We start from the raw sequence: 114,856 nt of genomic DNA on the forward strand, positions 1-114,856 counted from the left end.
AGCATAAGTTTATTGATACTAGGTATATTTAGTTCATTGATATATGCTGGAGTAGCAAATACCAAGCACAATCTATCAAAATCTGGCCCGGGACCTATAAAGTCAAGCCAAGAGAATAGAGTTTGTGTATTTTGTCATACTCCACACAATGCTCTTCCATATGCTCCCCTTTGGAATAGAGAACTTAGTACGGCAGTGTATCAAACGTATTCTTCAGTGACTATGAATGCTTCGCCAGGACAGCCCACTGGGAGTTCGAAATTATGCCTTTCATGTCACGATGGAACAATAGCACTCAATGCTATATATGCTACTACATCGTCAATAGCCACGGATTTGAATTTTCCATTATCAGGTGAAGCAAATCTTGGTACTGACCTAAGAGATGATCATCCTATATCATTTGTTTATGATGATAATCTAGCTGTTCAAGATAGGCAGTTGAAATCACCATCAGTTTTACCTTCATTTATAAAACTTCAAAACGGAAGGATTGAATGTACAACATGTCATGATCCGCATACAGAAACTATTTATTTTTTAAGAACTGCTGATAAACAATTGTTATGTACAAGCTGTCATGATAAAAAGGTTGAAGGTAGTAAAACGTTACCTTTTTCTACATCTGTGCATAATCAGGTTGTGAGCAGTGCGCCCATTTCATCAGATTATGCCTGTGGCAACTGCCATAAACCACATAATGCAAAAGATATTATTACGGGTTCTGCAACTTCTCAGTTGTTAAAAGGTAATGAAGAAGATTTATGTTTTGTGTGTCACGGGAGTTCACAAGGTATTGGACCATTGTCTGAAAATAATATTGATATTGAAAGTTTGATGTCAAGCAATGATGGGTTTTATGATATTTATAGTGGTACAAGAAGATGGGTAAACAGGTCACATGATGTGACAGATGCACAACAAGGTAGCAGTGGTGCTCATCTTGAGTGTATAAATTGTCATGGTGTTCATGGAGTTAGGAGAGACGATTTAAATACCACAAATGTGATAGAATCACTTGTTGATCCAGACAATCCTTTACAACCCTTTACTTGGTCAACTAACCCGACAAATTATAATGGTACTGACAAATATTGGTTGAAAATATATAAAATAGATCATTTTTGTTTGAAATGCCATGATGGTAGTTTTCCAACTTTTACTGATAGACCTGATTTAAATGTATTGGATCCTACTAATAATAATGGCAGGATAAGAAATATAGCTAGTTCTTTTAGTAATGATATACATGGTAAAGAAAAAATACCTTGTATAATTTGTCATGACCCACACGGGGGTAATCCTTTTTTGATTACTAATCGTATGAAATGGACAGGAACAGCTCCTTTTAGTACTTATAATGCTTCTCAGACTAATTTTGATAGTGGGACTATCGTAGCACCTATAAATCCAGTAAAATTTGAATTATGTAGATTATCATGTCATAATGGGAGGAGAACTCAGCACCAAAAAAATAAAACCAATTGTCAACAATGTCATTACCATGGAGGTGGGAGATTATAACTTGAAATGGTATAATGGTAAAAAATTTTTTATTGTTTACTAATTTTAGGTTACCAACCATATAAAACTGTTATATATTTAAATTTGAAAAATTAAGATGTATTGCTAGCTTTTAAATTGGATATGTTCCAAAAGAGTTATTTTAAATCTGTGATTATTCTTTTATGATACAGCTGTTTTTTTGATATTGCTATATTATATTGTTTTGAATTATGTAATCATCAAGATTAATGAATAGGGTTAGTTGTTAGCTTTATTGTGTACAGCTTTCTGGTTCAAAGGAGCCTAAGCCGTGGTTTATAAGGAATGCTTCAATATTTTTATAATGTTTTGGTTTTAATTTGATAGAGTCTAATTCACCATTTTTATGAACTCGTTTTAATTTTTTCATGTCGTTGGTAAAAAACAGTTTCCACTGTTCAGTGGTAAGTGAGGAAGGGGTAATATAAGGTATGTTTTTAAATTTTCCATTATGACATTTTTTGTGGCAATATTTTTTAAACTTCCTTTTACCTGCTCTTTGATTTACTGCGTAAGCATTCATTACGGTTGTGAATATAAGTGCTGAAACCAGTAATACAATGAATAATTTTTTACTCATTAGTGCCTCCATAAAATCAAAATACTCAACAATATTATATCATAAAATAGTGTAAATTGCTTTGCTATTCTTTGAGCATCTTAAGAATTTCAGTAAAAGTTTTATATCCTGGAGCTATGTCATGCATATTTCCAAATTTGTCATAAATAGCAATTATGGGTACTAAACGTATGTTGAGATAATTTATAAGGTTGTTGGTTGCAATGTATAAAGGGAAGTCAACATTCAGGTTTTTATAAGCTCTTAAAGCTGACGATTCAAGTTTATCAATAGAGATTAATATTACTGATATTTGTTTTTTATCCAGTTTGATTTTATTTTTATAAAGTTCTTTAATCTCTTTTTTACAATAAGGGCAATAAGATGCCCAAAAAACTACAATTGTTGTGCTTTTATTTTTACGAATGAGTTGTTGGAAATCATCTATTTTAAGCTTTACTAAAGCATTTGAATATGTGGAATAAAAAATTAAAGAAATCAATAATAAAAAAATTCTCATCATCCACCTCCAACGAAATGAATCAACTCAAGGCTGTCCCCTTCCTTAATAGTTATTTTGACATAATCGTCTCTATTCAAAATTGTTTTATTATATTCAACAACAATTCTATCTAATTTTAAATTTAGTGATTTTATTAGATCAAAAATTGTGATGTTGTCACTAACTTCTTTTATTTCACCGTTGATTTTGATCTTCATTATTTCCTCTCATTAATTCAATTATAGTAATACATAAAACCAAATTAAGATTCTTATGATTATTTCACAAAAAAATTAAAAAACATTTTTATCATTTACTAAGTATCTTACAGCTATATTTGCCTGCATATTTGCAGCTACCGTTACTCTAGTTGCCATTAACCCTTCACCAGGTTTTGCTTCGTTTACAAAATCACCTACAATGTAAACATTTTTACCAAGCTTTTCCACCTTTAATAATGAAGTGTCATAAATACCTGCTACACCGCTTGCTCCTATAATCAATTTATCAGGGAAAAGCTGCAAGCAATTTTTTATTAAAAGAGCTTTGGTTTCAGCTTTATCGAAGGCTTCGATTATAACGTCTACATCATGAAAAAGTTCTTTGATATTGTTTTCATTCACAAAACAGTCAACAGGATCATAGGTGATATATGGATTTATTCTTTTTAAGGTTTCTAATAATGCATCGGTTTTCTTCCTTCCTATTTGGTCTATAAAATAGTACTGCCTGTTTAAATTTGACGGTTCAACAACATCAAAATCTATTAATCTTAAAAATCCTACTCCCATTCTGGCAAGACTTGTGGCTATATTCGATCCAAGACCTCCAAGTCCTGCAATGGCCACCCTACCTTTTTTTAATTTTTTGTGTATTCCAGGAGTATGTCTTGCAATCATGAGAGCTTCTAATTCATCAAAAGAAGGTATTTCTCCTCTTTTTATCAAAACAACATTATCGTTATTATTTAATGTTACGTCTTTATTCATGATATGACCATTTAAAATCACAATGTCAGCATCTGGTTTAATATTGTCTCGTAGCTGAAAAAGGGTTGTATTTTCTACAACTTTGGTGGGTTTTTCATTTACAAATACCATTATCATAGATTATTTCACCTTTTTTTAAAATGATGCATTTTTTATTTTTTAATTCATATATATTTTTTGATTTTACTTCATTTTTATAAATAATAAAGATTTTATTTTGTGACATCAACAACTTTTTTGAAATACTATTTGATTTTGTCATGTAAACTATTTTGCAATTTTTATCAATTTTGTTGATGCAAATATCTAATAAAAAGTTATTTTTAATTTTAAAATAAAGATTTTGCCCGTCATAGATATGTATTATTCCATTGTCGAATTTTTTGATACCAAACTTTGCGACTATAGGAAGGAATTTGTATTTGAAATCATTGTAAAAACCTTTAAAAAATACCTGTTTTCTGCCACTTAAATCTATAATCCCTTTTGAACGAATCATATTTGGAAAAATTATGATATTGGATTTTTCAAAATTAATAAGGGGGATTATGAGTAACAAGAGCAAAAAAGTGAATTTTTTTAAAATGATGAATAGTAGAATTAAAATTAATGAAAATATTAGGAGATAAAAGTTGATTTTATTAAGTATAAAGGTGGAATATGTAAGTTTGTATAAAAAGGTGGCTATTTTATGTATCCAACTTTCAACTGTAATTAGTGGAGCAATGGCAAAGTGACCAGTAAAAGGTGTAATCAGACCTGTTATAATCAGAAGGTAAATGAATGGTAGCATAATAAACGTATTCAAAATTCCAAGATAGTTGAAATTTCCAAAACTGTATAGAATAATAGGCATAGTAAAAAGGGTAGCACCAAGAGGAACAAGAATTGCGCTCTTTAATCCTTTTTCTTTTTCTATAACTGTTAAGATTCCGAAAACGGCAGCAAAGGATAATTGAAATGATATATCAAAAGCAGATGATGGAAATAAAAAAAGAAAAAGTGATGCTATAAAGAGGAGCAGTTTCCTTAATTCTACTTTTATATCAAAAAATAGTGCAACAAAAATGAATATTGCGAAAAGTGAAGCCCGTAAAACTGTTATCTTTAAACCTGTTAAAATTGTGAATGGTATAAGTGTTAGACTTACTGCTAGGTAGCGGAATCTCAATGGTAAGAAAGAAAATATTAAAAAAGAAATGGAAATAATAATTCCAACATGTAGGCCTGATATAGCAAGGAGATGGAAAATACCAGTGATGATAAAAAGGTCTTTTATTGTATTATCTAAATATATTCTGTTTCCAAAAAGTGCTGCCTGTATTATGCTGACCTCTCCACATGATTCGATATAGATTTTTTTGCATAATTTTTCCCTTATTTCTAGTAAGGTAGTAACAATCGGTATTTTAAACCTTAATAGCTTGTTATTTAACTTGAAAATTGCAGTGCCTGGTTTGAGCTGACTGTTTTTATAAATACTTGTTATTCCTTTAGAATATCTTTTTTGCTTTTCAGTGATAATGTCCATTTTTGAAAGAATATGATTGGAAAAGAGTATTATTATCAGAAAAAATAAAAAAAGCTTGCCTTTAAAAAATAATTGTAGAATTAAAGATAATAACAAAAAAGATATAAATAAAAGCAACACATGGGGTAGTTTTTTTGAAATAAAATTAAGGAATAATGAGTAAAAGAGAGATGATGCAAAGAAAATTTCTGTTTTGAATTTATAACTTGAAAAACCTTGCATCTGATTTTATAACCGTAAAATCTATTTTAAGTTTACAACAAATTATATCTAAAATGGAGATTAAAATGAAGAATAAATTTCCCCCTTTATTTACGTTTGTGGGCAGTTCTGGCAGTGGAAAAACCACATTTTTAGAGAATCTAATACCATTTTTTACTAAAAAAGGGTTTAAAGTGGGTGCTATAAAACATGATGCTCATAGATTTGAAATAGATAAACCTGGGAAAGATTCTTATCGATTGAAAAAAGCAGGATCAAATCAAGTGATCATTTCATCGAAAGAGAAGGTTGCTTTAATAAAAACAGTAAATAAGGATATGTCAGTTTATGAGTTGATTTTAAACTATTTTAATGATGTGGATATTATTTTAACAGAGGGGTATAAAAAAAGTAGCATACCAAAATTTGAAATTTATAGGATTGAAAATGGGAAAGAGCCTCTGTGTTTTGGTGATAGTAATCTTGTAGGTATTGTTACTAACGGTGAAGTATCTATGAATAATCCGGTTTTTGGGTTGAAGGATTATGATAAGGTTGCAGATTATATAATATCGATTGCTAATCTAGGTGGTGTTGAAGTGAAGGTTGATTGTGAAGATGAGCTTGTAAAGAGATTTTTAGAGGAGAAAATTTCTATGGTGAAGTTTTTTAAAACCGTCAAAAATGTAAAAGTTAAAGTGGAGTTTGATTAATGAGTAAGGAGTTTGTTCATCTACATCTTCATACTCAATATTCTTTGTTAGACGGGGCAATACATATTTCAGAGTTAATGAAAAAGTTAGAATCATTTGGTTCAAAAGCTGTTGCTATTACGGATCATGGTACAATGTATGGAGTTGTGGATTTTTATACACAAGCACTTGCTAATGAGATTAAACCTATCATAGGTTGTGAAGTTTATGTATCTCCTGATTCAAGATTTAATAAAAATTATGATAAAAAAGAAGATAAAAATTATCATCTAATTTTGCTTGCAAAGAACAATACAGGTCTTAAAAATTTGCAATATCTTGTGTCATTAGCACATCTTGAAGGATTTTATTATAAACCAAGAATAGATAAAGAACTTCTTGCAAAATATTCAAAGGGGTTGATTGCACTTTCTGCATGTCTTGCAGGTGAGCCTGCCAGGAAAATATTAAATGAAGGGTATGAAGCTGCTAAAAAAGTAGCATTAGAATACTATGAAATTATGGGAAAAGATAATTATTATCTTGAAATTCAGGATAACGGTATCCCTGAACAAAATATAGTAAATCAACAGCTTATAAATATTTCTAAGGAAACAGGTATTCCTCTTGTTGCTACAAATGACTGTCATTTTTTAGATAAAGAAGATTATCAATCTCATCAAGTTTTAATGTGTATTCAATATCAACATACTATAAATGATCCTAATAGAAAAGATTCTCATTCTTCTGAACTGTATGTGAAATCACCTGTAGAGATGTGGGAATCATTTAAAGATGTCCCTGAAGCTCTTTTAAATACGGTGAAGATAGCTGAAATGTGTAATGTCTCGATGGAATTTGGGAAGCTACATCTTCCTGTTTATTCTGTGCCAGATGGGTTTACTCTTAAAACGTATCTTGAGCACATTGCCAGGGAAGGGTTGCATCAAAGATTGGCAAAAGTGCCTCTTGAAAAACATAAGGAATATTATGATAGGCTGGAGTATGAGCTGAAAATTATTCATGAGAAAGGGTATGATGGCTATTATCTAATTGTTTGGGATTTTATTAACTATGCAAGGAAAAATAAAATTCCTGTGGGGCCTGGGAGAGGTTCTGGAGCTGGTTCCCTTGTGGCTTATGCGGTAGGGATTACAGATATTGACCCCATTAAATACAAATTGCTATTTGAAAGGTTTTTGAACCCAGAGCGAAAAAGTATGCCGGATTTTGATATCGATTTCTGTATGAATAGAAGGGAAGAAGTTATAAATTATGTTCGTAGCAAATATGGTGATGATAGAGTAGCGCAAATTATTACATTCGGTAAGCTTCTTGCCCGTGGGGTTATTAGGGACGTTGGAAGAGTTCTTGAGATACCTTTAAAAGTTGTAGATAAAATTGCAAAGTTGATTCCAGAGAAACCAGGTTTAACATTGAAGAAAGCTTTGGCGATGGATCCTGAGATTAAGAAAAATATAGAGAGTATTGAAAAAGGGAAAGAGCTTTTAACTCACGCTTTAAAACTGGAGGGGTTATTAAGAAATGCTGGGATGCATGCAGCAGGTGTTGTTATTTCTGATAAGCCTCTTGTGGAATATGTTCCTCTTTGTAGGGGGCAGAATAATGAGGTGGTAACACAGTTAGAAAAGGATACCCTCGAAAAGGTGGGGCTTGTAAAGTTTGACTTTCTTGGGTTGAAAAACCTGACTGTGATAGATTATACAGAGAAACTGATACGGAAAAATCATGATCCTCAATTTGATATTTCAAAGATTCCTTTAGATGATGAAAAGACCTTTGAGCTTTTGTCCTCAGGAGAAACCACAGGAGTATTTCAGCTAGAAAGTAGTGGGATGAAAAATCTTTTGAAAAAACTAAAACCAACAGCTTTTGAGGATATTATTGCTCTTGTAGCCCTTTATAGACCTGGTCCCATTGGTAGTGGAATGCTCGATGACTTTGTAAAAAGGAAACATGGATTGCAAGAGGTTACTTATCCTTTGCCTGAGCTTGAGGATATATTGAAAGAGACTTATGGAATTATTGTTTATCAAGAACAGGTGATGCAGATAGCCCAGATTATAGCTGGATACTCTCTTGGTAGTGCGGACTTGCTCAGAAGAGCAATGGGGAAAAAGAAGCCTGAAGAGATGGCAAAACATAGGGAGATATTCCTTTATGGTGATGAAAAGCTGAATATTGATGGGGCAGTAAAGAGAGGTTTTGAAGAGAAAAAGGCCAGTGAAATTTTCGATTTGATGGCAAAATTTGCAGAGTACGGATTTAATAAAAGTCACTCTGCAGCTTATGCTATGGTGAGTTATCAGACAGCTTATCTCAAAGCCCATTATCCTGTGGAGTATATGGCATCACTTCTTTCCAATGAGTTAGAAAAAGGGGATAAAGTTGTTGCTTTTATTGATGAATGTAAGAAAATGGGGATTAAAGTATTGCAACCTGATATAAATGAGTCGTATAAAGATTTTGTTATTGATGATAATTCGATACGTTTTGGTCTTGGTGCTATTAAAAATGTTGGGTTTGGTGCCATTGATGAAATCATTGAAGAAAGAGAAAAAGGGGGGAAATATAAGAGTATATACGATTTTTGCAAGAGGGTTGATTTAAGACAGGTGAACAGGAAAGTAATAGAATCACTTATTAAAGCAGGTGCAATGGATTCTTTTGAAAAAAAGAGAAGACAGCTTTTGCAGGTACTTGATACTGCTATGGAGATAGGACAAAAAGAGCAACATTTAAAAAAGGAAGGTATTATTACCATTGAGGATTTGTTGAAGGAAAATGGGGAAACTGTTGAAGAAGAATTTTATCCAGATGTGGATGAGATGCCGGAAAATGAGCTTTTAAAGTTTGAAAAAGAGGTGCTGGGGTTTTATCTTTCGAATCATCCTTTAGTGAATTATTCTAGTATACTTGAAATATTTACCAAAAAATCAGCTGATATAGAAAAAAGTGATGAGAGCAATGTGGTAACAGTGGGTGGAATTGTAAAAAGTGTGAAGAATTACATTACAAAAACCAATGAAAGGATGGCGTTTGTAACTTTAGAGGATTTAGAAGGGACAATGGATGTGGTGGTTTTTCCAAAGCTTTACAAAGAGCATGTGAGACATTTAGATGAGGATAGTATTATAATTGTGAAAGGGACTGTCAATTTTAAAGAGGATGAATATTCTATTGTGGCTGAGGAAATATACCATATCGAGGAAGCCTTTGATAAGCTTATTTCTGCAATCAAAGTAAAAATAAATGCAACAGGGTTTAATGAGAATCTTTGTAATGAATTGAAAAAGGTTATTATAAGTGAGAAGGGGGAAAAGCCCGTATATTTCGAAGTAGAGGTACAAAGTAAAGGTAAAGTATTAATAAAGGCATCAGATGAATACAGAGTAAGTCCAAAACTTGGTCTTTTTAGACAGCTGGATAGTCTGCTTGGAGATAACAGATACAGTGTAGAGGTCGATATATGAGTCTGTCTGTGGTATTGAGTATAGCAGGTTCAGATGGTAGCTCTGGTGCTGGTATTCAGGCTGACTTAAAAACATTTTCTGCCTTAGGTGTTTATGGCTTGACAGTAATTACAGCTATTACCATACAAAATACGCAGGGAGTCAAAGAAATTTTCCCTATGCCATTGAAGATGATTGAAAAACAGCTGGATATATTGTTTGCTGATTTCAAGATTGATATTGTAAAAATAGGAATGTTGGCAGCTGCCGATATAGCTGATTTCGTTGGGTATTATTTGTCTAAAAAGCAAGTACCTTTTATTCTTGATACTATCTTTAAAGCAAGTGATGGTACATCTCTTTTTGATGGCTCCTTTGATAATTTGATTTCCAATGCATTTATGGTAACTCCAAATTTGGATGAAGCCTCTACTATAGCCGGAATAGAAATTAAGGATGTGAATGGTATGATGGAGGGAGCAAAAAGAATTAAAGAAAAAGGTGCAAAATATGCATTAATTAAAGGCGGGCATTTGCGAGGTGAAGAAGCAGTGGATATACTGTTTGATGGAAGTAATTATGAAGTATTTACTTCTACTAAAGTGAAAACTGGTAATACACATGGGACGGGTTGTACTTTATCTTCAGCCATAGCTGCAAACATTGCTAAAGGAATGCCTGTGGTGATAGCGGTGAGAAAAGCTAAGGAATTTTTAACAGAATCATTATTAAGAGGAAAAAATTATAAGCTTGGTAAAGGGCGAGGCCCATTAATCCATTTCTGAAAAATTTAGATAATCAGGAAATGGGAAAGGAAAAAGTTTGGTACAACTTTTTTGAAAAAGTTTTTATCTGCCCCTTTTGTATAAAGTTTTAATGTTAGAATGTTTAAATCTACAAATCTGTGATTTTGTAAAATATCCGCATATAGCTCTGTTGCTGTCTTTTTCTTGCCGGTGAAATCTTCTATGGCCGCAACTAGCAGTTTTATCATTCCAAGTCTATATGAGTCCAAATAAGTTTTTTCTAAAGCTTTGTAAAGTTTCTCTTTTGCTTTTATAAAATCTTCCTTTTTAATTAATAAAATAGCATAAAGTAGAAGAGTAAAATAGCTATCATTAAGATTTTCTCCTAGTTTGTCAAGAATGTTTATGCATTTTTCATAGTCCTGATTAGTGTATAAAATATCCATCACACTTACAACAGCATTATAGAATGCTCTTTTTTTCTCATCTTGGATAATATTTATTTTATCGATTTCATTCAGTTCACCTTTGAAGGTTTTAGATAAGTCGTAGATTTTGTTTATTCCAACTCCAGCGGGAGAATGATTTTCGCCTAATGATAATCTTTCGTTGTTTACGTCAAAAATAGCAGATGTGACAGTAAAGCTATTTGCTACAGTGTGACCAAAAGGGTCCTTGTTACCATGATAGTAATCTGAGGTATTACTAATTATTCTGATTGCATTTTTCAGAGAAAAAGTTTGTTTATCTGATAATAGGCGTTTGAGATGGTTGTTTCTGTAAAAATTATTTTGTATCCATATATAGGATGGGTACAGTTCAGAAGATTGTTGTTCTCTGGTCATATAAAAGTTGTTGTATATAAAAGGCAGACTATTAAGCTCTTTTATGCAGGTTTTCTTACCGTTAAATTCAATCAAAACACCTTTGTTTTCCTTGTGACTGAATACTATAAAAGCCCATCCGCTGACAGTGGGCTTATCCTTTACAATTTTTAATACATCAGAAATTGATGTTGCTTTTGTAATTACCTGAAAAGCAAGGTCTGTTACAAGAGAACCTTTTAAATTTACTTCTTTAGTGAAAAGCATATGAACAGATAAAGAGATACCTGCTTCATTTAAGGCTGTGATACCTATGACAGGTAGTCCCATAGTGGTAATGTTTACCGACTTTACTGTATTTGGAAAATCGAAGAGCATTACAGTATGATTTTTTGTCCAAAGTTTTCCACCAAAATAGTCGAGGTTTCTACAATGTAGAACACCATTTTCTGTGGGTAAAAGGAGTGTGGAACAGCCTAAAAAAACATGAGGAATATTTAGGTACATTTTACTACCGGTTTTTGACAGCATATATGAGAAAATATCCGGAAAGCTTACTGCTAATAGTAGATCGTTTAATGAAATATTATTTACAGTTGCATAACTATTTAAAAAATTAAGGTATTCTTGGCTTAAGTTCTTTTTAATCTTGTATACTAAAATTTTTACAAAATTGTTTATGAAATATGCGATAGCATTATTAGAAGTTAGTTTTAAAGAGTTTTGTAGTAGTTTTTGAAAAAAGAAGAAAGTTTCTTTATGTTTTTCCACTACGAGATCATTTTCATTTTTTACATGCCATAAATTCATAGACTTCCTCCCATTTTAGTAAACGCTTTTTATTTGAAGGGCTATAAAAGAAGCCCCCAATTCCATTTTTTGATACTACTCTGTGACAAGGAATAATAAGAGGATATGGATTTTTTGCCATTGCATTCCCCACTACCCTTGCTCCTCGTGTGATACCAACTCTTTGAGCTAATTCACCATAGGTTATAGTTTCTCCTGGTTTTATCTTCATCAGTGCTAAGTATATTTTTTTATAGTTATCGGTGATTTTTTCCCATTCTAGATAAGAGACTAAGTAATCATTTGGCATGTTTAGATAGTTTTTGAAAAATTTTAAAATATTTGAGGGTATTTTTTTTGTGTTAGTTTCAAGGATGTTATCGAAAATAATTGTTGTTTGAACGATTTTTTTTAGTTTTTCATCAAAATCAACTTTTACTCCAAGCTCGCTGGATAAAGAGATAGTAGCGGCAGTCATCTTTTACCTCAATGTGAGATATGCTATAGATTCAATATGATATGTATTAGGAAACATGTCAATTATGTAAAAATTTTCAAGTTGGTATTTATCTATTAAATTTGAAATATCTCTTGCCATTGTAGCAGGATTGCATGAAACATATATGATTTTTTCAAAAGGATGGTTGAGGGCAAGTTTTATAACATTTTTAGATAAACCAGATCTTGGAGGATCAACAAAAAGAATATTATGATTTTTCAATATGCTTTGTTGTAATTTTTCAACCTTTTCTGTGAATACGTTTAAATTATTAAGGTTTAGTTCTTTTAAGAGTTTTGTCGCTTCAAAATTTTCTTCCACGGCAGTTACCGATTCAGTTTTTCTAGATATAGTATTGGTAAAGAAACCGCTACCTGAATAAAGTTCTAACACTCTATCATTCTTTTTTAAAAATTTTGTGGAATAGCAGAGAAAATTACCAAGAAGATATCTGTTTGATTGGCTGAAAGAGTCAAATCCACAGTAGTAAAATATATCATCAACGCTGATTTTTATTTTTTCTTGTCCAAAAATTTTATTTCTAGTTTTTATCCCCACGACATTTTCGATTTCGATACTATCTTTCTTAATTTTACCTTCAAAATTTATAAGTGCCTCACCCTCTTCATTTTCAATAATGTAACATTTTGTTGGAGCATCTGAATTCGCAAATCTTAAAAACTCTTTGATTTTTTCAATCATTGATGTTTTACAAATTAAGCAATTTTCAACCTGTATAAATCTGTTACTCTTGAAACCTAAAAAGCCAGATTTGTTTTTCAAAATTCTAAATGTTGCTCTGAATCTGTATCTATCAGGGAATGAGCTTATTATTTCATCTATCTTAAAATTAGAGATTCTTCGAAAAAAGTTTTTTACGATTTTTTCCTTTATTGTAAGCTGACTGCCGTAATCAATATGTCCAAAAAGGCACCCTCCACATTGGAAAAGATAGGGACAGGCTATTTCTTTTCGGTGATAAGATTTTTCTTTGATTTGTAATAGTTTTCCGAAAGCATGAGTTTTTTTCTGCGTGGTTATTTGAAAGTCCACAATATCCCCTTCCACTGTAAAGGGGATAAAAACAGTGTAGCTACCTTCAATTTTTGCAACCCCATAACCACCATAGGCTGTATCAATGATGGGGATATTATTATAGATTTTCATCAAACTGATACAGGTTGGACAAAGGCTCTGTCCCAATCTTTTAGGACAGGGTCATACCCTTTTGACCTTATAACGTTTATAATCTCGTTCACTCCTCTATTATCTTCTATATGAAACTGCTCCGCCTTTTCATCTTCATGCAGTGCATAACCTCCAGGTTCTGTTTTAGAGCCTGCGCTCATCTGTGTAACACCAAGGGGGATGAGGTTATCTCTCAACCAAGCAGGTTCTCTTGTGGATATTACGATACCCACATCATGCAAAAACATTCTCATTGCAACAATCGACTGCACGAGATTTTTATCCGACACATAACAGCGCGGAGCATAACATCCTTCAGCTTTTCTAATACGAGGGAAAGATACGGTAAAATGGGTCTTCCAATATTTTTTCATTAGATATTTTGCGTGTATTCCTACGAAAAACTCTTCTACTCTGAAGTCGTCAAGACCCATCAATGCTCCAATTCCTACTGTTCTAAGTCCTGCAGCAGCCCCTCTTTCTGGGGTTTCGAGTCTCCATAAAAAATCTTTTTTCTTACCAGCAAGATGCACTTCATTATATGTTTTTCTGTTGTAAGTTTCTTGATAAATCGTTAAAAGGTCAACACCTGCATCTACAAGTGTTTTATAGCCTTCTATATCCAAAGGATAGATTTCTATACCTATTGACGAGAAATATTTACTGCATATTTCAGTAGCTTTTTTTAAGTAGTCAATGTTGGCAATTTTTGGTGCTTCACCTGTTAGAAGTAGTATATGTTTTATTCCTGTGTCACTTACAGCTTTTGCTTCCACTTCGATTTCATCTTCGTTAAGTGTAATCCTAGGAATTTTGTTATGCACGTTAAATCCGCAGTAGATACAAGAGTTTGTACAAACATTGGACAGATATAGTGGAGCATAGAGTTTTATTGTTTTTCCAAAGCGCATAACTGTGATTTTATGAGCAGTTTGTGCTATCTCTTCAATATATCTTTCAGCAGCAGGTGAAAGTAAGGTGGCAAAGTCTTCATCTGTCAGGTGTTGCTTCCCAAGGGTGGAGGTTATATCAGTTTCATCTCTTGAATAAATAAAGTTTTTTATTTCATCCCAATCGTAGTGTTTGTATATATCATAAAAGCTCATTTTATTCCCTCAAAAATCCGGTTAGTGGACTCGATGCCTCAGCATATTGCTTTGCGGCGGGCAGTCCTGCGTCCCTTGCTACACATGCAGCTTCAACAGCAAGTTTAAAAGCAATGGCCATTTTTACAGGATCGTTGGCAGTGGCAATGGCTGTATTGACAAGTACAGCATCTGCCCCCATTTCAATAGCAAGTGCAGCATGGCTTGGCGCTCCAAGACCTGCGTCTACTACCACCGGCACGTTGCTTTGTTCTATGATAATTTTCAGATTTTCTGCAGTTTTTATCCCTTTATTTGTTCCTATGGGTGCTCCAAGGGGCATAACGGTTACACACCCTATTTCTTCGAGTCTTTTAGCTAAAACTGGGTCTGCATTTATGTATGGCAAAACGTTGAATCCTTCTTTTACAAGTAATTCAGCTGCTTTAAAGGTTTCTATGGGGTCAGGTAAAAGATAATATGGGTCTGGGGTAACTTCCAATTTTACCCACGGCTCACATCCAGCAGCTCTTGCCAATCTTGCAAGACGTACGGCTTCTTCAGCATCCCTTGCTCCGGAGGTGTTAGGAAGTAGGAGATATTTTTCTGTATCAATATGAGATAAAATATCATCCTGAGGATTACTTATATCCACACGTCTTAAAGCCACTGTGACAATTTCTGTTTCTGAAGCTTCAAGAGCTTTTTTCATAACTTCACTGTTTGGAAACTTACCTGTGCCGACCATAAGACGACTTTTGAATGTTCTGTTTGCAATGATTAATTCGTTTTTAAACATTGTTACTCCAAGTTTTGTATTTGGCCTTTACCATTCAAATGAACAATTAGCCTCTTTTAGCATTCTTTTTACTACAGACCATGCATCAATTAACCCTTTTAATTTTTTGTCTCTATCAATAACTATAATAGTTCTAACACATTTTTTGTCACTTATTAATTTTAATGCTACAGATAGCGTGCTTTCATCTTCATAAGCCCAATTATAATCGCTTTTCATTACATCTTTTACTTCTTTTTCAAGAGAATCACAAATTTTTTCAGAAAAATTTGGTAAGTCTGAAAAACCCATAACATTGTCAAGGTCACCATTAACTAAATATTGAGGAAGAATTTTTCTGATAATTTGCTTAGCTGTGATTAAACCCACTACAGTTCCATCATCATTTATAACAGGAACATCACATGGTTCTTTTTCCCATTTTTCAACTACTGAACTCAATTTATCGTTGGGCTTTACTGTAAATTTTGGTGTGTACATTATTTGCTTTGCATACATTTTATCCTCCAATTTTTGAAAAACATTATACTTTTTTTCTACTATATTTCAATTGATAAAAAATGGTATACAAATGTAAAAATTTTTTAGAAAGATGATTAACTTCAAATATGAAGTTTTGAACAAAGAAGAGGGGGATTGTCCCCTCTTTAAAATTTTAATTAGAATTCAAAGGAGAGTGCCACTTCTGCCTTGATTTCATTTGGTAAATCTTTGCCATCAATTGTAGTTGTTTTGTCGCTGAAGGCTATACCTGCATCAAGTCTAAAAAGATAAAAATTTAATCCTAAGCCAGCAGTGTATACGTTATCTATATCATTTTCTGCAAGGTTTTTGTAGTAACCAGCTCTGAGTGCTAAAAATTTTAACAGCTCGATTTCTGCTCCTATTGATATGTTTTGTGAGTCATAATCTTTTATATTAGTTTCATTTTTTGTAAGATCAATATCTGCTGCAAGTGTGAGCCAGCTAAATGGTGTGATTGCAATACCAGCTCTGGCTTGAGGATCCAATTCATAATCTCCTCCAGATGGCTTATCAAATTTTGGAGTGTTTAAATTTCTACCAACAATTCCAAGAGTGATGGTATTTCCAATTTTATACATTGCACCTAGGTCAACACCAAAGGTTGTTGATTCTTCGTAATTATCTTTTGCTTTATCAAATAAGTCGTTGTCATTGTTGTTGTCATATAAAGAAACATAAGATTCATAGTAGCGGCCTTTCATGAACTTCACATTACCACCAATGGCAAAATTTTTGTTAAATGCGTATCCGTAGCTTAAAGGGACTTCAAAATAAATAAGTCCCTTAAACCTAATTTTTGAGTCATTTTGATCATATGTTCCACCAGTTTGCGCATTAGCAGCAACTTCTGCAGTTGTTATTACGGCATCGATTGTGTCATTGGTTACTGTGGAAATTCCATTATTTTTCAAAGTGTCGTCGATTGCGTAAACGAAATTTTGAGCTGTTGTTGAATCCCATCCTGGCAGATTAGATATTGTATTAACCAAGCTATTATATTGGTCATTACTTAGAACGTCTAAGGTGTTGTCTCCACCAATATTGGATAATTCTGTGATAATATTGTTGCTGTTGTTATCTACATTAATATTTTTTAAATCAAGCAATGGAGTAGCAGCAATATTACCTAAAGCAAAGACACCTATACCAAAATTACCTATTCTTGATGCGATGAAACCATTTGCTTTAAAAATAACACTATCTTTTTCAGTTATTTTATTCAGTTCACTAATGAGTTTTACATAGTCATTAAGTTTTGTAATCGATAAGGATCCATCAGTATTAATATCATTACTAACGCCTTCATAATCATAGTCCAAGATATTATCAATTTTTTCACCTAAATCATTATGAATGGAATAACCAGCGCCAGCACCAATTCCCAATCCAAAGTCTCTGTTTTGATATCTTTTTACTTCTTTCTTTTTGTAAAAACCGAATGCTGCAGGATTCCAGTATGCAGCTGTTGAATCATTTACCACAGCAACATATGCTCCACCCATACCGAGTGCTCGAGGACCAACTATTTGCCACTTAGCAGAAAAAACTATTAGAGGAAAAAATAACATTATAATTATTAAAGAAAAAATTGATCGCATTTCTACCTCCTATCAAAAATTCTTTTTTATTATAACACGTGGTGAGAATATTAGTAAATTAAAGTTTAAAATATTTTATTGGAAATATTATTGAACATCTTCTTTATATCTTTTTTGAGCATTTTTTACCCATTCAATAAAAAAAGATAAAAAAATTGCAAGCATTAAAGAAGTGATAAAGGAAACAGCTATTATTAGTTTTGTTTTTGGTTTAGATGGTTTGTCTGGGTATATTGGATCTGATAAGTAAGTTACTTTGTTAAATTTATCATATTTTTCAAGCGTTTCTAAAATTAAATTGTATCTGCGTTCAGTGTTTAGCAAAGCGTTTAAAGGATCAAATCCCAAATAAAGATTATCTCTTTGTGGATTGAAACTTTTTAGTTTTTTAATTAAAAACTTGTATTCCACTATTTTTGAGTAAAGATTTTCTTTTTCTTTTTCTAGTAGCAATTTGTTTTGCTGTAGTGATTCTTTGATGAGATTTAAGTTGTTAATATAATCTAGAATTTTGTTTAATATATTCTTTGCTAAAGCTGAATCCTGAACATCAATTCTGATTGTCAATAAATTACCTCTTTTTATATCTGAGACTTTAATACTTTTAAGCGTTTGAATTTCCTTATCGCTTAATTGTAAATAAGTTTTCAAAGTATTTTCGTCATATTTATCTAAGTTTAACAGCAAACTCTTGATATCGTTTTTATTAAAAATAGGCTTATTGTTTATTGTTTTTAAATCAGGTAAAAACAAGGTATTTTCTACAGTATAAACTTTTGGTGTTAAAAAAGTATATAAGGTAGCAATAATCAACGAAACGATGACTATTGCAAATATTAGTTTTTTATATTTTTTAATTGTTAACCATAACTCATATAAATCAATTTCATCTTCGTAATAATTAGGAATATTTTGATATTGTGATTTGTTTTCCAATTTCATCCTCCTCTTATTTAAATTTTTACACAATTTAATTTTAATAGTGAATTTATTTAATTTCAAGAGAGATTAAAACTTTGGAGTTGCTCATTTTTATACTAAATAATGGTAATTAGGATTTTTATCTTTTTTAACTTTAAATTATACTATTCCATGACTGTGGAGATGTTTTTTGGTGTATATGTGATACTTTTACATGGCGCTAATTGTAGCAGCTTTTGTAAAATCAGATGATTATATTCAAAATACTTTAAATTTAAATGTTTATAGTTTCATTTTAAAATGAAAGGTTGATTCTATCTTTGATTTGATTAATTTATGTTTTAAAAGAGGAAATGTGTTGGGGTGATGGTTATAGTAGCTTGATAATACAATTAAATTGATATGATAAGTTACAAGTTTAGAAAGTGTAGGTATAAATGAATAAAGATGAGGTTTATAAAAGTGTAAAAGAAATTGTTGCTAAATATGGTTTGAATTTAAAGGGATTACGTGAGATTTTGGCTTTTACAGATGGTTTTATAGAGGAAAATAAAGAGAAATTTAATACGGAGTTGATTGATTGTAAGTCAGGATGTGGTTACTGCTGTGTTGTAAATATATCAGTTTTAGGAATTGAAGCAGAAAATATAGCAGAATATTTAACGTCAGATTTTCATAATGACATTATGAACTTAAAACAGAAGTTGAGAGAGAAATATTTGCTTGCCAGAGGACTTACGGATGAGGAGAGAATTGCAGCTAAAATAGAATGCATTTTTTTGGATGATTGTAAAAACTGTATGATTTATCCTGTGAGACCTATTTTATGCAGGAGTGTGACTTCTACTGACCATAATAAATGTATTGAAGCAGTTACAATGAGTGTTATGGATGAAGATATAAAGATAATTTCAAATATTTATATTAAAGAGATATATGAAACTGTTTACATTGCTCTAGCGGATGTTTTAAAAGAAAAAGGTAAAGATTGTAAAAGTTATCGTTTGCTTGATATTATGTGCAAATTATTGAATTAAATTTACCTTATGAAAGTGTTTAGTTCAGAGAGAGGAAGCATAATTGAGAATACAATAAATCCTACAATGAGTCCTATAAAGGCAATAAATAAAGGTTCGATAAGCGTAATGAAGCGTGAGGTTAGTTTTTCAATATCCTTTTTGTAGTAATTTATTGTTTTTCTCAGTTAATTAGAGGAATTTTTAGTTTAAATAAAAAATATTTTATGATGAAATAACTTGTTGCTATTAGATACCAAAAAAGAACCTCTTTTAAATACGTAAGCTTATTTTTGTTCATCGGTCATTTGAGGGATAAAGCTAAAGAGTAAAGAACCTGTAAAAAAGCCATATAAAATTATTGTTTTAAAAGTCAAAAAATTTACTGAGATAAAAAATATGGATACGAAGCTAATAATTTGACCAAATCTCTTCAAATTTAGGTTTTCGTTTTTGTTTTTTATAAAACCTTCTATCTGGACATAAACAAAGCCACCCAAAATCATTCCTGCTACGAAAATGAGTATGTTATCAATCATGTTTAGCCTCTGATAAGCAGTTTAAAATTCTAAAAGCTGCCATTGCAGCACCAAATCCATTATCGATATTTACTACAGTAATACCATTTGCACAGCTTGTGAGCATGGCAAATAATGGGGTAAAACCTCCAAGTGCAGTGCCATACCCAACAGATGTTGGCACAGCTATAATTGGTTGACGGAATAACCCACCAACGACACTTGGAAGAGCACCTTCCATTCCAGCAATTACGATGAGAATAGTGTGTTTTTCCAAATCTTCCGAATATTTAAAAAAGCGGTGAATTCCTGAAACTCCAACATCAATATAGTTTTTTGCAGCAACTCCAAGAACCTTCAAGGTTTCATGAGCTTCGTAAGCTACTTTAGCATCAGAGCTACCAGCAGTAATTATGCCAACCGTTTTCTTAAATTTGCAAGGTGGGTATTCAAAATTTTTAGCTGTACCACTTTTTCTACAAAAGGTTACATTGGAGCCAAACTGTTTTGTGAGGGTGTCAATTTTGAGGTTATCAAGTCCTGTGCAAAAAAAACGAAGATCTTTTTCAAGATATAATTTAATAATGCTTTCAAGCTGATTAATTGTTTTCTCTTTTCCATAAATTACTTCATCAAAACCAAGACGTTTTCTTCTGTGAGTATCAATGTGAAACTCATCATGATTAAGAATAAATCTTTCTTCTATCTTTTGTGCAGCTGCTATACTATCAAGTTTACCTGATTTTAATTCTTCTAAAATACGTAATATATCCTTATTCACCTTTGTATCCTTTACAGACTATGTAAATTTCGAAGGAGCTTTTTCTTGTGGCATCAGGTCGGATAATCTTAATCGTTGAAAATTTCGTTTTTAATAATTTTATGAATTCATCTCTATCTTCACCGTCAAAAAGCTTGAATAGAAAGTTTCCGCCTTTTTTTAGCACTTTTTCTGCAAAGGAGAGTATTGTTTTTACTAGTTCAAGACTATTAACATGATCTGTAATCTTTTGCCCAGTAGTGTTTGGAGCTGCATCAGAAATTACTGTGTCAAAATTTCTTGAAATATCTAATACTTTGTCAAGAGTTTCAGCATCAAGGAGGTTGCCCTGAATAAAATGAAAATTGTGAAAAGTGATACCTTCCACTGGCAAAATATCAACTCCAACAACTAATCCCTTATTTCCTACTATGGTTAATACTGCCTGGGACCAGCCACCGGGAGCGCATCCTGCGTCCAGAACGACATCCCCTTTTTTTATAAGCTGATATTTGTTGTTTATTTCTATTAATTTATAAGCTGCTCTTGATTTAAAACCTTCTTTTTTTGCTTTTTTGTAATAAGCATCTTTTCTTTTATACATTTAATCTCCAAAAAATTTTCTTTTTATTTAAAAAGAGATGTTGATTAAATTGATTCGAGAGGGATAACTTCATAATGTTCTAAATGAAAAGTATTATTTGCTTTTACTTCTATAGCTATGTTAAACATAAGTTCGATTTCATCGATACTGTCTTTTTCATTATTCAACAGGATATCCACCACATCGGAGTGTGCTTCTATAAAAATTTTCTTTTTTTCATAATATGGAGCAATTCTTCTGATTTCTCTCAAAATATCATAACATACAGTAACTTTGGACTTAATGAATCCTTTTCCATCGCAATAGGGGCAGTTTTCACTCAGAGCTTTAGTAAGGCTTTCTTTTACTCTTTTTCTTGTTATTTCAAATAAGCCTAATGGGGATATATTCACAACGGTTACTTTACCTCTATCTTTTTTGAATTCTTGATTGAGTGTTTGTAGTACCTTATCTATATGTTCTTCTTTTTCCATGTCAATAAAGTCAACAATGATTATACCTCCTATATTTCTAAGCCTTAATTGATATGCAATCTCTTTTGCTGCCTCTAAATTAGTTTTTAGAATAGTTTCTTCAAAATTTCGTTTTCCAACAAATTTGCCAGTATTAACATCAATGACTGTGAGTGCTTCAGCCTGATCTATAACAATATAACCGCCAGATTTGAGCCAAACTACTCTATCAAACATTCTATTAATTTCTATTTCAATATTGTAATAATCAAAGATTGGGATACTGTTTTCATAAAGCTTGATTTCAAGGTCGAGATTGGGCAGGTATTCTCTATAAAAAGATTTTAACTTTAAATAGTCTGATCTGTTATCTATTATTATCCTTTTAACATCGTTGGTTGTAATGTCTCTGAGCGTTCGAAAAAGGAGTTCTAAGTCTTTATAGAGAAGTTCTGGGGCGTGTGATGAAGACATTTTTTCTGAAATTTTATTCCATAACCTGATGAGGTAATCCATGTCGGATTCAAGATCTTCTTTTGAAGAACCTTCACTTACAGTTCGTGCTATTAATCCGAAGTTATTGGGTTTTAATTCTGTAAGTATGTTTCTTAAACGTTCTCTTTCTTCTTCGTCTTCGATTTTTCTTGAAACACCTATATGATTGTAATATGGCATTAACACAAGATATCGTCCTGGTAATGTGAGATGGGTAGTGAGTCTTGCACCTTTTTGTCCTATTGGTTCTTTAGCTACTTGTACTACAATTTCTTGCCCTTCTTGAATTATGTCTTGGATAGGAATTTGCTGTTTTCCATTTACTGATTCATCAATATCATTTTCGGTTTGCTCTTCATCGATGTTTTGATAAATCATGTCTTCATTTATATTTTCTGCTATTAAGTCAGCTACATGTAAGAAGGCTGCTTTTTCTAATCCTATATCCACAAAGGCTGACTGCATACCTGGTAACACTTTTACTACTTTTCCTTTGTATATATTTCCGGCTACACCTTTTTTATTATGGCGTTCTATATAGATTTCGGATACGGTACCGTTTTCTAGAATGGCAACTCTAGTTTCGTTTACGGTTGAATTTATAATAATTTCTTTTGACATTTAACTTTTCAATTTAAAAATAATCTCTTTTACTATTGCTTTAAGTGTATCAAATACTCCAACACCTTTAATAGCAATAGCCTCAAAAGATGGGACTTTTCTATAATTCAATGCATTTTCAAGTTCATTTACTGGTATTATATTTGGTAAATCCCTTTTATTATATTGTAATACAAGTGGAATAATGTCAAGGTCATAACCATGTTCTGATAAATTGTCTCTAAGATTATCGAAACTATCAAGATTAGCATCCATTCTATCTACTTGAGAATCAGCTACAAAAACAATTCCATCGGCACCTTTTAAAATAAGTTTTCTACTGGCGTCATAGAAAATCTGACCCGGGACTGTGTAAAGGTGAAATCTTAGCTTGTAGCCTTTTATAGTACCAAGACTAAGGGGCATGAAATCGAAAAACAAGGTTCTTTCTACCTCTGTAGCCAATGAAATCATTTTTCCGCGCATTTTTGGGTCTGTTTTATTGTATATGTACTGAAGGTTAGTTGTTTTCCCGCATAAACCTGGTCCATAGTATACAATCTTACAATTTATTTCTTTCGTAGAATAATTAATAAAAGACATATTTAATCCCCTTGAAAAAGCTTTTCAATATCTTCTTCTGTGATATCCTCAAAAATTGGTTTATTTCCGTTATTAGTTTTATTGTTTTTTATAGAACTAATAATTTGAGTTAGGTTATTTATAGTTTTCTTAACCCTTAATCTTACTAACCCTAACGATGTGGATTCATCAAAAATAACTACCAAAATAAACTTTTGATTTATTAAGTTTATATGTATATGCTCATTTTCACCTTCGTGAAAAAGGATTGAAAACTCTTTTTCACCCAAAAGTTTTGCTAAGCCGTCTGTGGCAGCTACATTTCCTGCAATTAGTGCTCCAAGTGATGTTTTATCATACCCTTCGGTATCTTTGCTGCTACTTATAATTTGACCGTTTTTATCAAGCAAAAAAACAGCTTTGGCGTTTGATTCATCTTTTAATCTGTTTAATTCTGCTTCAATCTTTGATGTAACATTTCCATCCATTAAAAAATATAATTCGTCCATATTTTAATCCTGAAAATTACTAAAAAAATTTCTTTTATTGCAAATTCTTAAATTATTATATAATAATTTAATATGAAATTCAAAGTAAATGCAATAATTAATTCTTACGACATTGATTTTAAAGGAGAATTGACACTTAATGCAATAGCAAAATATTTTCAGATTGCTGCTATAACCCATTCTAATTACGCGGGTTATACAAACGGTTTTTTTACAGAAAGTGGATTTGCATGGATACTAAATAGATTGCATATAAAAATTTTAGAATATCCTGTTTATATGGATAAAATTAACGTTATTACATGGAGTAAAGGTTCCAAAGGTTTTTTTGCATTTCGTGATTTTATTTTGGAAAAATCAGGGGAAAAATGTGTTGTTGGTAGTAGCGTTTGGCTTCTTATAGATGTGACAAATAAAAGACCTGTGAAGGTTAAAAAAGAAATTGTTGAAAAATATACTGTAGAAAATAAAAATGCATTTAATTCTAATATAAGACAATACAAACCTGATAAAATCGAAAAAGCTGATAATGTGTTTGAATATCAGCTTAGATATAAAGATTATGATATAAATGGGCATGTGAACAATTCGGTCTATTTTGAGTTGATAGAAGATGCTATATACAAAGAATATAATAAAAAGGTTTCTGAAATTAAGATTTGCTATTTTAAAGAGATTAATCAACAATTAAGAGATGTATATGTTCTTCTTACAAAAAAAGATGATAGTTTGATTTATTCAATTTGTCTAGAAGATACGGTTTTTGCATCAGGTGAAGCAATTGTTTCGTAATTTAATAATAATCTTATTTTTCTTTTCAGTTGTGACTATTAGTTTTGCCAGTAATGATTCTTTATTAACACTGGAAAAACTGTTTCCTGATGTAACTGTTTTAGAAGGTGGTGAACTTAAATGGTTAACCACTGCTTTTTATGCGGAAAAAACAGAAGACTATATTAGCTTAAGGAGACATTACACGTATTTTGGTGATAAAGAAACTAAGATATTGGATATAAAAAGGAAAAAAACTTTTAAGGTTGTTGCAATTTTATACTTTACAAAAAATGCTTTAAAGGCAAATGAGCTGTTTGATGTATTGAAACAAATTAGGGCAGATTTCTCAAAAAAAATATTAGTGGGTGATAGAGGGATAATTTTTGCTAAAAGAAGGAATAATGGTTTTAATGCAGATTATACATTGATTTTTTTGATGAACAATTTTGTTGTAAAACTTCAAGGGGATGATGGGTTTGCTGTTGTAGATTTTGCAGATTATTTTGTAAAAAGCATAAGCAATTTTATTGCGGATAATCTTCAATATTATCTTTTAAGTGATATTGTTTTGAGGGTTGAAAAAGATGGATTTTTTGTAAAGGAAAAAGAAATAAATATTTCAGAGGGGATGGATAGTAATATAGTGATTGAAGGGCATATAGAAGATTTTTACGGTAATCCAATTAACGATGCAAAAGTTTATGTAAAAGGGATTAGTATGGAGACTAGAAGTAACCAGAATGGAGATTTTAGGATATTTTTGAATCTCAATAAAAATAAAAAGAAAATAATAACTACTAAGCTTTATTTGGAAAAGAAAAAAAATATAAATAAAAAGATGTTACCAGTCTATTTGCTGGTATTAGAAGGGAATAAAATTTACAATAACATTTACATAAAACCTCATATTAAAAAAGTTTTTAAAGTTCAAAAAAATAAAGTTTTAGACTTGAGTATAGAAAATTTTAGTGCTGAAGAAGACAAGTTTAATTTTACTATTAACTGCTCAAAAGGAGCATTTTTTAAATGTCAACAAAAGGTTTCTGGTGAAATTGATAAAGATGGTAATATTAAAGGTAGTTGGCTTGGGACTGGGGGAAGAGGTGAAGTAAAAGGTTTTGTTTTGAAAAAAACAAATATTGTAAAATATCCAATAAACAAATATTGCAAAATAATGAGTTTTGCAGGAGATCCCGAAGGGAATGTTATAAAAAAGAATCTCAATTTGATTTTAAGTTCTTTAGATGATAATTTAAATATGCTTTATATAGACTGTGGTGAATTGTTGAACAGTTATTTTCTTAAAAATGCTAAATTAAGTTTATTTTTACTAAATGAAAATGTGCAAGATAAAAAACTGGATTTATTTACAGGGAGTATTAGCAATAAATTTTATCAAATTTATGATAGGATATCAGAAGGTATTATTAAAGATGGATTTGCTGAGTTTCGGGTGTTTGAAAATGATGTTGTAGAAGGTAAGTTTATAGTTGTTTATAATGGCTTGGAATTACTGAATATTAATGCAGACAAAAGTTTTATTGAGGTTGAAAAATACAATTTAAATATAAATGTTCAAAAGGGGAAAATCTCAGCAAACTTTATACCTAATAATAAAGATTTTGTTAGTTTTAAAAATAGAATTGTAAAAGATGGGAAACCAGACGTTGCTATTAGCTTAACTGTTTCACAGTTAAGAGGGGTTTTAAAACAAATAGAAGTGGTTTCTAATGGCAAAGTGAAGCTTCTTTGGAATACAAACCCAATGGATATTTATCCAGCTATTGCAATTTTTGAAAAAAACAGGTATTTGAATGATGAAAAAGGTCGGATAAACATAAAATTGAATGGAGATAGGAAAGATTTTATTTTATATATAGCAGATTCAGAACTAATGGATAAAAGAAATACTGAGTTAATTATGACAATAAATAACAAGAAATACAAATTAAAGGTTGAGGACTAAGATGGGTGATTATATTGGTTTAATAATATTTGTGTTGCTTGTGGTTGTTATGAGTTTTTCAAGAGGTGGTACTTGAGGTGCTACTTCATGTAGTATCGAGGATCGATACAAAAAAGATAAAAATAAAAATAAAAAGAAAACTGAAAAGAAAAAATAATACAAGTTTGTTGCTTTTTTATCAATATCGCACAGTATATAGTTAAATATTATGAACGCACGTTTGTGTGTTTAAGGTATTGATAATGAAGAGGGATTACTTCAGAGTTTACGCTCTTTGTGATGACGTAGAAAATACTATTACCATGATAGTCATTGGGCAACCATTTGTTTATTAATAATTGTTAACTTGAAGCGTTTTTATTGTGCAATGATATCTTGTTCATTTCTTTAAAATAGAGTTGAAATTATCATTTTTGTATAATTCAATTGTATTGACTTCTTTAAACTGGTTATTAATGTATGTAGATACTGATTTGTAACCAAAAAATTTTATTGATAATAACGCAGGATCTCCGCTGAAAAAAGAAACTTTCTTGCTGAATTTTTTTGGGAAAAAACCTAGGTTAATAAAGGCTGTGCCTGCTTCTTCAATATCCTGAAAGCTGTAAATTATGATATTGGATATTTTCCCTACAAATTTTTCACAGTATTTTAGTAAAGCATTAATAAAATATCCTAGTTCTTTAATGATTTCAATTTGTGTTTTTGATATATATAAAGCAATTTCTTTTTTTCTATATATGTGAAATAATGGTTCGTTGTCTCTTTTTGAAATTTTCACCAATATTTCGATGGGTATTTTATCAAGGAGGTCATTTCTATCTTTAAACTGGAAGTTATCATCAATAATTCCATAATTCTTTAAATTTGCTAATGTTTTAAAAATTACTTTTGGGCTTAAGGAGTCTGGTTCAAAATAATTATCTTTGATAGTTAGTTCTTTAAAATCTTCTGAAATATCTATTATAGGGTTTAGACCTGTTGAAAAAAGAAATTCTGTGTCAATTGAAGTTGATATATATTTTGTATCAAGCACAAACAACTGATTATCTTTTTTGTAATAGATGGTTTTGAGATTGTCTAAGGGTATGAGTAACGATTCGTTTTGTAAATTTAGCAGTCTAAAAAAAGTAAGTAAATTGGATGGATTTTCAAGAGGTTGAATTATTTCGCAAAACATTTCACCAATATTAAAGGTATAATAACTGATAAGATTTAACAGATGTGTACCATTATAAGTATTTTTATCTAATATAATTAGGATTCTGTCAATATCAGGGATATCCACATAGTTGTAAATAAAGTCAGAAATTAGGTTATTGTCTATTATGTCAATCAGTGGCTCATCTGTTTTTACATAACCATCAAAGGATACATTGCCTATGCTTGCGCTATATACAAAATACTTAATACCTTTAGGATACTGAATAAGTATGAGCCCGTCTTTTAATACGGTTAGTTCATCAGCTGTTTCAATAGTTGTTTTATTATTTTTTTCTTGATTATTTTTTGAAGAATCATATCTTTCGTTGTTTAAATTATTATTTACTTTTTTTACAGTGACTTTAACTATGTTTGGGTCTTCTTCTACAATCCATTCTTCAGTATCAACTATAATGTCTGATTTTACAGTATATTGACATGCTAGTCTATACCCATTTTCTAAATTTATTTTTGCAAGAACTAGTCTGTCTTTTTTTGTAGGTTTATTGATTTCTTTACCATCAGCAGAAATAATTTTTACTTTACATTTGCCACATTGCCCATTCCCTTTGCAAAGTGATTCTATATGTATATTATTTTCAATAAGAATATCATAAAGGTTAGTACCACTTTTAGCTTCAATTATAATGTTTTTGTTTTTAACATTGATCTTTACTTTTTTTGTAAAAAACATATCACCTCTATAAAATTTGTCCTAGGAATTGTTTGAGTCTATCATTTTTTGGATTAGAAAAAATTTCTTGAGGCGTATTTTCTTCTATTAATTCCCCTTCATCCATGAAAACGACTCTGTCAGCTACTTCTCTTGCAAAACCCATTTCATGAGTAACTACTACCATTGTCATCCCTTCTTTTGCAAGGGTTTTCATAACGTCTAGAACTTCACCTATCATTTCAGGATCAAGGGCGCTAGTTGGTTCATCAAAAAGCATGATTTTTGGGCGCATGGCAAGAGCTCTTGCTATAGCTACTCTTTGTTGTTGACCACCAGATAATTGTGAAGGATAACTATTTACTTTGTCTGCAAGACCAACTTTTTTTAGAAGTTGTAAAGCAATTTCTTCTGCTTCTTCTTTTTTAATCTTTTTTACAACGGTGGGTGCTAGCGTGATATTTTTTAATACTGTCATATGGGGAAACAGGTTGAATTGTTGAAAGACCATACCTACTTCTTCGCGTACTTTATTTATATTTGTTTTAGGATTAGTTAAATCAACACCATCAATTATAATTTTTCCATCGTTGATTGATTCAAGTAAATTCAATGTGCGCAAAAAAGTTGATTTTCCTGAACCACTTGGGCCTATTATTACCACAACTTCACTTCTCTTTACTTTTAGATTGATACCTTTTAATGCATGAACCCCATTAGGGTAAATTTTATGTACATTAGTTGCTTCAATTATATAATCAGTCACTTTCTGCCAACCTCCTTTCAATTAATTGAGTTAAAAAGGACAGGGAGGTGGTCAATATAAGATAAAGTGCTGCAACCGTAAACCAGACTTCAAATGGTTGAAAAGTAGAAGTAACCACTTCTCGTCCTGCCTTGGTTAAATCAGTAATTGATATTACAGATACAAGAGAAGAGTCTTTAATCAAGGAGATAAATTGTCCTGCCATAGGAGGGATTGTTCTTTTTAATGCTTGGGGTAAAATAATGTATTTCATTGTCTGGAAATAGTTCATTCCAAGACTTCTTGCTGCCTCTGTTTGCCCTTTATGGATAGATTGGATTCCTGCCCTAACAATTTCTGCCACATATGCACCAGCAAAGACTGCAAGGGCAGCAACTCCTGCGGTAAATCTGTTTAGCTGTAAAACAGTACCAATAAAAAAATAAAAAATAAATATTTGTACTAGAAGCGGAGTTCCTCTAATAAGCTCAATGTATGTAATGGCAAGTTTTTTCAATGCCGGATTTTCAGATATTCTCATTAATCCGGTGATGATTCCTATTAGAATAGCAAAAAATATTGATATTATTGATAATTTTAGGGTTATTATTAGCCCTAGTAGTAAAGGTCCTGGTTCACTTACTTTTATTTTAGCAATCACATCCCCTTCGAATATAAGGTCATTATCTGAAACAGTAATATAACTATATTTTTTAATAATCTCTTTTTCACCACTATCTGAAACAATAATTAATTTTTTCCCTTCAAGTTTTACAGTACCATCAAAAGGTGCTCTTATTTCTTTGTCATAAACGTGCCAAACAAATTGCAACACTCTGTCCCAACGCCAAATATAATTTATTTGTTTTGTTGAAAAATAAAAAAATGAACCTATTGCTATAAGAATTAGAACAAACACAACATTCCATAGAAACGCATTTCTTTTTTTATCCACTTTAATCCTCTCTTGTATATATATTAAGCCCCCTGTGGGATCAGGGGGCTGTGAGTTTTTTTATTGAACCTGTTTATGCCAGTTTGTACTTTTAAACCATTTGTTATAAATTTTGTCGTAAGTCCCATCACCTTTGATTTGCCTTAAAAAGTTATTAAGCCAGTTAAGGAAATCAGGATCACCTTTTCTAATAGCCCAACCAAGAGGCTCATATGTAAAAGGTTTATCTAAAAAGGCTACCCTATCTTTATAAAGGGAGTAGTAGTAAGCACATAATGGAAGATCATAAACAAAAGCATCTGCTTTACCATTAATGAAGTCTTGAAATGCGTCAGCTTCTGTTTCAAAAGCATTTATTTTTGCTTTGTAAATATATTTCTTTGCAGCAAAGTATCCTGTAGTTCCTAATTTAGAGGCTATAACATATTTTGGATTATTTAGGTCTTTATAACTTTTAATTTTATTTGCATCTTTTTTGTGGATAAGAAGTGTTTGACCTACAATAATATATGGATCTGCAAAATTAACTTGAAGGTTTCTTTTTTGAGTGATTGTCATTCCTGACATTATAATATCAAATTTGTCTGTAATAAGCGCAGGTATAATTCCATCCCATGCAGTATTGACAATTTTGAGTTTCACACCCATTGCTTTTGCCATAACTTTTGCAAGATCCACATCAAAACCGATAATTTCTCCGTTTTTAGCGGTCATTTCAAATGGTTTGTAGCCTGATTCAAGACCAACCCTTAATTCACCTCTTTTTAGAATTTGATTTAGGGTAGATTTTTCCCACAGGCTGTTGTCAGCGGCAAACACTAATGTTGCCATAAAAAAAACTAAAAATACTGAAAATAACACTTTTCTCATTGCATCCTCCTAATAAGATTTTCCTTCATCTAGTAATTCACTGATTACCATTTGTGTCCCACAGTCAGGACACTTTGGTATTGTTTCTTTAGGGATGTATACAATTTGTTTTCGCCCACATTTTGGACATTTAACTTCTATTGCTTCTATCCTGTCTCTCACAGCATCCTCCGATAATTATAAATGAGCTTTACTGCTGAACACGTAAAAATTAACATTAGTTAAAAAACGTGATTAACTCAAACTTTATCATACATTACTATATATTAACATACGTGTTCAGATAAACTAATTTTTCTTACTTTAAAAAGTTCTTTTAATTTTTGCAAGTACTTTGTGATTGAAAATAAAGATAAAATGTTAAGCATTATTAAAAGTGAATTATAGATTTCTTAAAAATATGTTAATTATATTTTTTAGGCTATCTCTGGTAATTTCACCTAAAAAAAACTCAATACTTTCATCAGAGTTTTCAAGAAAATAAAGTGCTTTTTCGAATCCTTTTTTAGCTTCAAGATTTTCTCCAAGGTTTTTCATGCATAATGCATAATAGTACCAACCTGAAACGGATTCTCCTTTAAGAAAAAGAGATTTTCTAAAGTTTTCCAGTGCCTTAAGGTAATCATTGTGTAAATAGTAATAAATCCCAATTAATAAAAAGGTTTCGTAGTTTAAAGGTTCGTTTTTGATGATTGTATCAAGTAGATTTTTAGCGTTTTCATAATCGTGTAATTTAATTAAACATAAAGCGCTAAATATCTTAGCTCGTAAATTTGAGGGATTGATGTTATTCGTTATCATGGAGAAATAATTGAGAGCTTCCTTTGGCCTATCCTGTGAAATTAGTTGTATACCCTTCTCAAACAGATCTGTTTCTTCTTTTTTTGAATCTCTTGGTTTTCTGATTTTTATGTCTGTAAATAAAGGCAGATGAGTTATCTTGTGTTTTGTAGTTATTGCTGGAGCCTCTTTTTTTCGAAATACAACAACTCCATTGACTTCTTCACGTTTAAAAAAATTCTTTGGGATTAAAAGGATATCGGCTGTACCAAAAATAATGAAGGCGTTTTCTTCAGCTATTTTATCTATTGTTTTTATAGCTAGTTCGATCTCGTTTTTATCTAGATAAATTAAAAGATTTCTACAATAAATTATGTGGTATGTATCTTCTGATAAGTCAAATAAATTTTCTTTGGAAAAATTAACCAATGTTTTTACGTAATTTTTTAGTTTAAAGGATTTGTCATCTATTTTGTCAAAATATTTTTCAATAAGTCTGTTATCAGTATTTCTTAAATACCATTTTTGATAGATACCTTTTTTAGCTTCATTTAATGCTTGCTCACTAATATCTATTCCTAAAATATTTATTTTATCTTTATACTCAGGTAATGATTCTAATATTTCTATGGCAATAGTGTATGGCTCGCAACCATTTGCACAACCAATAGAAATGATATTTATAGCTTTGTTGTTTTTTAGATGCTCGATTAATGACTTTAAAATAGTAAACTGGCTTTTATTCCTATAAAAGAATGACTCGTTAATAGTTAGATCTGATAAAAATTTGTATAAGGCAGATTTATCTTTTAGCAGGATATTGTAAATATTTTCTTCATTTTTGTAGGTGTTTAACCACTTGTTGATAGTTTCACGAAATTTTTCTTCTAAAGGGCCTGTGATATTCAATCCTGCAAAATTTTTAATTAGTGATTTTATGTCATTAGTAAACAAATTATTCATTCAATAATTTCTCCAACAATATCTTCTTTTCTTTTGTGGGAATCAATAAAAAATCTGGGATTTGAATATACTTTATATTGTAGTCAAAATATAATACTATTTTTTGAAAGTCAATATCTTTATAAATACCGAAATATGGATTCTCACAATTTATTATCTTTTTATTTTCTTTATCAATTAAAATCATATCATTGGTGGCGCAATAATATAATTTATCATTATTTATTAATATTAAGGATGTAGGGGTAGGATAGAAATGAAGCAAATTTTCGTGAATAAAGTTATTTAATTCATAACATATTTCATCAAAGTTTTTGTTTTGATGAATCAAATGATAGAGATATATAGATATTAACGTATGGTTGTATAGCGTTGTGATGGTGCTTATTTGATAGAATCTTCCATCAAGGTTTAAAGAATATGTGTGTGCTTTTTTAGAAATCACATTTATATTTGTATGGCTTTCATTAGTGAATATTTTATTTGATACACTGATTAATTTGTTTAAGTTTATTTTTTTGTTGGCTAATAACTCCTTATATATAAGGTTCTTAAAACTAAGATAAAATTTTTTTAAAATATTTAAAACAACGGGCAAAGAATCGTAGAGTATATGGGTATCGTGATACCTATCAAAGATAAAGAGTATTTCTCCGATATTTGTTCCTGTTATATTTATTGGTTCAGAATAAATCTGATCATTATATTCTAATTTGTATGTTTTATCTGTCATAAAGAGTTTTGTATCAGGAGGAGTATTTATTAGCTTATTTATCTCTTCTTCATTTATTGTAGTAAAAATGTAATGTTGCTCATTAATTATTAAATGTAATAAAAGTTTTTTAATATTTAGTGCGGTATTAATGAGGTTAGTCAGTTCAGTGAAGTAATTGTTAATATCGAGTATATTATCTAAAATTTTTTCAGAATAAATTGATAAGAATTTATTTATCAGTTTTTTTTCGACTTCTTCTCTAGAAATAGCCGAATTTATGAACTCTTCTTTTGTGGGAAAGGATAATATCCCTGCTTCTATTCTTTGTAAAAAAGATACAAATTGTTCAGGGGTAGATATAAAGATGTTGGATAGTGTAAAAGATAAAATAGTTTTTGTTTTAGAGTTTGAAGTTATTAAAAGAATATTATTTTTGTTTCTTTTTTTATTCTCAGATAATAAGAATAAGTAATAGATTCCTATTTCATTTAAAAAACTATTTTCTAAAATCAAAATAGTATTTGATAAAGTACCTAGATTAAAAAAATCGTTAGGTGAGTTTAGAATAATCAAGTTTTCACTATCATAAAGCTCTGATACAAATTTTTTAATAATCTGGCTATTTACAGCTATAATAATGCTTTTTCTATTCATTTTCTATATATGAGAGAATTTCTTCTGGATAAATTGTTTTGTCAGCATAAAGCAACACTGATTTTGGCATATTTTGTGCAACTGCTGTACTAGGGTTTTGCACTAAGATTTTTGCACCAAACTCTTTTGCGATTTTTATTCCTTCTTTACCGTCAAATCCCATTCCAGTCATTTGAAAGATTATGCATTTTTCCCTGAAGTATTTTGCAACAGATTCATATACTTTGTCAATGCTTGGGAAATAAAGCTGTTTTTCATTAGTGGGAGTGAGCTTGAATAACTTATTTTGGATAATGAAATTATTTGTGGTAGGAGCAATATATATCGAGTCTTTTATTTCTATATTGTCAGAAATAACGCAAACGTTTTTACTGGAAATAGATTGTAACCAATTTTTAAGACTGTTTTCAAATCCTACTTCAATATGATTTGCTACAATAATAGAAAGTTTTTCAACTTTTGATAGGGTAGGTATAAGTGTTTTTAATAATTTTGGCCCACCTGTAGAAGAGCCTAAAACTAGTACTTTACTTGTTTCAAGGTTTTTATTAATTATTGGTGTGGTAATGGAGAGAGCTTTGGAAAGATTTTTATTCAAAGGAGTAGTAAATCTAATTTTGTAAATTAGTTTTCTTATAAACTCATCGGTGATTTCTAAAGGTTTTTTTATTATTTCAACATAATAATTTAAATTAAGATGAAAACTTTTTTCGATTTCAAAATCTGAAAGAGAGGTTATCAATATTATGGGAGTGGGATGGATAGCCATTATAGCTTCTGTGACTGCATCTCCTGACATTTTTGGTAATACGAGATCAAGAATAACAATATCAGGTCTTTTTTCAGCAAATAATTTTACAGCAGAAATTCCATCGTTTGCAGTCCCTACAACGTTAATATCGTGAAATTTTGATAGTTCTTCTACCAGTGTTGTTCTAAAATAAGCTGAATCTTCAACTATAATAATATTTTTCTTCATAACAATTCTTTAATCTTTTTTAAGAAACTGTCCTTTATAAAAAATCTTTTGATAAAATAACCGTTTGCTCCTGCATCTAGGCCATTTTGTATATCTTGTTCGTTACCTTTTGAAGAAAGTATGAGAATAGGGACAGATTTATTTAGTTTACGAATATTTCTAGTAAGTGTCAAACCATCCATGAGTGGCATCTCTATGTCTGTTATAATAAAATCAATATTTTTATTTCTAAACAATTCAAAAGCTTCTACACCATTTTTTGCTATTAAAATATTGTATCCTTCATTTGTGAGTAATTCTTTTATTGTTTCTGTAATCACGGGGTTGTCATCAACAGCTAAAATGGTTTTTTTTGCATTGTTTACATAATTGTCAGTTTGAACAAATGTTTTTAATCCTTTTGTAGTAGTTTTGCTAAGTGATGAAGGATTGAGTATTCCAATCGGTTTGTTGTTATATAATGCAAATCCAACAAAATGTTTATAATTGCATTGTATCCCTTTTATTGGAACTAGATCAAATAAAATGTTTTCACCCACAGATTCCACAGCGATGACATTCTTGGTGTTTTTAAAAAATACGAGTAAATTGTCATCCGATGAATAGATTTTAAATAATTCACTTAGTTTATAAAGATTAAAAAGAGTGCCGTTTTTTTCTATTACAGAAGAGTTGTCTTTATTTGTTCTGATATTTTCAGGAATAAATTTTTCTATACTTTCAATTATTGAAATGGGGACAGCAAGATAGTGGCCAGCAGATGATAAAATTTTGCAAACCACACTTTTAAAAGTAAAAGGAATATTTATTATAAACTTTGTATATTTGCCAACTTCCGATTCTATTTCAACATATCCTCCAATTTCTTCAATTCTTTCTTTTACTATACTGAGACCAATTCCTCTGCCGCTAATTTCATCCACTTCTAAGGATGTGCTAAAGTTTTCGTTAAATAATAAATTATAAATATCTTCTTTTTTTAATTTTTGGATATCGTTAGGTTGAATTAAGCCATTTTCAACCCCTTTTTCAACTATACTGCTAAGGTTTATACCTTTACCATCATCGGTAATAATTATGTGTATTCTGTCTGATACCTGTTTATATTGTATTGTAATTTTACCGGTTTTAGGTTTACCATATTTTAATCTTTCTTCAGGATGTTCTATTCCATGGTATACGGCATTTCTAATAATGTGTGTGAGTATTTCATTGGTGATATTTAAGATTTCTTCATCTACCTCTACATTTGAATTTATTATTTCCAGTTTAACATTTTTGGATAATTTAGTTGCAGTGAGATGTGCTATATTTTTTAATTTTTCATCAAGAATGCTAAATGTGGTTAGATTTAATCTGTTGAGCTGATATCCAATTTTTTCAAGCTGTTCCAACAGCCTATTTTTTATAAAACCTTTTATTTGGATATTACTTAGAAGGTCGTAAATATGTGTGTTAAGTTTCTGAAATTCTGTTTTTAAAGATACTACTTTTTCTGGTGCGATAGTTTTGGTTGTTATTATGTTTTCTTGATTATTTTTATATTTTTTTTCTTTGATCACATTGCTTTTGAGTAATTTATCAATCTCGTTAATGATATTATTTGGATTTTCCAGATTTTTTGGTATTTTTTCTAACAAGTTTACAATTTCTATTATTTTGATTTTGTCATTGTCTTCAATATCATACTTTGTTAATCTTTGAAAATAATTTTCAAGGTCATGGAAAATATCGGTAAGATTGTGTAGTCCTAATATTCCTGAAGAGCCTTTTAATGTGTGAAGTTCTTTTACGATTTTTGTAAGATACTCTTTTTCTTCAGTTTCAAAAAAATTATTAATAAATGTTCTTATGTTATTTATATGAGTTGTTAATTCTTCAGTGAATATTTTAAAGAGTTTTTTGTCATCCATTGTTTTTAGCTTTTCAACTTATTAATAACGTCAATAGTTTCTCTTAATGTTTTTGCTACAGCTTTGATATCTTGTGCTGTTTGCAATGTTTCGTTGGCGGATTTTAAAGCATCGTTCATGGCTGCAAGCATTTCGTTGGAAGTGTTGGAAATATCATTTGTAGCTTGTTTAAGGTCTTTAATTGCATTAATAATTTCATGTAAATTGGAGTTTAAGTCTTGAATTTCTAAGAAGATTTTTTCAAAATTTTCAGACAACGATTTTACGTCTTCGTAACCCTCTTCAATATTTTTTATAGTTTCTTCAACAATCATTACTGATGATGTAGAAAATGAACTAATGGTTTCTATTTTATTTTCGATATCAGATGTAAATTTGTAGGTTTTTTCAGAAAGCTCTCTTATTTCTTCAGCAATTATTTTAAAGCTTTCTTTGTTTGAATCTTCTCTTACGGCTTCTATAGATGCATTTAAAGAAAGTATATTTGTATGTTCTGAAATCTCATAAATGGTTTTTAGTATTTTTCTGATTTCATTAGTTTTTTGATTTAAATTATTTGTAATCTCGAATACTTTATTGATTTTATTAGTTAATTCTTTCATTCCTTCATTGGATTCGGTTATTTTTTCTTCAGTTTTTTTTGTCTCTTCATTTATTGCATCACTTTTGTTGGTAATGTTATTTAAAGATGATAATATTTGTTCTGTAAAAGTGTTTAACTCCATTATGGAAGTGTTTGTTTCTGAAATACTTGTATTTTGCTGTGAAAGCATTGAGCTTAGAGTAGAAGCTGAAGCTTCAAGCTCTGATGAAGAGTTATTAAGGTGAATAACTGCTTCTTCTATATTCATTACAATTTTTTGCAGCTTATTTGCTCTTTCTTCTTGAATCAAATTATCTTTTTTCTGGTTAGATATATCATTAAATGTAATAAGATAACCGATTAATTTATTTTGATTGTCAAGGATTTTACCCAATCGTACGATATAATAAGCATCATATTTTGGGTCGTATAACTCAAATCTATATTTTTGTTTTAGTGAATTGACAAATTTATCGATATGTTCTTCTAATATTTTCATTGATTCAGGGACAAGATCTAAGAGGTTGTAATTTTTATCGTTATCAAGCTCAAATAATTTGTCAAAGTTTTTGTTTCGATAATTTATGTTGAAAGATTTATCAAATACTGCCACAGGGATTGGTAGTCTTGATAAAATGGTATTTACTTTTATTTCTTCCTGATGGAGCTCATTTAAGGTTTCTTCTGCTGCTTTTGCAATTATATCATATTCATAAATTGAAAAATTTCCAAATCTCAAATCTCTACTTCCAGCTTGGATTCTTTTAAAGTTTGCAAAAATATCAAACAATGGTTTTGTTGTAAATCTAATGAAGAAAATCTCACTTATTAGCCAGATTAAGTATAGTAAAATTATAAGTATGATTATTGATGAAATTTTTGCGTTTGTGATTGGTAAAAATGAGCTTAGGCTTAAATATATTTTTAGGCCTGCTTCGGGGATGTTTAGCTCTATTTGCGAATTCTTTCTAGTGATAACTTCTGATGATTTGATTGATTTGTTATATTCATCATATAAAATTTTTGTGGAATAATTTATTTGCATGTTTATGAAGGGATGTTTTATATCGAGGTTGATTTTTTTCACGAATTGGTAAATTAAATCATTGTTATCAAGTAGTAAGTACCTATTTATTATTAATGAATTGTTCTTGATATAATAATATGTTACTAATTTATTTTGACTCAAAAGTTTTAGTAAGTCTTCTGGTAATGATTTACTAGCGTTTGAATTTAATGGAGAAAATATTTCTTTGTTATTTCTATATTGAAACAATGAATAGTTGTATTTTTTTATATCATTTTTAAAATCATCGACATCTTTTTTGCTTACGAGCTTTTCAGAGAGTGCTTGAAACCCAATTTGTTCAGAATTAACAACAGACTCAATTGTGGTTTTGATATTCTTTCCCATGGAAATCAGGAATTGTTGAGCGATGCTATTCATCAGATTAGTTATAATAGTGTAAAAAATTAATGAAAATATACCGAAAAGAAGTGTAAGAGCGATGATTCTAAAAATCAGTACGTTTTTTAAACTTATCCGTTTCATTTTTCCCCCTTTGTTAAGGTGTTTACTAAATCTTCCTTGATTTTGTCTAAGTTTAATAAATAAACAGTTTCTTTTTCAAACTTATGTTCTTCTTTTATGAATTCGCATGAAGTGGACTTTTCTACTTGATTATCTAAATTTTCACTGAGATGCATTTTTCCGTCGGAAGTTAGTATGAAGTCATACGGAGGAGTTAATATTATAAGGTATTTGGATATTGATACAGAGTTGGATTCCGAGAAAAAAGAAGATAAATTTATTACTGGATATAACTCACCTTTGATATTTGTTATTCCTAATAAAAAATCATTTTGTAACGGTATAGGATAGATATAATTGATCAAACTAATATTCTTTATATAATTAGCACCTAACGCAAACTTTAAATTCATATTTTGAAAAATTAAGTACATGGTTAAATCAACTTCAAATTATTAACTAAATGTGTTATAAGTATAACATGAAAATTATAAAAATTGAAATAGATTTTAAAAAATTTTTGTTTATCCTGTTACTTTTTTTAATTTTTTATTTATTGAAAAAAATAGATGTGATGCTTGCACCTTTTGCAATAGCTTTTTTTGTTGCTTATTTACTAGATCCTATTGTGGATAAATTGGAGAGCTTGAAAATTAATAGGACATTGGCTGTTTTAGTTGTTTTTATTCTTTTTTCATTAGTAGTGATTATTCTTTTAATGTTTTTTATTCCATTGTTAATTACAGAGATTAACCAGATTATAATGAAAGTTCCAATATATATACAAAAATTAGATGTAAAGTTAAAGAGTGTTGAACTATATCCTCAATATAAGGTTTATATTGAGGAAGTTAAAGAAGTGTTTTTAAAAAACTTAGGTAAAATCTCAAGCATTATGATTCAGGTTTTAAATTTTTTTAAAGCGTCGATGGGAGGTGTTTTGAATTGGATATTGCTTTATTCAATTGTTCCTATATTAATTTTTTATTTTTTAAAAGATTTTGATCTTATAGTTAAGAAACTTAAAGAAGTTGTCCTGAAAAAAGGGAGTGATGAGCTAGTTTATAAAGGAGAACAGTTTAACAAAATATTAAAAAGTTATTTTAGAGGACAGTTTATTGTCTCATTATGTTTAGCTATAATGTACAGCGTAGTTTTGCTTTTGATAGGAATTGATGGGGCACTATTTATAGGAATAACTGCAGGGTTTTTAAGTATGGTTCCATATTTGGGATTTGTCATTGGTTTTCTTTCGTCATTAATTTTTGCAATAATTCAGTTCCAGGATATTTTGCATCCAATTTTGGTGATGTTGGGTTTTACAGTTGTTCAGATTATTGAAAGTAATTTTCTTACTCCTAAGATAATTGGTGAAAGCCTTGGATTACATCCGGTGGTTGTTATATTCTCTATAATGGCAGGTGGATTTTTGTTTGGTATATCTGGTATGATTTTCTCGTTACCTATAGCTGCTTTTATCAAAGTGCAATTAGATGACTATTTACAGTAAAGGTATATGTGTAAGTGTGAGTGAAAGTATAAAATATGAAAATTATAAACTCATTCACCAACGTCTACATCAAACTTTTGCCTATACAGTTTATGTCCTGTAATCAGCGTTGATTTTTACATAATCGTATGAGAAATCACATGTATATACTGTTTTTGAGGAATTTCCCATTTTTAGATCTATTGTAATGGTAAATTTATTTTTTTTCATTATTTCGTAAGCTTTGTCTTCTAATTTAGTATCTATTAGTGTGCCGTTTGTAACATATTTTAGATTGTCAAAGTATATATCTACGTTGTCTTCATTGAATTCTACCATGGAAGCGCCGATTGTTGCCATCAATCTGCCCCAATTAGGATCTGAGCCAAAAAACATTGTTTTGCAAAGAGGAGAATTGGCAATTTTGAAAGCACATTTTTTTGCATCATCATAGCTTTTTGCATTTTTAACCGTAATTGTTATAAATTTTGTAGCTCCTTCACCGTCTTTTACAATCATTTTTGCAAGTTCACTACACACAAAATTCAATGCTTCTGTAAAAAGCTCATAATTGTTTCCGTGATTTACATCAATTCCACTCATACCGTTGGAGAATAGGAAGACAGAATCATTTGTGCTCATATCACCATCTACAGTGATACTGTTGAAGCTGTTTTCTACAGCTGAAAGGAGTGCTTCATCCTGAATTTTTTTATCAATTAGGGCATCTGTAGTAATAAAAGCAAGCATTGTAGCCATATCTGGAGCAATCATTCCTGCTCCTTTAGCAACACCACCAACTACAAATGCACCATTCTCAGTTTCCACTAATACAGCTAACTTTTTAGGCTTGGTATCAGTTGTAAGTATTGATTCAGAAAAGTTTGAATCTTCATCGTCAAGATTTTCTACAAGTTTATTTACAAATTGAAGCATTTTTTCAGTTGGAAGATTAACTCCTATTACTCCTGTGGATGCCATAAGTAATGAATTATCTGGTAATTTGAGAATATTTTCAGCTTTTTTACAGATTTCTTTTGTGTCATCATAGCCTTTTTTCCCCGTACATGCGTTGGCATTTCCACTGTTTACTATAATACCGTAGAAGTCAGATTGTTCGTCAAGTAGTTTCATATCATAAATGACAGGGGCAGCTTTTACTTTGTTTTTGGTAAAGGTAGCTGAGACTTGACATGGTACATCACTAATTAAAAGTCCGTAGTCTTTTTTCGTTGAGCCTGTTCCTTTTATGTCAATATTGATTCCTGCTGTTTGAAAACCTAAAGGGGTAGCAACACCACCATCTTTTATTAAAATCATAATTGCCTCCTATAAAAGTCCGAGAGTTTCATTAAAATCTAATACAATATTCATATTTTGGACAGCCTGTCCACTTGCCCCTTTTACCAGATTATCTATACATGAAACGATTACAACTCTGTCTTTTCGTTTAAAAATGGCGATGTCAATATAGTTTGTGTTTACTACGTTTTTTATTGCTGGGATTTTACCTTTGTTATAAATCCTTACAAATGCAGAGTTTGAATAATAATCAAATAGGCATTGATAAAGTATTTCGATATTTTTATCACTTTTTGTATAAATAGTTGACTCAATACCTCTTGTTATAGGTAGTAAATGGGGAGTGAAAACCAAGTCGATATTTTTATCTGTTCTTTTTAGTATAAAATCAATTTCTGATTCATGTCTGTGAGATAATATCCCATATGGTTTGAAGTCCTCATTTACTTCGCAAAAGTGAGTTTTTTCTATTGGTTTTTTCCCTGCACCACTGACACCTGATTTCGAATCAACAATAATTTCTTCAGTAATAAGTCCTTCTTTTAAAAGAGGGAAAAGAGGTATGATTATGCTTGTAGGGTAACAACCTGGATTTCCAATTAGTTTAGAATTTTGAATATCTTTTTTAAAAATTTCTGGGATACCATAGGCTGCTTTTTTGCAAAGTTCTGGATATTTATGTTTTGTACTATAAGCGATTTCGTATATTGTAGTATCGCTGTATCTGAAATCAGCGCTTAAATCTATTACCACTTTACCTTTTTGGTAAAAAAGGTTTGCTGCCTCCATAGATGCTGAGTGTGGTAAACAGAGAAACACAATATCACAACTATCTATAATTTTTTCATAATCATTAGGTTCTATTTTATTGTCAAAAATATTAGTTAGTTGAGGATAGAGAATTGAATAAGGTGTGCCTGCATACGTATCACTTGTTATGTTACGGATATGAATTTTAGGGTGTTTTAAAAGAATTTTTATAAGTTCAAAACCTGTATATCCTGTGGCTCCAATAATGGCTGCGTTCATTTATTCCTCCTAAGAGTAATTCTAATTTATGCAATGAATTTTATTATACTTAAAAGATATTCAATTTAAAAGTTTATTTTCATAAAAATAAGATAGCACAATTCATAAGGATTTTTCCATAAACAACAAAGTGTGACTTCTTGAAAATTAATACAAATTATATTGGTAACAAATAATGTGGTGATGGTAGTTTTTTATTATTGGGCCTGAGGTGTGTAGCGGATTTTTTATTTTAAATTTGATAAATTTACAATTCGTGATATAATTTCATTATGAGTAGAAAAACGAAGGTTATTACCATTACTAGTGGTAAAGGTGGAGTTGGCAAGACTAATATTTCATTAAATCTTTCCATTGCTCTAACAAAGTTAAATTATAAAGTTGCCTTGTTGGATGCTGACTTGGCTCTTGGAAATGTAGATTTGCTTATTGGCTCAAAACCTAAATATACTATAGAAGATATTGTAAAAAGGGATATTCCTATTGATGAAATTATTATTGAGCATGATAAATTGCCAAATTTTTCGCTTATACCTGCGGGAAGCGGGATTTTAGAGCTAACTAGATTAACTAATAAAGAAAGAAATAAGCTTAAAAATGAGATTAGCAAGATTAAATTATTGTATGATTTTTTGGTAATAGATACTGGGGCAGGTATATCTAGTGAGATAATCTCTTTTATTAAACTTGCCGATGAAGTTATTGTAATTTTGTTACCAGAAGTAACATCTATTAAAGACAGTTATTCTGTTTTAAAAGTATTAAAAGAAAAAGGAGTTTTTAAGAATTATAGGATTTTAATAAATAGAGCAAAGTCAAAGCAACAAGTAGCGACTATTTTTGAGAAATTTAAAGATACAGTGAGAAAGTTTTTACAGATAGACGTTCAACTTTTAGGTTTTTTACCAGATGAAGAGAATTTCCAAGAGTCTGTTAACAGACAGATACCTCTTTTAAATTTATATCCAAATTCAGTTGCTGCTAAATTGTTAAAATATTATGCTAACCTTATTGCTGTTGATAATAATCTGAAAGGTATAGAAATAGATGAGCTATTTGATAGTATTGTAAAAGAAGAAACAAAAAGTTTAGAACGGCAAATTGAAGAAAATGAAGAGGTGCAAGAGGTTGTTGATTTAAATCTATGTGTTGCTCAGATAGAAAAAAAACTTGCAAAGATTATTGAAGAAACTAACGAACTTTTAAAATTTAGTAAACTATTAAAAAGACAAATCAGAGCTGAGCTTGTATCTGAATCGTTTTTTAATGAGTTTAAAATTGGTTCAGAGCTTGTTTTTGTTGAAAACAAAGTGAAGTTTTATAGCTCTAAAATTATAGGTTGGGATTTTGGAAAGTATTTGATATGTGAAACGAGTAGAGATATTGACAAATTGTTTGAGATGTATGATGTTGTTACTGCGAGATATTCTTTTGAAGATTCTCTAGTTGAATTTAAGACCAAAATTTTTGGAGAAATTGAATCATCAAATTTGATATTGATTTCTTATCCTAAAGATTATTTAATTACAAAACTTAGAGACTATAAAAGGATTATTGTTAAAATACCATGTAACATTAATTATAAAGGTATAAAGCTGTTAAGTGCAATAATTCTTGATTTGAGTGTAAAAGGAGCTCTGATTCATGTTAATTATCCATGTGACATTGGAGATTGTCTTAGATTAAATTTTATCCTTCCAAATGGGAAAGAAATTAAAAATGTTCAAGCAGTGATTCGAAACGTTAGAGACAAGAACAGGTACGGTATTTTATTTACAGAAATTTCAGCTTTATATGTAAGAAGAATTGAAAGATTTATAGATATTTATTATCGATTATTTGCTAGTAAAACAAATGAGAAGAGGTTAGAAAAAATATCAGGGGAGCTAAAAGATTTTTCGTTTTTTGATATTATACAAATTTCTTCAGCTTCAACAAAAAATATAATGATTGAGTTTTTTTCAGAAAGTGGAGAAGGAAAAATATATTTTAAAAATGGCCGGATAGTCCATGCAGTTATTGATAACAAAGAAGGTGTTGATGCTTTTTACGAAATTTCTATGATGAAGGATGGTGAGTTTTATATTAATGAGTTTGAAGAGGATATAAAAGAGACAATAGACGTGAAAACGGATGTTTTATTGTTAAACAGTGCATACTTTACTGATGTGAAAGGTCGAAAGAATGGGGATTAGAATTACTCTTTATATTCAACCTGGAGCAAAAAAAAGTGAATATGTTGATTTTTTTAATGGGATGCCAAAAATAAGAATAGTATCCTCTCCAGTGGAAGGTGCTGCAAATAAAGAGTTGATTAAGTTCTTGTCTAAGAAACTGGGAATAAGTAAGTCAAAGGTTAAAATTATACGTGGGGAGAAGAGTAGAGTAAAAACACTAGAAATCGATTTTGATATAACAGAGGATGAGTTTATTAAAATAATTAAAGGATGATTTATTTTTTAATTTTTTAGGCTAGATTAGCTTAAAATCGTTATAACCTTTGACAAAAATACCTTTAAATGTTAAATGAAAAATAAAAAATGTAGGGAGATTAAAATGAACCACTTCCATTATACGAACGGTGAAATGTATTGTGAGAATGTACCATTAAAGAAGATTGCAGATGAAGTGGGGACTCCATTTTATGTGTACAGTGCAGCAGCTTTTAGAAAGCATTTTGAAGATTTTGATGCGAGTTTCAAAAAAGTTCCTCACATTATCTGTTTTGCAGTCAAAGCAAACTCTAACCTTGCTGTATTGAACTTGTTAGGGAAGCTTGGTTGTGGTGCTGATATTGTTTCTGGAGGGGAGTTATATCGAGCACTAAAAGCTGGAATTGATAGCAAAAAGATTGTTTATGCTGGTGTTGGAAAAACAGAAGAGGAGATTGAGTTTGCCTTAAAGTCAGATATTTTGATGTTTAATATTGAATCACTTCAGGAGCTTGAAAAGATTAATGTAGTGGCAAAAAGATTAAATAAAAAAGCAAGAATCGCTTTAAGAGTTAATCCAAATGTGGATCCAAAAACTCATCCATATATTTCTACAGGTTTGAAAAAGAACAAGTTTGGGATTCCTGTAGAAAAGGCATATCATGAATATGAATATGCAGCGAGTCTTTCAAATATTGAAGTGGTTGGTGCTCACTGTCATATAGGTTCTCAGCTTACAGATGTGTCACCATTTGTGGATGCCACAAAGATTATGGTAGAACTTGTGAAGAATCTCAAAGATAAAGGAATTGAGATAAAGTATTTGGACCTTGGTGGTGGTCTTGGAATAAAATATAAAGATGAGACGCCTCCATCACCTAAGGAGTATGCAGATAAGCTCATTGATGTGATAAAAGAAGTTGATGTAACCCTTGTGTTTGAACCAGGAAGAGTTATTGCTGGCAATGCGGGAGTTCTTGTAACAAAAGTTCTTTATACTAAAGATACAGAATTGAAAAGTTTTAAAATTGTAGATGCTGCAATGAATGATTTGATGAGACCTACGCTGTATGGTTCATATCATGAGATAAAGCCAGTTAAAGAAGGAAATTACAAAAACGTTTATGGTGATATCGTTGGGCCAATATGTGAAACAGGAGATTTTTTAGCTAAGGATAGAGATATCCCTGATTTTCAGCAGGGTGATTTGGTGGCAGTGATGAGTGCCGGCGCTTATGGTTTTACAATGAGTTCAAATTATAATTCAAGGCCAAGAGTTCCTGAAATACTTGTCAATAAAAACAAGTACTATATCGTGAGAAGAAGAGAGACCTATGATGACCTTATAGGTCCAGAATATATTCCTGAAGATTTATAGGTAAAAGAGGTGCTAATTATGAATATTTCTTTTTATAAAATGACAGGTAGTGGTAACGATTTTATTATCATAGATAATCGTGATGGTAAGATGAATGATATAAACCTAAATGAGTTTATACCTAAAGTGTGTGCAAGATGTGTATCAGTGGGTGCAGACGGATTTATTTTAATTGAAAATTCAGATAATGTGGATTTCAAATGGCAATTTTTTAATTCTGATGGGTCAGTAGCGGAAATGTGTGGAAACGGTTCAAGATGTGCCGCAAGATTTGCATATTTGAATGGGATTGCTGGTAGAAAAATGGCTTTTGAAACTATTGCCGGAATTATTGAAGCTGAAATTATGGATGGTTTCAATGTTAAAGTGCAGCTTACCGATCCCTTTGATGAGAAAATAGATTATAATTTGAATTTGAATGGAGAAGAACTAACTGTTTCCAGTATAAATACAGGTGTTCCTCATGCAGTTGTTGATGTGGATGATATAGAAAATTTCGATGTAGTGAAATACGGTAGGGGTATTAGATTTCATGAGTTTTATCAACCTGCGGGTACCAATGTGAATTTTTATAAAAAAATAGGAGAAAACAAGCTGAAAGTTCGTACTTATGAGAGAGGCGTAGAAAATGAAACTATGGCCTGCGGGACAGGCTCTGTGGCCACATCAATTGTGGCGGTTAAAAAAGGGATTGTAAAATCACCTGTAGAGATTGAAACAAGTAGTGGTTTGTTGTTAAAGGTTTATCTGGAAAATGGTAAGGTTTATTTAGAAGGTGAAGCAAGGGTTGTTTATACAGGAGTACTGAATAGAGAAGCTTTAGAATATTAAGAAGGAGGATGTCATGTTTAAAGGTAGTATTGTGGCTATAGTGACGCCAATGAAAAATGGGGATGTGGATGAAGATAAACTAAGAGAGTTAGTGGAATTTCAGATTGCGAATGGAACAGATGGAATTGTGCCTTGCGGTACGACAGGTGAATCTGCCACACTGACCTATGAAGAGCACTGTAAGGTTATTGATATTGTCATTGATCAGGTAAAAGGGAGAGTACCTGTAATTGCTGGAACAGGATCAAATAGTACGCATGAAACGATATATCTTACAAATCATGCCAAAGAAGCTGGTGCTGATGCAGCTCTTGTCATTACACCTTATTATAATAAACCGACTCAGAAAGGATTGTATGAACATTTCAAGTCTGTGGCAGAGGCTGTGGATATACCAATTATTCTGTACAATGTTCCAGGTAGAACTGCAGTAAATATGTTACCAGATACAGTTATTGAGCTTTCTAAGATAAAAAATATAGTTGGTATCAAAGAGGCAAGTGGCTCTCTTGATCAGGCTGCTGAAATTATTGCTGGCACGGACGACGATTTCCTACTTCTGAGTGGAGAAGATTCTTTAACTTTTTCACTTTTATGCCTAGGTGGAGATGGTGTTATTTCCGTTGCCACTAATATTGTGCCTGATATGATGGCTGAACTTGTAGATTCATTTTTTGCAGGTGATATCGAAAAAGCAAGAAGCTTACATTATAAACTCTATCCATTATTTAAAGCTATTTTTCTTGAAACAAACCCAATTCCTGTAAAAAAAGCTCTTTATCTAATGGGAATGATTGAAAATGATATTAGACTTCCACTTGTATCAATGACAGAATCAAATACTGAAAAACTAAGAAAAGTATTACTTGACTTAGGATTAAATTTAAAAAATTAGAGAGGTTACTATGAGTATCACAGCTATTTGTATGGTTGGTGCTGCAGGGAAAATGGGAAGAAGAATTATTGCGCTTGGTAAAGATGATAGTTCTATTAAAATAGCAGGTGCTCTTGAAGCTCAAGAATCAGCGTTTGTTGGAATTGATGCTGGAGAAGTGGCTGGTATTGGCAGTATAGGTGTGAAAATAACGGATGTTTTCGAGGTAGCAACTAAAGATGTTGATGTTTTGATAGATTTTACTTTTAAAACTGTAACTATGAAAAATTTAGATATGTATGAAAAGATTGGTAAACCTGTGGTAATAGGGACAACAGGGTTTGAAAGTGAAGAGGTAGAGAAAATAAAAGGTCTATCAAGTAAAATACCTGTGTTGCTTGCTCCAAATATGAGTCTTGGTGTAAATTTAACTTTTAAAGTGTTAGAGATGGTAGCTAAAGCAGTTGGTAATATTTATGATATAGAAATAATTGAGGCGCATCATAGGCTGAAAAAGGATGCACCAAGTGGTACAGCTATGAAAATGGCTGAGGTGGTGGCAAAAGCAACTAATAGGGATATTGAAAAGGATGCGGTTTATTGTAGAAGAGGATTAATTGGAGAGCGTAAGGATAATGAGATTGGGATACAAACTGTGAGAGCAGGGGATATTGTGGGAGAGCATACAGTAATGTTTTGCGGAAATGGAGAAAGAATAGAAATAACTCACAAAGCTCATACGAGAGATACTTTTGCAAAGGGGGCACTTGCTGCTGCAAAATGGATTAAAGATAAGCCTGCAGGTTTTTATTCAATGTTTGATGTTTTGAATATATGATTTTTTAATAACATAGTTGAAGCTTCACTGGTGTAAAAACCGGTGAAGCTTTTTACTTTATGAACTGGTTGATTTTTTTTGTATTAAGTATAATATATTTTTATGATTCCTATTAAAGATGTTATTCCCCGGAGAGAAACACCATTTGTTAATTATGTTTTAATCTTAGTTAATATAGTAGTTTTTCTTTATGAAGTATCTTTACCTCCTGATATTTTAAACAGATTTTTCTATATTTTTGGACTTGTACCTGCAAGATACACTCATCCAGAATGGGCTTATTTTGCTGGTTTACATATAGATAATTATTGGCCTTTTTTTACCAATATGTTTTTACATGGTAGCTGGTTTCATCTAATTAGTAATATGTGGACCCTTTATATTTTTGGGGATAATGTAGAGGATAGACTTGGACATTTTAAATATTTAATTTTTTATATTTTATCAGGGCTTGCTGCGAGTTTCACACATTTCATTTTTAATGTAGATTCGGTTGTCCCGGCTGTGGGGGCATCTGGCGCTATTGCGGGAGTTATGGGTGCGTATTTTATAATGTTTCCTCACTCTAGGATTATTACACTTATACCTGTATTTTTCTTCCCTTTTTTCTTTGAAATTCCTGCGGTAGTATTTTTAGGTTTTTGGTTCTTCTCTCAAATAATTTCGGGTACATTTACTTTAATAGTTAATCAAAATGCATCTGGTATTGCATGGTGGGCGCATATTGGTGGTTTTGTTTTTGGTATGCTATTTCATAAATTTTTCAAAAAAAATAATGATTATTATAGGGATTATTTCCCTGATGAACTTTTGTATAGATATTTTCGTTAAAAGAGGTGGGATATGGGATTTAATGAGCTTTTTTGGCTCTTTTTCATGCTGGCAGCTATGCAGCCAGTGATAAAACAGAGGATGATAGAATCAGCTAGACAGCGTTTGATTGCAAAGATTGAAAAAAATAGAGGTTCAAGAGTAATTCTTCTTGTTCATAGGCAAGAAACTATGAGTTTTTTAGGGTTTCCTGTTTACAAATATATCAATGTGGACGATTCTGAAGAGGTGTTAAGGGCAATTCAAATGACAGATGATGATGTTCCTATTGATCTTATTTTACATACTCCTGGAGGTTTAGTGTTAGCATCTTTGCAGATTGCAAGGGCTTTAAAAAGACATAAAGGGAAAGTAACAGTTTTTGTACCTCATTATGCTATGAGTGGCGGGACATTGATTTCATTGGCGGCAGACGAAATTGTAATGAGTGAAAATGCTGTGCTTGGACCTGTTGATCCTCAGCTTGGAGAATATCCTGCTGCTTCAGTATTAAAACTTCTAGAGCAAAAAGATATTAACAAAATTGATGATAAGACACTAATTTTGGCAGATATATCAAAAAAAGCAATAAATCAGCTTGAAAATGCGGTATATGAGTTACTCTGTGATAAGTATGAAGATGAAAAGTCTAGAGAACTTGCAAAAATATTATCCACAGGTACTTGGACTCATGATTATCCCATAACTTTTGATGAGGCAAAAAAAATGGGTTTGCATGTTTCTAGCGATATCCCTACAGAGGTTATGCAACTGATGAGTTTGTATCCTCAACCTGTAAGGCGAACCTCTTCCGTTGAATATTTGCCAATTCCCAAGCACAAATCTTAATAATTAGACAATGATCCTTAGTGAGATAATTGTATTTTTATCATTACAGAAAGTAATAGTAGGTAGGCAATGTTTTTGTTGTTAGCATATGTGTGATTTTATAAGATTGTGTAATATTCTTGAATCATGCTTTGAACAAATTGTAGTTCGTAGTTATTTGTAAATCTAATATAATTTAAAAATCTTTACAAAATTAAAAAGTTATTTCATTATAAGTATATGAAAAAAATAATTATATTTACTGATCTTGATGGTACACTTCTTGATCATAATACTTATTCTTATGAAGCGGCTAAGGAAGCCATAGCAATTATAAAAAAAATCAATGTGCCATTAATTTTTACCACAAGTAAAACAAGGGCTGAAGTTTTAAAACTACAAGAAGATATGGGAATTTATCAACCTTTTATTGTGGAAAATGGTGGTGGTATAATTTTTAGGGAAAAAGATATTGATGAGAATATTAAAAGAATTGCTGAGAGGCTTGGAAATGGTTATTATGCTTTAATATTAGGAGAAAAAAGAGAGGATTTGATTAAGTTTGGTCAGAATTTAAAAAAGAAGTGTAAGTTAAAGCTTTTTTCTGAGATGGAAGATGATGAGCTTATAAGAATTATGGGACTACCTTATGAAAAACTTTTGCTTAGTAAGATGAGGGACTTCAGTGAACCTTTTATTCTAATGGATGAATGCGTGGTTGAGGTACTTTTGAGGGAAGTGGAAAAAAGTAAATTTAAAATATTAAAAGGTGGAAGATTTTATCATCTTGTTGGTAAATATCAAGATAAAGGGAATGCTGTAGAAAAAGTCAAAAAATTTTATATGAAAAAATATAAAAATATTGTTACAATAGGTATAGGGGATAGCAGCAACGATATTGATTTGCTAGAAAAAGTAGATTATCCAGTATTAGTTAAAAGATGGGATGGGGAACATGTGGAATGTAGGATAAAAAATGTGATTAAATCAGAGCTTGTAGGTCCTAAAGGTTTTAATTATGAGGTAATTAGATTATTAAAAATTTTAGGAGTGTTTCATGGCTGATTTTTTTCAAAATGGCATTATTACAACTTTACAAAATGTTACGAAAAGGCCAATAGAAGAAATTGAAGCTGAGATTTTGCAATTTGTTGATAAAAGAAAGATTGCACTATTGTTGCCAGCATTATATTCAGAATTTGAAAGACCTGCGATGTACACTATTATTGAAGAATTAAAAGAGGCTTATTTTATAGATACAATAGTTCTATCTCTAGATCAGGCAAATGAAGAGCAATTTTTACATGTTAAAAAAGTAATGAGTGAATTACCTCAAAATGTAAAAATAGTTTGGAATCATGGTAAAAAAATACAAAACTTGTATTCTAAATTACTGCAAAAAGGTTTTCCCCTAAATATACCAGGTAAAGGGAGAGTTGTGTGGATGGCTCTTGGGTATATATTAGCTGATAATAGATTTTATGCTATAGCATTACATGATTGTGACATAGTAAATTATAAAAGGGATATTGTAGCAAAGTTGGTTTTTCCTATTATTCATCGTGGTCTAAATTATGAATTTAGCAAGGGGTTTTATGCGAGAGTGTCTGATAAAATATATGGTCGTGTTATGAGGTTATTTTTTACACCACTTGTAAGATCTTTAAAAAAATTATTAGGTTATGATAATAAATTTTTGGATTATTTGGATAGTTTTAGATATGCCTTATCAGGAGAATTTGCTATAATTAGAGAGCTTGCTAAAGGTATAAGATTTTCTCCTGATTGGGGTTTAGAGGTATCATTATTAAGTGAAATTTATCAAAATACTTCAATTAATAGAATCTGTCAGGTTGAAGTTTTAGAAACATATGAACATAAACATAATACCATAGACAAAAATCAGCCAAATAAGGGTTTACTACGAATGGCAACAGATATTGCTAAGACACTTTTTAGAATATTGAGTCAAGAAGGGATACTTTTGTCTGAAGCTTTTTTCAAATCTCTTGTGAGTACTTATTTTCAGCAGGCTAGGATAGCCATTGAATCGTTTAATGCTTTAGCAATGATAAATGGTGTTGCTTTTGACAGGCATAAAGAGATTGCTGCTGTTGAAGCTTTTACCCAAGCAATAGATAATGCTAAAAGTGATTTCTTGGAAAATCCTATAGGGATAAGGCTTATTTCACCATGGGTGAGAGTTGATTCTGCTTTACCAGAATTTGCTAATGAGCTTTTAGAAGCGGTAGAAGAAGATAATAAGTGATTTATATCTGTTAAATGATGTTGAGTAGAGGTTTTGTACAGCTTTATACTGGTAATGGAAAGGGGAAAACTACAGCAGCTATTGGTCTTTCTATACGAGCTGCTGGAGCAGGATTTAAGGTTTTGTTTGCTCAATTTTTGAAAACCGCTAAATATAATGAGCATAATATACTTGCACAAATTAAAAATATCGATATGAAGACATTTGGTAGAGGTTGTTTAATAAGGGGTAAACCTGAAAATATTGATTATAAACTTGTATTAGAGGGGGTTAAGGAAGTAAAAAAATTAATAAATACAACGCAATATGATTTGGTAATTCTAGATGAGATAAATGTTGCTGTTTACTATGGGTTGATTGAAAAAGATGAAATTTTAAATCTGATAAAGGAGAAGCCTTTGAGTTTAGAGATTGTTTTAACTGGCAGATATGCTCCAAAAGAATTTATCGAAGTTGCTGATTTGGTTACAGAATTTAAGGAGATAAAACACTACTTCCATCAAGGGATACTTGCCCGTGAGGGGATAGAAAAATAGCAGGTATTATTACAGTAAGACACTATTCAATAGTATAATTTTATAAAAACTTTTATTGATAATGATGGATATTTCGTTGTTAGCATTAAGTGGTAGTATTAAAGATATTTTTTAAGCAATGACGATTGATATTTTGTTTTTTAATGCTTTAGTGTGTATTGTGTAATAATTTCAGTAAAATCAAACATGTTGATTTAAATAAAAAATTCTATATCATAAAAAACAGATATTGTTGTTATAAATCTAACTTGGTGAAGAAATGAAAAAATATTTGGGTTGTTCCCCAAGATATGAGTGGTTTATAGAAGAAGTTAATATAGAAAAACTTTTTGATCTTTTAGATAAGTGGCATTTGCCAATACCTGTTGGTATGACTCTTTTCAAAAGAGGAGTATTAACTTCTAATGATTTAAATACGTTTTTTAATACTCCTTTACAAAGCTTGAGAAACCCTTTCCATATGAAGGATATGGAAAAAGCTGTGAGGAGAGTATATGAAGCAATTATAGCTAAAGAGAAAATATGTATTTACGGTGATTATGATGTAGATGGTGTTACTTCTACAGCCTTAATTTATTTGTTTCTAAAAGAGCTTGGAGCAAATGTTATATACTATATTCCAAACAGACTGGAAGAAGGATATGGGCTGAATTTTGAGGCTATTGATGAGCTGAGGTTAAAAAAAATATCACTTTTGATAACGGTAGATTGTGGTATTACTGCTATAGATGAAATTGAATATGCAAAAGCATGTGGAATTGATGTAATAATTACAGATCATCATAGACCTTTTGATGAATTACCAAATGCTTACAGTGTGTTGAATCCTATAAGAGAAGATGATGAATATGAATTTAAGGGTTTATCCGGAGTAGGGGTAGTTTTTAAGTTTATTATGGCAATAAGATATTTTCTTTCTATTAATAATTTTTTTAAAGATAAAATGCCTAATTTGAAAAAATATCTTGATATTGTGGCTTTAGGGACAATAGCTGATGTTGTCCCAATGGTAGATGAAAATAGAATATTTGTAAAACATGGGCTTAAAATACTATCTAGTAGAGATGTAAGAATAGGTTTAAATGAATTAAAAAGAGTAACTGGTTTATTAAATACTAATATTGAAGTATCCCATGTAGGGTATGTTTTGGCCCCAAGAATTAATGCTGTGGGGAGGCTTGGGGAGAGTAATAGGGGAGTGAGGTTGCTTATTACTAAAAATAAAAACGAAGCAAGATGGCTTGCAGAAGAACTTGATATCGAAAACAAGTATCGTCAGGAGATGGAAAGAAGAATTTTATCAGATTCTTTCAATAAAATTGAAAGGCTTGGTTTGGCACAAAAGTACTCAGGTATAGTATTATATTCTGATAGATGGCACCCTGGGATAATTGGGATTGTGGCGTCTAGGGTTGCAGAAAAATATAATAAACCTGCCATTGTTATCTCCCTTGAGGAAGGGGTTGGAAAAGGTTCTGCTAGAAGTATTGCAGACTTTCATCTTTATGATTGTTTAAAGGAAATTTCAGATCTTTTTCTAAAATTTGGTGGGCATAGATATGCAGCTGGTATACAGCTTTATGAGCAAAATATAAAACTACTTCAAAGACGTTTTGATGAAGTTATTAAAAAATATAGGGGTACTAATCAGCAACATCCTGAGCTTGTTATAGATGCCATAGTTAAACCTAAAGATATAAATATGGACCTTATGAATTGGTTGGAAAGAATGAAGCCTTTTGGTCAGGGGAATCAAGAACCATTGTTTTGCATGAGGGATGTAAAGAAGTATCAGCAGTTTGCGTTTACGGGTAGGGATAAATCTCATATGAGAGGATTTATAGAAAAAGATCGGTATGTTTTTGAAGTTGTTGGTTACAATATGAAAGATTATCAATCATATGTTAGAAATCATGATAGCTTTGATATTGTTTTTACTCCTGAAATTAATCAATGGTTTGGAGATCGTTCGATATTATTAAAATTAAAAGATATAAAAAGAGTTTAATATGCCAGAAGTGAAAAAAGTTGTTAGATTGCTAGATATTCAGGAAAGATTAATCAAAAATGGAATTAAGAACTTAGAAAAATTACATAAGGCATACGTGTATGCTGCTACGAAACATAGGGGTCAGCTCAGAAAAAGTGGTGAACCTTATTTGTCGCATCCTTTAAATGTAGCTTATATTTTAGCAGAAATGAATATGGATCTTGATACAGTTGTAGCAGGTTTGTTGCATGATACTCTTGAAGATACAGATGCAACCTATGAAGAACTGGTAAATTTGTTTGGGGAAGATGTAGCATTTCTTGTAGATGGTGTTTCAAAAATTGGAAAAATTAATTTTAAATCTCACGAAGAGAAGCAGGCTGAAGCATTTCGTAAAATGCTTATTTCTATGTCTAAAGATATCAGGGTAATTGTCATAAAGTTAGCAGATAGGCTTCATAATATGCGGACGATTCATTATCTGAATGAAGAAAAAAAGAAAAGGATTGCAAAGGAAACTTTAGAGATTTATGCCCCTTTATCTCATAGACTTGGGATTGCATGGATAAAATGGGAGTTAGAAGATTTATCATTCAGGATTCTTAATCCTGAGGCATATTATGATATTTATAATAAAGTTAAGTTAAAGCGTAGTGAGCGAGAAGAATACTTAAAAGAAGTTTTGGCTGTTGTAAAAAAAGCTCTTGAGGATGAAAGAATTAATGCTGAAGTTACAGGGCGTCCTAAGCACTTTTATAGCATTTATACTAAGATGATTAGAAAAAAAACTTCTTTTGATGAAATTTACGATCTTCTTGCATTACGAATTTTGGTAAAAACAGTTCCTGAGTGTTATGCTGCGTTGGGTGTTATTCATAATTTGTGGAAGCCGATACAGGGAAGAATAAAAGATTATATAGCTATGCCCAAATCTAATATGTATCAGTCTTTGCATACTACTGTTATTGGTCCTAGAGGAATGAAGGTTGAGTTTCAAATAAGAACATATGAAATGCACAGAATTGCTGAAGAAGGGATCGCTGCGCATTGGAAATATAAAGAAGGTAAAGTTTTTGACCCTAAAGAGGACAAGACTTTTGTTTGGCTCAGGCAATTGCTGGAGCAAAAGGATTTGAAAGATCCAAAGGAGTTTGTGGAGGCTTTAAAGGAAGATGTTTTACCTATACAGATATATGTTTTTACTCCTAATGGAGATATTGTGGAGTTACCGATTGGTTCTACTCCAATAGATTTTGCTTATGCAATACATACAGAAGTGGGGCACAGATGTGTAGGAGCAAAGGTTGACGGTAGAATGGTGTCCTTAAAATACAAATTAAAAAATGGTGAGAAGGTAGAGATTTTAACTTCATCAAATCAGGAGCCTCGTAGAGATTGGTTAAATTTTGTTAAAACTAACAGAGCTAAAACAAGGATAAGAAGTTATTTACGTAAAAAAGAAGAGGATAAGGCTATTGAAACGGGGAAGTATCTTCTTAATAAAACATTTGATGAGCATGAATTAGTTTTTGAAGAAGTAGTTAAGGATAAAATTAATTTAAAGAAGATTTTGGATAAATTTGGTTTAAAGGACTTTGATGATTTAATTAAAGCTGTTGGTTATGGGAGGCTTTCTCCAAAACAGGTTGTTCATGTCTTTGTGAAACCAAAGGAAGTTCAGAATATTCAACCCTCAAAGAGTGTGTCCAGAAAAAATCCTTTTATAATTGATGGTATTGATAATATGATGGTTAAGATTGCTCAATGCTGTAAACCTTTGCCTGGAGATAAAATCAAAGGGTATATTACTAGAGGACGTGGTGTAGTGGTTCATAAAGAAAATTGTAAAAATTTTAGAAATATTGCTATAGATGAAAATCGTATCATTGATGTGGATTGGAATGTGGATTTAAGTTTTAAAATGTCAGTGAAAGTGGATTCAATTACAGAGGATCGTCCAGGTATTTTAAGTGAGATAACAAATGTAATCAAAGATATGGGGATAAACATTATAGAATTTACTGCAAGGCCAATAATGTCAGGTAAAGCTAGACAAACATTTAGTATAGAAATAACGGATAAAAATCAACTCAACAAACTGATAACAAAAATAAAAAGTATTTCGGGTATAGAATCAGTTAAGGTTATTTAAAAGTATGTTATAGTTTCAATTTAAGAATTTTACGCAATATTAAAATTTTTTGATTTACAATCAGAGTTTTTAATGATTTTATTGATAATAACTTTTTTGTGAACGTTTTTTTCAATAATGATTTCATCTACAAGCTGTTTTATAAGATATAATCCCTTACCGCACTCTGATAGTGGATTTAGTTTTGAGGATGGATTAAAATTAAAAAGTTCTCCTTCATCAGTTACTTCAAAAGTCAATATATTATTATGTAAATATACAGTTATATTAACTGTTTTATTTTTATCATTCTTGTTACCATGGATTATGGCATTACTAACTAACTCGGATAAAACAAGCTCTAGATAGAAATACTCTTCTGATGTTTTATAAATATTTTTTCTTTTCAGGATATCGATAATATAAATAATAGTTTCTGGTAAAAGTTTTAAATCTGATTGTATAGACACATGAGCTAAAACATTAGGTTTCATTGCTAAGTTCGTTGATAGCTTCTGATAAATTTTTGGAAATCTCAAGAGCTCTTATTAAACCTGTAGTTATGAAAATGGATAAAACCTTTTCATTATCTGTTACAATTCTAAGTTTAGCGTTTTTCTTTAAAGCTTCTTTGTGAAAGAATACCAAAACACTTAATGATGTACTATCCATATAGTCCACTGAGCATAAGTCAAGAAGTATTTTAGTACCTTCTTTAATATCTGGTGTAATTATGTTTCTTAAACCATTTACATTTGATGCGTCTATTCGAAAGGAATTTATTTTATAAATAAAAATACCATTTTTCACTTCTTTCTTGATTTCCATAAATAACTCCTTTTTTTCAGTATTATGTTAACTATGTATAATTATATCAGTTTATTGTATGTTGTTCAATATTTTTTAGTCTTTATACAGGGGTACTCCAGAGTAAAATTATCTATTGATTTTTTCTATAATATCCTTAATAATATTTATAAGTATTATAAAATATTTTGAAGAGAGGTTGTTATGGATTTCAAACAGATAGAAGCATTCGTGTTTGTTGCAAAGTATAAGAGTTTTTCAAGGGCTGCAGAGAAGTTATTATTAAGCCAACCAACTGTATCCACCCACATCAATTCATTAGAGGAAGAATTAGGTGTCAAATTGTTTGAAAGATTATCTAAAGAAGTTTTATTAACTGAAGCTGGTGAAATATTTTACCCATATGCTGTAGATATGCTCGATTTAAGGGAAAGAGCATATGAGGCAATAAAAGAGTTCTTACACGAAATTAGTGGGCATATCAGGATAGGTTCTAGTACGATTCTTTCAGAATTTATCCTTCCTACGGCTATAAAACAATTTAAAGAAAAACATCCAAAAACTTATTTTACCATTGATGTTGGAAATTCCCAAGCTATAGTTCAAAGAGTTTATGATGGTATATTAGATTTTGCTCTTGTTTCAAGAAAAATTCCTAAAAAAGGATTAGAATATACTCCATATTTAAAAGACAATATTATTCTTGCTGTTCACAAAGAGCATCCTTTTTATACTAGAGATAGTATTTTCCTAGAAGAAATTTTAAATGAAAATTTTATCGTAAGAGAACTTGGCTCTGGTACAAGAGCAGCTGTCGAGCATGCTTTGAAGAGAAAAGGGTATGATTTTGATTCTTTAAATGTAGTTGCTACTGTTAGTACAACACATGCTGTATTACATAGTGTTAAAAGAAAATTAGGAATAGGTTTTATGAGTGAATATGCATTAAAAAATGAAATATGTACTAACGAAGTCATTGGTATACCTATTGTGGATTTAGTAGTAGAAAAAGACGTATATCTAGTTCATAGTAAAAAGAAGACTCTTAGAAACTCAGTTAAACAATTTATTGAAATTTTAAAACATATCGAAAAATAATGTTGTATATTGAAGAAGTTCTCCTTGATGATGTATTGAAGAAAGGACTATCTAGTTTTAGTTTTATTGATGTAAGATCACCTTCAGAATTTTTAGCTGATCATCTACCTTATGCTGTAAACATACCATTGTTGAACGATGAAGAAAGAGCAATAGTTGGTAAAATTTATAAAACAAAAGGAGTCCATTCAGCGAAATTTAAAGGTATAGAAATTGTAAGCCCTAAAATCCCTTTTCTAATGAATCGAGTTAAGAATGTTGTTAATAAAAATAAAAAAGATACCATAATGTACTGCTGGCGAGGAGGAGATAGAAGTGAAGCTATGGTAGCCTTTTCAAAGCTTGCAGGCTTAAATGTACTTAAGTTAAAAGGTGGTTATAAAGCTTTTAGAAAATTTGTTTTTAATTTTTTTGAATGCCAACTAGGATTTTCATACAGACCAAAAACCATAGTTATTTATGGACCCACTGGTTCTGCAAAAACTAGTTTTTTAAGGACTTTAAAATTAGAAAATTTTCCTGTTATAGATTTGGAAGGTGCGGCAGCCCACAAAGGTTCAACTTTTGGTTTTATAGGGGAACCGGATTTCAAACATGTAACGCAAAAAAGTTTTGAAACAAAAATATGGAAAGATTTCTATATATCAAATTACAATAATTTTGTTATAGTAGAAGGGGAAAGCAAGAAAATTGGTAAAGTTACATTACCAAATTCTCTATATACTTTAATGAAAAATGGGATTAACATTCTTGTTAATCCAAGTATAGATTTTAGAGTGCAATACACTCTTGATAATTATCTCCCATATTCTGATGAAAATTCAATATTTACAGCCCTATCTAAAATAAAAAAATATCTTGGGTATAGAAAAGTCACTGAACTATATAATTATTTCAAACAAAAACAATATACTGATTTTGTTTACAATCTTCTTGTAAATTATTATGATCCACTTTACAAAAAATCCTTACCTAATAAAATTGACTACACAGTCACATATGAAAGCATAGAAGAAGGACTTAAAAATGTCAAAGAAATACTCGTTAGTATTTTTGATAATTATACTATCTCTAACATTTAACGGTTGTGTAACAAAACACAAACCTACACGCTACAACGCAAAAGGAATACATTACGGTAAACCATATATAATAAGAGGGAAAAAATATTACCCATATACCAGAGTAAAAAATTTTGAACAGATTGGAATAGCCTCATGGTATGGTAGAGAAGAACATGGTAAACTTACTGCAAGTGGTGAAATTTTCGACATGTATAAGCTAACAGCGGCTCATAAGTTGCTCCCTTTAGGCAGTATTGTTCATGTAAAAAACCTTGAAAATGGCAAAGAAGTGACCGTGAGAATTAATGACAGAGGGCCATTTGTATCTGGAAGAATAATTGACCTGTCATATGCAGCTGCTAAGAAAATAGGTATAGTAGGAAAAGGGGTTGCGAAGGTTAAAATTACATTATTATCTGAAAATCCTTACTTTTATCAGTTAAAAGGGAAAAGAATAGATATAGATAAAGGTAGTTTTGCAATACAGATTGGTTCATTTAAAAATTATTACAATGCCAAACGATTAAAGAATAAATTTGAAAATGCAAAAATTATCACTGCATATATAAAAGGAGTAAAATTTTATAGAGTATGGTTAACTGGTTTTAACTCTCTTCAAAAAGCTAGAAAATATTTAGCAAGAATTAGATACAAATATCATGAAGCTTTTATTATATCACAGAAGTAACGAATAATTGTCAACTATGCATAAAAAATCTTGACAATTTGTTTTATCGGATATACATATTGTCGACAATCGACTGTTGACAGGGTGGCTTATGTTTGATAGAGAGACATATAAAGACAAAGTTAAAAAATTTATCTATAATATGATACTAAAAGGAAAATACTCTCCAGGAGACCAAATAAAAGAAACTACCATAGCAGAAACCTTGAATATAAGTAGAGCACCAGTAAGAGAAGCATTGAGAGAACTAATAGTTGATAGAATCCTTGAATATGTTCCTCATAAAGGAACTTTTCTTCGAAAATTAACACCAAAAGAAATCATAAATATCTATACCACACGTGGTGTTTTAGAAGGGTTTGCAGTTGCTGAATCTATGTTCAAACTTACTGAAGAAGATTTTGAAACATTAAAAAAGCTTACTTCAACTATGTTTAAATCAGCCAAAAGCAATGAAAATGAAATTTTAATTGAAGCAGGTGGCGAGTTTCATGAATTACTTTTTTCAAAATGTGACAATACTCTTCTCGTTCATGAAACAAAAAAGTTAAGCTTTCGCTCCCATATTCTCTTTTCTCAAAACTGGACAGAAATATATACACCTGATGAAATTAAAAAAAGACATGATTTAATTATAAAATCTCTATTAAGTGAAAACAGAAAATTAGTGGAAGAGGTTATTCGGGAACATTACTTTGAAACAGGGAAAAAAATAGCGCTTTTCATTATATAATTTTTAGGAGCCTATGATGGAGCATGTATTATTTACAAATTTTGAATATGACACCAGTAAGTACTATTTTCTTTATCTTGGCGAGCTTAAAACCTATGGAATTAACTTGTTTTTTAAAGAAGCTTTACAAAAATTGTTTCCGGATAAAGAAATTGATTTTTTTGCTATTGTTCCTGACGTATTTGAACAATACGATTATGATAATATAATTGTAATAAACCCTATTGTTGAAAACTATATAAAAAAATCTCACAATAAAAGAAAAATTAGCTCTAGAATTACTTCTAGAGAGTTTTATACAGCTGTGTCTCACAATGAATATGTCCATACATTGATAAACAAAATAATTGAAAATCAAAAAGAACTCTATGTATATATGTTTGAGAGTTCACCCTATTTAACATTAATTGAAAGAGAAAATGTCCATTTGATAGGTCCAGACCCATTTTTAGTAGAAAAATTTAATAACAAAATATTCCAGTATACACTTTTGAAGGATTTAATCCCTGTTGTTGAACATAAAATTTGTAATACGTTTACCCAACTCATAGAAGAATCAGAAAATTTACGTGAGAAATGGGATGAGGGTATTTTTGTAACTTTGGAATATAGTGCTGGCGGAGCAAATAGCGTAGTTTCATATACAAAAAGAGACCTTTTTAATAAATATAAAGGATTTGATACTAATTATTTAATGTCAAAATATATTCCCCATAAATATGACCCCACTGTATTAGGCGTTGTAGGAAATGAAAACGACATTTATATAGCAGGTGTTGCTGATCAAAGAATTGTAGATGGTACAAGATTTACTGGGTCCACTTATCCTTCTGTTTTACCGAAAGATATCATTGATAAACTCTATGAATATACTAAAACAATTGGCAAAATCTTAGGTAAATATGGTTATCGTGGAATTTTTGGCTGTGACTATATAGTAGATGATAACCAAAATATCTACTTTGTAGAAATAAATGCAAGGAAACAGGGGACAACATTGGAATTTTGCTGTACTCTTGAAAATTGTCTCCCCAAAAATGCACCTAACTTACCAGAACTTGAACTTCACGCAGTTTTATACAATAAATTTCCTGAAAATACCATAGAAAAAAGAGATTGTAATGATATTCATTGGGGAACTTACAATTTTAAAGTCCCTTCCAATACTGTCACGGATGGTTACATACCACAATTTAAAGATGAAAGGGAGGTATTCAGGAAGGTTGCTCAAGGAAAGTTAAAAAAAGACTATGTAGTATTAGAACATATTGGAAACGATTTTATAATTACATCAGGAACTTTTCTGGCAAGAATAGTCTCTGTAGCTCAAAACAGAAATGATATGGTTGAAGGTATCGATTTTGGTAAAAAGTTAGTAGAAAACACAATATTTATACTTTAATGGAGAATCTATTAACACGTAAAATATAAATATTACAATGATTCGTAGGAGGAAAAAATGAATTTTCAAGATTCGTTTACAAAGGAACTTTTTGAAAAGCTTTTTAGTGGAGAAAAGAAATCGGTTTATAAGTTTTTAAAAATTGAAATTGATGAGCTTTATAAGCAGGCCAAAGAAGAAAATTTCACTGGCCCCATAATAGAACTTTTTAGAAAACTATTGAAATATAGAGAAATGGATAACATTTCCGCTGAATCTTTTGGCTTCACAAAAAATCAACTGTTTGAATTGGCAGAAAAACATCGTAAAATTGATGAACATGGTGTTACAGTTGGTGGTAGAGTTCTAAGAGCATTACCTATCGTTGAAGAAGCAAATAGCAGAGTAGCAGAATATATTGAAAAAAAAGATATAGAGGCACCGAGTGGTGTAGAACTTTGGGATCAAATTGTTGAAAATAAGAAAAAAATACAAAAGATACTTGGTATATCTGATGAAGAGTGGAATTCTTATTCTGGTCAGTTGAAATATGCTATTGAAGATGTTGAAACTTTATCGAAGATAATTGAACTGCCAGAAAAAGCTATAAAAGATGTCCTTCGTGTAACTCAAAACTATAGAATGAGACTCACTCCATACTATGCTAGCTTAATAATGCCTGAAAATATTAATGATCCAATTTTACTTCAATCTGTTCCAACAGGAGAAATGGTGGATAATGTAGGAGTAGAAATACCACCTGTGGCAGCTGATCATTCTCCTGCAAGACTTATAGACCAATTCTATCCAAGGGTAGTAACTATTAAATCAACTAACATGTGTGCAATGTATTGTACTCACTGTTTAAGGATCGCTCATATAGGTAAAAAAGATAGAATTTACAATAAACAGGCGTATGAAGAAGCATTAAATTACATTAGAAATAACAAATTTATTAGGGATGTTCTCGTAACTGGTGGAGATGCTTTTGTTCTACCCAATAAACTATTAAAATGGATTCTGAATGAACTTGACAATATAGAACACGTTAAAATGAAAAGAATAGGGACAAGAATTCCTGTAACAACACCACAACGAATTGATAATGAATTACTTGATATTTTGGAAGAAAGTAATGATAAAAAACCTCTTAGAGTTGTTACTCAAATAAATACTGCTCAGGAAATTACCCCTATTTCAAAAGAAGCGTTTAAACAAATTTCAAAAAGAGTTTCTGCTGTATTAAATCAGGCAGTATTACTAAAAGGGATTAATGATACAAAAGTTAAAATGTGGAAACTGTGCGAAACAATTCAAGAAGCATACGTTAGACCATATTACGTCTTCAATTGTAGCTATAGAAATCCACAATTTGCACACATGAGAGTCCCCATTGAAGTGGGACAAGATATTATTGAATGTATGTATGGTAATATTTCAGGTGATGCCATTCCAAGATATATAGCAACTGCGGGTGGTAAAATACCTCTTCACAGAACAAATCTTGTAGACAAAAAAAATGGTGAAATAATACTGAGAAAACCTTGGAGTGGCGAAGAAGTTGAGTACCCTGATGCAAATCCTGATCAGTATTACGATGATGAAAAATTTGCATTCAAAAAGTACTATGAATAGAGAAATTTTTGATAGATTTTACACAGAGCATGAGCAAGAAATGCTCATGCTCTTTAAACAATTAGTAGAAACTAATTCTTACAGCTATAATCATAAGGGAATAAAAAAATGCTTAGACTTATTTTCTCAAGCTGCGTCACCTTTTTTGAAAACTACTTATCTTAACAATAATTGCCTTCAAATTTCCAATCATAATCTTGATGAAAATTATGCCCTATTTGTAGGGCATATGGATACTGTGTTTCCAGAAAGCTCCCGTTTCCAACATTTTGTTACTGAAGGTAATTTGATTAAAGGACCTGGCACATACGATATGAAAGGCGGGCTAATTGTAGCCCTTTACGCATTGAAATTTTTGCATTATTTAGGAATTTTAAGCAATATTCCTATATGCTTTTTAATTAACTCAGACGAAGAAACTGGTTCGTTGAGTTCGAAAAAAAATATTCAAGACTTAGCAAAAAGTGCCATTTTTGCATTTGTTTTTGAAGGAGGAGGGAAAAACGGAGAAATTGTCACTGCAAGGAAAGGTAAAATAGGGTTAAAAGGAATCGCTCAAGGTGAGGCTGGTCATGCTGCTTTCATCATAGAAAATAAAAAATCTGCCATTTTGGAAATGGCATATAAGGTTATTAATTTTGAAAAGCTAAATAATCCTATAAAAAACATCTCATGCAACGTTGGTAAAATAAATGGTGGAACAGGTGCTAATATCGTACCTGATTACTGTGAAGTTTCAATTGATATCAGATATAGTTGCAAGAATGATACTAAAGAATTAAATGAAAAAATACAAACATTGATTCAAGAAAATAATGTAAAAGGAGTGGAATTCAAGTTGGTAAAAATATCTGAACGCCCTTGTATGGAAAGAAAAAACAATTTGGAGTTATTTACAATAGTAGAAAAAACATGTTCAGATTTGAATATAAAAATTAAAGAAGAATTTAGAAACGGTGTTTCTGATGCAAATTTTATCGCTGAGACTAATACTCCAGTTCTTGATGGTTTAGGTCCTATAGGCGGCAATGACCACAGTGACAGGGAGTTTATATTCAAAGATTCTTTAAAAGATAGAATTTTTTTAACAGCTAACGCATTAACAGAGTGTTATAGTTACTTTATCAAAAAAACTCTTAATAGTTGAAAACTTGTTTTTTGAATTGTGTAATATTCTAAATTTATCAAGATTGAAATCCTAATCACCTTTTTCTATATAATCAATTATTTTTTTTGCGATTTTCAAAGGGATTTTACATTTGTTTACTAAATCTTCAGTTGAAATATTTTTATTAACATAAATATCAGGAAAAGCTTTCAAAACTTTTTTTGCTGTTTTTTCTCCAACCCCTTCTAAACTCATCAAAGGTGACATGTTAATATGCTTCAATAATAATTTCCTTTGATACTCAATGGCAAACCTATGGGCTTCATCTCTTAATTTTTGTAGAAATAGAAGTATGTCATCATTCTTTTGAAACATTATCGGATTTTTTCTACCTGGTATAAACACTTCTTCTTTTGAAATTGATTTTTTATAATCCTCTTTTTTTGATCTACCTTTTGCTATGGCAATAAAACTTCCTCGTACCCCTGCATCTTCAAATCCTTTTAAGGCACTTTTAAGTTGTCCTTTCCCACCATCAACTATATACAAATCTGCTAAAGACTCTTTCCCTTCTTTAATTCTAACCCCTTTTCTAAAAAAAAGTTCATAAATGGCTGCAAAATCATCATTTTTTACTGATTTTATTTTATATTTTCTATATTTGCTTTTGTTAAACTTTCCTTTTTCATAAGCAATAGAAACACCTACAGTAAAATCACCGTTAAAATGAGAAATATCTACACATTCGATATAATCTGGGATTTTAGACAAATTAAATTTTTCAGTTAACCTGCTTAATAAAACCTTTTCTGATATTTTAGTTTCGCAATATTTCTTAAATGTAATTTCCAAGTTTCTTTCAGCAAAATTAAGCATATCTTTTTTTAATCTCTTCATCATTTTTATTTTTTTATCTTCAAAAAGTGATTTTATTGCAGATTCTAACACATCAGAATAAATCACATTTTTATTGAAAATAATCACAAATTTTTGTGGTTTACTTCTTTTTTCATAATAGTACTGGCTTACAAAGCTTATAACATCATCCATATCTAGACTCATTTCTAAAAAATTATTATCAATTCCGATAATTTTTCCTCCTCTCACAAAGATATATATTACTCCGCAAATGTCTTCATTTATTTTTTTAAAGTAAAAGATATCAAGGTTTTCATTATCAGCTAAAACAGCAACCTGTTTCAAAGATAACTTTTTTAATCCTTCTATTCTATCTCTTAATTCAGCTGCTTTTTCAAATTCAAGCCTTTCAGATGCTTTAAGCATTTCTTCTTTTAAATATTTTTCCACTTCATTAATCTGCCCATTAAAAACTTTAATAATATTCTCAACATTTTTCATATATTCAGTTCTGGATATAAGTTTTTCGCAAGGGCCACTGCACTTTTTAATCTGATAATTTATACATATTTTACTCTTTTTAAATGTTGTTTCATTACAAGTTCTTATTGGAAAAAGCTTTAATATTTCTTTAAGTAAACCTCTAACATCCCCTACATTTACAAATGGACCTATATATTTACCATCTTTGTCAATTCTTCTTGAAATAAGTATTTTTGGATATTCATGATTTGTAAGTTTTAAATAGGGATAACTTTTTGAGTCTTTTAGCAAAACGTTATATTTTGGTTTTTCATTTTTAATAATATTTGCCTCAAGCAGTAATGCTTCTACCTCATTGGATGTTACAATAAACTTTAAATCTTTTGCCTCTTTTAATATAAGGTTTGTTTTTATAGTTTTATTTCCTTTTGTAAAATAAGAGCTAACTCTTTTTTTTATGTTTTTAGCTTTTCCCACATAAATAGGTTTATTTTCTATATTAAGAAAAATATATACACCAGGTAACTCAGGAATAATATCTAATTTTATTTTTTTCATCATATGAAAACTAACAAAATTTTTTAAAAAGTAAATATTAACTTTCATTATTCAAAAAACTCTTGCAGACTCCTTTATTTGTTAGGAAATTCAAAATAATGAAAAATGTTCATTTTACCTATGGTTAACACCAGCTTGACAATCAAACAAAATTATGTATATTGATTTCAAAATTCCCATGGAGGTAGGTATGAAAAAACTTTTATCAATTATTGCAGTTTTCCTATTTGTTGTATCACTTTCGCCTGATGCTTTCAGTAGGATGAAGTTTGTAACAATAGGAACAGGTAGTGTAACAGGTGTTTACTACCCTACAGGTGGTGCTATTGGCCGTATTGTTAACAAAAAATCAAAAATTTATGGTCTTAAAGTAACAGTTGAGTCTACAGGTGGCTCAGTTTATAACATCAATGCTGTTTTAAGTGGCGACCTAGAATTTGGTATTGCGCAATCCGACAGACAGTATCAAGCTTGGAACGGACTTGCAGAATGGAAAGAAAAAGGTCCACAAAAAGCTTTAAGAAGTGTTTTCTCTATTCACCCAGAATCTATTACATTAATTGCTAGAGCTGATGCAGGAATTAATTCACCATCAGATCTAAAAGGTAAAAGAGTGAATATTGGTAATCCAGGTTCTGGTCAGCTTCAAAACTCAAAAGATGTTCTTGCAGCATTTGGCCTTACTGTAAATGATATAAAAGCTGAATACGCAAAAGCTGTTGAAGCACCTGGCCTTCTTCAAGACGAAAGAATCGATGCATTTTTCTACACAGTTGGTCATCCAAACGGTAATATTAAAGAAGCTACATCTGGTAGAATTAAAGTAAAACTTGTTCCAATTACCGGAGAAGGTGCTGAAAAACTTGTTACAAAATATCCTTACTATGCAAAATCAATAATTCCTGTGAAGTTTTATCCAAATGCTGTTAATAAAGAAGATGTTCCATCTGTTGGTGTAAAAGCTACATTTGTAACATCAAAGAATGTTGATGCTAAAATAGTTTACGCTATCACTAAAGAAGTTTTTGATAATCTAGACAAGTTCAAAAAACTTCACCCAGCATACTCTGTACTTACTAAAGAAAATATGCTTCAAGGGTTAACAGCTCCTATACATAAAGGTGCTTTAAAATATTACAAAGAAGCTGGTTTAATAAAATACATCAGAAAAGATCTTATTCAGTAACAACTCAGTTCTTCTGTTAAGATTATGAAGGAGAGGGCAAACCCCCTCTCCTATTTTTATGTATAAATGGGGGTACCATGAGCTCAGAAAACGTTAAAAAAGCACAAGAAATATTAAAAGAAGAAACTGGTGAATTAAGAGAATTTAGACCTCATGAAAGAGTGATTTTTGACTCAATAGCTGTAGGTTGGGCTTTTTTTCAATTATCTTTAGCTAGTTTCTTAATATTGAACAGTACTTACGTTAGAGCAATACACTTAGCATTTGCTTTAGCTTTAGTGTTTCTTTCTATACCTTTCTTCAAAAAGCCTAAAAAAATATTAAGATTTCTAAGTGTTACTGATAAAATTCCTCTTATTGACTATATTTTTGCGATTGCGGGTGTCGTTACAGCTTTATACATCGTCATTGATTTTAACGGTATAGCAATGAGAGCAGGTAGCCCCCTAACAAGAGACGTAGTGTTTGGCTTATTATTAATAGTATTATTGTTAGAAGCCACTAGACGTTCCATTGGACCTGCTCTTTCAGTAATTGCAATAGTTTTCTCTTTATACGCATTTTTTGGCCCTTATATGCCTGAGGTGCTTGCATATAAAGGAGTTTCACTTACTAAATATGTCAATCAAATATCATTATCAACAGAAGGAATCTTTGGAATTCCGTTAGGAGTTTCTGCTTCTATAGTTTACTTGTTTGTTTTATTAGGTTCGATGCTTGATAAGGCAGGAGCCGGAAAGTTTTTTATTGACTTAGCAGTTTCTCTACTGGGTAAATATAAAGGAGGTCCCGCAAAAGCTGCTATTGTTTCAAGTGCATTAACCGGTTTAGTTTCTGGTTCTAGTATCGCTAATATAGTAACAACAGGGACTTTTACTATTCCATTAATGAAAAGCGTGGGTTATCCTGCGAAAAAAGCTGCTGCAACAGAAGTAGCTGCAAGTACAGACGGTCAGCTCATGCCACCAATTATGGGAGCAGCAGCCTTTATAATTGCTGAATACGTAAATGTACCATACATAGAAGTTGTTAAAGCTGCTGCTATACCAGCTTTTGTTTCATATTTTGCTCTATTTTTTGTTACACATCTTGAAGCTAGTAAGCTAGGTTTAAAAGGATTACCAAAAGAACAGTTGCCTAATTTTTATAAAACATTAAAAAACGGTTTACATTATACCATACCAATAGGTATGCTTGTTTATGAATTAGTAGTATTAAGACATTCACCTGAACTTGCAGCATTTAGAGCAATTATTGTTCTTACCATAATGATTTTTATTCAAGAATTTGTTAAGGCCAGAAGAAATGATAAACAAAGTGAAAATTGGTTAAAAAATGCTTTAAGTATCATTAAAAGTGGTTTCATTGGTGGTTCAAGAAATATGGTATCAGTTGCCCTTGCTACTGCTTCAGCAGGAATAATTGTAGGGCTTGTTAATACAGGAATCGGTAGTATGATTACTGAAATAGTGGAAAATCTCTCTCAAGGTAATATTTTCTTGTTACTTATAATTACAGCTATTGCAAGTTTACTTTTGGGTATGGGGCTTCCAACCACTGCAACATATATTGTTATGGCATCACTTACAGCTCCTATTATTGTAGAAGTTGGAGCAAAATATGGTTTCTTTGTGCCATTGATGGCGGCTCATCTTTTCTGTTTTTACTTTGGTATTCTTGCTGATGATACACCACCTGTAGGCCTTGCATCGTACGCAGCTGCTGCATTGGCAGACTCTGAACCTATTCCAACAGGTTTGCAAGGTTTTCTTTATGATATGAGAACAGCCATTATACCATTTATGTTTGTGTTTAATCCTGATCTTATATTGCATCAAGTTTACAGTTGGCCATTGGGGATTTTAATCTTTATAATGGCTGTCTTTGCAGCTTTTGCTTTTACAAGTGTACTTCAAGGGTGGCTTGTTATACGCAATAAGTGGTTTGAGATTCCTATTTTGCTTGCATCAGCGTTGATTTTGTTTAATCCAGAAATACTTATCTACTTTTTGAAAATAAGTCCAACATATAAGTATTATATGTATATTCCTGGCCTTGCACTTTTTATGTTAGTAGTAATTGAACAAAAAATTAGAGAGAAATTTGTATAAAAATATAATAAAAAAGGTGGCTAAAAGCCACCTTTTTTTATTAACTACTTTCTCGTTATCAAAACACTTATAGGTGCTCTCCTAGTGATTTTTTCTGCTGTACTACCATAAAAGAATTTCTTAATACTTGTTTTACCATGTGAACCTATGACAACTAAATCGTAATCCCCTTTTTCAATTTCCAACAAACCTTCAACATAAGGAATACCTCTACGTATTAAATGGTTTACTTTTAATTCATCAAGCAAAGGAAGCTTTTTATGAATATCTTGTAGTTGTTCTTCTATTTCAATATCTATTTTTTCTTTTATTTTCTCGTACTCAGAATCTGTTAAATAAAGTTTTATCTGACTTTCATCATGAGCTACATGCAATATTGTAAGCTCACTATTACAAAATTTGGCAATATTTGCTGCAACTCTAACAGCATTTAGTGAATCTTCACTGAAGTCTGTCATAACCAAAATATGTTTATAGATAGAATTTGTCATACAACACCTCCAATTTATTAATTCACTATAACATATTATCTCAATGTCGTCACCACATTTTTATTAACAACGATAGCTCAAACAATATTTAGAAAATATAACTATAACAAATATAAAATTATCTTTTTGTTGACATATAATACTCTTCTAAAGCTCTAAGCAATTCAGGTAAAAGCTGCTTTTTCCTAGAAAGCACTTTTGGTAGATAGAAGGTAAATTCATTGATTTTTCTATAAATCATCAGCTTTTCTACAGGTTCAAAACCGGTTGATAATAGGTAACTATTCTCATTTATTATGTCAGTAACAAGCAACATAGCCCAGTCTAGTCTTTTATCATTCTTTGTTTTTTCTAGTTCACTTAATAAATCATAATAAACTTCGTTATAATCCTCTAGAGTAACCACTTCAACCTGTCCGATACCAAACCTTAACCCAAACTCGCTATAAATCTTAAAGTCAGTATTAATAACTTCTTTAAAGTCTCTTGTTCTTAGACTTTCTGCAACAGAAAATATTTCTTGGCCATAAGAGGTTATATCCAATCCTGCAATTTTTGCTAAATTATTTGCTACCTCAATATCTCTTTTTGTAGTAGTAGGTGATTTCAAAATTACTGTATCGGACAAAATCCCTGATAAAAGAAGGGCTGCAATTTTGGTATCTATTACTATATTATGATACCTGTAAAGTTCATATACTAGAGTACATGTACTACCTAGTGGTTTTGCATAAAAGAAAATAGGTGTATTAGTTTTTATAGTACCAAGTCTATGATGATCAACAATTTCCAAGATGTCAGCAGTATCAGCACCATCGATAGCCTGGTCCAACTCATTATGATCCATTAATATCAATCTGTTTTTAAATTTTTTTAGCATATCTGATCTTGTTATTATACCAATTAATCTATTCTCATTGTCAACAACAGGTAGACCTCTTCTATTTTCGTTTATCAAAATGTTCTTAGCTTCTTCAAGATACATATCAGAGGACAAAAGAGTAAAGTTTGTACTCATTACAAACTTTGCGGGAACACTCATTAATAGTCGTCTAAATGTTTCAGCAGTGTCGTGATATGATATATAAACAAATCCTTTATAACCTTGGAAATTAATTTTCCCTAACTCATCTTTACTTTTCAAACCTGAAATAATAATGACTGGTATTTGTTTTTCAGCTGCATACTCTATTATATCAACCCTTTTACCCACAATAAGAGTAATTTTATCCAATTCCATCATTTCAAATCGTTCTTTAAATCTGTCAAATGGCATAGCACCCACAATTAAATAAGATAAAAACTCTGTTCTTTCACCATCTTGTACAGTTTCTCCATGAAGTATTTGTTTTATGTTTTCACGCCTTAAAAGATACAGGGGTCTTTTATCAATATTTCCTTCCCCCATATAATAATCTGTCATTTCAAGAATACTAACTATCCCTTTCAGTTTTTTATTGCTATCTAATACTGGGGTAAGCCTAATCTTAAGTTTATTAATATTTTCCATGACATTGTATATAGGGTCATTTTCTAAAGAGTATACAACATTCTTAGTCATAACATCAGAAACCTTTGGATAGACATCTTTTATAAACATTGGTGGTTTGACATTAAATTTATCAAAAATGTACTTTGTCTGTTTATTCAAACTACCACACCTTGCAGCAATATACTTAAAATTATTATCAATTTGATTTTTCAGATTAGCATAACAATAAGCAGAACATATAGAATCAGTATCAGGATTTTTATGTCCAATAACATATACTCTTTCCATTCATACCTCCTAAACGATCGAGATTATTGATAAGAATATTGCACAAAAACAAAAGAATCAATATAATAAAGTTTGGAGTAACCCCATTTTTTGTACAACCATGCTTGAAATTGTTTAGGTTGTTTAGATATGCTTAAAAAATGGATTTAAAAGAAACTTGACTTTTTGCGATTTAAAAGTATATTTGCTTGATTTTAAGTTAAAAGGTACTAAATATGTTTTACTATATAATAAGAAGATTTTTTTGGGCAATTCCTACGATTGTTGGTGTTTCTATATTGGTTTTTGCAATGATTCATTTGGCTCCAGGTGATCCAGCTCTGGTTATGTTGGGAGAGCATGCCAGTAAAGAATCTGTTGAAAAGCTAAGAAAGGAAATGGGGCTTGATAAACCTTTATATATTCAGTACATCATTTTTGCAAAAAAGGCTATCAAAGGGGATTTTGGTAGATCAATTAAGAGCAGACAAGATGTTGTTAAGGAGTTTTGGGAGAGATTTCCTGCTACTGTTGAGTTGACAGTTGTTAGTATGTTTTTTGCAGTAGTTATTGGTGTTGCTGCAGGTATAATTGCTTCTGTTAAAAGGTATTCTGTCTTTGATTATACTAGTATGGTGGGGTCACTAGCTGGTGTATCTATGCCTGTTTTCTGGCTTGGACTTCTTCTTATCTACTTCTTTGCTGTTAGACTTGAGTGGCTACCAGTATCAGGAAGGCTTTCTTACGAATTTTATATTGATAAAGTAACAGGTTTTTACCTAATTGATTCGCTGATAGCTAAAGATTATGAAGCTTTCTGGGATGCATTAAAACATCTTATTTTACCAGGTTTTGCATTAGGTACGATACCCATGGCTATTATTGCAAGAATGACTCGCTCTAGTATGCTAGATGTTTTAAAGGAAGAATATATTAAGACTGCAAAAGCAAAGGGATGTTCGCCATTACGCGTTATAATGATACACGCATTCAGAAATGCTTCCATTCCTGTTGTGACCATTATAGGTCTTATGTTTGGAACGCTTCTTGCAGGTGCTATATTAACAGAAACAACTTTTAGTTGGCCTGGTATTGGGAAATGGCTTGTTAATGCTGTTTATCAAAGGGATTTCCCGGTAGTTCAATGTGCAACATTGATTATAGCAGTTATTTTTATAGTTATAAATCTATTGGTTGATATTATTTATGCGTTGATTAATCCTAAAGTAAGGCTTGATTGATGAAAGAGTCATTATTAAAAGAGTACGTTCAACGATTTAAAAAAAATAAATCTGCTGTTTTTGGCCTTGTTCTTGTGCTGATACTTATTTTGTTGGCCATATTTGCACCAGTGGTTGCTCCCTATGATCCTACGGTTCAGGATTTAAAATCACGATTGCTACCACCTGTTTGGTCTGAGGCTGGAAAATGGCCACACATATTAGGTACAGATGATTTCGGAAGGGATGTTTTTTCTAGGATTGTTTATGGTGCCAGAATTTCTCTTATGATAGGGACAATTTCAGTGGGAATTTCGCTTTTTTTTGGTTTGATAATGGGATCAATAGCAGGCTTCTATGGGAAAAAAATAGATGCTTTTATTATGCGTATAGTGGATATTATGTTTGCAATTCCAGCCATACTACTTGCCATTGTTATTGTATCCATGTTAGGGCCGAGTTTATACAATGCAATGATTGCTATTGGCGTAGTTGGGATACCATCTTATGCAAGGATTGTAAGGGCTTCTGTATTACAAGAAAAAGAAAAAGAGTATGTTATTGCCTCTAAAGTGAACGGCTCATCTAATATGAGGTTAATATTTAAAGTTATTTTGCCGAACTGTTTGGCTCCTATTATTGTTCAGTCTACAATGGGTTTTGCTTCTGCAGTATTAGAAGCTGCAGGTCTCAGCTTTTTAGGACTTGGTGCTCAACCTCCTACTCCAGAATGGGGTGCCATGTTGTCTGACTCTTTGCAGTACATAATGAGAGCACCATGGATGATTACATATCCAGGGCTTGCTATATTTATGACAGTTCTAGGTTTCAATCTTGTGGGTGATGGCCTGATGGATGTTTTAGATCCAAAACAAAAGGATAGATAATATGCTGTTGTCTGTAAAAGAGTTGACCACTGTTTTTGATACTGATAAGGGTAGGATAATTGCTGTAAACGGAGTAAGTTTTGATATAGAAAAAGGCAAAACTTTGTGTCTTGTAGGGGAATCTGGTAGTGGAAAAAGTATTACTTCTTTATCTATTTTGAGATTAATAGAGGATCCAGGGAGAATTATCAAGGGTGAAATTTTACTTAATGGTCAAAATCTGATGAATTTATCAGAAAAAGATATGAGAAAAATTCGTGGCAAAAAAATTTCCATGATTTTTCAGGAGCCTATGACATCTTTGAATCCATCCTATACAATAGGTTTTCAAATTAAAGAAGTTCTTAAATTGCATCAACCAGAATTATCTAAAAAAGAGATACATGATAAAGCTGTGGAATCATTAAAGCTTGTTGGGATACCTTCTGCTGAAGAAAGACTTAAAGATTATCCTTTTAAGTTGAGTGGAGGTCTAAGACAGCGAGTGATGATTGCCATGGCTATGGCATGTGAACCGGAGCTACTAATTGCTGATGAGCCTACCACAGCCCTTGATGTTACCATTCAAGCTCAAGTTCTTACTTTGATGAGAGAACTTCAGGATAAAAAAGAGACATCTATACTTTTTATTACTCATGATTTGGGTGTTGTTTATGAGATGGCCCACGATGTGGCGGTGATGTATACTGGAAATATTGTAGAAAAAGGTAGTAAAAAAGCAATTTTTGATGAATCTAAGCATCCTTATACACAAGGGCTGATTGCTTCTATTCCTTCAAGCCATACAGGTGATAGAAAAAGTCGACTTTATTCTATTAAAGGTAATGTTCCAAGTTTGTACAATTTACCTAAAGGTTGTACTTTTTGGCCTAGATGTCCTTTTGCAAAGGATATTTGTAAGCTTGAAAAACCTAAACTAAAAGAGTTGTCAGAAGGTCATTTTGTAGCTTGTTTTAAAGCAGAAGGTGTGATCTGATGGAACTTTTGAAAATTGAGAATTTAAGGAAATATTATGAGATAAAAAAAAGTAAGTTTAGACAAAAGGTCATTTTAAGAGCAGTTGATGATGTATCTTTTATCGTGCAACCTGGTGAAACTTTAAGTATTGTGGGGGAATCTGGATGTGGAAAATCTACAACAGGAAAGCTGATTTTGAAAATAGAAGAGCCCACATCAGGTAGAATTTTATTCAAAGGGGAAAATATTACAAAGAAAAATAGACAAGAGTTGAAAGAGTATAGAAAAAGGGTTCAGATAATTTTTCAAGATCCTTATTCTTCATTAAATCCAAGATGGCGTGTAGGTGATATTATTGCAGAACCTTTGAAGTTGAATACAAATTTAGATAACAAGGCAATACAGGAAAAAGTTTACTATCTTATGGAAAAGGTGGGGCTATTAAAAGAACACTATTATAGATACCCCCATCAGTTTTCAGGTGGCCAAAGACAACGTATTGGAATTGCTAGAGCCTTGACTTTGAATCCAGAACTGATAGTTTGCGATGAGCCTGTTAGTGCTCTTGATGTAAGTATTCAGTCACAAGTTTTGAATCTACTTTTAGATTTACAAGAAGAGTTCAAGCTTACGTATCTTTTTATATCTCATGATTTAAGTGTAGTTAGACATATTTCTGACAGAATTATAGTTATGTATCTTGGTAAGATAATGGAAAAAGGAACTGTAAATGATATTTTTAATTCACCTAAACATCCTTATACTCAAGCTCTTTTAGAATCAGTCCCTGAAATTGGAAAAGAAAAGAAAAAATTAGTTTTAAAAGGGGAGATCCCTAGCCCTATTAATCCTCCATCAGGATGTAGATTTAGAACACGTTGCCCATATGTAAGAAATGAATGTGCTGAAATAACTGGAGATCTTATTTTTGTATCAGACACACATGAAACAGCCTGTCCTTTTAGAATATAATCTTTACAAAAGTAAAAAAAAATAATAAAAGTAGCACATGCTTATAGATAAATTGTTTGTATATGGTCTTTTAAAAAAAGGTTATCCTAATTATTCACTAGTTGAACCATATATAATAACTGAAGTTGATGCCTATACAATAGGGTGTCTTTATAAATTAACAAAAACCAATCAACCTGCTTATGTAAAAGATGGAAATTATAAAATTTATGGTAAGCTATATTATTTATTGAATACAAAAAAACTTTTTTCTATTTTAGATTATGTTGAGCAAGGATTGGAAAGGGAGCTTACATCTGTTTATGTAAAAGGGGAAGAATATATTGCTTGGATTTATGTATATAAATTAGATTTAAAGGATGCCATACTTTTAGAAAATGGTGTTTGGGAATAATATTAGTTAGAAGAGGAGTAGTTATGAAATATGAAGCTGTGATTGGTCTTGAAGTTCATGTTCAGTTATCAACGAAGAGTAAAATTTTCTGTTCATGTTCTACAGAGTTTGGAGCAGATGCAAATACTCATGTGTGTCCTGTGTGTTTAGGTATGCCAGGGGTATTACCTGTTTTAAACAAGCAGGCAGTTGAATACACGATTAAAGCAGGGTTGGCATTGAATTGTGAGATACAGAGGAAAAGTGTTTTTGCTAGAAAAAATTATTTTTATCCTGATTTGCCGAAAGGGTATCAGATTTCTCAATATGAACTGCCTATTTGTTTAAATGGTTTTATAGAGATTGAAGTAAATGGTGAGAAAAAGAAAATAGGGATTACAAGAATACATATGGAGGAAGATGCCGGAAAATCAATACATGGAGAGAATCTTGGCTCCCCTGCGCATAGTTATGTGGATTTGAACAGAACAGGTGTTCCTCTCATAGAGATAGTTAGTGAGCCTGATATCAGGACGCCTGAAGAGGCAAGAGCTTATTTGCAGAAATTGAAAACAATACTTGAGTATATTGAGGTATCTGATTGTAATATGGAGGAAGGCTCTTTAAGGTGTGATGCAAATATCTCCTTGAGACCCTTAGGGGAAACAAAGTTTGGAACTAAAACTGAAATAAAAAATATGAACTCATTTAAAAATGTGCAGAGAGCACTTGAGTATGAAATAAAAAGGCAGGCTAAAATATTAGATGAAGGTGGCGTGATAGTTCAGGAAACAAGGTTGTGGGATCCGAGCAGAGGGATTACTCTTTCTATGAGAAGCAAAGAAGAAGCCCACGATTATAGATATTTCCCTGATCCAGATCTTGTGCCATTAATAGTTGAGAAAAATTGGGTGGATGAAGCAAGGGAGACATTACCAGAATTACCTGATGCCAAAAAAGAGAGATTTATAAAAGAGTATGGACTTCCAAGTTATGATGCTGAGGTATTAACGTCAAATAAAAGATATGCGGATTATTTTGAAAAGGCAGTAAAACATCATAGCAATCCTAAGGCTATAAGTAACTGGATTATGAGTGAAGTTTTGAGAGATGTGAATGAAAAAGGGTGTGATATCTTTGATTTGAATGTGAAGCCTGAGCATATAGCAGAAATAGTAAAATTGATAGATGAAGGGAAAATTTCTGGTAAAATAGGTAAAGAGGTGTATCAGTTAACCCTTGAAAGTGGTAAATCTCCATCAAAGATTGTGGAGGAAAAAGGGTTAATTCAGATATCTGATGAATCAGCCATAGAAGAGATTGTGAAAAAAGTTCTTGAGGCTAATCCTAAGGAAGTGGAAAGGTATAAAAATGGAGAGAAAAAACTTCAGGGGTTCTTTGTAGGACAGGTTATGAAGGAAACTAAAGGGAAAGCCAATCCCAAACTTGTAAATGAGCTTTTAAAGAAGTTGCTGAGTTGATATATAGTGAGGTTTAAGAGGGGAAGCTTTTCATTTTACTTATGATATAATGTGGAGGATGTCATGCTAAAGAAAATTGATCATATTGGTATTGCAGTAAAAAACCTTGATAACTCTTTAAAAATTTATAAGACAATTGGTGTAAAACCTTATCATTTTGAAGAAGTTGAATCCCAGAAAGTAAAAACGGCATTCATTAAGGTGGGAGAATCTAATATCGAGTTGTTGGAACCTACTTCTGAGGAGAGTCCCATTGCCAAATTTATTGAAAAGAAAGGGGAAGGAATTCATCACATAGCATACCTTGTGGACGATGTGCAATTAGCAATAGATACCCTTAAAAATGCTGGTTTCAAATTAATAGATGAGACTCCAAAACCGGGTGCACATGGAAAATTAATCGCTTTTGTCCATCCAAAGAGCACCAATGGTGTACTTACGGAATTGTGTCAGCATGCCGAAAAGCATTGATAATCTTTTAAAAGGCACCCTTAAGTTTAGAGAAGAAGATTTTAATAATCTTAAGCACCTTTATGAAAAATTAAAGGACAAACAATCTCCTCATACTTTGTTTATTGGTTGTTCTGACTCTAGAGTTATCCCAAACTTAATTACAAAAACATTGCCTGGTGAACTCTTTATTGTCAGAAATATAGCTAATATTGTGCCTCCTTATAGAATAGCAAAGGATTATGCTGGTACAACAGCTGCCATTGAATATGCTGTAAATGTGCTAAAAGTTGAAAATATTGTGGTTTGTGGTCACTCAAATTGTGGTGGGTGCAAAACACTTTTACAAGGGTTTCAACAATTCAATGATTTGCCAAATATAAGAGAGTGGCTTAAAATTTCTGCTTGTATTATTGATGAGATTAAAAAAATTGAAGTGCATCATGAAGAATATTTACAGCTTTTTGTTGAGCAGATGAATATTGTATGTCAATTAGAAAACCTTTTGACTTATCCGTATATTAGAGAGAGATACAAAGAGAAAAAGCTCAATTTACTTGGTTGGCACTATATTATATCTACCGGTGAAATCTACGCTTACAATTTTGAAAAACAAAAATTTGAACCTTTGAATTTTTGATTTATGTAAGTTGTATAGATTTTACGCATATGTGTAAAATTTACACGTTTGATTTTACCCTGGTTGCAAATATTTCCAAGAATATCAAACTGTTATGCCTTTAGTAAAGCTGGTATCATTTTTGTTTAATATCTTTTAAATTTGCTGCAAAAAAAAATTGTAACTTTTGAGTGGCAAATACGTTTAGGAATAAAAAAATTGGAGGTAGGAAATGAAAAAAGTAGTATTAGCATTAAGTGTAATGCTTGTATTTTTAGTTGTTGACAGCTATGCAAGGGGTATGAGATCCGGTAGAGGCGGAATGATGGGTGGATATTCTAATTCAAACAGTTATAATTATCAACAAAACTACAGGTATAATTATGGATCAGGTAGTAGTTATAATAACCAGTATAAGCACCAGTATAAATATCAGTACAAAGGTTCTAAACAAGGTGTTGGAAGTGGTTCACAGTATCAGAACAAGAGTCAATATAAAGGCTCAAAATTCTCAAGCTCAAATAGCAACAGGCAATATAAGAATTTAACAGAAAGAGGTTATAGTGTGAATAGTGATGGTTACATAGTGGATTCTACCGGTAGTTTGGTAAAAGACGCTAATGGAAACCCGGTTACTCCAGGTAGTGGTTTTTTTAGAAATAAATAAAATAAAAAGGTGCTCGTTAAATCAAAATTACGAGCATCTTTTTTAATATAGATATTTTTCTAATTTAATTAAAAAATTGTAACCTTCATTTTTTTATTACGTTATAATGTTAGAATGAGAGAATTAAAAGAGTTTTATAAAAACACAAAAGTTCCTTTTTTTAATTATTTATTAAAGCTTACCGGTGATTATGATTTGGCATCTGATCTTATGCAGGATACTTATATAAAAATTTATGAAAACTATAAAGTTTATAATAAAAGCTTATTGTATAAAATAGCCTACAATTTGTATATTGATTTTTACAGAAAATCCAAGAAAAACAGCGAACTGAATGTAGAAGTGACTCTATCTATAACTGATGTAGAAGAATCTTTAATTGCAAAAGAAGATTATAAAAATCTGCTTAAAGCAATGCAGAAATTACCACTTGAAGAAAGACAGATACTGTCTTTAAAGGTTTCGGATAATTTGAGTTACAAGGAGATAAGTGAAATCACAGGCTTAACTGTGGCAAATATTAAAGTGAAAATACATAGAGCAAGGCAGAAACTTAGGCAAATCCTAAAAGGAGGTTTAAAATGAGAGAGTTTTTAATAAGTAAATATATTGATGATGAACTTACTTTAAAGGAAAAAGAAATCTTTATTAAAGAGGTTATGAGAGATACAACATTTGGTGAAGAGGTATTAGGATTTATTGGTCAGGAGTATTTATTGCGTGATAATATTGAGCCTGAAAGAGAAGTTAATTTTAAACAAAAGAGAAAAGTGAGTTTTAGATTTGTTCCGGCAATAATGTCTGCTGTTGCATCGATATTAATAGTTTTTGCGGTATTGAATTTTCAAAATTCATCTAATTCTATTGCATTGAAACCAAATGAAATGGTAAAAGAATATAGATTTGTCATTTATAAACCAGATGCAAAAAAGGTTGAAATTACCGGGACTTTTTCAAACTGGCAGAGAATTAAGATGAAACGAATTGATGATACAGGATATTTTGAGGTTTCATTGAAATTAAAACCTGGAGAATATAAATATAGTTTTGTAATTGATGATAAATACACTACACCAGATCCCACAATTATAGCTAGAGAAAAAGATGATTTTGGAAATGTAAATTCTATTTTAGAATTAAAGGAGGAAGTGTGATGAAAAAAATGTTAATTGTATTATTGTCATATTCATTTATATCTTGTGCTGCTCATTATGTGAAAAAAAAGGACAATGATCTTATATTTTATTTAAGAGATAATGCATTTAAGAATGTAGAATTATATGTTGATATAGATAATTTTAAAAAACATGAAGCAAAAAAAATAAAAAATGATATTTGGGTAGCAAAGATTAAACAACCAGCTTCAAAAGAGATAAAATATTTTTATAAAGTTGATGGTAGGTTATATATTCCCGATTGTGAGTTAAGAGAAAAAGATGATTTTGGTGGAGAAAATTGTATTTTTAGAAATTATCAGTAACCTTTTTGACCCCTCAATCGTTATATGGATGAAAACGGTATCAAGGAGGTTTGGTGATGAGAAAGGTATTTTTAAGTCTAATGTTAGTGTTGATGTTTGCAGTTGTTAGTTTTGCAGTTACTGAAGATGAATTGTTGAAACAAACTCCAGTTCAGTTAAAAGCAAAAGTAGAAGAAATGTTGGCAGCAGGAATTAAATCAGAAGATGCTTTAAATATGGTAAAAAATATGTTTCAGTATAGGGTTCAAACAAAATATGCTGCAAAGGTAATTGATGCAGTTTTGGAGGCAAAGAGACAGGGATTACCTGTGGGACCAATGGTATCAAAAGTAAATGAGGGGTTAGCGAAGAATATTGAGACGGAGAAGATTTATCAAGCTTTGAATAAGGTAAAAAATAGATATACTTATGCATATCATAAGATTGAGCGTCTAAAAGTTAATCAACAAGTACGTGCAAAATTAGCTAAAAATATAGTAGATGCAATGGCTGCTGGTATGAAAAAAGATCATATAGATGATGTAATTGAGGCATTAGAACAGAGAATGGAAAAAGTAAAAGAAAATGAAGATTATGCTATCGAGGTTACTGAAATGGCTAAAGAAATGGCTAGACATGGGGTAGATTCTGATGAAGCTAAAAATGTGATAGAAAATGCTATGAAGCATGAATTTACAGCTCAAGAAATGAAAGAGATGAGAGAAGCCTTTATGGAGCAAGCAAGAATGGGAGAGCCTGAGGATATAGCTGAGCAAATGAGTGAGAATTTGGAACATGGAGCCAGGGGTGGTGATGTAGGACATGATGTAGATGATGTGGGAGGTCCTGGTATGAGTGATAGTTCATCTGAAGGGATGGGTAGCGCCAATGATGGAGGTCATGATGATGGTGGTGGTCATGGCGAGGGTCATGGAGGATTCTAATTTGAAAAAAAAGCCCCTGTAATAAAAGGGGCTTTTTTATTTAATTATCAAAAGAAAGGGTGCTAACTAACAATTTGATAGTGATTATTCTGTAATTTTACATTTGCCTCCTGAGTAATCAACATGGGCATCAAGAAAAAATAATCTGTTCATTTCTTTGAAATTGCAATCTTCCATAAGTCCGAAATACATTTCTCCTGCTCTGCCGCCAGAAGAGCACATAAAAATGATATAGCCATCTTTTGGTAATTGGTTGATTACATAATCACACCCTTTTTTATACATATCATTCACCGGGATATTAATAGCACCTTTTACATGCCCCTCTTCAAACTCATCAGGTGATCTTACATCAACAATATGTATATTTGATGGTCTATCATCGATTAAAGTTTTGAAAAACTCTATATCTACGGTACCTTCGTCTGGGCCAGGCTTAATTGTGGTAACAGTGGCTGTGGTTGTTTTTTTTATTCTTGAAAATTTAGTGCCAGGTTTTACTATAGGATAGCCAAGCTTCTTCCATTCTGGCATGCCACCAGCATAAACGTAAACCTTTTTATATCCAAATTTTTCTTTTAATAGTCTACCTACATTATGAGATTTAACGCACTTATATCCTCCACAGAAAACCACAATTTTAACGTTTTTATCTGCGGGTAAAAGATTTAAATATTTTTCAGGAGTTCTCATAAGTTTTGTATCAGGGATATTTATTGCACCTGGAATTGTTCCTTTTTTCCATTTCCTATTTGGTCTTGCATCTACAAATATAACTCCTTTGTCGTGCAATTTTTTTGCATATCTATGAGTGATTTCTGCGTAAGATTTTTTGGACCAATCTGGCATACCAGCAAGATAAACCTTAATGTTTTTGTACCCCTTTTCTTTTAAATAAGTTGCATTATGGAAACTTTTAACACAATTAAAACCACCACAATATGTAATAATCAGAGTGTTGTTTGTGATATTTAATTTTTTTAATTGTTTCATATATTGATTGAACTTAGTATCTGGAATGTTGATAGCACCAGGGATATGCCCAGCATCGTATTTTCTTTCTGGCCTAGCGTCAATTATAACTACTTTGTTAAATTTTCTTAAACCATTTCCCACCAATTTTTTTACGTAGCTGTAATCAACTATATCAAATCCAGCTTCTTTAACTTGCTCTGCTACAGATTTTTTGGGAGTTTTAGTTATTTCGGGTTTTTGTGCTTGTTTTGCACATCCTGTAAAAAATAAACTAAAAGCTACAATCAGTGCTAAAAAAAAAATCAAAATATTCTTTTTCATAAAACACCTCCTTTTTAATAAAATCTAATATAAGATTATCAAATGTTCAAAACTTGGTCAATAAAAAAAACAATATTGACAAATATTTGAATATATAAATATTAAGATGTTTTTATTATTACGCCTTAGTTTAATTTTATGATATTTATTAATGTAAAAATAATTGTTCCAATAACAACTGTAGTGGCACCTGGCGGCAAATCGTAAAAATATGCGATAAAAAATGAGATGCTAAAAATGAATAAAGAAAGTATAGTTGATACTAAAATAGTTACTCTATAACTGTTAGTGAAGCTTAAAGCAATGCTAGCTGGTATAGTCATAAAAGCGGTTAGTAAGATAATTCCTATAATTTTAATACCAATTACTATAGCTAATGTGATACTAAACAATATTATATAATTGATAAAATTTGTGTTTATTCCTGAAACTTTTGCTACATCTTCATCAAACAGTGTAAAAATTATATCTTTGAAAAATAATGAATAAACTGTAAAAATTAGTAAGCTTACAAAAATTGCTTTTAATAAATCTGATTTTGTTGATGAGATAACGCTTCCGAATAAAATGGCATTTAAATCAAAAGCTCCATTATCGCTAAATTTTAGAAAAATTATGCCCAATGCCATGGTAAATGCAAAGAATATTCCTAAAATGGTTTCAAAATCTATAATTGTTCTTTTTTTAAGTTCATATACGGCAAAAGCCACAGTAAAACAAAAAACATACAGCAAAATATTACTATTATAGTTTACTAGCAATGCTAAAGCTAATGCTCCAAATGCTGAATGGGAAATTGCTACTGTTAGAAAAGAGAGTTTTTTTTCAATAACAAAAAACGATAAAAAACCACATAAAAAACTGAGTATTAAGCCAGTGAAAAAAGAGTATCGTATTAAGTCTAATGTGAAAATATCAATCATCATTAACACCTTTACATGTAATGCAGTGATGGTCATGAATGATAAATTGTATATTTTTCCCAAAAAGTTTTTCTAATATTTCAATTTGTATTTCATTTTGAGGTGGGCCATGGTAATGTATTGTTTTATTCAAACATGCTATCATATCTACATAATTTGAAATAACACCAATATCATGAGTTACCATGAGAATGGAAATATTTTCTTCTTTTTTAAGTTTATTTATTAATTCATAGAAATCTTCTTGTCCAACTACATCTAAACCAGTAGCAGGTTCATCGAATAATAAAATTTTTGGTTTCATGGCCAAAAGTCTTGCAATTAATACCCTTTGTTTTTGTCCTCCAGAAAGTTTGTTAAATGGTTTATATGCATAGTTGGTCATACCGACTTTATTTAAAGAATCTAAACATATTTCTTTATCTTTAGCAGTTGTTTTTTCTAAAAATCTTTTAAGTATTTTTCTACCCATTAATACAACATCATAAACCAATATTGGAAAATTGTAATTAATCAAATCTTTTTGTGGGAGATACCCTATCATACCTTTAGGAATTCTATTAAACTGTTTTCCCATAATTTTTATTGTTCCTGATGATGGCTTATAGAAGCCTAATATAGTTTTTAACAATGTTGTTTTACCTCCGCCGTTAGGTCCCACAACGGCCATAATCTCTTTTTCTTTAAGAGTAAGGTTTATGTTTTGAAGTATATGCTTATTGCTTATTAAAACGTTTAGATTTTTTATCTCTATAACCAGATTATTTTCCATAGACACTTTTATAAAGTTTTTGTAGATTTATATTGTAAAGTGAAATTATGGAATTATAAGGTGGATATCCTCCTATAGGTTCAAGTAATATTTTTTTTGCATTTAAGATATTAGCAACTGTAGCATTTATTTTGCTTTTATCATTGGTGGAGCATATTATAAATCTTACATGTTTTTTCTTTGCATTTTTCAGGAGTGTTGAAAGGGATTTTATGCTTGGTTCGTGTTTGCTCCCTTTTTTTATGTAACCGATAGAATTAATATTTATTTCATTTAACAGTTTTGTCCATGCAGGATGACATTCAATAACATTAATATTTTGAAAGTTAAATTTGTTTTTTAAACTTAATAATCTGTTTTTTAATTTGTTTGAGTTTGTTTTGTAAATATTACATTTAGATTTATTTAAATTACAGAGCGAATTAACAATAATATCTGAGATTATTGAAATATTTTTAAAAGAGAGCCAAATATGCGGGTTATCAGATTTTATAAAGTCATTTAAAAAAATTATTTTATTATTTTGCATAAACTTAATAATCCATCCATCAAATCTTTTATCTATGCCGAAATAAATGTCTGTATTATACAATTTTTTAGCTGTTTCAATGGTCGGTTCAAAATGGTGTGGATTTTCGCCTGGTTTGATAATGTATATTATATCAGAATTTACCCCTGCAATTTGAGTAACAATATCATAAATAGGGAAAATAGGTGTGGCGATTTTTATACAGTAACCATAAACTGATACTGTTAACTGTATTGCTACTAAAATTAAAATTGTTTTAAATTTTTTTTTCATGTTGCAACCTCCTATATGATTATATATTAAATATAATAAAATACAATTTATATAAAGGAGCATTTATGGGTGTAGTAAGATTTGGGGTATCACTTCCGAAAGAAATAGCTCATCAATTTGATAATGCAATAAAAAAAGAAGGTTATGAGACTAGATCGAAGGCGATTTATGATTTAATAAAAAAATATATTATTCAAAGTAAATGGCAACACGGGGAAAAAATTGCAGGGATTATATCAATACTTTATAATCACCATGAAAAGGATACGGTTAATACACTTTTAGATATACAACATGAATATCATGATATCATTATTTCATCTCAGCATATACATCTAGATAATGATAACTGTTTTGAAGTTATAATTGTAAAAGGGAAGAGTGATGATGTTGATGGGCTTTATAAACGCCTAAAAACATTAAGGCATATCAAGGATACATCATTAACGGTTGCGGATATTTCATAATGATACTCTTAAAATTTATAAAAAGTTCATTCTTATATTTTTTATGTAAAAATCAATTATTTTGTTAATAATTCTTTTACATATTTTTCAAGAGTTTTTTCATCGATAAATCCAACATGGAGGTTATATAGTTTTCCTCCTTTTAGATAAAAGATACTGGTGGGTATTGTGTTGATATTAAAATAGGATTCAAGTGAGCGGTCAGCATGGTAAACTGGATAGGTAATACCTTGTTCATTAACAAATTTGATTGCATCAGAAATCTTGTCGTCAATGGAAAAACCTAATATTACAAAACCGGTATCTTTTAATTTATTATAAACTTTGATGAACCCCGGGGTTTCCTGTCTGCAAGGAGGACACCAAGAAGCAAAGAAGTTTATAAGAATCACTTTATCTTTATACTGCTCTTTAAGTTTTTTGAATTCTGCCACATTTATATTTTTGAGTTCAGTGATTTCTTCTGAGGTTGAAGTTGTTTGTTTAGTATTTTGATTACAACCAAAAAATACTAAAAAAGCAAAAAGTATTAAAATTATAATTCTTTTCATATTTTCCTCCTAAAAATAATTATTAGAATAATTTTAAAAAATTTTCAATATATATAATTAAAAACTTTACTCATAGATAAAAAATGTGTAATTTCATTTTATGAAAAGAAAAGGTTATTTTTGCTCAAAAGACTGTCCAGACTGCTGTCCATTTGAGGTAGATAATAAATTAAATTTTAACTATGTGGATAAGTTGAATATTACAATTCCGTTTGTCTGTAAAAAACTAAAAAGATTTTATGAAAGGGAAGTGCTAACAGGTGATTACTCCTTTGTTCTAGAGGCGGGAATAAAAGTGGGTAAGAGTTTTGATGATGTATGTAAAGAAGTTGCAAGTTTTTTATTAGAGAACAAGAATAAAAATATACTTTACTTAAGAGGTAGTGGAAGCCTTGGGTTGTTCATGGGGTATTATGATTTACTTTTTGAAAATTTTAAGAATTTATATTTTGTTGAAGGGAGTCTTTGTGACGAAACAGGGCTTTCTGCTCATGAAGATGATTTTGGTTGTGTTGTAAATCCAGCTCATGAAAACTTAAGAGAAGTGGATATTATATTACTTTTTGGTAAGAATTGCAAAGTGGTAAGTCCTCACCTGTATGCTTTTTTGAAACAGTTAAAAAAAAATGGAAAAGAGATTATATATATTGACCCTATTTATACGGAAACTGCTAAAATTGCAGATAAATATATTAGAATAAATCCTGGCACTGATGGGATTTTAGCTGCTTCAATCTTGGATAGTTTGAAATATAATGGAACTCTGAATACTAATCGTTTATTTCACTATTGTGGAGTGTCTCAAATCGATTTTGAATATTTGTTATCGTTGTTTTGTGAGAAAAAGGTTGGGATAATAACAGGGTTTGGGTTACAGCGTTATTCAAATGGAAAAAATATAGTTAACTGGATTAATAGACTGGCAGTAGAAACTAGTAATGAAAGATATCTATATTTTGGTAGACCATCAAAGATCAATTTTGAAAAACCGAAAGCTGATAAAAAGAAAAAGGTAAAAATTTATGAGATTCCAAATTATTTAAAGAAGAGTTTTTTTGATGTTTTTGTTATTGTGGCGGCAAATCCAATCATTACATACCCAGAATCTGGTGTGTGGCAGCAAGAGTTTTTAAATAAAAAAGTAGTTGTGGTGGATACGAATTTTACAGAAACAACAAAATATGCTGACTATTTTATAAAAGTAGGTGGAATGTTTGCACAACCAGATGCTATGGGGAGTTATTTCTTCAATATTGATAATATTAGAAAGGAAATGATTGTGGATTTGCCCAATGATTTGGATGTTGTAAAAAATCTTGCAGAGCATTGTAAGTTTTCGATTGATTTTAAGAATATTGATGAAATTCTTTTAAAAGAAAAAATTGTAAAAAGAGTTTACAAACAACGAAATATTCCGATTATTTCTCCCTACGTAGAAAAAGGGAAGTTTAGACTTTTAACCTTGTCAAATTATTTTTATCTCAATTCTCAATTGTCTGAAGATTATAAAAAGGAGAAGTTCGTTTTTATAAATCCAAAAGATGCAGATGCTCTTAAAATTTTAGATGGTGAAACTGTGACTTTAAAAAATGAATGTGGATATATTCATGTAAAGGTTAAGATAGATAGTAAAGTGTGTAGTGGTGTTATAATGACTTACAAAAATAGAAAATTAGATAATTTTATTGTTAATACCTTGACAAAATCAATACCCACTGATAGTGATAATGGCGTTGCAATTTATGATACATTTGTAGAGGTGTGTAAAAATTTATGAAAAAGTTTAATAAATATTTTGGTGGAGAATATTTAAAATATTGGTATGCAGCTTTTATAGTAATTGTGATTATAATGTTATTGATAAGTTATAATAATCGTACAGTGGATAAGTATGAGCTGTATCTTTTCGATAATAATGGTAAAGTAGTGGAGAAAACTATTATTACAAAAGAGGAATATAAAAATCTTGAAGGTAGATTACCAATAACAAAAGCGTTGAAACCTATAAAAAGATTTAAATTTTTACCATGATTTATCTTGACTTTGCAGCTACATCACCTGTGTATGATACTATTCTAAAAAATATTGAAGAGATGTACAAAAAGTATTTTTATAATCCATCGTCCAAATATTATCCTGCGATTCAAGCTCAGAAATTTTATGAAATGCAAAGGGAGCGTGTGGCTGATGTTTTGAAAGTAAAAAAAGATTCGATTGTTTTTACGGCATCTGCTACAGAATCAAATAATTTGGTTTTAAAAGGACTTAATTATAAGGACAGACAAAAAATTGTTGTATGGGCATTAGAGCATAAATCTATTACAGCTCAGTTTGAAACATTGAAGAAGTATGGAGTGAAAATTGCCATAATTAATAATAAAATAGGTGTTGTAAAAGAAGATGATGTTTTAAATCTTATTGATAATAATACAAAGCTTGTTTGTATAATGGGGGTTAACAACGAAACTGGAGCATTAAATCCTATTGAAAGGATAGCTGAGCAAATTAAAAAATATGATAAAGACATTTTGGTTATGACTGATATAGTTCAATGGTTTGGTAAGTTAGAAATAAATCTTGAAAACGTGGATTTTGCCACATTTAGTGGGCATAAAATTGGAGGATTAAGGGGTTGTGCAGGTCTGTATGTTAAAAATAAGGAAAAATTGCATTCTGTTATAGAAGGTGGGGGGCATGAGTTTGGTATTAGAAGCGGTACTGAGAATATTATTGGAGCTTACTCTCTTGCTGAAGCAGCAGTTATAAGCAGAAAAAAGTATATGGAAAATTGGGGATATTTAATGAAACTGAAAGAAATACTCGTCCATTTTTGCAAAGAAAATGGATTTCTAATAAATTCTCCTGAAGAATCTATTCCTTATATTTTTAATTTTTCAACAGGGAGGATTCCTTCAGAGGTACTCATTAATTATCTTTCAAGTAAGGGTATTTTTGTATCAAGTGGTTCAGCTTGTAACAAAGGGAAATCATCATCCGTTTTGAAGACTATGGGGTTCTCTGATATTGTTGTAAATTCGTCTATAAGGGTTTCGTTGCATCCTGATACTAGATTAGAAGATATTGAACATTTTTGTCATGAGGTAAAAGAAGGGGTGGAAAAGCTTGCATTATGAAAAAGGTACTTGTTTTTAATTATTCAGAAATTTCATTGAAAAAAAAGAATAGAAAATATTTTGAAGAGAAAGTCTTTTTTCATATTAAAAAGATTGCTGATTTTTATTTACTTGGGAAAACAAGATTCTTGAGAGGTCGATTTTATATTGAAGTTAATAATGAAGAAAAACTGAATAGAGCAGTTGATAGGTTTAGAAATGTTTTTGGTTTGCAATCAGTATTTTTAGGGTATAAAACGGAGAAAGAGATAGAAAATTTAGTTGAAGCAGCATCAAAGTTAATATCTGAGCAAGATAACTCATTTAAAATAAAATCGAAGAGGACTGATAAATCCTTTAAATTAAACTCTATGGAGCTTAATCAGATTATAGGAAGTAAAATTTTGGAAATTTTTCCAAAATTAAATGTTAATGTTCATAGACCAGATGCTGAGTTGATTATAGAGATTCACAAAGATTTTGCTTTTGTGATGAAGAAACTGTTTAATTGTTCAAAAGGGCTACCTTATGCTTCATCAGGAAAAGTGGTTACTCTGTTATCAGGAGGGATTGATTCTCCTGTTGCAACATGGATGATGATGAAAAGAGGGTGCGAAATTATTCCTGTTCATTTTCATACACCACCATATACTGGAGCTACTCTTATAGAAAAAATTAAAAATATAGTTAGGAGTTTGAGCTATTACGCTGATAAAGAGATAAGTCTTCATTTAGTAAATTTTACAGATATTCAGGTAGCTATAAAGAAGTTTGCTCATGATAAATTTACGACAATTTTATCTAGAAGGTTTATGCTAAAGATTGCAGAGGAAATAGCAATTCAAAACGATGCAAAGGGAATCGTTACAGGAGATGCTTTGGGGCAGGTAGCAAGTCAGACATTAGAAAATATTATGTGCATTAATGAGGTTGTGAAATTGCCTGTGTTGAGACCTTTGATTGGATTTGATAAAGATGAAATTGAGGGTATTGCAAAAAAAATAAAAACTTATGAAATTTCAATAATGGATGGTGTTGATTGTTGTCATTTATTTTCACCAAAAAATCCTGAGACAAGAGGTAAAATTGAGACAGTAATTGCTGAGGAGCAAAAAGTAATAGATGCACTAAATGGAAAAATACCCTACAATTGTGAAATAGTAACGATAACCTCTTACTATCATTGATAAATATATAATTCAGCAGTGTAACTTTATGATAAACAATAGATTTTTTATTGGCGTTTGCAATGTCGTGTTTGTATATCTTACTGTACTATATAATGCTTTTTTATAAACTGATATACAAGTCTTAAACCAAACCCTGTAGCTCCTTTACCGAAAATATGATGTTTATCATCGATATATGCTGGTCCAGCAATATCTAAATGTATCCACGGATAATTATCAACAAATTGTTGAAGGAAAAGAGCAGCAATAATAGAACCAGCTTCTCCTCTTTTTTTTGCAATATTGATGAGATCTGATACATCCCCTTTTATTCTTTTTTCGTAATCTTCAAAAAGAGGCAATTCCCAAATATCTTCAGCTAAGTCATAAGAAATATCTAAGATATTTTTGGCTAAAAAACGTCTGTTTGAAAATAAACCTGCACAATAAGATCCTAATGCTACAACACATGCCCCAGTGAGGGTAGCCATATCAATTATTAAATCAGGATCAGTTTGTGTTGCTTCATAAAGGGCATCAGCCAAAATTAATCTTCCTTCGGCATCAGTGTTTAATATTTCAACGGTTTTTCCGGACTTTGATTTTATTATATCTCCAGGCTTGTAAGAATTATTACTTATTATATTTTCCACAAGAGGTAGATAACAATATACATTTATTTTTTCGTTCAGATCATGTAATGTTTTAACAATTCCGAAAACTGTGGCAGCACCCGCCATATCTGTTTTCATGTTTTCAATATGACCAGTTGGCTTTAAATTCATTCCACCAGAGTCGAAAGTGACACCTTTGCCAACAAGAGCAATATTATCCTTACTTTCAGGGCGACCTTTATATTCAATTTTTACAAGACATGGTTTGTTTGCCCCACCTTTACCCACAGCTATGATAAGATTGAATCCTTCTTTGATTAGATCTTCATAATTGAGGACTGTTATTTTTAATCTGTCAGTTTCAAATTTTTTTATAATTTGAGCAAATTTTTTAGGATTTAGATCTGAGTGTGGAGTATTTACAAGATCTTTTACTAAATATATATTTTTAAAAATAATATCTAATAATGGAAGATCTTTGTCGAAAATTTTTTTTGTTTTATTACTATTTGTTATAATCTCAATTTCTTCAAGTTCATAGTCATTACTGTTGCTTTTATATTTATCAAATTCATAAAGTCCAAAATATATACCTTCTATAAATGACTTGGTATAATTAAAATCTTTTCTTTCAGAATAAAGATCTTCAAAAGCGAGCATTGAAAAAGTAAATATTTTATCTTTTTTAAGAGTTTCCGCAATTTTATTACCAAGTTTCATATATTCTCTATATTCTTCAATTTCTTTTGGGATGTTCATAATATAGATTTTTTTAAGTTTTTTGTTGATTTCAAGATAAAAGCTTTTAATTTCTCTTTCTTCAAAGTTGAAAAAGTCAGAATTTAAAATTTTCTTAATTTCTTCATCTAATTTTTTACCTGTTAGTGGTTTTAAGGTATCAATATTTCTAAAAACAGGAATAAGTATTGCTTCTTTTTTGCTTCCTAATGCTGTTTTTTTCCTACAAACGATTTTCATTATTTACTCCTTGTGTTAAAAAAGTGTTTACTTTCAGTTTCTTACCTATTGGTTTATACATTTTTATATGATTAAATTCAACCCCTAAAGCTTCTTTTAATACACCGTCGTGTATTGCCCAGCTTCTTCCCCAAACGTTATCCCAATATTCTTGTTTTCTAAATATATTGGAGTTATCTAATTTCCTATATAATAGACCTTTAGGATAAAATTCCTTGTCTATTTTAAGCATAAGTTTTTTTCCATTGATATACCCAAACCCCTTTTTTTCATAAAATATAGCACTTGCATAACCAAGAGGATCTGTTTCAATAAGGTGTTTTTCAGTATTTTTGCAAAAAATTTCTAGCTTATCTAGTAAATTATCAAAAAGATTTAAACCTTTTCTTGATTGATGAGGGTATAAACCGGCCAATATAGCCTTTGATTCTTCTTCAATATTTCTTTTAGCTGTAGCGAAGTAATTTCTATGACCAAATCTATCATGGTAAACATCAAAGAAAGGGGCGTTTGGATCACCAATAACTATTAAGGATAGTTCCAACTGGTAATAAATAGTATCAGCTAGTTCAAGGAGGAAAATCCAGTCTTTTTGTTCTTTATTAATTTTTATTTCTATTTTTACAAAATCTGTACCTGGCTCACAAAACAACCTAAAATAATATTTCTTTTTTAATTCGTAAAAATTTTTTATACCAAGTATCGTATAAAGTTTTTCTGGAATAAAAAAAGAATATATATTTTCCTTTTCATAATATGGGAGCCGGTTTATATCTGAAAAATAAAGTAGATTTTCTTTATTTAATTTTACAAAAATTTTGTCTTTATTTGTCATTGTATGTTTTTAATAATTTTTTGCGATAATGAATTTCATATTCATTCATAGTTTGTATATCAGTGCTAAACTCCAGGTTACATTCAAAAGATTTACATAGTTTTTTTAATAAGGCTTTATAAATTAATTTCTGAAAAATGTAATATGTAGATAATTCCCCTATTGAACTAATGAAAATGTTATAGTTCAAAAAGGTGAAAATAATATCCACTTTTGTCATTGATTTTTACCTAATTTTTTTTCTTCTTCCATTTTTCTGAGTTCAACTCTTCTGATTTTGCCACTAACTGTTTTAGGAAGTTCTTTTACAAATTCTATTTCACGAGGATATTTATAAGGGGCAGTTTCTTTTTTTACATGTTCTTGTAACTCTTTTATCAAATTATCGCTAGGTTCAATTCCAGATTTTAAAACAATAAAAGCTTTAACTATAGTACCACGTATTTTATCTGGTGAACCTACTACAGCACTTTCTGCTACAGCAGGGTGACTTTGAAGTGCACTTTCTACTTCAAAAGGACCAATTCTGTAGCCACTGGCTTTAATAACATCATCGGCTCTTCCTACGAACCAAAAATAACCATCTTCATCTTTATAAGCCTTATCTCCAGTAAAATACCAGTCTCCTCGAAAAGCTTCTTTTGTAGCTTCTTCATTTTTATAGTAACCTTTAAATACCCCGATGGGATGTTTAGGTTTTACTTTAATTGCTATGTGTCCCACTTCGCCAGTTGGTAAGGGACTTCCATCATCATCTACTACATCCACGTGAAAACCAGGAGTAGGTTTGCCCATTGATCCTGGTTTTATTTTTAAGCAGGGAAAATTGGCTATGGTATTTACTGTTTCAGTTTGACCATAACCATCATAAATTATTGTGCCTGTATACTCTTTCCAAATTCTAATAACTTCTGGATTTAAGGGTTCACCGGCACTAATAGAATGTCTTAATGCGGAAAAGTCGTACTTTTTTAAATCTTGCAAAATTAGCATTCTGTAGGCTGTAGGTGGTGCACAAAATGTTGTTACACCATATTTCTCCATTATGTAAAGGTGTTTTTCTGGATCAAACTTATCAGCTGCATTATGCATTAGTACAGTAGTACCAATGATCCACTGTCCAAACATTTTTCCCCAAACTGCTTTTCCCCAACCTGTATCACTTAATGTCCAGTGGAGGTCCTTTGGAGTAAGATCCTGCCAAAATTTTGCAGTAATTAGATGGGCCAGAGCGTAAGAATGCTCATGCATAACCATTTTTGGAAATTTAGTGGTTCCACTTGTAAAATATATAATCATTGGATCAGTACTTTTAGTAGGTTCAACATCTTCACGGGACAATTTATAAGAAGCTTTTGACATAAGTTCTTCAAAATTATTCCACCCATCATGTTTTCCACCAACAACTATTTTCTCTGTAAGAGAAGGTAGTTCTAACTGATCAAATTTTTCAATACTTTCAATATGAACAATTGCACCTTTTGCTTCAGCCGCATCAATTCTATATTTAATATCTTTTGGTTGTAAAATTTTAGGAGCAGGCATAGGTATTACACCTAATTTGAAACAACCTAGCATTATGGAATACCAGTCAGGTATCCTAGGTACCATTACGTAAAGTTTATCTCCTTTTCTAAATCCCTTTGAAATTAAAACATTTGCAAACTTATTAGACATCTTTTTTAGATCAAAAAATGTATATTTTTGATGAGTATCTCCATCTGTATCTACCCAAATTAATGCAAGTTTACTTCTATCTTCTGCCCATTTATCGATAACATCAAATCCAAAATTATAGTAAATAGGGACATCCAGTCTGAAATTTTTTACTGTTTCGTCATAATTTTCCATATTGTGTGCCATTATATCCTCCTAATTTTGCATTTTTGTATTCATTAGAATTTAATCTGTAAAGTCAATTTCATAAGTTAAAGAATCAAAAATCTTTTCTACAAGAGAGTATGGGTCTCCATTAATATTTAATTTATCTATGATTTTATCGTAAGAAAAGATTTTTTTTTCGATTTTTTCTATTAAATATTGTTTTGCGACAAAAAAAAGTCTTTCGGAGTGTTTAGGTTTAAATTTAGCTTTATGATTCTCAATATTTTCAACTAATTCGAAGATCCCTTCACCTTTTGTGGCTATAGTCTTAATAATGGGAGGGATCCAGTCTTTTTTTTGGGATAACTCAAGCATTATTTCCAAGTCTCTCGCAGTTCTGTTAGCTTCATCTTTGTCAGCTTTATTTACAACAAATATATCTGCAATTTCTAAAATACCTGCTTTGATTGCTTGAATATCATCACCAAGTCCAGGGACTGTTACTACTATACAAGTATCTGAGACTGTAGAAATTTCTACTTCGTCTTGGCCTACTCCTACCGTTTCAATAATTATTATATCATAACCAGCAGCATCAAGAAGCAAGGCGATTTCTACAGCAGAGCTAGAAAGTCCACCTAGGTGACCTCTTGTGGCAACACTTCTTATAAAAACACCATCATCTTGTGAGTGCTCGGCCATTCTTATCCTGTCTCCTAGAATTGCACCTTCTGAAAACGGACTTGTGGGATCAATAGCAACAACACCAACCCTTTTTCCTAGTTTTCTATAGTGTTTAATAAGTTCATTAGTAAGAGTAGATTTTCCAGCCCCTGGAGAGCCTGTTATTCCTATAAAATGGGCTTTACCACATTTTGGCAGGATTTGTTTCATTTCTTTTTCATAACCAATGACTCTATCATCTACAAATCTCATTAGCCGTGCGAGACTGCGTTTGTCTCCATTTAATACTTTTTGATAAAGCATTTTTACCTCATTTTGTTGATCATTTGTTTTAAGTAGTAAATATGTAACCTGTTTTTATTGATTATTTTTTCACAAAATAGAGTTACATAGTTTCTCATTTCTTCTTGTGTTTCAAACAATTCTAAAAGAAAACCACCATTTTTTAAAAAATCAGCGTAAAATATATCACCAAGTAAAAAAAGTTGTTGGTAATGATTGTGTTTCATAACTCTAGGTATTCTCTGGGTGCCGCCAAAACCGGTAATAATACCTAGTTTAGAACCTGGATGTGCAAATTTACTTTTTTTGGTAGCAAATCTAAAATCAGATGCTGCAGCAAAATCCATTCCTCCACCCATACAAAAACCATCGATTTCTGCTATAACTACCTGCGGTAGCTCTTGCATGAGATTGAATAATCGATTCCCAAGTATTGAAAAACCTTTAGCATCGTAACCCGAATATGAAAGCATGGTTTTAATATTTGCACCAACAGCAAAAGATCCACCTTCTCCAAAAATTCTCAGTATTTTAGCTGGTGTGTCAAAGAGTTTCTTAATATTTTCTATTAACTCTTTTAAAGTGTAAGAATTTAAAATATTAAACTGTTTTTCGGGTTTTAATGTTAAATAAGCAATTTCACCGTTAAGTTCTAACTGTATCATGCAGCATCTTTTGGATTTATTGTTTCTTTTATAAAATTGATAATTTCTGATGTTGGGGTTCCTGGTGTAAAGATTCTTTTTACTCCTTTTGATAAAAGAAATGGGATATCATCTTCAGGTATAACTCCACCGCCAAACACTATAATATCATCGGCTCCTTTTTCTTTGAGAAGTTGGATAATTTTTGGAAAAACAGTATTATGTGCTCCTGAAAGGATACTTATTCCTATGGCATCCACATCTTCCTGAATAGCAGTGTTTACAATTGCTTCAGGTGTTTGTCTGAGGCCTGTGTAGATTACTTCGAATCCAGCATCCCTTAATGCTCTTGCCACAACTTTTGCTCCTCTGTCATGACCATCAAGTCCAGGCTTTGCTATTAAGATTCTTATTTTACCCATCTACATCCTCCCTAAAGTTTTTTAAATTCTTCCCATCTGTCAGTAAAGTTTGGTTTTCTTTTTTCTATAAAAGCACTCATCCCTTCTTTTTTATCATTGCTGGCAAAAGCTACTGTAAATGCATTTTGCTCCAATAATAGTGCTTTATCAATATCTATTTCTATACCATTGTTAATTACTTCTTTGGCTAGACCTATTGCGAAAACACTTCTTTCCTTTAATTTTTCAACAAATTCATCAAAAGACTTTATCATTTCATCTTTGTTATCAAACAATTTTGTAATTATGCCTTTTTCATAAAGGTTTTTAGCGGTTACTTTTTCTCCTGTAAAAACAAGATATTTAGTAAATGTTTCATAAATTTTGCGAGACATAAGTTGCGTTCCACCAAATCCTGGTATAATACCATAATTTGTTTCTGGGAAACCAAACAGACTTCTTTTTGTAGCAAAAATAACATCTGAAGCTAAAACTAACTCAAAACCGGCACCTAAGACATTACCATCTATAAGGGAAACAATAATCTTTTTTAAATTTCTCATACGTTTGATTAATCTTTGACCTAAAAAGGAAAAAATTTTTGATTCAGCTTCATTATAATTTATTAATTCTTCTATACTAACACCTTCACAAAAAGAATTTATGTCACTGCTAAAAGCAATGACATCGATATTAATATCATCTTCTAGTTCGCTTATTATTTGGTATAAATCTTTAAGATTATCAGTTGTTAAATAAGGGTTGTTTTTAAAAATGATTTTTCCTATTGGTTTTATTTTTTCTATTTTAATATCCATTTCTTAAACCTCAGTTGAATGTATGCTTGATAAATTTTAGCAATAATAAAACAATGTTAAGATAAAATCAAGGATTATTAGGGTTTATTTGGGTTAAAGAAGCTTATTGTAATAATGAATAAAAAATGAGGCGAAAGCCTCATTTAATAACTGATAATATTGGGAAGCCAAAGGACACTTTCTGGCCAAAATGCAACTGTTGCTAAAACTATTAACTGAATAATAATATAAGGGATGATACCTTTATAAATATGCATTGTCGTCACTTCGGGTGGTGCTACACCTTTGAGATAGAATAATGAAAACCCGAATGGTGGGGTTAAAAAAGATGTTTGTAAATTTACCGCAAAAAGGATACCAAGCCAAAGAAGGTTTACTCCAAAATGTTCAAAGATTGGTGCAACTACAGGGACTAAAATGAATGTAATTTCAATAAAATCTATGAAAAATCCTGCAATAAATACGACAAACATGACAAGAAATGTAAACATACCTTTACTTAAGTTTGCATTGATAACAAGTTCTCTGATGTATTCGTCACCTCCTATACCTCTAAAAACAAGTCCAAAAGCTGTGGCACCAACTAGGAGAATAAATACCATACATGTTAAGTAAGTAGTTTCTTTCATAACAGCTTTCAAAGTACTGAGATTAAGTCTTCTTTTTAAAGCCGTTAAGACGGTTGCAAAAAAAGCTCCAACAGCGGCAGCTTCAGTAGGGGAAGCAATTCCAGCAAAAATAGAGCCCAAAACAGCAAGAATTAAAGCAAAAGGCATTAAAAATGCAGTAATTATTTTTTTATACATACCTTCTTTATGAAAAGCTTCCAATTCTTCATTTGGCATAGCCGGACAAGATTCAGGTTTAAATATTGCCATGATGGCAATATAAATTATGTATAAAATCACTAGCATCAAACCTGGTACAACAGCACCAATAAACATAGAACCTATATCTACATTTAAAATAGAACCAAGCAGTACAAGTACTATACTTGGAGGAATGATTTGCCCTAAAGTTCCAGAAGCCGATATTGTCCCTGTAGCAAGTTCAGGTGAATAGTTTCTTTTTAGCATGGTTGGTAAACTTAAGAGACCCATGGTAACTACAGTGGCACCTACTATTCCTGTGGAGGCAGCAAGTAGAGCTCCAACTACTACTACTGAAATGGCAAGTCCGCCTCTTAATTTACCGAAAAGTAAAGCCATTGTTTCCAATAATTCTTCCGCTAAGCCTGATTTTTCAAGCATTACTCCCATGTATACGAAAAGAGGAACAGCGATTAAAACCACGTTGGTTATTCGCCCCCAAATCCTTAAAGGTAGCAAGTTAAAAAAATCCAAGCCGAATGTAGCTAAACCAAAAAATAGAGAAACTCCACCTAATGTAAAAGCAACGGGATAACCTAGTAATAAGAGTCCAAATACAGAAATAAAAAGAATTAATGGCATTGCTTCCGTCATTTTTGACTCCCTTCAAGATATTCTTTTTTACCAATTAGTATTAGAAAATTACGGATAAGCATTGATATCCCTTGAAGCAAGACAAGAAAAAAACCTGCAGGGATAGCACTTTTTAAAATAAACCTGTAAGGTAGTCCACCTGGGTTTGGAGAACCTTCTTTAATTAGAAATGAGTTAATGACAAAGTTTTTTGATGTATAAATGACTAACATTGAAAATGGTATTAAAAAAAGAATAGTGCCGATAATATCGATAAATGCTTTTTTTCGTTCAGTCAGTCTGTCGTAAATAACATCAACTCTTACATGTCTGTCATGTTTTAAAGTGTAAGCTGCACCTAAAAGGAAGAGAAATCCAAAAAGATGCCATTCAAGCTCCTGTACAGCAATAGAACTTTTGTTAAATAGGTATCGTGTGGTAACATCATAGCAAACCACTAATACCATTAATGTTGAAAGCCATATTACAATGTTACCAAACCATTCGTTAAAATTGTCAATGATTTTCATGATGTTAGCGATTAACTTCAAGTTAACCTCCTTGGGTTGGTTTTTTAGCGCATATACGCTTTTTTTTTATAACAGTCAAGATTTAAAAAAGGCTAAATAGTTTTTAATAAAGTTAACAACTTGATTCGTTTGTTTTCTTTGTTAAGAGATCTTTTTATCCATCATATTGTTAATATGCGTTATCAAAAATGAAGATTGCGATTTGTTTTAACTGGCGTCACCCCATTTTTTTGAGATTGTAGTAAATTGTTTTTCATTAAGGTAGTTATACTTATTTAGTTTAGGAAAAACATTTTTCTCATTCTCGCAAAACGTCCCGTTTTGCTCCGAGGCAGGTTTCTCAAAAATCGCCATCCATGGCGATTTTTTGGAAACCTGAAACCGAAAAATGTTTTTCCTAAACTCTATAGAATTAGGATTTTGCAAAAAATGGGGTGACTACAAAATGTTTTAATAATTGAAAATTTGTTATTAGTTTGTTAAAGTAAAATAAAAAATTGGGGGGTTTGATGAGATTAAAACATTATTTTTTACCGACACTAAGGGAAAACCCAAGTGAAGCAGAAGTTGTAAGCCATAAATATATGCTTAGAGCAGGTATGATAAGAAAAGTAGCAGCTGGTATTTATAATTATTTGCCGGCAGGGTTAAAAGTTATAAAAAAGGTAGAAAAAATTGTTAGAAAATATATGAATGAAGCTGGAGCTGTCGAAATTTTAATGCCGACAGTTATTCCTGCTGAACTTTGGATAGAGAGTGGTAGATGGAACGTTTATGGGAAAGAATTGCTAAGATTAAAAGATAGACATGATCGAGATTTTTGTATAGGTCCAACTCATGAAGAAGTAGTAACTGATATAGTAAGAAATGAGATAAAATCGTATAAACAATTACCTTTAAATCTCTATCAGATTCAGACCAAATTTAGAGATGAAGTACGCCCCAGATTTGGTTTAATGAGAGGTCGAGAGTTTATTATGAAAGATGCCTATTCTTTTGATGTGGATGATGCTGGAGCTGAGGCTAGTTATCAAAAAATGTATGATGCATACTGTAAAATTTTTGAAGCTTGTGGTTTAAAATATAAAGTAGTGGAGGCTGATTCGGGAGCAATAGGTGGTTCTTTTTCTCATGAGTTTATGGTAACAGCTGATACTGGAGAAGATTTTGTTATAAGTTGTACTAAATGTGATTTTGCGGCAAATATTGAAAAAGCACCTGTGCTGGATGAGGGAGTACCCCCTGATGAACCTGAGAAAAAGTCAGAAATTGTAACTACTAAGGATATAAAAAGAGTTGTGGATGTAGCTGAGTACCTTGGGATTCCACCTCATAAGCATGTTAAAACTCTTATTGTTAAATGTGAGGATAGCTTTTTTGCTATTCTTATTAGAGGGGATAGGGAGTTAAACTTAGCAAAAGTAAAGAATTTTTTTAATCTACCGTATATAGAATTTGCTAGTGAAGATGAGATTCTTAGAATTACAGGAGGTCCTGTAGGATTTTCAGGTCCAAAAGGGCTAACAATCCCAATTTATGCTGATTACGAAATAAAATATATGAAGAATTTTGTGTTAGGAATTAATGAAAAAGATAAACACCTGATAAACGCAAATTTAGGTAGAGATTTTAATATAGATGGTTTTGGTGATTTCAGAAATGCAGTACCTGGTGATAAATGTGCGAGATGTGGAGAAGGTGAATATCAGATTACGAAGGGGATTGAGGTTGGGCATATATTTAAGCTGGGTACAAAATACTCTGAAGCAATGAATGCTTATTATCTTGATAAAGATGGTAAACAAAAATTAATGGTAATGGGGTGTTATGGGATAGGGATTGGAAGGACTGCAGCGGCTGCCATTGAACAAAACCATGATGAAAAAGGGATTTATTGGCCAGTACAGATTGCTCCTTTTGAGGTGGTTGTGGTGCCTATAAATACAAATTCTGAAGATGTTGTAAATCTTTCGGAAACTGTTTATTTGAGATTACTAAAAGAAGGTGTTGATGTGCTGATTGATGATAGGGATGAAAGAGCTGGTGTTAAATTTAATGATGCTGACCTTGTGGGATACCCTCTGAGAATAAATGTGGGAGCTAAGTCTCTTTCTCGTGGTAATGTGGAAATTTTTATAAGGAAGACAGGTGATATTGTTACAGTTAGAAAAGAAGATGTGATTGATAAGACATTACAACTTTTAAATCAATTGAGAATAAGTGAAATATAGTTAAGAGTTTTAAATAGATTGCTTAGTCACTACCGCTCCTCGCAATCATCGCGAGCCTTAGCGAAGCAATCTATTGTTTGTTAATAAGCTACATTTTTTAGTTGCTCCTTAATATGTAATGATTTAAAATTATTAATTTCTATATAATGACAAAACTTTTTCGTTTTGCAGTTTTGTTTCAGACTAGAATAATGTTATATTTTTGCTTGAAGTTTTATTCAAAACTGGTAAATTTAGTATGATTAAACCAGTGAAAGGAGGTTTTATGAAAAAGTTTTTGTTAGTTGTAGCAGTACTGGCTTTTTTAATTACTTCGGTTTTCGCAGAGCCGAGATATGGTGGCACTCTTGTATTTGGCAGGGGAGGTGATTCTGTTACAATGGATCCTGCTCATGCAACTGATGGTGAAACATTTTATGCAACTACACAAATTTATGATAACTTAGTTCAGTTCAAATATGGTACAACTGAAATTGAACCAGCACTGGCTGAAAGCTGGGAAGTGAGCAAAGACGGTTTGGAGTATGTGTTTCATCTAAGAAAGGGGGTTAAATTTCACAAAACAAGATTTTTTACAGAAGATGTGGAATTTACTGCTGATGATGTTGTTTTTTCACTAAAAAGACAGCTTGATCCAAATCATCCGTATCACAAGGTTGGTGGTGCATTTGAATATTGGCAGGCTATGGATATGAGTAATATAGTTAAAGATATTATTAAGGTAGATAAATATACTGTTAAGTTTATCTTGAATAAACCTGAAGCACCATTTATAGCTAACCTCGCAATGGATTTTGCTTCGATATTATGTAAGAAGTATGCTGATAAGCTTTTAAAAGAAGGCCATCCAGAAGATATTGGAAGGTTTCCGGTGGGGACAGGTCCATTTGTTTTTGTAAAATGGATTAAAGATGACAGAATTATTTTTAAAGCAAATAAAGAATATTGGGCTGGGAGACCATATATAGATAAGCTTATTCTTAAAGTTATTCCTAATAACTCTGTTCGTGCTGCAGAGTTAAAAACAGGTCAAATACACATTATGGACTTTCCAAACCCAGAAGAAGTGGCTGAGCTTGAAAAAGATCCGAATATTAAAATTCTTAAACAGGAAGGCTTGAATGTTGGTTATTTAGCAATGAATACAGAAAAGAAACCCTTTGATAATCCTTTAGTAAGAAAAGCAATATATTTTGCTATTAACAAAAAAGATATAGTGAATGCTGTATATGCAGGTTTTGGTGTACCTGCAAAAAATCCGATTCCTCCTACAATGTGGTCATATAATGATGATATAAAAGATTATGAATATAATCCTGAGAAAGCAAAAAAGCTACTTGCTAAAGCTGGTTATCCAAATGGTTTTGAAACAGATATTTGGGCAATGCCTGTACCAAGGCCTTATATGCCAAACGGTAGAAAAGTAGCTGAGGCTATCCAAGCTGATTTAGCAAAGGTTGGTATCAAAGCAAAAATAGTTTCTTATGATTGGGGTACATATTTACAAAAAACAAAGTATGGCGAGCATTCCATGGCATTGTTGGGGTGGACAGGTGATAATGGTGATCCAGACAACTTTCTTTATGTGTTGCTAAGTTCAAAAGCTGCGGTTAAACCAGCACAAAATATAGCATTTTATAGAAGTAAAGAGTTTGATTCATTAGTAGAGAAAGCAAAAGTGATAACTGACAGAGAAAAAAGGACAAAACTTTATAGAAAAGCACAGGAAGTTTTTCATAAAGATGTACCTTGGGTACCAATTGCTCACTCTATAGTTGTTGAACCGATGAGAAAAAATGTTATGGGATTTAAACTTGATCCAGTAGGTAAAAGAAGGTTTTACAAAGTATGGTTGGATAAATAAAATGGTAGCCGAGCCATCGCATAATATGGCTCGGCTATACTGTTTCTTGTTTATCTATTAAAAATAGATATCATTGTAAAAATATAAATTTTAATTTGTGCAGTGAAAGAGTTATATAGGTTGCTTATATAATTATTGGTATTTTTCAGGCTATTGATCGTTTGATGCTTCATTGATAAATTCAACAGGATTTACTGGAATTCCATTGACAAGCACTTCATAGTGGACATGGGGACCGGTGCTGAATCCCGAGCTTCCAACTTTTGCAATGATGTCACCTTTTTCTACTCTTTGACCCACTTTTACCAGAATTTTACTGTTATGAGCATATCTTGTGACATATCCAAAACCATGGTCAATTGTCACTAATTTACCATATCCTGGCTTATAGCCTGCATATATTACAATCCCTTTTGCAGTTGCTCTTACTGGAGCACCATATCTTGCTGCTATGTCTATCCCCTCATGGAAAACTCTTTTGCCGGTAAAAGGAGATAACCTATAACCAAATTTGCTGGAGACCCAACCTCTTACAGGCCATACAGATGGAGTTGAGAGCATCATAAGACGCTGTTCTTCAAGAAAATTGATAAGTTCAGAAAGGCTGTTTTGTTTCTTTTCAATTTCTGATGATAAAGATAATAGGACATTATTTAAATCATTGAAAAATTCTGTTTCTTTTCTTTCAGCTACAGCGGAATATTCCCTTAAAATATCTATTTCTTTACCACCAATGGCAAGTTTTTTATTTTTTTCGTCATTAAATTGGGCCAGCTTTCTGACTTGTTTTTCTAAATTTTCTAAATAAACTAATTTATTTTCAATCTCGTTTACTTTTTTTGCATATTCACTCAATCTTATTTTTAATAATTTATTTTCACTTTTGTAACTGAGCATTTGCTTTCTTTCACTGTAAAGCTTGGATAATAAAACTAAAGATACAGTAGTGATGAAGCATATTAGTATTAAGGAGATAATAGTAGCCTTTATAGTCCTTTTTTTGATTGATAAAGACTTAACTTCTCTTAGTTGCGTTTCTTCAAAAACAAGTATTGTAAGCTTTTTATTATTTTTCGACATATTAAATGGGGTAGTCTATTTCTCTTTAATTGTCAATAAAAAAGTTAAAAAAGAGAGGGATAAACCCTCCCTTGAAAATTTATTTGTTTAAATTGTAAAATGCTGCAAGACCAGGGAAGTCAGCTTGGTCGAGAAGCTCATCTTCGATTTTTAAAAGACGATTGTATTTGCAAACTCTATCAGTTCTACATGCTGATCCGGTTTTAATTTGTCCTGCATTAACTGCAACAGCAAGGTCTGCTATGGTTGTATCCTCTGTTTCTCCTGATCTGTGGGAAATGATGCATGTATAACCTGCACGTTTTGCAATCTCTATAGCAGCGAGAGTTTCTGTGAGCGTTCCTATTTGGTTTAGTTTGATAAGAATAGAGTTACCAATATGTTCTTGGATTCCTTTTTGTAATCTTTCTGTGTTTGTAACAAAAAGATCATCACCTACAAGTTGCACTTTATTTCCTAAAGCTTCAGTTAGTTTTTTCCATCCATCCCAGTCATCTTCTGCTAGACCATCTTCAATACTTATTATTGGATATTTTGCTACGAGATACTTATAGTATTCTATCATTTCATCAACAGATTTTTCAGGTTGTTTTTCGGCTGAAAGAATATATTTCCCATCTTTATAGAGTTCACTGGATGCTACATCAAGGGCTAAATAAATATCTTCACCGGCTTTATAGCCAGCTTTTTCTATTGCTTGCAATATAACCTCTATTGCTTCTTCGTTTGATTGAAGATTTGGTGCAAATCCTCCTTCATCACCCACAGCGGTATTATAACCTTTTTCGTTTAAAACTTTTTTTAGAGAATGAAATGTTTCAACTCCCATTCTTAATGCTTCTTTGAAGCTACTTGCTCCTACTGGCATAATCATAAATTCTTGAATATCAACATTGTTATCAGCATGACTACCACCATTCAAAATATTTAACATAGGTACTGGTAGCTGATGAGCAAAAGTTCCACCGATATATCGATAAAGTGGAATATCAAGGACATTAGCAGCAGCTTTTGCACATGCTAAAGATACTCCAAGGATAGCATTGGCACCAAGTTTTGACTTGTTCTTTGTACCGTCTATGTCGCATAATATATCATCTATAAGTTTTTGTTCTAAAACATTAATACCTTCAAGTTCATCAGCTATAATTTCATTAATATTTTGAATTGCTTTTAATACTCCTTTACCGTTATATCTTTCGGGATCACCATCTCTTAATTCAATTGCTTCATGTTCACCAGTAGATGCCCCAGAAGGGACTGCTGCCACTCCTACATAACCTCCGCTTGTAATTACCTCTACCTCAATAGTGGGATTTCCGCGAGAGTCCAGAATCTCCCTGGCATAGATTTCAATAATATCAGTCATTTTTTACCCCCTAAAATTTTTATGTAATTTCACTATATTTTAGTTTACACTTATTTATATTGAAAATTTCTAAAAAAGACAATATTATTTGCTTAATTTTGAATTTAAAGGAAGTGGCGTTGTACGAGATACCAAATTTAGTTTATGCTGATAAAAATGGAAACATATATGACCATCCATCTTTAAAAATGGTTGTTAGGAGTGAGAATTACAATTTTGTTCCCTACGAACTTGAGTTAATTGAAATTCCGGAGTGTACTACCCTTTATTATATGCCTGATTCCAATCCTATAGCCTATAATCCTGAAACTGCCACATTAGAAGAGTTTACTAGAGGGTATGCAGTATCTGTGTTTTTGCCACCAGGATACCTGAGGCTTTTTTTGCCAGCTTATAAGAAAAAATCATCTTTGATGTATCCACTTTATGCATACACAGCAGTAGGATGGCTAAATGGGAAGTTTGTGGTTCCAGCTATAAAGGTAGATAAAGATAATAAATGGAATCCGAAAAAATTTGATTTTACGGATAAATTTAAGTATAGGGTGGACAAGTTATTGTCGAAATATCCCTATAATAGACTATATAAACAACTTGCAAAGTGTGCATTGGAATACCACTGTACCGCGGCAAAAAATGTTTTTTATGGTAGATGGGAGTGCCCTATACCTACTTCACCAGTTTGCAATAGCAGATGTATTGGTTGTATTTCTCTTCAGCCAGCGGAATGTTGTCCTTCGCCTCAACAGAGGATTGATTTTGTTCCTTCGGTAGAAGAGATTGTGGAAGTTGCATTAAACCATAATGAAGTGGCGAAAGATCCCATTATTAGTTTTGGGCAGGGGTGTGAAGGGGATCCAATAATGGTAGCTGATAGAATTGCAACAGCAATTTCCAAAATAAAAAAGAATGCACCAGAGCTTACGATTAACTTTAATTCTAATTGCAGTGATCCTGAGAAAATGAAGATGTTATTTGATGCAGGGCTTGATAGTATAAGGGTGAGTATTAATAGTTTTGTGGAGTCTACATACAACGCTTATTATAATCCAATTGGTTATAAACTGGATGATGTTTTAAAAAGCATAGAACTTGCTAACAAATATGGTGTGTATGTATCGCTGAATTATTTGATGATGCCAGGTATTAACGATAGAGAGAGTGAAGTGAATGCTCTCCTTGATTTTCTATCTGCTTATAAAGTAGAACTTGTACAGTTGAGAAATCTTAATATAGATCCTGATTATCTTTTTGAGAGTATGAAATTTAAACTGGAAGAGATCATGGGTATCAAAAATATGCTAAAATTAATTAAGAAGAAGTTTAAACATATTAAATTTGGTTACTTTAATAGACCTAAAAAAGATTTTTATAAAGATTTTGGATTGCCAAATTTAAAGAGGAGGTAATAATGAGAAAGTTTTATATTTTGTTTTTAATCTTGTTTTTTTCAGTTGTAGGATTTGCAAAAGAATTAGAGTTTTCTCAAAAAATTATTCAGAGTGAGTTTGAAGATTTATCCAAAGAAATTGGTGTAGCATTGCAGTTTAATCCAATGTCTCCTGCTGAACCTTTGGGGATTACTGGGTTCGATGTGGCTGCTGAGCTTGTTATTACAGATATAAATAGTGGCAAGAAATATTGGGAGGCTATTTTCAGTGATCAAGATCCCTATTCTTATTTGCCTGTTCCAAGGTTACATATTCAAAAAGGGTTGCCTTTTGGAGTTGATGTTGGTGGTATGTATACTTCTGTGCCTGGTACAAATATTAGGTTATGGGGAATTGAGTTGAAGTACGCTATATTAAAAGGAAGCGTGGCGACACCTGCTGTTGCAATAAGGGGTGCTTACTCAAAGCTTGAAGGTGTTGATGAACTTGATGTGAACACTAGGTCTTTAGATCTTCTAGTCAGTAAAGGGTTTTTAATGTTTACCCCTTATGCCGGGGTTACACTTCTGAGAATACATACTGAAGAACACAGTGACTTGGTTGATCTTGATGATGTGAGTAAGACTGTTTATAGAGCACTTGTAGGATTACAGTTTTCACCATTTCCTCTTTTTGTTATAAATGCAGAGGCGAGTGTAGGAGTGGTTAATCAATATGGTATTAAATTAGGGTTGAGGTTTTAATTAATATGAAATTTGATTTTCTTGTTATTGGTAGTGGTGCTGCTGGGTTACGTGCTGCTGTGGAGCTTGCTTCCCATGGCAGTGTTGCAATAGTCACTAAATCGTCAGTGGGAGAGGGCAGTTCTGAGCACGCACAAGGTGGTGTCGCTGTGGTGTTATCTGATGAGGATGATATAGTTCTTCATTATGAAGATACTATAAGAGCAGGTGATGGTTTGTGTGATAGAGATGCTGTAATGACACTTGTGGATGAAGGTCCAAAATATATCAAAGAGCTAATAAAATGGGGTGCTCAGTTTGATATGCATGGAGATCATCTTGATTTTACAAGGGAAGCAGCTCATTCGGTAAATAGAATTATACATGCACATGGTGATGCTACGGGGCGTGAGATTGTAAGAACTTTGAAAAGTTATGCAAAAAAATTAGAGAATATTACATATTTACAAAATTATTTTGCTCTTGATTTGATTGTGTCTGATGGTGAAGTTTTTGGGATAAAAGCTATTGATGAAGAGAATAAGAAAATTGTAAATATTTTTTCTAAAGGAGTTATACTTGCTACAGGTGGTGCAGGTAAACTTTTTAAGCGCACAACGAATCCTAGAGTTGCTACAGGAGATGGATTGTCTATAGCTTTTAGGGCAGGAGCTGTTTTAAAAGATTTAGAATTTTATCAGTTTCATCCAACAGCTTTGCATTTACCTGATGCACCAGCTTTTTTGTTAAGTGAATCGATGCGTGGTGAGGGTGGTGTCCTAAGAAATGATGAAATGGTTAGGTTTTGTTATAATTACCATGATAAGGGGGAGCTTGCTCCAAGGGATGTGGTAAGTAGGGCAATATTTTTTGAAATGGAAAAAACTGGTGCTGAATATGTGTATCTTGATATGACACACTTAGAAAGTGTATTTGTAAAAAATAGATTTCCTAAGATTTATTCAACATTAAAAGAGTTTGGTATTGATATTACAAAGGATTTAATCCCTGTAAGTCCTGCAGCTCATTATTATATGGGTGGTATTGAAACTGATGTATGGGGGAGAACAAAAATCAAAGGATTGTATGCATGTGGTGAATGTGCTTGTACAGGAGTACATGGCGCAAACCGGCTTGCTAGTAACTCTTTGCTTGAAAGTGTTGTTTTTGGTGGAAGGGCTGCCAAATCTGCTATTATAGATTTAATTGATAAAGAAATATGTGAGATCAATTATGATAACTATATCTACAAAGAATGTATTACTAATAATCAAATAAAAGAATTGCAAGATGTTATGTGGAAATATGTTAGTATCGTAAGGGATGAAAGAGGCTTAAGTAAGGCACTTGAATATATTAATAGTAAATTGGATGATTTCAATGTAGATTTTGTTTGTAGGAATTGCATGGAATATTACAATATGTTACAACTTTCAAAGATGATGATTTTAGCTGCAATGACTAGAAAAGGGAGCAGAGGAGCTCATTACAGAAGAGATTTTCCTGAAAGAATTAATGAAAACTGGCACATTGTATTTGAAAATGTCAAATTTGATCCCATTATTAGGTGATAAAAAACCTTTTACAACAGCTGATGGTTCTATAAGCTTTTATAATATCAGTTATAAAGAAGGATATCATGCAAAATCTATTGGAGCTTACACTGAGAGTTTGCATAAGTTTGTTATACCATCAGGAATTGTTGAAAGATTATCTAAAAATAAGGAGGTTTGGCTACTCGATATATTTTTTGGTTTGGGATACAATATTGTTGCAACTATTGAAGAGTTAGAAAAGCATAAAATTAAAAATAAATTGAATATTGTTTCCATTGAAAAAGATAATACGCTGATAAATTTAATAAAAGAATTTCCTTTGTTCTGGCCGAAAAAGGGGTACGATTATCTTAGAAAACTTTTGGACAGTATAACATATAATAATTATCAACTTTATATGATTCTTGATGACTTTTTTAGAGCAGTTAGGTATATTAATGTTAAGTTTGATGTGATTTATTTTGATCCGTTTAGCAAATTAAAAAATCCTGAGATGTGGCAATTAACTGTTTATAAAGAGTTATATAACTTATTAAAAGATGACGGTTGTGTTGTTACTTATTCATGCAGGGATAGTGTAAGAAGGGAATTTTACCGAGCCGGTTTTATCTCATATCAAACGAAGAAACTTCCCGATGGTTTTCAACCTGGAACAGTTTTCTACAAAGAATTGATACTTTAAAAATACAATTTATATAATATCTTTAATTAATGAGGCTTTTATTATAAGTTTTATTCTTTCTTCTACTTTGTATAAACGTTCAGCTAAAGTTACAGCAAATACACTATTCAATTTTGCAAATAGTAATTTATTTTCTCTTTTTAGGGTGTTATAAGCTAATATATCAAAAGATAAAAGAGTAGAATCAGTTTTTGCAAACACATTTGCTGATCTTGGATGTGATGTAAGGATAGCCATTTCACCAAAAAAATCTCCTTCGCTTAAGGTTGTAAGAAAAAAAACCATCTCTTCTGTAATCGCTTTACTTACACCAACTTGTCCTTCTACGACAATGTAAAGCTTATCCCCTTTTTCTCCTTCTCTAATTATCATGGTTCCTTTGTTAAACTTTTCTACTTTGCATGATGAAAGGAATTTTTTAAGTTCTTCTTTAGTAAAATCAATGAATTTTGGATTCATGGTTAATTTAGACAGATATTTTATTGATTCCATATGTTACCTCCGTATATAATAAATTATAACTTAGGATATATGACTTGGAAAGGGGTAAGAATGAATTTTAGGGAAGAAAAGGATAGTATGGGAATAATAAAGGTTCCTGAAAAAGCTTATTATGGGGCACAAACAGTTAGAGCTATGGATAATTTTAAGATAAGTGGGAAAACGTTACCATTAGAATTCATTTATGCTGTTGTAGAAATAAAAAAGGGGGCTGCAATTGCAAACTGCAAGTTAGGATTAATTAGTGAAAAATTAGCTAATGCAATTGTAACTGCTGCTAATGAAATTATTGGAGGTAAATTTAATGATCAATTCCCATTAGATATATTTCAGACGGGGTCAGGTACATCCACAAATATGAATGTAAATGAGGTTATAGCAAATAGAGCTTGTGAGTTATTAGGTGGTCAAAAAGGAGATAAGATATTGTGCCATCCTAATGATCATGTCAATAAAGGGCAGTCCAGTAATGATGTAATTCCATCTGCAATACACATATCTTCTGTATTATTAACGGATCAGAATTTGATACCAGCTCTTTCAAAATTGGAAAGAAGTTTATTAGAAAAAGAAAAAGAGTTTGCGGATATCATTAAGATAGGAAGAACTCATCTTATGGATGCAGTGCCTATGACTTTAGGACAAGAATTTTCTGGGTATAGAATACAGATAAAAAAAGCTTTAGAAAGAATAAAGGAAAGTATTAGAGGATTGTTAGACCTGCCTCTTGGTGGGACTGCTGTTGGCACAGGTATTAATACTCATCCAGATTTTGCAAAATTTGCAATCGATGAGATTAATAAAAATATTGGTAAAGAGTTTAAGCAAGCTGAAAATCTTTTCGAGGTTATTGCTGCTAAAGATGCTATTGTTTATTTTGCAGGAGCGCTTAACACATTGGCTGTTTCATTAATGAAGATTGCAAATGATTTACGTTTACTAAATTCTGGACCAAGATGTGGTATTGCAGAAATAACTTTACCCTCATTGCAACCAGGGAGTTCTATTATGCCAGGGAAGGTAAACCCTGTGATTCCTGAAGCAGTCATTCAAGTATCTGCAGAAGTAATGGGAAATGTTCATACAATATCGATTGCTGGAAGTAGCGGGTTACTTGATTTGAATGTTATGATGCCTGTTATTGCTGATAATTTACTCAGTTCTATCAAGTTACTTTCAAATGCTATTTCTTCTTTGGCTGAAAAATGCATAGATGGAATAGTGGCAAATGTTGATAGATGCAATGAACTTGTAGATTGGTCGATGGCACTTGTAACACCATT

At 31.3% G+C, this 114,856-nt stretch carries 110 protein-coding genes (1 of these 110 only partly in view); 55 read left to right on the top strand and 55 right to left on the bottom strand.

What is annotated here, in order from left to right; genetic code table 11:
- Window positions 1–1,524 carry the 3' portion of a cytochrome c3 family protein gene (locus tag OWK30_RS00505; protein WP_423322513.1) on the top strand. 15 nt of this gene lie to the left of the window's left edge, so the window shows 1,524 of its 1,539 coding nt (coding positions 16–1,539); the start codon falls outside the window, past its left edge; the stop codon is at window positions 1,522–1,524.
- Window positions 1,525–1,777: 253 nt separating this feature from the next.
- Here the strand turns inward: OWK30_RS00505 and OWK30_RS00510 are convergent, their stop codons facing one another.
- From OWK30_RS00510 to OWK30_RS00530, 5 genes are all read right to left on the bottom strand, one after another.
- Entirely contained in the window at window positions 1,778–2,125 is a 348-nt protein-coding gene (locus OWK30_RS00510; protein WP_423322515.1) for a hypothetical protein, read from the bottom strand.
- Between the two features lie 64 nt (window positions 2,126–2,189).
- A complete protein-coding gene (locus OWK30_RS00515; protein ID WP_423322517.1) occupies window positions 2,190–2,624 on the bottom strand; it encodes a thioredoxin fold domain-containing protein in 435 nt (144 codons plus the stop codon).
- Window positions 2,624–2,824: a sulfur carrier protein ThiS gene (gene thiS, locus OWK30_RS00520; protein WP_423322519.1), complete on the bottom strand. Its 201-nt coding sequence runs from the start codon at window positions 2,822–2,824 to the stop codon at window positions 2,624–2,626. The genes OWK30_RS00515 and thiS overlap by 1 nt, the downstream gene beginning before the upstream one ends.
- A gap of 75 nt (window positions 2,825–2,899) precedes the next feature.
- Window positions 2,900–3,712: a sulfur carrier protein ThiS adenylyltransferase ThiF gene (gene thiF / locus OWK30_RS00525; RefSeq protein ID WP_423322521.1), complete on the bottom strand. Its 813-nt coding sequence runs from the start codon at window positions 3,710–3,712 to the stop codon at window positions 2,900–2,902.
- Window positions 3,690–5,126: a ComEC/Rec2 family competence protein gene (locus OWK30_RS00530; protein ID WP_423322523.1), complete on the bottom strand. Its 1,437-nt coding sequence runs from the start codon at window positions 5,124–5,126 to the stop codon at window positions 3,690–3,692. Before OWK30_RS00530 ends, thiF begins: the two co-directional genes overlap by 23 nt.
- Before the next feature lie 287 nt (window positions 5,127–5,413).
- Here OWK30_RS00530 and mobB point away from each other — a divergent pair, with 287 nt between their 5' ends.
- Genes mobB through thiD form a run of 3 tightly spaced genes read left to right on the top strand, consistent with a single transcriptional unit; the run spans window position 5,414 to window position 10,277 of the window.
- Complete coding sequence (gene mobB, locus OWK30_RS00535) at window positions 5,414–6,040, top strand: molybdopterin-guanine dinucleotide biosynthesis protein B (RefSeq protein WP_423322525.1); 627 nt, start codon at window positions 5,414–5,416, stop codon at window positions 6,038–6,040.
- The gene (locus OWK30_RS00540; RefSeq protein ID WP_423322527.1) at window positions 6,040–9,513 is read left to right on the top strand and encodes a DNA polymerase III subunit alpha; all 3,474 of its coding nucleotides are present in this window, start codon (window positions 6,040–6,042) and stop codon (window positions 9,511–9,513) included. The genes mobB and OWK30_RS00540 overlap by 1 nt, the downstream gene beginning before the upstream one ends.
- Window positions 9,510–10,277, top strand: a complete 768-nt coding sequence (gene thiD, locus OWK30_RS00545; protein WP_423322528.1) for a bifunctional hydroxymethylpyrimidine kinase/phosphomethylpyrimidine kinase — start codon at window positions 9,510–9,512, stop codon at window positions 10,275–10,277. Before OWK30_RS00540 ends, thiD begins: the two co-directional genes overlap by 4 nt.
- A gap of 5 nt (window positions 10,278–10,282) precedes the next feature.
- Here thiD and OWK30_RS00550 read toward each other — a convergent pair whose 3' ends face one another.
- From OWK30_RS00550 to OWK30_RS00585, 8 genes are all read right to left on the bottom strand, one after another.
- Window positions 10,283–11,872, bottom strand: coding sequence for a carcinine hydrolase/isopenicillin-N N-acyltransferase family protein (locus OWK30_RS00550; RefSeq protein WP_423322530.1), 1,590 nt, complete (start codon window positions 11,870–11,872; stop codon window positions 10,283–10,285).
- Entirely contained in the window at window positions 11,847–12,329 is a 483-nt protein-coding gene (locus OWK30_RS00555) for an MGMT family protein (protein WP_423322532.1), read from the bottom strand. Before OWK30_RS00555 ends, OWK30_RS00550 begins: the two co-directional genes overlap by 26 nt.
- Before the next feature lie 3 nt (window positions 12,330–12,332).
- Window positions 12,333–13,517, bottom strand: coding sequence for a class I SAM-dependent RNA methyltransferase (locus tag OWK30_RS00560; RefSeq protein WP_423322534.1), 1,185 nt, complete (start codon window positions 13,515–13,517; stop codon window positions 12,333–12,335).
- Window positions 13,517–14,644 (bottom strand): 2-iminoacetate synthase ThiH, encoded by a 1,128-nt coding sequence (gene thiH / locus OWK30_RS00565; RefSeq protein WP_423322536.1) that lies wholly within the window; start codon window positions 14,642–14,644, stop codon window positions 13,517–13,519. The genes OWK30_RS00560 and thiH overlap by 1 nt, the downstream gene beginning before the upstream one ends.
- A 1-nt stretch (window position 14,645) precedes the next feature.
- Window positions 14,646–15,422 (bottom strand): thiazole synthase, encoded by a 777-nt coding sequence (locus tag OWK30_RS00570; protein ID WP_423322538.1) that lies wholly within the window; start codon window positions 15,420–15,422, stop codon window positions 14,646–14,648.
- 27 nt (window positions 15,423–15,449) lie between these two features.
- Window positions 15,450–15,920 carry a CBS domain-containing protein gene (locus OWK30_RS00575; RefSeq protein WP_423322540.1) on the bottom strand — a complete coding sequence of 157 codons (471 nt, stop codon included), beginning with the start codon at window positions 15,918–15,920 and terminating at the stop codon, window positions 15,450–15,452.
- Window positions 15,921–16,081: 161 nt separating this feature from the next.
- Window positions 16,082–17,545, bottom strand: coding sequence for a conjugal transfer protein TraF (gene traF / locus OWK30_RS00580; RefSeq protein WP_423322542.1), 1,464 nt, complete (start codon window positions 17,543–17,545; stop codon window positions 16,082–16,084).
- A gap of 87 nt (window positions 17,546–17,632) precedes the next feature.
- Window positions 17,633–18,481 (bottom strand): Wzz/FepE/Etk N-terminal domain-containing protein, encoded by an 849-nt coding sequence (locus OWK30_RS00585; RefSeq protein ID WP_423322544.1) that lies wholly within the window; start codon window positions 18,479–18,481, stop codon window positions 17,633–17,635.
- Window positions 18,482–18,903: 422 nt separating this feature from the next.
- Here OWK30_RS00585 and OWK30_RS00590 point away from each other — a divergent pair, with 422 nt between their 5' ends.
- Complete coding sequence (locus tag OWK30_RS00590) at window positions 18,904–19,503, top strand: YkgJ family cysteine cluster protein (RefSeq protein WP_423322546.1); 600 nt, start codon at window positions 18,904–18,906, stop codon at window positions 19,501–19,503.
- A 2-nt stretch (window positions 19,504–19,505) separates the two neighbouring features.
- Here OWK30_RS00590 and OWK30_RS00595 read toward each other — a convergent pair whose 3' ends face one another.
- The 7 genes from OWK30_RS00595 to OWK30_RS00625 all read right to left on the bottom strand — a co-directional run bounded on the left by OWK30_RS00595 (window position 19,506) and on the right by OWK30_RS00625 (window position 24,002).
- Window positions 19,506–19,670: a type II secretion system F family protein gene (locus tag OWK30_RS00595; protein ID WP_423322724.1), complete on the bottom strand. Its 165-nt coding sequence runs from the start codon at window positions 19,668–19,670 to the stop codon at window positions 19,506–19,508.
- A gap of 99 nt (window positions 19,671–19,769) precedes the next feature.
- Entirely contained in the window at window positions 19,770–20,021 is a 252-nt protein-coding gene (locus OWK30_RS00600) for a hypothetical protein (protein WP_423322548.1), read from the bottom strand.
- Entirely contained in the window at window positions 20,014–20,781 is a 768-nt protein-coding gene (gene larB, locus OWK30_RS00605; RefSeq protein ID WP_423322550.1) for a nickel pincer cofactor biosynthesis protein LarB, read from the bottom strand. Before larB ends, OWK30_RS00600 begins: the two co-directional genes overlap by 8 nt.
- On the bottom strand, window positions 20,774–21,364 hold the full coding sequence (locus OWK30_RS00610; protein ID WP_423322552.1) for an RlmE family RNA methyltransferase: 591 nt from the start codon (window positions 21,362–21,364) through the stop codon (window positions 20,774–20,776). The genes larB and OWK30_RS00610 overlap by 8 nt, the downstream gene beginning before the upstream one ends.
- Before the next feature lie 44 nt (window positions 21,365–21,408).
- Window positions 21,409–22,932 carry an Rne/Rng family ribonuclease gene (locus OWK30_RS00615; RefSeq protein WP_423322554.1) on the bottom strand — a complete coding sequence of 508 codons (1,524 nt, stop codon included), beginning with the start codon at window positions 22,930–22,932 and terminating at the stop codon, window positions 21,409–21,411.
- The gene (locus OWK30_RS00620) at window positions 22,933–23,514 is read right to left on the bottom strand and encodes a GTP-binding protein (protein WP_423322556.1); all 582 of its coding nucleotides are present in this window, start codon (window positions 23,512–23,514) and stop codon (window positions 22,933–22,935) included.
- Between the two features lie 2 nt (window positions 23,515–23,516).
- A complete protein-coding gene (locus OWK30_RS00625; protein ID WP_423322558.1) occupies window positions 23,517–24,002 on the bottom strand; it encodes a roadblock/LC7 domain-containing protein in 486 nt (161 codons plus the stop codon).
- A 72-nt stretch (window positions 24,003–24,074) separates the two neighbouring features.
- On the opposite strand from OWK30_RS00625, the gene OWK30_RS00630 reads away from it, so the two are divergent.
- Window positions 24,075–24,794: an acyl-[acyl-carrier-protein] thioesterase gene (locus OWK30_RS00630; protein ID WP_423322559.1), complete on the top strand. Its 720-nt coding sequence runs from the start codon at window positions 24,075–24,077 to the stop codon at window positions 24,792–24,794.
- Complete coding sequence (locus OWK30_RS00635) at window positions 24,775–26,742, top strand: hypothetical protein (RefSeq protein ID WP_423322561.1); 1,968 nt, start codon at window positions 24,775–24,777, stop codon at window positions 26,740–26,742. Before OWK30_RS00630 ends, OWK30_RS00635 begins: the two co-directional genes overlap by 20 nt.
- A 379-nt stretch (window positions 26,743–27,121) precedes the next feature.
- Here the strand turns inward: OWK30_RS00635 and OWK30_RS00640 are convergent, their stop codons facing one another.
- The 11 genes from OWK30_RS00640 to OWK30_RS00690 form a co-directional block, all read right to left on the bottom strand.
- Window positions 27,122–28,639 (bottom strand): 2Fe-2S iron-sulfur cluster-binding protein, encoded by a 1,518-nt coding sequence (locus tag OWK30_RS00640; protein ID WP_423322563.1) that lies wholly within the window; start codon window positions 28,637–28,639, stop codon window positions 27,122–27,124.
- A 7-nt stretch (window positions 28,640–28,646) separates the two neighbouring features.
- Window positions 28,647–29,384, bottom strand: a complete 738-nt coding sequence (locus OWK30_RS00645; protein WP_423322565.1) for an amino acid ABC transporter ATP-binding protein — start codon at window positions 29,382–29,384, stop codon at window positions 28,647–28,649.
- Window positions 29,377–30,318 carry an amino acid ABC transporter permease gene (locus OWK30_RS00650; RefSeq protein WP_423322567.1) on the bottom strand — a complete coding sequence of 314 codons (942 nt, stop codon included), beginning with the start codon at window positions 30,316–30,318 and terminating at the stop codon, window positions 29,377–29,379. The genes OWK30_RS00645 and OWK30_RS00650 overlap by 8 nt, the downstream gene beginning before the upstream one ends.
- Before the next feature lie 60 nt (window positions 30,319–30,378).
- The gene (locus OWK30_RS00655; RefSeq protein ID WP_423322569.1) at window positions 30,379–31,188 is read right to left on the bottom strand and encodes a transporter substrate-binding domain-containing protein; all 810 of its coding nucleotides are present in this window, start codon (window positions 31,186–31,188) and stop codon (window positions 30,379–30,381) included.
- Window positions 31,189–31,197: 9 nt separating this feature from the next.
- Window positions 31,198–31,350: a hypothetical protein gene (locus OWK30_RS00660; protein WP_423322571.1), complete on the bottom strand. Its 153-nt coding sequence runs from the start codon at window positions 31,348–31,350 to the stop codon at window positions 31,198–31,200.
- 219 nt (window positions 31,351–31,569) lie between these two features.
- Window positions 31,570–32,931 carry a CheR family methyltransferase gene (locus OWK30_RS00665; protein ID WP_423322573.1) on the bottom strand — a complete coding sequence of 454 codons (1,362 nt, stop codon included), beginning with the start codon at window positions 32,929–32,931 and terminating at the stop codon, window positions 31,570–31,572.
- Entirely contained in the window at window positions 32,924–34,300 is a 1,377-nt protein-coding gene (locus OWK30_RS00670; RefSeq protein ID WP_423322575.1) for a hypothetical protein, read from the bottom strand. Before OWK30_RS00670 ends, OWK30_RS00665 begins: the two co-directional genes overlap by 8 nt.
- Window positions 34,293–35,279 carry a chemotaxis protein CheB gene (locus tag OWK30_RS00675; RefSeq protein WP_423322577.1) on the bottom strand — a complete coding sequence of 329 codons (987 nt, stop codon included), beginning with the start codon at window positions 35,277–35,279 and terminating at the stop codon, window positions 34,293–34,295. The genes OWK30_RS00670 and OWK30_RS00675 overlap by 8 nt, the downstream gene beginning before the upstream one ends.
- Window positions 35,276–37,192, bottom strand: a complete 1,917-nt coding sequence (locus OWK30_RS00680; RefSeq protein WP_423322579.1) for a hybrid sensor histidine kinase/response regulator — start codon at window positions 37,190–37,192, stop codon at window positions 35,276–35,278. The genes OWK30_RS00675 and OWK30_RS00680 overlap by 4 nt, the downstream gene beginning before the upstream one ends.
- Window positions 37,193–37,197: 5 nt before the next feature.
- Window positions 37,198–39,327: a methyl-accepting chemotaxis protein gene (locus OWK30_RS00685; RefSeq protein WP_423322581.1), complete on the bottom strand. Its 2,130-nt coding sequence runs from the start codon at window positions 39,325–39,327 to the stop codon at window positions 37,198–37,200.
- Window positions 39,324–39,740 (bottom strand): chemotaxis protein CheW, encoded by a 417-nt coding sequence (locus OWK30_RS00690; RefSeq protein ID WP_423322582.1) that lies wholly within the window; start codon window positions 39,738–39,740, stop codon window positions 39,324–39,326. Before OWK30_RS00690 ends, OWK30_RS00685 begins: the two co-directional genes overlap by 4 nt.
- Window positions 39,741–39,787: 47 nt before the next feature.
- Here OWK30_RS00690 and OWK30_RS00695 point away from each other — a divergent pair, with 47 nt between their 5' ends.
- Entirely contained in the window at window positions 39,788–40,816 is a 1,029-nt protein-coding gene (locus OWK30_RS00695; RefSeq protein WP_423322583.1) for an AI-2E family transporter, read from the top strand.
- Window positions 40,817–40,906: 90 nt separating this feature from the next.
- On the opposite strand, the gene argJ is transcribed toward OWK30_RS00695, so the two are convergent.
- A complete protein-coding gene (gene argJ, locus OWK30_RS00700) occupies window positions 40,907–42,115 on the bottom strand; it encodes a bifunctional glutamate N-acetyltransferase/amino-acid acetyltransferase ArgJ (protein WP_423322585.1) in 1,209 nt (402 codons plus the stop codon).
- A 9-nt stretch (window positions 42,116–42,124) separates the two neighbouring features.
- Window positions 42,125–43,126, bottom strand: coding sequence for an N-acetyl-gamma-glutamyl-phosphate reductase (gene argC, locus OWK30_RS00705; RefSeq protein ID WP_423322587.1), 1,002 nt, complete (start codon window positions 43,124–43,126; stop codon window positions 42,125–42,127).
- A gap of 272 nt (window positions 43,127–43,398) precedes the next feature.
- Here argC and OWK30_RS00710 point away from each other — a divergent pair, with 272 nt between their 5' ends.
- The 13 genes from OWK30_RS00710 to OWK30_RS00770 all read left to right on the top strand — a co-directional run bounded on the left by OWK30_RS00710 (window position 43,399) and on the right by OWK30_RS00770 (window position 58,064).
- Complete coding sequence (locus OWK30_RS00710) at window positions 43,399–45,321, top strand: AAA family ATPase (protein ID WP_423322589.1); 1,923 nt, start codon at window positions 43,399–43,401, stop codon at window positions 45,319–45,321.
- Window positions 45,311–45,577 (top strand): DUF167 domain-containing protein, encoded by a 267-nt coding sequence (locus OWK30_RS00715; RefSeq protein WP_423322591.1) that lies wholly within the window; start codon window positions 45,311–45,313, stop codon window positions 45,575–45,577. Before OWK30_RS00710 ends, OWK30_RS00715 begins: the two co-directional genes overlap by 11 nt.
- Window positions 45,578–45,682: 105 nt before the next feature.
- Complete coding sequence (lysA, locus tag OWK30_RS00720; protein WP_423322726.1) at window positions 45,683–46,936, top strand: diaminopimelate decarboxylase; 1,254 nt, start codon at window positions 45,683–45,685, stop codon at window positions 46,934–46,936.
- 18 nt (window positions 46,937–46,954) lie between these two features.
- A complete protein-coding gene (gene dapF, locus OWK30_RS00725) occupies window positions 46,955–47,767 on the top strand; it encodes a diaminopimelate epimerase (RefSeq protein ID WP_423322592.1) in 813 nt (270 codons plus the stop codon).
- A gap of 13 nt (window positions 47,768–47,780) precedes the next feature.
- Window positions 47,781–48,662, top strand: coding sequence for a 4-hydroxy-tetrahydrodipicolinate synthase (gene dapA, locus OWK30_RS00730; protein ID WP_423322593.1), 882 nt, complete (start codon window positions 47,781–47,783; stop codon window positions 48,660–48,662).
- Between the two features lie 10 nt (window positions 48,663–48,672).
- Window positions 48,673–49,479: a 4-hydroxy-tetrahydrodipicolinate reductase gene (dapB, locus tag OWK30_RS00735; protein ID WP_423322595.1), complete on the top strand. Its 807-nt coding sequence runs from the start codon at window positions 48,673–48,675 to the stop codon at window positions 49,477–49,479.
- 102 nt (window positions 49,480–49,581) lie between these two features.
- On the top strand, window positions 49,582–50,310 hold the full coding sequence (locus OWK30_RS00740; protein ID WP_423322597.1) for a rhomboid family intramembrane serine protease: 729 nt from the start codon (window positions 49,582–49,584) through the stop codon (window positions 50,308–50,310).
- A gap of 12 nt (window positions 50,311–50,322) precedes the next feature.
- Window positions 50,323–51,138, top strand: a complete 816-nt coding sequence (locus tag OWK30_RS00745) for an SDH family Clp fold serine proteinase (protein WP_423322599.1) — start codon at window positions 50,323–50,325, stop codon at window positions 51,136–51,138.
- A 219-nt stretch (window positions 51,139–51,357) separates the two neighbouring features.
- Window positions 51,358–52,182, top strand: coding sequence for an HAD-IIB family hydrolase (locus OWK30_RS00750; protein WP_423322601.1), 825 nt, complete (start codon window positions 51,358–51,360; stop codon window positions 52,180–52,182).
- A complete protein-coding gene (locus OWK30_RS00755) occupies window positions 52,175–53,386 on the top strand; it encodes a glycosyltransferase family protein (protein WP_423322603.1) in 1,212 nt (403 codons plus the stop codon). Before OWK30_RS00750 ends, OWK30_RS00755 begins: the two co-directional genes overlap by 8 nt.
- 14 nt (window positions 53,387–53,400) lie before the next feature.
- A complete protein-coding gene (locus OWK30_RS00760; protein ID WP_423322605.1) occupies window positions 53,401–53,922 on the top strand; it encodes a cob(I)yrinic acid a,c-diamide adenosyltransferase in 522 nt (173 codons plus the stop codon).
- A gap of 259 nt (window positions 53,923–54,181) precedes the next feature.
- Window positions 54,182–55,930, top strand: coding sequence for a single-stranded-DNA-specific exonuclease RecJ (gene recJ, locus OWK30_RS00765; protein WP_423322607.1), 1,749 nt, complete (start codon window positions 54,182–54,184; stop codon window positions 55,928–55,930).
- A 1-nt stretch (window position 55,931) separates the two neighbouring features.
- A complete protein-coding gene (locus OWK30_RS00770) occupies window positions 55,932–58,064 on the top strand; it encodes a RelA/SpoT family protein (protein ID WP_423322609.1) in 2,133 nt (710 codons plus the stop codon).
- Window positions 58,065–58,093: 29 nt separating this feature from the next.
- Here OWK30_RS00770 and OWK30_RS00775 read toward each other — a convergent pair whose 3' ends face one another.
- Window positions 58,094–58,537: an ATP-binding protein gene (locus OWK30_RS00775; protein ID WP_423322611.1), complete on the bottom strand. Its 444-nt coding sequence runs from the start codon at window positions 58,535–58,537 to the stop codon at window positions 58,094–58,096.
- Complete coding sequence (locus tag OWK30_RS00780) at window positions 58,527–58,871, bottom strand: STAS domain-containing protein (RefSeq protein WP_423322613.1); 345 nt, start codon at window positions 58,869–58,871, stop codon at window positions 58,527–58,529. The genes OWK30_RS00775 and OWK30_RS00780 overlap by 11 nt, the downstream gene beginning before the upstream one ends.
- A 183-nt stretch (window positions 58,872–59,054) precedes the next feature.
- On the opposite strand from OWK30_RS00780, the gene OWK30_RS00785 reads away from it, so the two are divergent.
- The 7 genes from OWK30_RS00785 (at window position 59,055) to OWK30_RS00815 (ending at window position 66,596) form a co-directional block, all read left to right on the top strand.
- Window positions 59,055–59,948, top strand: coding sequence for a selenium metabolism-associated LysR family transcriptional regulator (locus OWK30_RS00785; protein ID WP_423322615.1), 894 nt, complete (start codon window positions 59,055–59,057; stop codon window positions 59,946–59,948).
- Complete coding sequence (gene mnmH, locus OWK30_RS00790) at window positions 59,948–61,030, top strand: tRNA 2-selenouridine(34) synthase MnmH (protein WP_423322617.1); 1,083 nt, start codon at window positions 59,948–59,950, stop codon at window positions 61,028–61,030. The genes OWK30_RS00785 and mnmH overlap by 1 nt, the downstream gene beginning before the upstream one ends.
- Window positions 60,975–61,700 (top strand): septal ring lytic transglycosylase RlpA family protein, encoded by a 726-nt coding sequence (locus tag OWK30_RS00795; protein WP_423322619.1) that lies wholly within the window; start codon window positions 60,975–60,977, stop codon window positions 61,698–61,700. Before mnmH ends, OWK30_RS00795 begins: the two co-directional genes overlap by 56 nt.
- Before the next feature lie 91 nt (window positions 61,701–61,791).
- Window positions 61,792–62,433, top strand: coding sequence for a GntR family transcriptional regulator (locus tag OWK30_RS00800; protein WP_423322621.1), 642 nt, complete (start codon window positions 61,792–61,794; stop codon window positions 62,431–62,433).
- Between the two features lie 16 nt (window positions 62,434–62,449).
- Window positions 62,450–63,835, top strand: a complete 1,386-nt coding sequence (locus tag OWK30_RS00805) for an ATP-grasp domain-containing protein (RefSeq protein WP_423322623.1) — start codon at window positions 62,450–62,452, stop codon at window positions 63,833–63,835.
- Window positions 63,836–63,892: 57 nt separating this feature from the next.
- Window positions 63,893–65,449, top strand: a complete 1,557-nt coding sequence (locus OWK30_RS00810) for a KamA family radical SAM protein (protein ID WP_423322625.1) — start codon at window positions 63,893–63,895, stop codon at window positions 65,447–65,449.
- A complete protein-coding gene (locus OWK30_RS00815; RefSeq protein ID WP_423322627.1) occupies window positions 65,412–66,596 on the top strand; it encodes a M20/M25/M40 family metallo-hydrolase in 1,185 nt (394 codons plus the stop codon). Before OWK30_RS00810 ends, OWK30_RS00815 begins: the two co-directional genes overlap by 38 nt.
- Window positions 66,597–66,647: 51 nt before the next feature.
- Here OWK30_RS00815 and uvrC read toward each other — a convergent pair whose 3' ends face one another.
- Entirely contained in the window at window positions 66,648–68,456 is a 1,809-nt protein-coding gene (gene uvrC, locus OWK30_RS00820) for an excinuclease ABC subunit UvrC (RefSeq protein WP_423322629.1), read from the bottom strand.
- Between the two features lie 190 nt (window positions 68,457–68,646).
- On the opposite strand from uvrC, the gene OWK30_RS00825 reads away from it, so the two are divergent.
- Both OWK30_RS00825 and OWK30_RS00830 read left to right on the top strand, forming a co-directional pair.
- Entirely contained in the window at window positions 68,647–69,642 is a 996-nt protein-coding gene (locus tag OWK30_RS00825) for a TAXI family TRAP transporter solute-binding subunit (RefSeq protein ID WP_423322631.1), read from the top strand.
- A gap of 77 nt (window positions 69,643–69,719) precedes the next feature.
- The gene (locus OWK30_RS00830; protein ID WP_423322633.1) at window positions 69,720–71,753 is read left to right on the top strand and encodes a TRAP transporter permease; all 2,034 of its coding nucleotides are present in this window, start codon (window positions 69,720–69,722) and stop codon (window positions 71,751–71,753) included.
- A gap of 44 nt (window positions 71,754–71,797) precedes the next feature.
- On the opposite strand, the gene OWK30_RS00835 is transcribed toward OWK30_RS00830, so the two are convergent.
- Window positions 71,798–72,244, bottom strand: coding sequence for a universal stress protein (locus OWK30_RS00835; RefSeq protein WP_423322635.1), 447 nt, complete (start codon window positions 72,242–72,244; stop codon window positions 71,798–71,800).
- A gap of 118 nt (window positions 72,245–72,362) precedes the next feature.
- A complete protein-coding gene (locus OWK30_RS00840) occupies window positions 72,363–74,024 on the bottom strand; it encodes a putative manganese-dependent inorganic diphosphatase (protein WP_423322637.1) in 1,662 nt (553 codons plus the stop codon).
- Between the two features lie 215 nt (window positions 74,025–74,239).
- Here OWK30_RS00840 and OWK30_RS00845 point away from each other — a divergent pair, with 215 nt between their 5' ends.
- From OWK30_RS00845 to OWK30_RS00905, 13 genes are all read left to right on the top strand, one after another.
- Complete coding sequence (locus OWK30_RS00845) at window positions 74,240–75,244, top strand: ABC transporter permease (protein WP_423322639.1); 1,005 nt, start codon at window positions 74,240–74,242, stop codon at window positions 75,242–75,244.
- Window positions 75,244–76,110: an ABC transporter permease gene (locus OWK30_RS00850; protein ID WP_423322641.1), complete on the top strand. Its 867-nt coding sequence runs from the start codon at window positions 75,244–75,246 to the stop codon at window positions 76,108–76,110. Before OWK30_RS00845 ends, OWK30_RS00850 begins: the two co-directional genes overlap by 1 nt.
- 1 nt (window position 76,111) lies before the next feature.
- Complete coding sequence (locus OWK30_RS00855) at window positions 76,112–77,086, top strand: ABC transporter ATP-binding protein (protein ID WP_423322643.1); 975 nt, start codon at window positions 76,112–76,114, stop codon at window positions 77,084–77,086.
- Window positions 77,086–78,039 (top strand): ABC transporter ATP-binding protein, encoded by a 954-nt coding sequence (locus OWK30_RS00860; protein ID WP_423322645.1) that lies wholly within the window; start codon window positions 77,086–77,088, stop codon window positions 78,037–78,039. Before OWK30_RS00855 ends, OWK30_RS00860 begins: the two co-directional genes overlap by 1 nt.
- 37 nt (window positions 78,040–78,076) lie before the next feature.
- On the top strand, window positions 78,077–78,433 hold the full coding sequence (locus OWK30_RS00865; RefSeq protein ID WP_423322647.1) for a gamma-glutamylcyclotransferase family protein: 357 nt from the start codon (window positions 78,077–78,079) through the stop codon (window positions 78,431–78,433).
- Between the two features lie 23 nt (window positions 78,434–78,456).
- The gene (gene gatB, locus OWK30_RS00870; RefSeq protein ID WP_423322648.1) at window positions 78,457–79,893 is read left to right on the top strand and encodes an Asp-tRNA(Asn)/Glu-tRNA(Gln) amidotransferase subunit GatB; all 1,437 of its coding nucleotides are present in this window, start codon (window positions 78,457–78,459) and stop codon (window positions 79,891–79,893) included.
- 63 nt (window positions 79,894–79,956) lie between these two features.
- Entirely contained in the window at window positions 79,957–80,364 is a 408-nt protein-coding gene (gene mce / locus OWK30_RS00875) for a methylmalonyl-CoA epimerase (protein ID WP_423322650.1), read from the top strand.
- Window positions 80,348–80,983 carry a carbonic anhydrase gene (locus tag OWK30_RS00880; protein WP_423322652.1) on the top strand — a complete coding sequence of 212 codons (636 nt, stop codon included), beginning with the start codon at window positions 80,348–80,350 and terminating at the stop codon, window positions 80,981–80,983. The genes mce and OWK30_RS00880 overlap by 17 nt, the downstream gene beginning before the upstream one ends.
- 211 nt (window positions 80,984–81,194) lie before the next feature.
- Complete coding sequence (locus OWK30_RS00885) at window positions 81,195–81,629, top strand: hypothetical protein (protein ID WP_423322654.1); 435 nt, start codon at window positions 81,195–81,197, stop codon at window positions 81,627–81,629.
- A gap of 114 nt (window positions 81,630–81,743) precedes the next feature.
- The gene (locus tag OWK30_RS00890; RefSeq protein ID WP_423322656.1) at window positions 81,744–82,214 is read left to right on the top strand and encodes an RNA polymerase sigma factor; all 471 of its coding nucleotides are present in this window, start codon (window positions 81,744–81,746) and stop codon (window positions 82,212–82,214) included.
- Window positions 82,211–82,783: a glycogen-binding domain-containing protein gene (locus tag OWK30_RS00895; protein WP_423322659.1), complete on the top strand. Its 573-nt coding sequence runs from the start codon at window positions 82,211–82,213 to the stop codon at window positions 82,781–82,783. Before OWK30_RS00890 ends, OWK30_RS00895 begins: the two co-directional genes overlap by 4 nt.
- Entirely contained in the window at window positions 82,783–83,109 is a 327-nt protein-coding gene (locus tag OWK30_RS00900) for a hypothetical protein (RefSeq protein WP_423322661.1), read from the top strand. Before OWK30_RS00895 ends, OWK30_RS00900 begins: the two co-directional genes overlap by 1 nt.
- Before the next feature lie 56 nt (window positions 83,110–83,165).
- Entirely contained in the window at window positions 83,166–84,032 is an 867-nt protein-coding gene (locus OWK30_RS00905) for a hypothetical protein (RefSeq protein ID WP_423322663.1), read from the top strand.
- Window positions 84,033–84,116: 84 nt separating this feature from the next.
- Here OWK30_RS00905 and OWK30_RS00910 read toward each other — a convergent pair whose 3' ends face one another.
- From OWK30_RS00910 to OWK30_RS00925, 4 genes are all read right to left on the bottom strand, one after another.
- The gene (locus OWK30_RS00910; RefSeq protein ID WP_423322665.1) at window positions 84,117–85,328 is read right to left on the bottom strand and encodes a rhodanese-like domain-containing protein; all 1,212 of its coding nucleotides are present in this window, start codon (window positions 85,326–85,328) and stop codon (window positions 84,117–84,119) included.
- A gap of 125 nt (window positions 85,329–85,453) precedes the next feature.
- The gene (locus OWK30_RS00915; protein ID WP_423322667.1) at window positions 85,454–86,251 is read right to left on the bottom strand and encodes a metal ABC transporter permease; all 798 of its coding nucleotides are present in this window, start codon (window positions 86,249–86,251) and stop codon (window positions 85,454–85,456) included.
- Window positions 86,244–87,023 (bottom strand): metal ABC transporter ATP-binding protein, encoded by a 780-nt coding sequence (locus OWK30_RS00920; protein ID WP_423322669.1) that lies wholly within the window; start codon window positions 87,021–87,023, stop codon window positions 86,244–86,246. The genes OWK30_RS00915 and OWK30_RS00920 overlap by 8 nt, the downstream gene beginning before the upstream one ends.
- On the bottom strand, window positions 87,013–87,825 hold the full coding sequence (locus OWK30_RS00925; RefSeq protein WP_423322671.1) for a metal ABC transporter substrate-binding protein: 813 nt from the start codon (window positions 87,823–87,825) through the stop codon (window positions 87,013–87,015). Before OWK30_RS00925 ends, OWK30_RS00920 begins: the two co-directional genes overlap by 11 nt.
- Window positions 87,826–87,890: 65 nt before the next feature.
- Between OWK30_RS00925 and nikR the strand changes: the two genes are divergently transcribed.
- Window positions 87,891–88,292: a nickel-responsive transcriptional regulator NikR gene (gene nikR / locus OWK30_RS00930; RefSeq protein WP_423322673.1), complete on the top strand. Its 402-nt coding sequence runs from the start codon at window positions 87,891–87,893 to the stop codon at window positions 88,290–88,292.
- Window positions 88,293–88,348: 56 nt separating this feature from the next.
- Here nikR and OWK30_RS00935 read toward each other — a convergent pair whose 3' ends face one another.
- A complete protein-coding gene (locus tag OWK30_RS00935) occupies window positions 88,349–88,843 on the bottom strand; it encodes a redoxin domain-containing protein (protein ID WP_423322675.1) in 495 nt (164 codons plus the stop codon).
- 100 nt (window positions 88,844–88,943) lie between these two features.
- Between OWK30_RS00935 and OWK30_RS00940 the strand changes: the two genes are divergently transcribed.
- From OWK30_RS00940 to thiI, 4 genes are read left to right on the top strand one after another with little or no spacing between them, the layout of a single operon-like run.
- On the top strand, window positions 88,944–90,620 hold the full coding sequence (locus tag OWK30_RS00940) for a molybdopterin-dependent oxidoreductase (RefSeq protein ID WP_423322677.1): 1,677 nt from the start codon (window positions 88,944–88,946) through the stop codon (window positions 90,618–90,620).
- Complete coding sequence (locus OWK30_RS00945; RefSeq protein ID WP_423322679.1) at window positions 90,617–90,874, top strand: hypothetical protein; 258 nt, start codon at window positions 90,617–90,619, stop codon at window positions 90,872–90,874. Before OWK30_RS00940 ends, OWK30_RS00945 begins: the two co-directional genes overlap by 4 nt.
- Window positions 90,871–91,977 (top strand): cysteine desulfurase family protein, encoded by a 1,107-nt coding sequence (locus OWK30_RS00950; RefSeq protein WP_423322681.1) that lies wholly within the window; start codon window positions 90,871–90,873, stop codon window positions 91,975–91,977. The genes OWK30_RS00945 and OWK30_RS00950 overlap by 4 nt, the downstream gene beginning before the upstream one ends.
- A complete protein-coding gene (gene thiI / locus OWK30_RS00955) occupies window positions 91,974–93,143 on the top strand; it encodes a tRNA uracil 4-sulfurtransferase ThiI (protein WP_423322683.1) in 1,170 nt (389 codons plus the stop codon). Before OWK30_RS00950 ends, thiI begins: the two co-directional genes overlap by 4 nt.
- Window positions 93,144–93,223: 80 nt before the next feature.
- On the opposite strand, the gene OWK30_RS00960 is transcribed toward thiI, so the two are convergent.
- The 9 genes from OWK30_RS00960 to OWK30_RS01000 form a co-directional block, all read right to left on the bottom strand.
- Complete coding sequence (locus OWK30_RS00960) at window positions 93,224–94,717, bottom strand: leucyl aminopeptidase family protein (RefSeq protein WP_423322685.1); 1,494 nt, start codon at window positions 94,715–94,717, stop codon at window positions 93,224–93,226.
- Entirely contained in the window at window positions 94,701–95,552 is an 852-nt protein-coding gene (locus OWK30_RS00965; protein WP_423322687.1) for a hypothetical protein, read from the bottom strand. Before OWK30_RS00965 ends, OWK30_RS00960 begins: the two co-directional genes overlap by 17 nt.
- A gap of 216 nt (window positions 95,553–95,768) precedes the next feature.
- Window positions 95,769–97,415 carry an acetate--CoA ligase gene (locus OWK30_RS00970; RefSeq protein ID WP_423322689.1) on the bottom strand — a complete coding sequence of 549 codons (1,647 nt, stop codon included), beginning with the start codon at window positions 97,413–97,415 and terminating at the stop codon, window positions 95,769–95,771.
- Window positions 97,416–97,454: 39 nt separating this feature from the next.
- Entirely contained in the window at window positions 97,455–98,363 is a 909-nt protein-coding gene (gene meaB / locus OWK30_RS00975) for a methylmalonyl Co-A mutase-associated GTPase MeaB (RefSeq protein ID WP_423322691.1), read from the bottom strand.
- Between the two features lie 2 nt (window positions 98,364–98,365).
- Window positions 98,366–99,007, bottom strand: coding sequence for an enoyl-CoA hydratase/isomerase family protein (locus OWK30_RS00980; RefSeq protein WP_423322693.1), 642 nt, complete (start codon window positions 99,005–99,007; stop codon window positions 98,366–98,368).
- Entirely contained in the window at window positions 99,004–99,408 is a 405-nt protein-coding gene (locus OWK30_RS00985) for a cobalamin B12-binding domain-containing protein (protein WP_423322695.1), read from the bottom strand. Before OWK30_RS00985 ends, OWK30_RS00980 begins: the two co-directional genes overlap by 4 nt.
- An 11-nt stretch (window positions 99,409–99,419) precedes the next feature.
- On the bottom strand, window positions 99,420–100,205 hold the full coding sequence (locus tag OWK30_RS00990) for an enoyl-CoA hydratase/isomerase family protein (RefSeq protein WP_423322697.1): 786 nt from the start codon (window positions 100,203–100,205) through the stop codon (window positions 99,420–99,422).
- 143 nt (window positions 100,206–100,348) lie between these two features.
- Window positions 100,349–101,668 (bottom strand): TRAP transporter large permease, encoded by a 1,320-nt coding sequence (locus tag OWK30_RS00995; protein ID WP_423322699.1) that lies wholly within the window; start codon window positions 101,666–101,668, stop codon window positions 100,349–100,351.
- Window positions 101,665–102,198 carry a TRAP transporter small permease subunit gene (locus tag OWK30_RS01000; RefSeq protein WP_423322701.1) on the bottom strand — a complete coding sequence of 178 codons (534 nt, stop codon included), beginning with the start codon at window positions 102,196–102,198 and terminating at the stop codon, window positions 101,665–101,667. Before OWK30_RS01000 ends, OWK30_RS00995 begins: the two co-directional genes overlap by 4 nt.
- Before the next feature lie 488 nt (window positions 102,199–102,686).
- On the opposite strand from OWK30_RS01000, the gene OWK30_RS01005 reads away from it, so the two are divergent.
- Together OWK30_RS01005 and OWK30_RS01010 are read left to right on the top strand one after the other, a co-directional pair.
- The gene (locus OWK30_RS01005; protein ID WP_423322703.1) at window positions 102,687–104,408 is read left to right on the top strand and encodes a proline--tRNA ligase; all 1,722 of its coding nucleotides are present in this window, start codon (window positions 102,687–102,689) and stop codon (window positions 104,406–104,408) included.
- Between the two features lie 265 nt (window positions 104,409–104,673).
- Entirely contained in the window at window positions 104,674–106,272 is a 1,599-nt protein-coding gene (locus tag OWK30_RS01010) for an ABC transporter substrate-binding protein (protein ID WP_423322704.1), read from the top strand.
- Window positions 106,273–106,422: 150 nt separating this feature from the next.
- Here OWK30_RS01010 and OWK30_RS01015 read toward each other — a convergent pair whose 3' ends face one another.
- Both OWK30_RS01015 and eno read right to left on the bottom strand, forming a co-directional pair.
- On the bottom strand, window positions 106,423–107,352 hold the full coding sequence (locus OWK30_RS01015; protein ID WP_423322706.1) for a peptidoglycan DD-metalloendopeptidase family protein: 930 nt from the start codon (window positions 107,350–107,352) through the stop codon (window positions 106,423–106,425).
- Window positions 107,353–107,431: 79 nt separating this feature from the next.
- Window positions 107,432–108,721 carry a phosphopyruvate hydratase gene (eno, locus tag OWK30_RS01020; RefSeq protein WP_423322708.1) on the bottom strand — a complete coding sequence of 430 codons (1,290 nt, stop codon included), beginning with the start codon at window positions 108,719–108,721 and terminating at the stop codon, window positions 107,432–107,434.
- A 98-nt stretch (window positions 108,722–108,819) separates the two neighbouring features.
- Here eno and OWK30_RS01025 point away from each other — a divergent pair, with 98 nt between their 5' ends.
- From OWK30_RS01025 to OWK30_RS01040, 4 genes are read left to right on the top strand one after another with little or no spacing between them, the layout of a single operon-like run.
- A complete protein-coding gene (locus OWK30_RS01025; RefSeq protein ID WP_423322710.1) occupies window positions 108,820–110,130 on the top strand; it encodes a radical SAM family protein in 1,311 nt (436 codons plus the stop codon).
- A gap of 2 nt (window positions 110,131–110,132) precedes the next feature.
- A complete protein-coding gene (locus OWK30_RS01030; RefSeq protein WP_423322712.1) occupies window positions 110,133–110,855 on the top strand; it encodes a hypothetical protein in 723 nt (240 codons plus the stop codon).
- 5 nt (window positions 110,856–110,860) lie between these two features.
- On the top strand, window positions 110,861–112,405 hold the full coding sequence (gene nadB, locus OWK30_RS01035) for an L-aspartate oxidase (protein WP_423322714.1): 1,545 nt from the start codon (window positions 110,861–110,863) through the stop codon (window positions 112,403–112,405).
- A complete protein-coding gene (locus OWK30_RS01040) occupies window positions 112,377–113,072 on the top strand; it encodes a tRNA (5-methylaminomethyl-2-thiouridine)(34)-methyltransferase MnmD (protein ID WP_423322716.1) in 696 nt (231 codons plus the stop codon). The genes nadB and OWK30_RS01040 overlap by 29 nt, the downstream gene beginning before the upstream one ends.
- A gap of 9 nt (window positions 113,073–113,081) precedes the next feature.
- Here the strand turns inward: OWK30_RS01040 and OWK30_RS01045 are convergent, their stop codons facing one another.
- Entirely contained in the window at window positions 113,082–113,564 is a 483-nt protein-coding gene (locus OWK30_RS01045; RefSeq protein ID WP_423322718.1) for a cyclic nucleotide-binding domain-containing protein, read from the bottom strand.
- Window positions 113,565–113,624: 60 nt separating this feature from the next.
- On the opposite strand from OWK30_RS01045, the gene OWK30_RS01050 reads away from it, so the two are divergent.
- Window positions 113,625–114,856 (top strand): class II fumarate hydratase (locus OWK30_RS01050; RefSeq protein ID WP_423322720.1); only part of this gene is annotated, 1,232 nt, incomplete at its 3' end.

It is taken from the genome of Deferribacter abyssi (assembly GCF_049472655.1).
Classification (GTDB): domain Bacteria; phylum Chrysiogenota; class Deferribacteres; order Deferribacterales; family Deferribacteraceae; genus Deferribacter; species Deferribacter abyssi.

Bases quoted from the DNA above. Each gene is read 5' to 3' on its own strand.
- OWK30_RS00510 (WP_423322515.1), bottom strand. From the start codon at position 2,125: ATGAGTAAAAAATTATTCATTGTATTACTGGTTTCAGCACTTATATTC.
- OWK30_RS00515 (WP_423322517.1), bottom strand. From the start codon at position 2,624: ATGAGAATTTTTTTATTATTGATTTCTTTAATTTTTTATTCCACATAT.
- thiS (WP_423322519.1), bottom strand. From the start codon at position 2,824: ATGAAGATCAAAATCAACGGTGAAATAAAAGAAGTTAGTGACAACATC.
- thiF (WP_423322521.1), bottom strand. From the start codon at position 3,712: ATGATAATGGTATTTGTAAATGAAAAACCCACCAAAGTTGTAGAAAAT.
- OWK30_RS00530 (WP_423322523.1), bottom strand. From the start codon at position 5,126: ATGGACATTATCACTGAAAAGCAAAAAAGATATTCTAAAGGAATAACA.
- mobB (WP_423322525.1), top strand. From the start codon at position 5,414: ATGAAGAATAAATTTCCCCCTTTATTTACGTTTGTGGGCAGTTCTGGC.
- OWK30_RS00540 (WP_423322527.1), top strand. From the start codon at position 6,040: ATGAGTAAGGAGTTTGTTCATCTACATCTTCATACTCAATATTCTTTG.
- thiD (WP_423322528.1), top strand. From the start codon at position 9,510: ATGAGTCTGTCTGTGGTATTGAGTATAGCAGGTTCAGATGGTAGCTCT.
- OWK30_RS00550 (WP_423322530.1), bottom strand. From the start codon at position 11,872: ATGAATTTATGGCATGTAAAAAATGAAAATGATCTCGTAGTGGAAAAA.
- OWK30_RS00555 (WP_423322532.1), bottom strand. From the start codon at position 12,329: ATGACTGCCGCTACTATCTCTTTATCCAGCGAGCTTGGAGTAAAAGTT.
- OWK30_RS00560 (WP_423322534.1), bottom strand. From the start codon at position 13,517: ATGAAAATCTATAATAATATCCCCATCATTGATACAGCCTATGGTGGT.
- thiH (WP_423322536.1), bottom strand. From the start codon at position 14,644: ATGAGCTTTTATGATATATACAAACACTACGATTGGGATGAAATAAAA.
- OWK30_RS00570 (WP_423322538.1), bottom strand. From the start codon at position 15,422: ATGTTTAAAAACGAATTAATCATTGCAAACAGAACATTCAAAAGTCGT.
- OWK30_RS00575 (WP_423322540.1), bottom strand. From the start codon at position 15,920: ATGTATGCAAAGCAAATAATGTACACACCAAAATTTACAGTAAAGCCC.
- traF (WP_423322542.1), bottom strand. From the start codon at position 17,545: ATGCGATCAATTTTTTCTTTAATAATTATAATGTTATTTTTTCCTCTA.
- OWK30_RS00590 (WP_423322546.1), top strand. From the start codon at position 18,904: ATGAATAAAGATGAGGTTTATAAAAGTGTAAAAGAAATTGTTGCTAAA.
- OWK30_RS00600 (WP_423322548.1), bottom strand. From the start codon at position 20,021: ATGATTGATAACATACTCATTTTCGTAGCAGGAATGATTTTGGGTGGC.
- OWK30_RS00610 (WP_423322552.1), bottom strand. From the start codon at position 21,364: ATGTATAAAAGAAAAGATGCTTATTACAAAAAAGCAAAAAAAGAAGGT.
- OWK30_RS00615 (WP_423322554.1), bottom strand. From the start codon at position 22,932: ATGTCAAAAGAAATTATTATAAATTCAACCGTAAACGAAACTAGAGTT.
- OWK30_RS00620 (WP_423322556.1), bottom strand. From the start codon at position 23,514: ATGTCTTTTATTAATTATTCTACGAAAGAAATAAATTGTAAGATTGTA.
- OWK30_RS00625 (WP_423322558.1), bottom strand. From the start codon at position 24,002: ATGGACGAATTATATTTTTTAATGGATGGAAATGTTACATCAAAGATT.
- OWK30_RS00630 (WP_423322559.1), top strand. From the start codon at position 24,075: ATGAAATTCAAAGTAAATGCAATAATTAATTCTTACGACATTGATTTT.
- OWK30_RS00640 (WP_423322563.1), bottom strand. From the start codon at position 28,639: ATGTTTTTTACAAAAAAAGTAAAGATCAATGTTAAAAACAAAAACATT.
- OWK30_RS00655 (WP_423322569.1), bottom strand. From the start codon at position 31,188: ATGAGAAAAGTGTTATTTTCAGTATTTTTAGTTTTTTTTATGGCAACA.
- OWK30_RS00665 (WP_423322573.1), bottom strand. From the start codon at position 32,931: ATGAATAATTTGTTTACTAATGACATAAAATCACTAATTAAAAATTTT.
- OWK30_RS00670 (WP_423322575.1), bottom strand. From the start codon at position 34,300: ATGAATAGAAAAAGCATTATTATAGCTGTAAATAGCCAGATTATTAAA.
- OWK30_RS00675 (WP_423322577.1), bottom strand. From the start codon at position 35,279: ATGAAGAAAAATATTATTATAGTTGAAGATTCAGCTTATTTTAGAACA.
- OWK30_RS00680 (WP_423322579.1), bottom strand. From the start codon at position 37,192: ATGGATGACAAAAAACTCTTTAAAATATTCACTGAAGAATTAACAACT.
- OWK30_RS00685 (WP_423322581.1), bottom strand. From the start codon at position 39,327: ATGAAACGGATAAGTTTAAAAAACGTACTGATTTTTAGAATCATCGCT.
- OWK30_RS00690 (WP_423322582.1), bottom strand. From the start codon at position 39,740: ATGTACTTAATTTTTCAAAATATGAATTTAAAGTTTGCGTTAGGTGCT.
- OWK30_RS00695 (WP_423322583.1), top strand. From the start codon at position 39,788: ATGAAAATTATAAAAATTGAAATAGATTTTAAAAAATTTTTGTTTATC.
- argJ (WP_423322585.1), bottom strand. From the start codon at position 42,115: ATGATTTTAATAAAAGATGGTGGTGTTGCTACCCCTTTAGGTTTTCAA.
- argC (WP_423322587.1), bottom strand. From the start codon at position 43,126: ATGAACGCAGCCATTATTGGAGCCACAGGATATACAGGTTTTGAACTT.
- OWK30_RS00710 (WP_423322589.1), top strand. From the start codon at position 43,399: ATGAGTAGAAAAACGAAGGTTATTACCATTACTAGTGGTAAAGGTGGA.
- OWK30_RS00715 (WP_423322591.1), top strand. From the start codon at position 45,311: ATGGGGATTAGAATTACTCTTTATATTCAACCTGGAGCAAAAAAAAGT.
- lysA (WP_423322726.1), top strand. From the start codon at position 45,683: ATGAACCACTTCCATTATACGAACGGTGAAATGTATTGTGAGAATGTA.
- dapF (WP_423322592.1), top strand. From the start codon at position 46,955: ATGAATATTTCTTTTTATAAAATGACAGGTAGTGGTAACGATTTTATT.
- dapA (WP_423322593.1), top strand. From the start codon at position 47,781: ATGTTTAAAGGTAGTATTGTGGCTATAGTGACGCCAATGAAAAATGGG.
- dapB (WP_423322595.1), top strand. From the start codon at position 48,673: ATGAGTATCACAGCTATTTGTATGGTTGGTGCTGCAGGGAAAATGGGA.
- OWK30_RS00740 (WP_423322597.1), top strand. From the start codon at position 49,582: ATGATTCCTATTAAAGATGTTATTCCCCGGAGAGAAACACCATTTGTT.
- OWK30_RS00745 (WP_423322599.1), top strand. From the start codon at position 50,323: ATGGGATTTAATGAGCTTTTTTGGCTCTTTTTCATGCTGGCAGCTATG.
- OWK30_RS00750 (WP_423322601.1), top strand. From the start codon at position 51,358: ATGAAAAAAATAATTATATTTACTGATCTTGATGGTACACTTCTTGAT.
- OWK30_RS00755 (WP_423322603.1), top strand. From the start codon at position 52,175: ATGGCTGATTTTTTTCAAAATGGCATTATTACAACTTTACAAAATGTT.
- OWK30_RS00760 (WP_423322605.1), top strand. From the start codon at position 53,401: ATGATGTTGAGTAGAGGTTTTGTACAGCTTTATACTGGTAATGGAAAG.
- recJ (WP_423322607.1), top strand. From the start codon at position 54,182: ATGAAAAAATATTTGGGTTGTTCCCCAAGATATGAGTGGTTTATAGAA.
- OWK30_RS00770 (WP_423322609.1), top strand. From the start codon at position 55,932: ATGCCAGAAGTGAAAAAAGTTGTTAGATTGCTAGATATTCAGGAAAGA.
- OWK30_RS00775 (WP_423322611.1), bottom strand. From the start codon at position 58,537: ATGAAACCTAATGTTTTAGCTCATGTGTCTATACAATCAGATTTAAAA.
- OWK30_RS00780 (WP_423322613.1), bottom strand. From the start codon at position 58,871: ATGGAAATCAAGAAAGAAGTGAAAAATGGTATTTTTATTTATAAAATA.
- OWK30_RS00785 (WP_423322615.1), top strand. From the start codon at position 59,055: ATGGATTTCAAACAGATAGAAGCATTCGTGTTTGTTGCAAAGTATAAG.
- mnmH (WP_423322617.1), top strand. From the start codon at position 59,948: ATGTTGTATATTGAAGAAGTTCTCCTTGATGATGTATTGAAGAAAGGA.
- OWK30_RS00795 (WP_423322619.1), top strand. From the start codon at position 60,975: ATGTCAAAGAAATACTCGTTAGTATTTTTGATAATTATACTATCTCTA.
- OWK30_RS00800 (WP_423322621.1), top strand. From the start codon at position 61,792: ATGTTTGATAGAGAGACATATAAAGACAAAGTTAAAAAATTTATCTAT.
- OWK30_RS00805 (WP_423322623.1), top strand. From the start codon at position 62,450: ATGGAGCATGTATTATTTACAAATTTTGAATATGACACCAGTAAGTAC.
- OWK30_RS00810 (WP_423322625.1), top strand. From the start codon at position 63,893: ATGAATTTTCAAGATTCGTTTACAAAGGAACTTTTTGAAAAGCTTTTT.
- OWK30_RS00815 (WP_423322627.1), top strand. From the start codon at position 65,412: ATGATGAAAAATTTGCATTCAAAAAGTACTATGAATAGAGAAATTTTT.
- uvrC (WP_423322629.1), bottom strand. From the start codon at position 68,456: ATGAAAAAAATAAAATTAGATATTATTCCTGAGTTACCTGGTGTATAT.
- OWK30_RS00825 (WP_423322631.1), top strand. From the start codon at position 68,647: ATGAAAAAACTTTTATCAATTATTGCAGTTTTCCTATTTGTTGTATCA.
- OWK30_RS00830 (WP_423322633.1), top strand. From the start codon at position 69,720: ATGAGCTCAGAAAACGTTAAAAAAGCACAAGAAATATTAAAAGAAGAA.
- OWK30_RS00835 (WP_423322635.1), bottom strand. From the start codon at position 72,244: ATGACAAATTCTATCTATAAACATATTTTGGTTATGACAGACTTCAGT.
- OWK30_RS00840 (WP_423322637.1), bottom strand. From the start codon at position 74,024: ATGGAAAGAGTATATGTTATTGGACATAAAAATCCTGATACTGATTCT.
- OWK30_RS00845 (WP_423322639.1), top strand. From the start codon at position 74,240: ATGTTTTACTATATAATAAGAAGATTTTTTTGGGCAATTCCTACGATT.
- OWK30_RS00850 (WP_423322641.1), top strand. From the start codon at position 75,244: ATGAAAGAGTCATTATTAAAAGAGTACGTTCAACGATTTAAAAAAAAT.
- OWK30_RS00855 (WP_423322643.1), top strand. From the start codon at position 76,112: ATGCTGTTGTCTGTAAAAGAGTTGACCACTGTTTTTGATACTGATAAG.
- OWK30_RS00860 (WP_423322645.1), top strand. From the start codon at position 77,086: ATGGAACTTTTGAAAATTGAGAATTTAAGGAAATATTATGAGATAAAA.
- OWK30_RS00865 (WP_423322647.1), top strand. From the start codon at position 78,077: ATGCTTATAGATAAATTGTTTGTATATGGTCTTTTAAAAAAAGGTTAT.
- gatB (WP_423322648.1), top strand. From the start codon at position 78,457: ATGAAATATGAAGCTGTGATTGGTCTTGAAGTTCATGTTCAGTTATCA.
- mce (WP_423322650.1), top strand. From the start codon at position 79,957: ATGCTAAAGAAAATTGATCATATTGGTATTGCAGTAAAAAACCTTGAT.
- OWK30_RS00880 (WP_423322652.1), top strand. From the start codon at position 80,348: ATGCCGAAAAGCATTGATAATCTTTTAAAAGGCACCCTTAAGTTTAGA.
- OWK30_RS00885 (WP_423322654.1), top strand. From the start codon at position 81,195: ATGAAAAAAGTAGTATTAGCATTAAGTGTAATGCTTGTATTTTTAGTT.
- OWK30_RS00890 (WP_423322656.1), top strand. From the start codon at position 81,744: ATGAGAGAATTAAAAGAGTTTTATAAAAACACAAAAGTTCCTTTTTTT.
- OWK30_RS00895 (WP_423322659.1), top strand. From the start codon at position 82,211: ATGAGAGAGTTTTTAATAAGTAAATATATTGATGATGAACTTACTTTA.
- OWK30_RS00900 (WP_423322661.1), top strand. From the start codon at position 82,783: ATGAAAAAAATGTTAATTGTATTATTGTCATATTCATTTATATCTTGT.
- OWK30_RS00905 (WP_423322663.1), top strand. From the start codon at position 83,166: ATGAGAAAGGTATTTTTAAGTCTAATGTTAGTGTTGATGTTTGCAGTT.
- OWK30_RS00910 (WP_423322665.1), bottom strand. From the start codon at position 85,328: ATGAAAAAGAATATTTTGATTTTTTTTTTAGCACTGATTGTAGCTTTT.
- OWK30_RS00915 (WP_423322667.1), bottom strand. From the start codon at position 86,251: ATGATTGATATTTTCACATTAGACTTAATACGATACTCTTTTTTCACT.
- OWK30_RS00920 (WP_423322669.1), bottom strand. From the start codon at position 87,023: ATGGAAAATAATCTGGTTATAGAGATAAAAAATCTAAACGTTTTAATA.
- OWK30_RS00925 (WP_423322671.1), bottom strand. From the start codon at position 87,825: ATGAAAAAAAAATTTAAAACAATTTTAATTTTAGTAGCAATACAGTTA.
- nikR (WP_423322673.1), top strand. From the start codon at position 87,891: ATGGGTGTAGTAAGATTTGGGGTATCACTTCCGAAAGAAATAGCTCAT.
- OWK30_RS00935 (WP_423322675.1), bottom strand. From the start codon at position 88,843: ATGAAAAGAATTATAATTTTAATACTTTTTGCTTTTTTAGTATTTTTT.
- OWK30_RS00940 (WP_423322677.1), top strand. From the start codon at position 88,944: ATGAAAAGAAAAGGTTATTTTTGCTCAAAAGACTGTCCAGACTGCTGT.
- OWK30_RS00945 (WP_423322679.1), top strand. From the start codon at position 90,617: ATGAAAAAGTTTAATAAATATTTTGGTGGAGAATATTTAAAATATTGG.
- OWK30_RS00950 (WP_423322681.1), top strand. From the start codon at position 90,871: ATGATTTATCTTGACTTTGCAGCTACATCACCTGTGTATGATACTATT.
- thiI (WP_423322683.1), top strand. From the start codon at position 91,974: ATGAAAAAGGTACTTGTTTTTAATTATTCAGAAATTTCATTGAAAAAA.
- OWK30_RS00960 (WP_423322685.1), bottom strand. From the start codon at position 94,717: ATGAAAATCGTTTGTAGGAAAAAAACAGCATTAGGAAGCAAAAAAGAA.
- OWK30_RS00965 (WP_423322687.1), bottom strand. From the start codon at position 95,552: ATGACAAATAAAGACAAAATTTTTGTAAAATTAAATAAAGAAAATCTA.
- OWK30_RS00970 (WP_423322689.1), bottom strand. From the start codon at position 97,415: ATGGCACACAATATGGAAAATTATGACGAAACAGTAAAAAATTTCAGA.
- meaB (WP_423322691.1), bottom strand. From the start codon at position 98,363: ATGCTTTATCAAAAAGTATTAAATGGAGACAAACGCAGTCTCGCACGG.
- OWK30_RS00980 (WP_423322693.1), bottom strand. From the start codon at position 99,007: ATGATACAGTTAGAACTTAACGGTGAAATTGCTTATTTAACATTAAAA.
- OWK30_RS00985 (WP_423322695.1), bottom strand. From the start codon at position 99,408: ATGGGTAAAATAAGAATCTTAATAGCAAAGCCTGGACTTGATGGTCAT.
- OWK30_RS00990 (WP_423322697.1), bottom strand. From the start codon at position 100,205: ATGGATATTAAAATAGAAAAAATAAAACCAATAGGAAAAATCATTTTT.
- OWK30_RS00995 (WP_423322699.1), bottom strand. From the start codon at position 101,668: ATGACGGAAGCAATGCCATTAATTCTTTTTATTTCTGTATTTGGACTC.
- OWK30_RS01005 (WP_423322703.1), top strand. From the start codon at position 102,687: ATGAGATTAAAACATTATTTTTTACCGACACTAAGGGAAAACCCAAGT.
- OWK30_RS01010 (WP_423322704.1), top strand. From the start codon at position 104,674: ATGAAAAAGTTTTTGTTAGTTGTAGCAGTACTGGCTTTTTTAATTACT.
- OWK30_RS01015 (WP_423322706.1), bottom strand. From the start codon at position 107,352: ATGTCGAAAAATAATAAAAAGCTTACAATACTTGTTTTTGAAGAAACG.
- eno (WP_423322708.1), bottom strand. From the start codon at position 108,721: ATGACTGATATTATTGAAATCTATGCCAGGGAGATTCTGGACTCTCGC.
- OWK30_RS01030 (WP_423322712.1), top strand. From the start codon at position 110,133: ATGAGAAAGTTTTATATTTTGTTTTTAATCTTGTTTTTTTCAGTTGTA.
- nadB (WP_423322714.1), top strand. From the start codon at position 110,861: ATGAAATTTGATTTTCTTGTTATTGGTAGTGGTGCTGCTGGGTTACGT.
- OWK30_RS01040 (WP_423322716.1), top strand. From the start codon at position 112,377: ATGTCAAATTTGATCCCATTATTAGGTGATAAAAAACCTTTTACAACA.
- OWK30_RS01045 (WP_423322718.1), bottom strand. From the start codon at position 113,564: ATGGAATCAATAAAATATCTGTCTAAATTAACCATGAATCCAAAATTC.